The organism is Mesorhizobium zhangyense (assembly GCF_011045115.1).
Classification (GTDB): Bacteria; Pseudomonadota; Alphaproteobacteria; order Rhizobiales; family Rhizobiaceae; genus Mesorhizobium_M; species Mesorhizobium_M zhangyense.
Genome location: NZ_JAAKZG010000009.1, coordinates 54,497 through 169,839, shown reverse-complemented (window position 1 = coordinate 169,839; position 115,343 = coordinate 54,497). Strand labels below are relative to the sequence as shown.

The 115,343-nt window shown below is 62.2% G+C and carries 90 protein-coding genes (1 of these 90 cut by a window edge); 46 read left to right on the top strand and 44 right to left on the bottom strand.

All coding sequences use genetic code 11. The features are described from left to right. The 11 genes in view from tssG to G6N74_RS20410 are tightly spaced (at most 13 nt apart) and all read left to right on the top strand, a layout consistent with a single transcriptional unit that may run on beyond the window. Positions 1-858 carry the 3' portion of a type VI secretion system baseplate subunit TssG gene (tssG, locus tag G6N74_RS20460; RefSeq protein ID WP_165119869.1) on the top strand. 201 nt of this gene lie to the left of the window's left edge, so the window shows 858 of its 1,059 coding nt (coding positions 202-1,059); its start codon lies off the left edge, out of view; its stop codon occupies positions 856-858. Beyond that, a complete protein-coding gene (tagH, locus tag G6N74_RS20455; RefSeq protein WP_165119868.1) occupies positions 855-2,147 on the top strand; it encodes a type VI secretion system-associated FHA domain protein TagH in 1,293 nt (430 codons plus the stop codon). The genes tssG and tagH (G6N74_RS20455) overlap by 4 nt, the downstream gene beginning before the upstream one ends. Positions 2,148-2,150: 3 nt before the next feature. Continuing rightward, positions 2,151-2,600 (top strand): type VI secretion system lipoprotein TssJ, encoded by a 450-nt coding sequence (tssJ, locus tag G6N74_RS20450; protein ID WP_165119867.1) that lies wholly within the window; start codon positions 2,151-2,153, stop codon positions 2,598-2,600. A gap of 13 nt (positions 2,601-2,613) precedes the next feature. Further along, entirely contained in the window at positions 2,614-3,948 is a 1,335-nt protein-coding gene (tssK, locus tag G6N74_RS20445) for a type VI secretion system baseplate subunit TssK (protein ID WP_165119866.1), read from the top strand. A 4-nt stretch (positions 3,949-3,952) separates the two neighbouring features. Next, on the top strand, positions 3,953-5,278 hold the full coding sequence (icmH, locus tag G6N74_RS20440; protein ID WP_165119865.1) for a type IVB secretion system protein IcmH/DotU: 1,326 nt from the start codon (positions 3,953-3,955) through the stop codon (positions 5,276-5,278). A gap of 1 nt (position 5,279) precedes the next feature. After that, positions 5,280-8,810 carry a type VI secretion system membrane subunit TssM gene (gene tssM, locus G6N74_RS20435; protein ID WP_165119864.1) on the top strand — a complete coding sequence of 1,177 codons (3,531 nt, stop codon included), beginning with the start codon at positions 5,280-5,282 and terminating at the stop codon, positions 8,808-8,810. Then, a complete protein-coding gene (gene tagF / locus G6N74_RS20430; RefSeq protein WP_165119863.1) occupies positions 8,792-9,325 on the top strand; it encodes a type VI secretion system-associated protein TagF in 534 nt (177 codons plus the stop codon). The genes tssM (G6N74_RS20435) and tagF overlap by 19 nt, the downstream gene beginning before the upstream one ends. Then, a complete protein-coding gene (locus G6N74_RS20425) occupies positions 9,325-10,428 on the top strand; it encodes a DUF2169 family type VI secretion system accessory protein (protein ID WP_165119862.1) in 1,104 nt (367 codons plus the stop codon). Before tagF ends, G6N74_RS20425 begins: the two co-directional genes overlap by 1 nt. Continuing rightward, positions 10,425-11,447 (top strand): beta-ketoacyl synthase N-terminal-like domain-containing protein, encoded by a 1,023-nt coding sequence (locus G6N74_RS20420; RefSeq protein ID WP_165119861.1) that lies wholly within the window; start codon positions 10,425-10,427, stop codon positions 11,445-11,447. Before G6N74_RS20425 ends, G6N74_RS20420 begins: the two co-directional genes overlap by 4 nt. Further along, entirely contained in the window at positions 11,447-12,469 is a 1,023-nt protein-coding gene (locus tag G6N74_RS20415; protein WP_165119860.1) for a DUF4150 domain-containing protein, read from the top strand. The genes G6N74_RS20420 and G6N74_RS20415 overlap by 1 nt, the downstream gene beginning before the upstream one ends. Positions 12,470-12,478: 9 nt before the next feature. Then, the gene (locus G6N74_RS20410) at positions 12,479-13,348 is read left to right on the top strand and encodes a hypothetical protein (RefSeq protein WP_165119859.1); all 870 of its coding nucleotides are present in this window, start codon (positions 12,479-12,481) and stop codon (positions 13,346-13,348) included. A gap of 17 nt (positions 13,349-13,365) precedes the next feature. Here G6N74_RS20410 and G6N74_RS20405 read toward each other — a convergent pair whose 3' ends face one another. The 4 genes from G6N74_RS20405 to G6N74_RS20390 form a co-directional block, all read right to left on the bottom strand. Continuing rightward, positions 13,366-13,704, bottom strand: a complete 339-nt coding sequence (locus G6N74_RS20405; protein WP_165119915.1) for a hypothetical protein — start codon at positions 13,702-13,704, stop codon at positions 13,366-13,368. Beyond that, positions 13,701-14,126 carry a DUF6484 domain-containing protein gene (locus tag G6N74_RS20400; protein ID WP_165119858.1) on the bottom strand — a complete coding sequence of 142 codons (426 nt, stop codon included), beginning with the start codon at positions 14,124-14,126 and terminating at the stop codon, positions 13,701-13,703. Before G6N74_RS20400 ends, G6N74_RS20405 begins: the two co-directional genes overlap by 4 nt. Positions 14,127-14,136: 10 nt before the next feature. Further along, the gene (locus tag G6N74_RS20395; RefSeq protein ID WP_165119857.1) at positions 14,137-16,461 is read right to left on the bottom strand and encodes a type VI secretion system Vgr family protein; all 2,325 of its coding nucleotides are present in this window, start codon (positions 16,459-16,461) and stop codon (positions 14,137-14,139) included. Positions 16,462-16,647: 186 nt separating this feature from the next. Beyond that, a complete protein-coding gene (locus tag G6N74_RS20390; RefSeq protein WP_246245833.1) occupies positions 16,648-18,105 on the bottom strand; it encodes a caspase family protein in 1,458 nt (485 codons plus the stop codon). A gap of 548 nt (positions 18,106-18,653) precedes the next feature. Between G6N74_RS20390 and G6N74_RS20385 the strand changes: the two genes are divergently transcribed. The 8 genes from G6N74_RS20385 to G6N74_RS20350 all read left to right on the top strand — a co-directional run bounded on the left by G6N74_RS20385 (position 18,654) and on the right by G6N74_RS20350 (position 34,160). Beyond that, a complete protein-coding gene (locus G6N74_RS20385; RefSeq protein ID WP_165119855.1) occupies positions 18,654-22,544 on the top strand; it encodes an autotransporter in 3,891 nt (1,296 codons plus the stop codon). A 37-nt stretch (positions 22,545-22,581) separates the two neighbouring features. Beyond that, a complete protein-coding gene (locus G6N74_RS20380; RefSeq protein ID WP_165119854.1) occupies positions 22,582-23,115 on the top strand; it encodes an invasion associated locus B family protein in 534 nt (177 codons plus the stop codon). 198 nt (positions 23,116-23,313) lie between these two features. Then, complete coding sequence (gene tssL, locus G6N74_RS20375; protein WP_165119853.1) at positions 23,314-24,768, top strand: type VI secretion system protein TssL, long form; 1,455 nt, start codon at positions 23,314-23,316, stop codon at positions 24,766-24,768. A 6-nt stretch (positions 24,769-24,774) separates the two neighbouring features. Continuing rightward, complete coding sequence (gene tssM / locus G6N74_RS20370; protein WP_165119852.1) at positions 24,775-28,320, top strand: type VI secretion system membrane subunit TssM; 3,546 nt, start codon at positions 24,775-24,777, stop codon at positions 28,318-28,320. 12 nt (positions 28,321-28,332) lie between these two features. After that, complete coding sequence (locus G6N74_RS20365; protein WP_165119851.1) at positions 28,333-29,112, top strand: PP2C family protein-serine/threonine phosphatase; 780 nt, start codon at positions 28,333-28,335, stop codon at positions 29,110-29,112. Positions 29,113-29,118: 6 nt separating this feature from the next. Continuing rightward, entirely contained in the window at positions 29,119-31,308 is a 2,190-nt protein-coding gene (locus G6N74_RS20360; protein WP_165119850.1) for a serine/threonine-protein kinase, read from the top strand. A 209-nt stretch (positions 31,309-31,517) separates the two neighbouring features. Further along, complete coding sequence (locus tag G6N74_RS20355) at positions 31,518-31,850, top strand: hypothetical protein (protein WP_165119849.1); 333 nt, start codon at positions 31,518-31,520, stop codon at positions 31,848-31,850. A 45-nt stretch (positions 31,851-31,895) separates the two neighbouring features. After that, positions 31,896-34,160 (top strand): glycosyltransferase, encoded by a 2,265-nt coding sequence (locus G6N74_RS20350; protein WP_165119848.1) that lies wholly within the window; start codon positions 31,896-31,898, stop codon positions 34,158-34,160. On the opposite strand, the gene G6N74_RS20345 is transcribed toward G6N74_RS20350, so the two are convergent. Beyond that, positions 34,093-34,653, bottom strand: coding sequence for a hypothetical protein (locus G6N74_RS20345; RefSeq protein WP_165119847.1), 561 nt, complete (start codon positions 34,651-34,653; stop codon positions 34,093-34,095). The genes G6N74_RS20350 and G6N74_RS20345 overlap by 68 nt on opposite strands. Positions 34,654-34,712: 59 nt before the next feature. Then, positions 34,713-36,857, bottom strand: coding sequence for a caspase family protein (locus G6N74_RS20340; protein ID WP_165119846.1), 2,145 nt, complete (start codon positions 36,855-36,857; stop codon positions 34,713-34,715). 181 nt (positions 36,858-37,038) lie between these two features. Between G6N74_RS20340 and G6N74_RS20335 the strand changes: the two genes are divergently transcribed. Both G6N74_RS20335 and G6N74_RS20330 read left to right on the top strand, forming a co-directional pair. Beyond that, positions 37,039-37,497, top strand: coding sequence for a DUF1036 domain-containing protein (locus tag G6N74_RS20335; protein WP_165119845.1), 459 nt, complete (start codon positions 37,039-37,041; stop codon positions 37,495-37,497). 168 nt (positions 37,498-37,665) lie between these two features. After that, complete coding sequence (locus tag G6N74_RS20330; protein ID WP_165119844.1) at positions 37,666-40,164, top strand: peptidoglycan DD-metalloendopeptidase family protein; 2,499 nt, start codon at positions 37,666-37,668, stop codon at positions 40,162-40,164. Positions 40,165-40,234: 70 nt separating this feature from the next. On the opposite strand, the gene G6N74_RS20325 is transcribed toward G6N74_RS20330, so the two are convergent. Continuing rightward, positions 40,235-40,759 (bottom strand): OmpA family protein, encoded by a 525-nt coding sequence (locus G6N74_RS20325; RefSeq protein ID WP_165119843.1) that lies wholly within the window; start codon positions 40,757-40,759, stop codon positions 40,235-40,237. Between the two features lie 247 nt (positions 40,760-41,006). On the opposite strand from G6N74_RS20325, the gene tagH (G6N74_RS20320) reads away from it, so the two are divergent. Further along, positions 41,007-42,221, top strand: coding sequence for a type VI secretion system-associated FHA domain protein TagH (gene tagH / locus G6N74_RS20320; RefSeq protein ID WP_312857900.1), 1,215 nt, complete (start codon positions 41,007-41,009; stop codon positions 42,219-42,221). A gap of 30 nt (positions 42,222-42,251) precedes the next feature. Here tagH (G6N74_RS20320) and G6N74_RS20315 read toward each other — a convergent pair whose 3' ends face one another. From G6N74_RS20315 to G6N74_RS20250, 14 genes are all read right to left on the bottom strand, one after another. Continuing rightward, positions 42,252-43,520 carry an RNA polymerase sigma factor gene (locus G6N74_RS20315; RefSeq protein WP_165119842.1) on the bottom strand — a complete coding sequence of 423 codons (1,269 nt, stop codon included), beginning with the start codon at positions 43,518-43,520 and terminating at the stop codon, positions 42,252-42,254. Further along, entirely contained in the window at positions 43,517-43,891 is a 375-nt protein-coding gene (locus tag G6N74_RS20310) for a YciI family protein (protein WP_165119841.1), read from the bottom strand. The genes G6N74_RS20315 and G6N74_RS20310 overlap by 4 nt, the downstream gene beginning before the upstream one ends. Positions 43,892-44,046: 155 nt before the next feature. Continuing rightward, entirely contained in the window at positions 44,047-46,011 is a 1,965-nt protein-coding gene (locus tag G6N74_RS31395; protein WP_205826777.1) for an LTA synthase family protein, read from the bottom strand. A 114-nt stretch (positions 46,012-46,125) separates the two neighbouring features. Continuing rightward, a complete protein-coding gene (locus G6N74_RS20300) occupies positions 46,126-47,394 on the bottom strand; it encodes a branched-chain amino acid ABC transporter permease (RefSeq protein WP_165119840.1) in 1,269 nt (422 codons plus the stop codon). After that, positions 47,394-48,416 (bottom strand): branched-chain amino acid ABC transporter permease, encoded by a 1,023-nt coding sequence (locus G6N74_RS20295; RefSeq protein WP_205826776.1) that lies wholly within the window; start codon positions 48,414-48,416, stop codon positions 47,394-47,396. Before G6N74_RS20295 ends, G6N74_RS20300 begins: the two co-directional genes overlap by 1 nt. Next, positions 48,416-49,132: an ABC transporter ATP-binding protein gene (locus G6N74_RS20290; RefSeq protein WP_165119839.1), complete on the bottom strand. Its 717-nt coding sequence runs from the start codon at positions 49,130-49,132 to the stop codon at positions 48,416-48,418. Before G6N74_RS20290 ends, G6N74_RS20295 begins: the two co-directional genes overlap by 1 nt. After that, the gene (locus G6N74_RS20285; RefSeq protein WP_165119838.1) at positions 49,129-49,911 is read right to left on the bottom strand and encodes an ABC transporter ATP-binding protein; all 783 of its coding nucleotides are present in this window, start codon (positions 49,909-49,911) and stop codon (positions 49,129-49,131) included. The genes G6N74_RS20290 and G6N74_RS20285 overlap by 4 nt, the downstream gene beginning before the upstream one ends. A gap of 138 nt (positions 49,912-50,049) precedes the next feature. Then, positions 50,050-51,261, bottom strand: a complete 1,212-nt coding sequence (locus G6N74_RS20280) for an ABC transporter substrate-binding protein (protein ID WP_165119837.1) — start codon at positions 51,259-51,261, stop codon at positions 50,050-50,052. 381 nt (positions 51,262-51,642) lie between these two features. Then, positions 51,643-53,268 (bottom strand): AMP-binding protein, encoded by a 1,626-nt coding sequence (locus G6N74_RS20275; protein WP_165119836.1) that lies wholly within the window; start codon positions 53,266-53,268, stop codon positions 51,643-51,645. Between the two features lie 6 nt (positions 53,269-53,274). Further along, positions 53,275-54,432 (bottom strand): acyl-CoA dehydrogenase family protein, encoded by a 1,158-nt coding sequence (locus G6N74_RS20270; RefSeq protein WP_165119835.1) that lies wholly within the window; start codon positions 54,430-54,432, stop codon positions 53,275-53,277. 1 nt (position 54,433) lies between these two features. Further along, positions 54,434-55,246, bottom strand: a complete 813-nt coding sequence (locus G6N74_RS20265; RefSeq protein WP_165119834.1) for an enoyl-CoA hydratase family protein — start codon at positions 55,244-55,246, stop codon at positions 54,434-54,436. Then, on the bottom strand, positions 55,239-55,727 hold the full coding sequence (locus G6N74_RS20260) for a MarR family winged helix-turn-helix transcriptional regulator (protein ID WP_165119833.1): 489 nt from the start codon (positions 55,725-55,727) through the stop codon (positions 55,239-55,241). The genes G6N74_RS20265 and G6N74_RS20260 overlap by 8 nt, the downstream gene beginning before the upstream one ends. Next, on the bottom strand, positions 55,724-56,485 hold the full coding sequence (locus tag G6N74_RS20255) for an SDR family NAD(P)-dependent oxidoreductase (RefSeq protein ID WP_165119832.1): 762 nt from the start codon (positions 56,483-56,485) through the stop codon (positions 55,724-55,726). The genes G6N74_RS20260 and G6N74_RS20255 overlap by 4 nt, the downstream gene beginning before the upstream one ends. Next, positions 56,482-58,782 carry a bifunctional salicylyl-CoA 5-hydroxylase/oxidoreductase gene (locus G6N74_RS20250; protein WP_165119831.1) on the bottom strand — a complete coding sequence of 767 codons (2,301 nt, stop codon included), beginning with the start codon at positions 58,780-58,782 and terminating at the stop codon, positions 56,482-56,484. Before G6N74_RS20250 ends, G6N74_RS20255 begins: the two co-directional genes overlap by 4 nt. A gap of 213 nt (positions 58,783-58,995) precedes the next feature. Here G6N74_RS20250 and G6N74_RS20245 point away from each other — a divergent pair, with 213 nt between their 5' ends. Continuing rightward, complete coding sequence (locus G6N74_RS20245) at positions 58,996-59,826, top strand: hormone-sensitive lipase (protein ID WP_165119830.1); 831 nt, start codon at positions 58,996-58,998, stop codon at positions 59,824-59,826. A gap of 47 nt (positions 59,827-59,873) precedes the next feature. Further along, complete coding sequence (locus G6N74_RS20240; protein WP_165119829.1) at positions 59,874-60,110, top strand: Lrp/AsnC ligand binding domain-containing protein; 237 nt, start codon at positions 59,874-59,876, stop codon at positions 60,108-60,110. Between the two features lie 45 nt (positions 60,111-60,155). Here G6N74_RS20240 and G6N74_RS20235 read toward each other — a convergent pair whose 3' ends face one another. The 4 genes from G6N74_RS20235 to G6N74_RS20220 form a co-directional block, all read right to left on the bottom strand. After that, complete coding sequence (locus G6N74_RS20235; RefSeq protein WP_165119828.1) at positions 60,156-60,920, bottom strand: heme ABC transporter permease; 765 nt, start codon at positions 60,918-60,920, stop codon at positions 60,156-60,158. Between the two features lie 82 nt (positions 60,921-61,002). Next, positions 61,003-62,778: a glucan ABC transporter ATP-binding protein/ permease gene (locus tag G6N74_RS20230; RefSeq protein ID WP_165119827.1), complete on the bottom strand. Its 1,776-nt coding sequence runs from the start codon at positions 62,776-62,778 to the stop codon at positions 61,003-61,005. A gap of 244 nt (positions 62,779-63,022) precedes the next feature. Beyond that, complete coding sequence (locus G6N74_RS20225) at positions 63,023-71,575, bottom strand: glycoside hydrolase family 94 protein (RefSeq protein ID WP_165119826.1); 8,553 nt, start codon at positions 71,573-71,575, stop codon at positions 63,023-63,025. Positions 71,576-71,898: 323 nt separating this feature from the next. Then, the gene (locus G6N74_RS20220) at positions 71,899-72,243 is read right to left on the bottom strand and encodes a RidA family protein (RefSeq protein WP_091911991.1); all 345 of its coding nucleotides are present in this window, start codon (positions 72,241-72,243) and stop codon (positions 71,899-71,901) included. Between the two features lie 283 nt (positions 72,244-72,526). On the opposite strand from G6N74_RS20220, the gene aztA reads away from it, so the two are divergent. The 8 genes from aztA (at position 72,527) to G6N74_RS20180 (ending at position 81,857) form a co-directional block, all read left to right on the top strand. After that, positions 72,527-73,369 (top strand): zinc ABC transporter ATP-binding protein AztA, encoded by an 843-nt coding sequence (aztA, locus tag G6N74_RS20215; RefSeq protein WP_165119825.1) that lies wholly within the window; start codon positions 72,527-72,529, stop codon positions 73,367-73,369. 8 nt (positions 73,370-73,377) lie between these two features. After that, complete coding sequence (gene aztB, locus G6N74_RS20210; RefSeq protein ID WP_165119824.1) at positions 73,378-74,244, top strand: zinc ABC transporter permease AztB; 867 nt, start codon at positions 73,378-73,380, stop codon at positions 74,242-74,244. Between the two features lie 23 nt (positions 74,245-74,267). Next, complete coding sequence (aztC, locus tag G6N74_RS20205; protein ID WP_165119823.1) at positions 74,268-75,212, top strand: zinc ABC transporter substrate-binding protein AztC; 945 nt, start codon at positions 74,268-74,270, stop codon at positions 75,210-75,212. 174 nt (positions 75,213-75,386) lie between these two features. Next, positions 75,387-76,586, top strand: a complete 1,200-nt coding sequence (gene aztD, locus G6N74_RS20200) for a zinc metallochaperone AztD (RefSeq protein WP_165119822.1) — start codon at positions 75,387-75,389, stop codon at positions 76,584-76,586. 62 nt (positions 76,587-76,648) lie between these two features. Further along, a complete protein-coding gene (zigA, locus tag G6N74_RS20195; RefSeq protein WP_165119911.1) occupies positions 76,649-77,851 on the top strand; it encodes a zinc metallochaperone GTPase ZigA in 1,203 nt (400 codons plus the stop codon). 197 nt (positions 77,852-78,048) lie between these two features. Beyond that, the gene (locus tag G6N74_RS20190) at positions 78,049-80,121 is read left to right on the top strand and encodes a 3-hydroxyacyl-CoA dehydrogenase NAD-binding domain-containing protein (protein ID WP_165119821.1); all 2,073 of its coding nucleotides are present in this window, start codon (positions 78,049-78,051) and stop codon (positions 80,119-80,121) included. Positions 80,122-80,151: 30 nt separating this feature from the next. Then, positions 80,152-81,336, top strand: a complete 1,185-nt coding sequence (locus tag G6N74_RS20185; protein ID WP_165119820.1) for an acetyl-CoA C-acyltransferase — start codon at positions 80,152-80,154, stop codon at positions 81,334-81,336. A gap of 179 nt (positions 81,337-81,515) precedes the next feature. Then, on the top strand, positions 81,516-81,857 hold the full coding sequence (locus G6N74_RS20180; RefSeq protein ID WP_165119819.1) for a protein tyrosine phosphatase family protein: 342 nt from the start codon (positions 81,516-81,518) through the stop codon (positions 81,855-81,857). Between the two features lie 18 nt (positions 81,858-81,875). On the opposite strand, the gene G6N74_RS20175 is transcribed toward G6N74_RS20180, so the two are convergent. Beyond that, positions 81,876-82,343 (bottom strand): Lrp/AsnC family transcriptional regulator, encoded by a 468-nt coding sequence (locus G6N74_RS20175; protein WP_165119818.1) that lies wholly within the window; start codon positions 82,341-82,343, stop codon positions 81,876-81,878. Between the two features lie 136 nt (positions 82,344-82,479). Between G6N74_RS20175 and hppD the strand changes: the two genes are divergently transcribed. Further along, entirely contained in the window at positions 82,480-83,592 is a 1,113-nt protein-coding gene (gene hppD, locus G6N74_RS20170; RefSeq protein WP_165119817.1) for a 4-hydroxyphenylpyruvate dioxygenase, read from the top strand. Here the strand turns inward: hppD and G6N74_RS20165 are convergent, their stop codons facing one another. From G6N74_RS20165 to hmgA, 4 genes are all read right to left on the bottom strand, one after another. Next, entirely contained in the window at positions 83,593-84,147 is a 555-nt protein-coding gene (locus G6N74_RS20165; RefSeq protein WP_165119816.1) for a DinB family protein, read from the bottom strand. A 173-nt stretch (positions 84,148-84,320) separates the two neighbouring features. Further along, positions 84,321-85,334 carry a fumarylacetoacetate hydrolase family protein gene (locus G6N74_RS20160; RefSeq protein WP_165119815.1) on the bottom strand — a complete coding sequence of 338 codons (1,014 nt, stop codon included), beginning with the start codon at positions 85,332-85,334 and terminating at the stop codon, positions 84,321-84,323. Then, positions 85,331-86,227, bottom strand: coding sequence for an MBL fold metallo-hydrolase (locus tag G6N74_RS20155; protein WP_376767731.1), 897 nt, complete (start codon positions 86,225-86,227; stop codon positions 85,331-85,333). The genes G6N74_RS20160 and G6N74_RS20155 overlap by 4 nt, the downstream gene beginning before the upstream one ends. Further along, positions 86,224-87,537, bottom strand: a complete 1,314-nt coding sequence (gene hmgA / locus G6N74_RS20150; protein WP_165119814.1) for a homogentisate 1,2-dioxygenase — start codon at positions 87,535-87,537, stop codon at positions 86,224-86,226. The genes G6N74_RS20155 and hmgA overlap by 4 nt, the downstream gene beginning before the upstream one ends. A gap of 76 nt (positions 87,538-87,613) precedes the next feature. Between hmgA and G6N74_RS20145 the strand changes: the two genes are divergently transcribed. Further along, on the top strand, positions 87,614-88,072 hold the full coding sequence (locus G6N74_RS20145; protein ID WP_165119813.1) for a MarR family winged helix-turn-helix transcriptional regulator: 459 nt from the start codon (positions 87,614-87,616) through the stop codon (positions 88,070-88,072). 9 nt (positions 88,073-88,081) lie between these two features. Here the strand turns inward: G6N74_RS20145 and tdh are convergent, their stop codons facing one another. Then, positions 88,082-89,116, bottom strand: coding sequence for an L-threonine 3-dehydrogenase (gene tdh, locus G6N74_RS20140; RefSeq protein ID WP_165119812.1), 1,035 nt, complete (start codon positions 89,114-89,116; stop codon positions 88,082-88,084). Between the two features lie 53 nt (positions 89,117-89,169). Then, positions 89,170-90,357, bottom strand: coding sequence for a glycine C-acetyltransferase (locus G6N74_RS20135; RefSeq protein WP_165119811.1), 1,188 nt, complete (start codon positions 90,355-90,357; stop codon positions 89,170-89,172). Between the two features lie 167 nt (positions 90,358-90,524). Here G6N74_RS20135 and G6N74_RS20130 point away from each other — a divergent pair, with 167 nt between their 5' ends. Together G6N74_RS20130 and G6N74_RS20125 are read left to right on the top strand one after the other, a co-directional pair. Next, complete coding sequence (locus G6N74_RS20130) at positions 90,525-91,505, top strand: isopenicillin N synthase family dioxygenase (RefSeq protein WP_165119810.1); 981 nt, start codon at positions 90,525-90,527, stop codon at positions 91,503-91,505. Between the two features lie 125 nt (positions 91,506-91,630). Then, complete coding sequence (locus tag G6N74_RS20125; RefSeq protein ID WP_165119809.1) at positions 91,631-92,749, top strand: mandelate racemase/muconate lactonizing enzyme family protein; 1,119 nt, start codon at positions 91,631-91,633, stop codon at positions 92,747-92,749. A 214-nt stretch (positions 92,750-92,963) separates the two neighbouring features. On the opposite strand, the gene G6N74_RS20120 is transcribed toward G6N74_RS20125, so the two are convergent. Continuing rightward, positions 92,964-94,169 carry an acyl-CoA dehydrogenase gene (locus G6N74_RS20120; protein ID WP_165119808.1) on the bottom strand — a complete coding sequence of 402 codons (1,206 nt, stop codon included), beginning with the start codon at positions 94,167-94,169 and terminating at the stop codon, positions 92,964-92,966. 243 nt (positions 94,170-94,412) lie between these two features. Here G6N74_RS20120 and G6N74_RS20115 point away from each other — a divergent pair, with 243 nt between their 5' ends. Next, a complete protein-coding gene (locus G6N74_RS20115) occupies positions 94,413-96,488 on the top strand; it encodes a putative bifunctional diguanylate cyclase/phosphodiesterase (protein ID WP_165119807.1) in 2,076 nt (691 codons plus the stop codon). 16 nt (positions 96,489-96,504) lie between these two features. Here G6N74_RS20115 and G6N74_RS20110 read toward each other — a convergent pair whose 3' ends face one another. Further along, complete coding sequence (locus G6N74_RS20110; protein ID WP_165119806.1) at positions 96,505-97,365, bottom strand: DMT family transporter; 861 nt, start codon at positions 97,363-97,365, stop codon at positions 96,505-96,507. A gap of 104 nt (positions 97,366-97,469) precedes the next feature. Here G6N74_RS20110 and G6N74_RS20105 point away from each other — a divergent pair, with 104 nt between their 5' ends. After that, positions 97,470-98,870 carry an aminotransferase-like domain-containing protein gene (locus G6N74_RS20105; protein ID WP_165119805.1) on the top strand — a complete coding sequence of 467 codons (1,401 nt, stop codon included), beginning with the start codon at positions 97,470-97,472 and terminating at the stop codon, positions 98,868-98,870. A gap of 5 nt (positions 98,871-98,875) precedes the next feature. Here G6N74_RS20105 and G6N74_RS20100 read toward each other — a convergent pair whose 3' ends face one another. Further along, on the bottom strand, positions 98,876-99,310 hold the full coding sequence (locus G6N74_RS20100) for a MarR family winged helix-turn-helix transcriptional regulator (RefSeq protein WP_165119804.1): 435 nt from the start codon (positions 99,308-99,310) through the stop codon (positions 98,876-98,878). A 112-nt stretch (positions 99,311-99,422) separates the two neighbouring features. On the opposite strand from G6N74_RS20100, the gene G6N74_RS30775 reads away from it, so the two are divergent. The 4 genes from G6N74_RS30775 (at position 99,423) to G6N74_RS20085 (ending at position 101,105) form a co-directional block, all read left to right on the top strand. Then, positions 99,423-99,566 (top strand): hypothetical protein, encoded by a 144-nt coding sequence (locus G6N74_RS30775; RefSeq protein ID WP_246245832.1) that lies wholly within the window; start codon positions 99,423-99,425, stop codon positions 99,564-99,566. Further along, the gene (locus G6N74_RS20095; RefSeq protein ID WP_246245831.1) at positions 99,560-99,823 is read left to right on the top strand and encodes a hypothetical protein; all 264 of its coding nucleotides are present in this window, start codon (positions 99,560-99,562) and stop codon (positions 99,821-99,823) included. The genes G6N74_RS30775 and G6N74_RS20095 overlap by 7 nt, the downstream gene beginning before the upstream one ends. A 30-nt stretch (positions 99,824-99,853) precedes the next feature. Further along, entirely contained in the window at positions 99,854-100,198 is a 345-nt protein-coding gene (locus G6N74_RS20090; RefSeq protein ID WP_165119803.1) for an antibiotic biosynthesis monooxygenase family protein, read from the top strand. A 181-nt stretch (positions 100,199-100,379) separates the two neighbouring features. Next, positions 100,380-101,105 (top strand): DUF2270 domain-containing protein, encoded by a 726-nt coding sequence (locus G6N74_RS20085; protein WP_165119802.1) that lies wholly within the window; start codon positions 100,380-100,382, stop codon positions 101,103-101,105. A gap of 6 nt (positions 101,106-101,111) precedes the next feature. Here the strand turns inward: G6N74_RS20085 and G6N74_RS20080 are convergent, their stop codons facing one another. Further along, a complete protein-coding gene (locus G6N74_RS20080; protein WP_165119801.1) occupies positions 101,112-103,157 on the bottom strand; it encodes an NADH:flavin oxidoreductase in 2,046 nt (681 codons plus the stop codon). Positions 103,158-103,214: 57 nt separating this feature from the next. On the opposite strand from G6N74_RS20080, the gene queF reads away from it, so the two are divergent. Further along, the gene (queF, locus tag G6N74_RS20075) at positions 103,215-103,676 is read left to right on the top strand and encodes a preQ(1) synthase (RefSeq protein ID WP_165119800.1); all 462 of its coding nucleotides are present in this window, start codon (positions 103,215-103,217) and stop codon (positions 103,674-103,676) included. Positions 103,677-103,699: 23 nt separating this feature from the next. Here the strand turns inward: queF and G6N74_RS20070 are convergent, their stop codons facing one another. After that, positions 103,700-104,140, bottom strand: coding sequence for a hypothetical protein (locus G6N74_RS20070; RefSeq protein ID WP_165119799.1), 441 nt, complete (start codon positions 104,138-104,140; stop codon positions 103,700-103,702). Between the two features lie 29 nt (positions 104,141-104,169). Then, the gene (locus tag G6N74_RS20065) at positions 104,170-105,729 is read right to left on the bottom strand and encodes a trimethylamine methyltransferase family protein (RefSeq protein WP_165119798.1); all 1,560 of its coding nucleotides are present in this window, start codon (positions 105,727-105,729) and stop codon (positions 104,170-104,172) included. A gap of 135 nt (positions 105,730-105,864) precedes the next feature. Here G6N74_RS20065 and mutL point away from each other — a divergent pair, with 135 nt between their 5' ends. The 3 genes from mutL (at position 105,865) to G6N74_RS20050 (ending at position 109,482) form a co-directional block, all read left to right on the top strand. Continuing rightward, a complete protein-coding gene (gene mutL, locus G6N74_RS20060; protein ID WP_165119909.1) occupies positions 105,865-107,709 on the top strand; it encodes a DNA mismatch repair endonuclease MutL in 1,845 nt (614 codons plus the stop codon). A 448-nt stretch (positions 107,710-108,157) separates the two neighbouring features. Continuing rightward, positions 108,158-109,195 carry a glycosyltransferase family 4 protein gene (locus tag G6N74_RS20055; protein WP_165119796.1) on the top strand — a complete coding sequence of 346 codons (1,038 nt, stop codon included), beginning with the start codon at positions 108,158-108,160 and terminating at the stop codon, positions 109,193-109,195. Between the two features lie 53 nt (positions 109,196-109,248). Further along, a complete protein-coding gene (locus G6N74_RS20050; protein ID WP_091912045.1) occupies positions 109,249-109,482 on the top strand; it encodes a DUF2093 domain-containing protein in 234 nt (77 codons plus the stop codon). Here the strand turns inward: G6N74_RS20050 and lpxK are convergent. The 6 genes from lpxK to G6N74_RS20020 form a co-directional block, all read right to left on the bottom strand. Beyond that, positions 109,479-110,504, bottom strand: coding sequence for a tetraacyldisaccharide 4'-kinase (gene lpxK, locus G6N74_RS20045; RefSeq protein WP_165119794.1), 1,026 nt, complete (start codon positions 110,502-110,504; stop codon positions 109,479-109,481). The genes G6N74_RS20050 and lpxK overlap by 4 nt on opposite strands. A gap of 2 nt (positions 110,505-110,506) precedes the next feature. Next, on the bottom strand, positions 110,507-111,823 hold the full coding sequence (waaA, locus tag G6N74_RS20040) for a lipid IV(A) 3-deoxy-D-manno-octulosonic acid transferase (RefSeq protein ID WP_165119792.1): 1,317 nt from the start codon (positions 111,821-111,823) through the stop codon (positions 110,507-110,509). Next, a complete protein-coding gene (locus G6N74_RS20035) occupies positions 111,820-112,611 on the bottom strand; it encodes a lysophospholipid acyltransferase family protein (protein ID WP_165119790.1) in 792 nt (263 codons plus the stop codon). Before G6N74_RS20035 ends, waaA begins: the two co-directional genes overlap by 4 nt. Next, positions 112,611-112,862: a DUF4170 domain-containing protein gene (locus tag G6N74_RS20030; protein ID WP_165119788.1), complete on the bottom strand. Its 252-nt coding sequence runs from the start codon at positions 112,860-112,862 to the stop codon at positions 112,611-112,613. The genes G6N74_RS20035 and G6N74_RS20030 overlap by 1 nt, the downstream gene beginning before the upstream one ends. Before the next feature lie 80 nt (positions 112,863-112,942). After that, positions 112,943-113,749: a 3'(2'),5'-bisphosphate nucleotidase CysQ gene (locus G6N74_RS20025; protein ID WP_165119786.1), complete on the bottom strand. Its 807-nt coding sequence runs from the start codon at positions 113,747-113,749 to the stop codon at positions 112,943-112,945. Next, a complete protein-coding gene (locus tag G6N74_RS20020; RefSeq protein WP_165119784.1) occupies positions 113,736-115,091 on the bottom strand; it encodes a TldD/PmbA family protein in 1,356 nt (451 codons plus the stop codon). Before G6N74_RS20020 ends, G6N74_RS20025 begins: the two co-directional genes overlap by 14 nt. Positions 115,092-115,343: the final 252 nt, after the last annotated feature.

The window sequence follows — 115,343 nt, the reverse complement described above, 5'->3', positions numbered from 1 at the left end:
CGCCGGTCCGCAGACAATTCGCCTGCCCGCGTCACGGTCGCCAATCTGGGCCTGATGGGACCGGAAGGCCCGCTGCCGATCCACATGACGCGCTGGGTGCTCGACCGGCTGTCGCAGCGCTGGTTCGCGGGTGCTGCGGCGCGCGAGACCAGCGACACGACTTTTGTGGATTTCGCCAACATCCTGCAGCACCGGATGATCGCGCTGTTCTACCGCGCCTGGGCGGACGCGCATCCCGCCGTGCAGGTCGAACGCAAGGTTGGCGGCCGCGTGCGCTCCATGCTGGAGACGCTGTCCGGCATCGGCCTGCCTGGCATGCTCGGACCGAAATCGTCGGAACTCTATGCGGTCAAGCTGCGCCAGGCCCCGGCCCTTGCCCATCAGGTGGAAGGCCCCGAGCGCCTGACCCGGTTTCTGGCCGAGGCGCTGAACGTATCGGTGCAGCTCAAGGAGTTCGTCGGCGTCTGGACTGCCGTTCCCGCCAAGCTGCAGACCCGGCTTGGCAGCGCCTATGCCGCGCTTTGCCGTGGCGCGACGATCGGGCCACGGATATTCCAGCGGCAGAGCCGCATCGAGCTTCGCGTCGGCCCGGTCGGGCTGAACGATTACGTGGCGTTCCTGCCCGGCGGGAAGCGGCTGGAACTTCTGCGGACGGCCGTGCGCGAACTGGTTGGCGACGTGCTCGATGTCGACGTGCGGATCGTTCTCGCCCGCGAAGAAATTCCCGCGGCCAAGCTGGGAACCGCCCGGCTGGCCCACACAACCTGGCTGCCACAAAAGAGCGAGCGCGCGGACGCCGAAGACCTGCTGATGCGGGTCGCGGTCGGCTGGCGGCCGGAAATGGCGGAGGCGGCATGAGCCTCATTCTCACTCTTGAGCAGGGGCCGCGGCCCCAGGCGATGCGCCAGGCCAGCCTGGAAGACGGCGAACTGGTGATCGGCCGCAGCACCGAGGCGGATTGGCGCATCGACGATCCCGACATGTTCGTCTCGCGTGCCCATTGCACGATTGCGAGCGGCCCGGATGGCTACACGATTACGGACACGTCGAGCAGCGGATTGTTCGTAGACGATGCCCACGGCCCGCTGGGTGCCGGCAATTCGGTAGCCTTGCGCCATGGCATGCGGCTGCGGCTGGGTGATTATGTGCTGCGCGTCGACCTTCAGGATGCCGCTACGGCCCAGCCTTCTCCCTTCACTTCGCCGTCCACCGCCTCGCGGGCTCCGGTAGCCATCGACCGCGACGACTTCTTTTCCGCCCGAGTGGAGGAAGAGCCGAAGCGGCAAAGACCGGCCGATCTGCCGAACCCGTTCGAACATCCCGAGCCGGGTGCATATCAAGCGTCGGAACGTTCGGAGGTCAGGCTGCGGTCCTCGCCGGCTTTCGACGACCCGTTCAGCATGGATCCTGTCGCGACGCCGAAACCCGATGCGGAAAAAAGCGACGGTTTTGATGGAAACAGCCCGTTTTTCGGAGGGCCGGTTTCGGGAACGAGGCTTGAGCCGCAGAGCACACCGGCAGAGCGGCAGCCAGCGCCCAGGCCCGCACCATTCCAGAAGCCGGTGGCTGCTCCATCCGACAGCGCGCTTCGCGATGCCTTCCTGCGCGGCATGGGGCTGAACGCTGCCGCGCTGCCGACGAATGACGCCGTTGCCGAGATGGAGGCATTCGGCCGTGAATACAGGCTGATGATGGACGGGTTGATGCAGCTTTTGCGCAAGCGCGCCGAGGAAAAGGGCAATGCCCGCATCGCCCAGACCGTGGTACAGGCGTCCGGCGTCAATCCGCTCAAATTCCTGCCCACCGTGGAGGACGCGCTGGAAACCCTGGTCGCCGAAAGCAGCCCGGGATTTCTCCCCGCCGATGCCGCGATCAAGGATGCCGTGCGCGATCTCGCCCATCACCATGTCAGCGCCTGGCGCGGCATACAGGGCGCGCTGCGGCACATGATCGACCGCTTCGATCCGGCCACCATCGAGGCGGAACTCAAATCACATTCGAAGGCGGATGTGCTTCTGGCCGGCGGCCGCCGCGCCAAGCTCTGGGACCTCTATCTGCAACGCCACCGCGAGATCGCCACGAACGCCGAGACGCGCTTCATGGGCGAGATCGGGGCCGATTTCCGCAACGCTTACGAACAGGAGTAGTGCATGATCCACCGACGCGGTTTTCTCATCGCAATTGGCGCGACTGGCCTTTCAGCCTGCGTCGGCGCACCCAAACCGGCCATGGTCACCGTCGCCCTGAAGGGCGAAGCGGGCATGAACAAGGGGCCTGACGGCACCGATCGCCCGGTCACCGTGCTGATCCTGAGGCTGAAAAGCCTTGGGGCATTCAATACGGCCGACTATTTCGCCCTGCAGGGCGACCCGTCAGCCGCCCTTGGCGCCGATCTCGTTGGGCTCGACCGCATCGCGGTTGCGCCGGGTGCGAGCACGTCCAAGACGATCGGCTTCGAGCCGGAAGCGCCTTACATGGGCGTCGTCGCCCTTGTGCGAGAGCCGGATGGGCGCAACTGGCGCGCCTCGTCGCCGGTCAATCCGAAATCCAAGGTAACCAAGAATGTGACGCTCGGCCCGGGCGGCTTGTCGCTCGGCTGACGGAGAAAAACGCATGAGCGATTCCAACAGGGTGCTTTGGTCCGAGGGTCTGTTTCTTCGGACGCAGCACTTCCAGCAGCAGGACCGCCACACCGAGGACATGCTGCGTGGCGCGTTGCAGGCCGGCCGGTTGCAGACCTATGGCTTCCGGTCGTTGACGCTTGACGAGTCGATGCTGGAGGCCGGGCGCATCGCCGTGCTTTCGGCGCGCGGCATCCTGCCGGACGGCACGCCCTTCGCCATTCCAGAGACGATGGACGCGCCGACGCCGTTGGCGATCACGCCCGAGACCGGCGCCGGCGCCGTTCTGCTTGCCCTGCCGCTGGAACCGCCGGGCGGGGCGAGCTTCGATCCTGCCCATGCAGAGCCGACGGGCGCACGCTATCGCGGCCGCATCGAGTGGGTGCGCGACGCGGTGCATGGCGGCGCGGATGCCGAGGAAGTCGAGATCGCACGGCCGCAATCGCTGCTGCTTGCGCCTACCTCTGCGGTCGGCGGCTACACGGCGATGCCGGTCGCCGACATACTGGGATTGCGGGCCGATGGCGGGATATCGCTGGTCGACAACTTCCTGCCGCCGGCATTGGTGACCGACGCGGTGCCCTGGTATTCGCAGTTGCTTCAGGAAGTCATCACCGGTCTCGACCGCATAGCCGACGCGCATGGCAAGATGGTGCTCGGCGGGCCGGGACGCAGCGTCGAGAACCTGCTGGTGCTCAATCTCGCCAACGAGGCGCGGCCACGGCTGGCGCATATGCTGGCGCAGGAGCTATTTCATCCGGCCGAACTGTTTCTCGAACTCGCAGGCCTGGCCGGCCGCATGGCGACCTATGGTTCGGGTTCGCGGCGGCTGACCGAACTGCCCATCTACGACCATATGGCCCCCGGCCCCGCCTTCTCCGCCCTTGCCGACACGCTGCGCTCGCTGATCCTCAGCCTGCGCTATGTCGAGCCGAAGTCGCGTGCCCTGCCCGTCATGCGGCACGCAACCAATGTCTGGAAGATCCGCATCGACAACCCGAAGGTTCTGACCGCCAGCCGCATCGTGGTGCGGGTGGGGTCGGAACTCTCCGACGAGCAGTTGCGCAAGATTTTCGTCAATCAGGTGACGGTGGGTTCGGCCGACGAATTCGAGGCGCTGTGGAAATCGCGCCTGCCGGGCATTCCGCTCAAACCGCTGCATTCGCAGCCACGCGAGATTCCCTATGACGGCGACCGGCTCTGCCTGGAACTCGACCAGCGCAGCGAACACTGGGCCTCGCTTCTTGATGCGCCGGGCTTCGTCATCGGCGTTTCCGGGGTGCTGCCGAGCGAGCCGCAGGTCGACTGCTATTCGGTAAACAGGTGAGGCGATGAGCAGGGACGATCCATTCGGCCTCTCAGACGATCGCGATCGCACCCGCATCCGCCTTGTCGCAGCACCCCCGCCCGTGCGGCAATACCCGGTTCCGCCGCCCGGCGCACCGCTGAAGCGGACACGGGCGCATCCCAACGCGCTCATCAACGCGTTTGCGCCGTTGCTGGAATTTGCGCCTGAAATGGAAAACGCGTTGCCACCGGAAAATCCGGAGGCGCTGCGCACCCGATTGCTCGAAGAGCTTGTCACCGCGCGCGACGCGGCGATTGCCGGCGGCTCCTCGCTGGCGCGGGCGGATGCCGCGGCATGGTCGGTTGCAGCTCTGCTCGACGATCTTGCACTCAACACGCCCTGGGGCGGCGCCGGCGCCTGGCCGCGCCAGCCGCTCGTCGTCATGCTGCGGGGCGACGTCGATGCCGGCACGCAGTTCTTTGCGCGGCTGGAAGAGCTCGAGCGCCATCCCAACCGCGACCGCGAACTGCTTGAATTGCAATATCAATGTCTGTCGCTCGGCTTTCGCGGCAAGTATCGCGTGCCCGGCCGTGCCGGCGACCGCTCCATCAGCGCCGTGCGCGCTTCCGCAGCGCGCTTCCTGCGCAACGCCGATGCCGAGACCGCACCGCTTTCGCCGCACTGGCGAGGCGTGATCGCTGCAGACGAGCCGTCGCGCTTCATCGTGCCGATCTGGGTGCTTGGAGCAATCGCGGTGGTGCTTGCGACAGCGACGCATATCGGGCTTTCAATGCGACTGAGCGGCGAAGCCGAAAAGCTCACCACGCTGGTCAGTGCATTGCCGCCTTTCGAGCGCGCTGCAATCGTGCGGGCTCAGCGTGAACAACCAGCCCCCGCCGCCGAGCCGGTCGGTGTCGGGCTGCTGCCGGTATTCCAGGCGGCCGCACCCGCCAATCTGGCGCAGGCGCTGAAGGGGCGCGAAAATGTTTCGCTGACCACGCTCATCATCCAGAGCACCAATCCGGAAGTGTTCCAGTCGTCCCGCGCACAGCTCACCGACGGGTTCGAGCCGCTGATCGCCTCGCTCGCTCGCGTGATCCAGGACAATCAGGAACTGGTCGGCGACATCCTCGTCGTCGGCCACACCGATAGCGTGCCGCTCCAGTCGAGCAATCCGCTTTCGACGAACCAGCGCCTGTCGGAAGCGCGCGCCGTGACCATCGCAAACATACTGATCGAAAACGGCGTGCCGCGCGAACGCATCCGCGCCGAGGGCCGCGCGGCGACCAAACCCGTTGCCGACAACAAGACACGCGCCGGTCGCGCGCTGAACCGGCGCGTCGAAGTGCTGATCGAGAAGAGGATGTAGCATGTTCATATTGCGCCTCCTCTGGGCTGTCCTCACCTCGCGCTGGCTCTGGACCCTGATCGGGCTTTCACTGCTGTCGCTGCTGATCTGGGTGTTCGGCCCGATCGTCAGCATCGGCGACAGCGCGCCGTTTGCCTCCGAGACGGTACGGATGGCGATGATCGCGCTGCTTGTGATCCTGTGGCTCGTCTGGCTGATCCTCGCCCAGCGCCGCGCCATCCGCGCCAACCGCCTGTTCGTGGCCGAGATCGCCGCGCCGGTGGAAAAGCCGCTCAGCCCCGGCGACGAAAGCGTTGCGGCAGTCGGCGCGAAGTTCCAGGACATCGTGAACGAGCTGAAGCGGCGCAAGCTCGGCGGGCGAAAATTCCTGCGCGAGATGCCGTGGTACGTCATCATTGGGCCGCCTGCCACCGGCAAGACCACGGCGCTGCGCCAATCCGGGCTCAACTTCCCGATCGACCTGACCGACGATCTGCAAGGCGTGGGCGGCACGCGCAATTGCGACTGGTTCTTTGCCGAGAACTCGGTGCTGATCGACACCGCTGGCCGCTATGTCCAGCAGGAAAGCCAACCGGACGTCGACGCCACCGAATGGCTCGGCTTCCTCGACCTCCTGAAGAAGCATCGCGGGCAGCGCGCGCTGAACGGCGTCATCCTGGCGCTTTCGGTCGATGCGCTCTCCGAGGACGACGCGGCGTTGAAGGCGCATGGACGCAAGCTCCGCAAGCGGCTGATGGAGCTGCAGGAGCGGCTGCAAATCCGCCTGCCGGTCTATCTGATGCTGACCAAGGCAGACCTCATCAAGGGTTTCGAGGCCTTCTTCGGCAGCATGTCGACCGCCGACCGCGAGCAGGTGTGGGGGGCGACCTTCGCGCCCGGCGTGCGCGTCGACGGTGGCGAGGTGGCCAAGGAATTGTCGGCGCTTTCGACCGAACTCGAACGCCGCATGATCCCGCGCATGGAAAGCGAGGAAAGCCTTGCAACACGTGCCGAGATATTCCGCTTTCCGGCACAGGTGGAGAGCCTGTCGGAGCCGATCCGGGTTCTGGTCGAGGCGGTCTTTGGCGAAAGCCGCTACGAGGACAGCGCCTGGCTGCGCGGCATCTACTTTACCTCGGCCACCCAGGAAGGCGCGCCGATCGATCGGCTGACGGCAGCGCTCACCTCCTCGTTCGGCTTGCCGGCGCCGAGAATGGCGCAAGCTCAGCGCATCGACAGGCGCAGCTTCTTCCTGAAAAACCTGCTGACCGAAGTGATCTTCAAGGAAGCCGGGCTCGGTATATTCGATCCAGCGGCCATAAGGCGGCGCGCCTGGATATGGCGTGGAGCAGCTGCTGCTGCCACGGCAGCCGTGTTGATCGCCGGGGCTTTCTCCATCTTCTCCTATCGCAACAACAGCGTAGCGATTGCCGCCCAGGCAAGCCAGCTCGAAGGGCTGCAACCGCTGCTGACCCAGATCGCGACACAGCCTGCACCGGTGGACCGTCTCGACTTGAACGACGCGCTCACGGCGGTGAACCGGGTCGCCGATGCGCGAACCGCAGTGCCCGGCGGCGCGCAGGAACTGATCGGGCCGACGGCAGCGGTCGAACTCAACCGCGCCCAGACAGACGCCTACGATCATACCCTGCAAAATATTCTTGAGCCGCGCATGGTGGCGCTGCTCGAGGCGACGATGTGGCGGCAGATCCGCGATCCGGAATTCCAACTCGGGGCGCTGAAGACCTACCGCATGATGACCGGCCTGGCACAGATGGACACCGACTTCGCGCAGCAATGGTGGGTGGAGCAGCTGCCGAAATTCGCGCCCATACCGCCCTTCCCCAACCAGCCCGCCGCCGACCACCAGATCGCGGCGATCGCCGCCATGGCAACCCAGGACAGCTACATCAAGCCCGACGACGCGCTGGTGGGTGAATCGCTGAAGAGCATCTGCTCGATCTCGCTGCCGCAGCGCGCCTACAATGCGCTGCTGGCCGATCCGGCAGTGACGACGCTGAAGGACTGGATACCAGCCAACTTCGCCGGCCCCAACGGCGCCAAGGTGTTCACCCGCCGCTCGGACAAGACGCTGCGCATCGGCCTTCCCGGTGTCTTCACCTATGCCGGCTTCCACGATGTCGTGCTAGACCGGCTGCAGGATACCGCAGCGCAGGCAGCGCTGGACCGGGCGGTGTTTGCCGGCGGCTGCACCGAAAACTCCGAAACGTCGGTGGCCGCGCTCTCGGAGGATATCCTCAAGCTCTATTATGAGGATTTCATCGCCAAATGGGACGGCCTGCTGCGCGACATCCGGCTTTCGCCGCTGCCCGACCTCCAGACCGCCAACGACAATCTCAAGGATCTTTCCAGCGCCGACTCCGCCCTGCGACGCCTGCTCAATGCGGTCGTGCGCGAGACTGATCTCAACCGACCCGAGGATGACGGCGGCCCGGCTGTCCCGCCCAAGGGTGCCTCGAAAATCCTCTCCAAGCTGGGCAAGATCGGCAAGCTGGCCTCCAGCGGTGCAAAGCTGCTGCCCAGCCTCGGGGCGTCGTCCAAGGTGGACATAACCGGCGGCCCGGTGGCCGAGCATTTCAAGCCGCTGAAGGGCGCGGTCGCCGAAGTCGACGGCAAGCCGCCGGCGCTGGATGCGGCAACCGCGGCGATGACCGCACTTTCTAACGTGCTGCAGACCATCACCGCCAGCCCCAACCCGCAGGATGCCGTCAAGAAGCAAGGTGGGATTGCCGAACTGACCGGGGCGGTGGCCAAGCAGGCTGCAATCCTGCCCCCGCCCGTCGACGAATGGCTGTCCGGCATCGCCAGCGACACCTCCGGCCTGACCGAAAAGGCGGTGACCTCCGAGCTCAACGCCATCTGGCGCGCCGACGTGATGCCCTTCTGCCAGGCAGCGCTCACCAATCGCTACCCGTTCGACCCGGCAAGCACGATCGACGTCAATGTCGCCGACTTCCAGCGCCTGTTCGCCCCTGGCGGGCTGATCGATGCCTTCATCAACACGCATCTCATCAATTATGTCGACACCACCGCCAAGCCGTGGAAATGGCGCGCCGATTTCGGTCTGGATGCTTCCGCCCTCGCTGCTTTCGAGCAGGCGCGGCATATCCGCGACGACCTGTTTCCCGGCGGCACCGGGCCCGTCATGAATTTTACCCTCGAGCCCAAGGATCTGTCGCCGACGGTGATGCGCGTCACGCTCAATGTCGACGGGCAAAGCCTGATCTATTTCAACAACGCCACCCGCCCGCAGCCGATGACATGGCCGGGCAAGGACGGCACCGGCGTCATCACGCTGGCTTTCCAGCCGATGGACGGCTCGCCCGAAATCATGGTGAGCGAAACCGGCGCCTGGGCGTGGCTGAGAATGCTGCGTGGCGGCCAGTTCAGCCCCACCGGTCTGCCTGAAGCCTACAAGCTTCGGCTCACCACCCACGGCTTTTACGCCGACTTCGAGCTCAAGGCGGCCAGCGTCGAGAATCCCTACAATCTGCAGATGTTCGCGAGGTTCACATGCCCGACGAAGATCTGATTCTCCCCGGCTATTTCGGCAAGCTGCCGACTGCGGGAGACTTCGTCACCGCGGGGCTCGCACCCGGTTTTGTCCAGCGCTGGGACCGCTGGGTCGCGCGGCATCTGGCGGCGCATTTCGAGCTATCGCATCCGCCGCTGCGTTTCCTGCTCGGGGCGGAAGCGTTCGGGCCGGCCGCCGGCGTGGTGCTGCCGAGCAACGACCGCATCGGCCGCCGCTTTCCACTCACGCTCGCAGCACCGGTGCCGGAAGCCATCACCGGCATGACGATAGCCGCCGACGACTGGTTCGAAGCGCTGGAAGAAATCGGAGAACTGGCGCGAAGCGGTGAGATCGATGCCAGCGCGCTCGCGGCAAATCTGGCCACCCTGCCCTTTCCACTTTCGGCCACGGAAGGCGAGCCCGTCTGGCGCATGGCTTTCTGGACACGCTCGTCAGACCTCATCGACGTCGACCCGGAAGCCCCTCGTGCGGCACTCGATTATCTGCTGTCCGAATGCCGGGAGGCCGGCTGATGGAGATATGGAATCAGACCGGCTTTCCGCACGAATTCACTATGGGCATGGACAAGGCCGCGCACGAATATGTCGTGGTGGTGGTCAAGGGAACCTTCGACTTTCCCGAAACGCCCGGCGGCCCTGTGCGCAAGTCGGCCGAGCAGGTGCCGCTGGTCATGGCCGATACGCAGACCGGCGAACCCGGTTATTCGGCCACTCTGTGGGAAACCGATTTCGCTTTCCGCAAACCCCGATGCGACGTGATCGCCAACGGCTGTGCCTATGCTCCCGGCGGACGCCCGGCCGAGCGCGTGCCGGTGGGCATCAAGGTCGGGAACTGGTCGAAGCTGTTCGAGGTCATTGGCCACCGCGAATGGCGCGCGATCGGCCCGCTCTTTTCGGCCACGACGCCGATGCCGTTCCTGCGCCAGCCCTTCTCCTACGACACCGCCTGGGGTGGCGTGGACAGGCTCGACCCGGAAGACAAGCTGCCGGGCAGCTACAAGTTCAATCCCGTCGGCACCGGCTGGGCGAGGCCGAAGAACCAGAGGCTGATCCCCGGCCTGGCGCTTCCCAACACGCAAGCGGTCGGCGAGGAAATCGGCTCGCCCTTCGGCGAATACCAGCCGATGAGCTTTGGGCCGATGGGCCGCGGCTGGCCGGGCCGCATCGAATATGGCGGCACCTATGACGACAACTGGGCGAAAAACATCTTCCCCTTCCTGCCGCCGGATTTCGACGAGCGCTATTTCCAGATGGCGCCGGCCGACCAGCAGATCGACCACCCCAAGGGCGGCGAAGAGGTGATGCTGGTGAACTTGACGCCGGCGGGTAGGGAAAGCTTTCGGCTGCCGAAGACGGCGCTGCCAATGACGCTGTTCAAGGCGCGCACGAAGGTCTTTGACGGTGAAGTTCTGCCCGACACGGTGCTGTTCGATCCCGAAAACCGTCGCTTCTCGCTGGTCTGGCGCATGTCGCAGCGCATTCATCGTACCATTCTTGATTTTTCGGAATGCTGGGTAGGTCCGCCGAGCGAGTCGATGTTGCGGGCAAAAGCGACGGGGCGGCGCTACATCCGCTCAGATGGAGTTTCGGAAGACGAGGAGGCTGAGCAGGCATGACGACGTTGCTCGACATCGTTTCTGTCGGAATGGTCACAGCGGTCGGTCTTGACGCACCCTCGGCTTGCGCTGCGATGCGAGCTCGCCTCGATGGATTTCAGGAAACGCGGTTTAATGGCCCTCAGGGAGAATGGGTGGTGGGTGCGCCCGTGCTGCTGCCACGCAACTGGCTGGGCCAGAAACGGTTGGCGCATTTGGCCGCGGGCGCGATCACCGAAGCGTTCCAACATGCGCCAGAAGCGCGTGGGCGGACTGCGCTAATTCTTTGCCTTGGTGAGGAGAACAGACCCGGCCGTCCAATTCGAAATGCAAGTAATCTCCTTCGTGATATCGCTGAGATTGTCGAAGTGGAGCCTCACTCGCGGTCCCGCATCGTGCAGTATGGGAGACCTTCAGGACATGCCGCGCTCGACTATGCGCGACGCATGATTTCTGCAGGCGAGGCATCATATGTGATGGTTGCCGGGGTAGATAGCTATCTGACCACGGAAACCATCTCGTATTATCTCGATCGCAAACGCCTTTTGGGACCGACTAACCCCAACGGCTTTATCCCGGGTGAGGCAGCCGCAGCGGTATTGTGTTCGGCCTCGCGCAAGCCGGACCGTCTCCGACTTTTCGGACTTGGCCTCGCGCGCGAGACAGCATCTATTTACAACAAAGAAGACTTGCCGCTTCGGGGAGACGGCATGACAAGCGCATATCGGTCGGCATTTTCTGAAACCGGTATTGAAATGAACCAGCTCGGCTACCGAATTTCAGACCTGGTGGGCGAACAATATTGGTTCAAGCAAACCACGCTGGCCTCTTTGCGCATCCTGCGCGGTCGTCATGACTTCCAGGATCTATGGTCGCCAGGAGAATCGATTGGCAATGTCGGGGCGGCAGTCGTGCCACTTATGATTGGCATGGCACAGATTGCAGCCATCAAAGGTTACGCGGCAGGCAATCCTGTTCTGATCGAAGCATCGAACAGCGCAGGAGCTTGCGGGGCAGCCGTTCTGGGCGTTGCCGCCTGATGTCAAACGTTTTTGCGAACTCGCTGGAAATTTCCGGAAAGGCGGTCAGCGCAAAAGTCATCGCCGCCTTTCCCGATGTGTGCTTCACGCCACCCGAGAACCCCGCAACACCGCCGGGCGTGCCTGTTCCCTATCCTAGCTTCGGTATGGCTGGAGATACCGAAAAAGGCACTGGGACAGTCAAGATCGGCGGTGAAACAGTCAACATCAAGAATAAGTCTGACTTGTCAAAAACGACCGGCACCGAAGCCGGCGCTGCAGCGAAAAAGGGCATCATAACTTCCAAAAACACCGGCAAGGAATACGACAACTCCTGGTCGAACAACGTCAAATTTGATGGCGAGCCGGTCATACGCTTCACGGACCTCGCGACAAACAATCATTCATCTCCCGCAGCGAACACTCCCCCTTGGCCAATACAATGCAAGGTTCAGCCGGGTTGGAATGCTACTTGTGAAAAAGTTCTGCTGAAGATGACAGTATACGATCCAAACAAGTGCGACACACCAGACTATGAGGCACACCACGTAATCGACAATAGCTCATTCACTCGAGTTGGCGCCAGAAGCGCCACGAAAGAGTCTTTCAAGTCCGCAGCAAACATGGGCGCACGAGCATGGAAGGCGCTCAGGAACCTCTTCCAGAAGCCCAGCGCCCATCCGGGTTCCAACTACCACGAAGGCGACGCACCTGCCATTTGCCTGAAGGACAGTCAAACACAGGGCGAAGAGCATAGAATTGCTCACGACGTAAGCAGAGCTGAAGCAAAAAAAGTCGCTGTCGATGGCAAGTGGACATATAAGCAAGCCAGAGCGGCAGGTGTCGAATCCGTCAAGCAGGCGGCCAAGCTCACCGATGAGGAAGCCGAATGCGTCGGCCTCGTTCTGGATGCCTACTACAAAGACAAGATGGACTGCACCGACAGTACGCAGATGCGTGCGGCCGGCAGGCGACCGCCTGGCGGCTCACAATTTGCAACGGGTTCAGGTTCGTCCGTTCCGAGCAGTCCGTGTCCCCCATAGGAGGTTAAATTGGAGTTCGCAACACCTGACACTCTTTACTCAAAACTCGTGACTATCGTCGACGATGGGACAAGTTTCATTCTATGCCATCCGCGCGACGATACGGGTACAGACCCCGACATTTCGATCCTGTTCAGGGCTCGCTCAGGAACTGCAGAAGTCTTGCGCGTTTTCGATCGCGAGATACCATCCATGACAGCTCTTGCAGACAAAATCGTCCTCGTTGACGATGATTGCGGAGTTTACATTTTTGCCGCCGGTGATTGGTCCGAGTGGACCGACATGGATCCCAAACTGGCAAGAATTTCCAACCTGCGAACGGTCCGGAGTAAGGTCTACGGGCTATGCTATGATGGAATAATTTACCGCTGGGATGAGCCCAACTGGACCCAGGTTACCGATGGAATACCAAAACTCTATCTGCATGATTTGAAAGGAATAGGTCAAAACGGATTGCTTGCCTCCGGCAGCGGCGGTTTTTTGGCGGAAGTTGTCGGAAGGGGCTTCGATCGTTACGACATTCCAACGAATATGAATCTCACCTGCATACTTCCACTTGGCGGAGCGCAGCTCCTTGTCACGGGTTGGGAAGGAACCGCACTTCTGGGTGAAAGGGATGAAATGCAATTTGTTGATCAGGGCGCGCGCGACGACATCACTTTTGCAGAAGCGGTGAGATGGCAGGGCCGCACACTCGTAACGGCCAGGGATGAAATTCTGGAGCTTAAAGACAACACCTTGGTAGTGGCGTGGACCACACGCAATTTAGGGTTAGTCACGTACGAAGAACAACTTTGGAAACATAGCAACGAAGGCGCCGCATACCATTCATCCGGCGAGTGGACAAATGTGCCGCTCTCAGTGGATATGGATCTCTGAGCCAGTTCGTTTAAGGCCTACCGAAGCCCGGCGTCCAGCGACGCCCGCACCTTGTCGATATCGAGGTCCCTGATGCGTATCGCAGTCTTCGATGAAAGCGCCTTGACCACGAACAGTTCGCCAGCCTCCAGATATTCCCTGAACAACTCCTGGGCAATATCCTTGCCGTCCTGCCCGGCGACACGCAGACCATCAAGATGGGCCTCGAGCCGCTCGATGAGTCGTGCAATGCGCACGTCATCCAGTTCAGGATTTTCTTCGGGATGAAGCAGATGGCGGTCATAAACCGCCCAGAGAAATGCCGCCATTTCAGCATGCTGGCGGACGATTTCACGCAAAATAGGAGCGGACATCAGTTTAGATTCACCGAGCCGCCACGAATTCGGTTCGCGGCACTCGCGTGGCTCGTCAGATATGTACCGCGAATTACTATGCGGCCGTCCTTCTCCATCACGATCATGGCTTTACCGCAACGCAATTCAAGTCGGTTTTCAGCGGTGATTTTCACCGTTTCGCCATCGTGGACAACACGCCGCGAAGTGGTTTTCCGTGATGGTTGAATGACGCGTCCAACGATCAAAGGTCGCATCAGATCGCCCTCCTGAAATAAGAGGGCCACTTCCGTTCCCACCATCTCCGATGTCAATTCTGCGAGGCTGCGCGCAGGGACGGCTTTTTCAATTGGATTGCCGGGGAAAACAACAATTGGCACGTTCTGCTCGAAGCCGAGGAAAACACCAATTACCACACCGTCAATTCGTTCCCGAACGTCGCTCATCGTTGGACCCTCAGTTTTGCTTTATTTCTGAACCCTTCATCACGATATCGCTGGACGCCTTCACATTGATCTTTCCCTTGCCGTTCACCGAGATATTCTTACCCTCGATTGAAATCGTGCCGTCCTTCTTCATCGCTATCGAAGCAGAGCCGCATTTGATGACGAGCGCGTCGCCGGCTTGGATAAGCAAGTCTTTGCCGATCTTGAGCAGCCCGTCTTCGGTGATCTCGACGGTACTTCCCTTCTTGACCTTCACGACGCGCGCGCCGGTGATGTCGGTAACGTCGTCGTTCTTGATCTTGGCGTCACGGCCTTTACTGATATCCGTACTGTGCTGGCCGGTGATCTTGAAGGTCTGATTGCCGCCAACATCCACCGATTGGTTGGATTTGACTTTCCAACTATCCGAAGCCCCGATGTCGTGGCTCTGGGTGGCAATCACCGTCACGCTGCGCGTCGCGCCAATCGTATTGGTCTGAGCCAATGCCACGCTGCGCGTCTCGGTCGCCAGGACGGAATCGATGCGCGCTGCCTTGACCGTGACCGTCTGGATAGCGCCGACGGTCTGTGTGTGGTTGGAATCGATGTTCTCGGTCGAATTCGCCTTGACGTGGATCTTCTCGTCGGCGCCCACTGTCAGCGAACGATTGATGCCCACGGATTCAGTGTCGTTGGAGCCGATGTCCACCTTGCGGTCGACGCCAACCTTGGTCGTCTTGTTCTTGCCAACGTCCTCATCGAGATTGACGCCAACGGAGTGCTTGGCGTTGTTGTCGATGCGGTCTGACTGGTCGTGCTGCACCAGCTTGTTGCGGTCGTTCTTGACCAGCAGCTTGTGGTCCTTCTGGGCCTGGAAATTGACCAGTTCGGAGCCGGCCTTGTCCTCGAACATCATCTCGTTGTAACCGCCGCCGCCCGGCGAAGAATTGGTCTTCAAGCCGGATTGCGTCGCATTGCCGGGAAGCCCGTAAGGCGGCATCTCGTTGGCGTTGTAGACCCTGCCGGTAATGACGGGCAGGTCGGGATCGCCTTCGAGGAAATCGACGATCACCTCCTGGCCGATGCGCGGTATCTGGATGAAACCCCAGCCGCCGCCACCCCAGCTTTGCGAAACGCGCACGAAGCAGGAGCTGTTCTGGTCCTTCTTGCCTTCGCGGTCCCAATGGAACTGGACTTTTACGCGCGCATATTTGTCGGTGAAGATTTCCTCGCCTTTCGGCCCAACGACCGTCGCAGTCTGCGGGCCGCGCATGATGGGGCGCGGGGTGATGCGGGGCGGACGATAGGTCACCGCGGTTGGTGCCACCTCCATCACCACCTGGTAGCTCTCGCCCTTGCTGTCGGTGCCGGAATGATAACTCGGATCGTACATGCTGTAGTCGGCGCGCAATACGAAATATTCCTGGTTCTGGTCCTTGCGCGGAAAGCCGTCGAGCTTGAAGGTGGAGCCTGAAAACAGGCCGCGAACCGTGCCGGCTGCGGCAATGCGCTGGTGTGCCGCCTGAAGCTCCTCGCGCCGGATCGCGGCTATCGCGTCGCCGCGGCCCAGCTCCAGATGCGCGCCGGGCTGGCGATAGTGCTCGCCCTTTGCCCTTTCATGGGAAAAGGGCTGAGCCGATTTCGTCTTCAGGTCGGCGGACGGTTTGGTGAAATCGTAGTCGGTATGCGCATAGGTTCCGGGCAGGACCGACCGGCCGGGAATCCACTCGGTTATGTATTCCACGTCGCGCCGCGTCGCCTCGCCCTCGAAGTGATAGGGAACCGTTTCGGCGCCGGGAGCCGGCTTCAGCTTGCTCATCGCGTCGGCCAGGATCAGCGTGTGGTCGCCGTCGGCGTATTCGAAGAAATACATGATGCCTTCGTGCTCGAGCAGGCGCTGCACGAAATCCAGATCGCTTTCATCGTACTGGACGCAGTATTCGCGTGCGGGATAGGAGCCCTGCAGCCGTTTTTCGAATTTTCCCGGCGCATGCTTGGCGAAAATCTTCTCGGCTATCTCGATGACGCTCAAGCCCTGGAAAATGCGGCAGTCGAATGTGTGGCCGAGGAACCAGAGCCAAGGACGCACCGTGGCTTCATAGTGCGCAAGGCGATCCTCGATGCGGGTCAGACGGAATTCCGAGACGATGCCGCTGAACCAGCGTTTCGGACCACCGGATTCGCCCTCCACGGACAAGACGCCACCGAGCATCTTCAGAGGATCGATATCGGGGTCCTTGCTGACGAAACCGACCGTGAAGCCGAAGCAGCGGCTGACCTCGTCGCGCCCGACGAGATGCGTGAAGATCAGCTTGTCTCCGCCGAGCGGTGTTCGGACGACAGTGGCTTCGGGCATTTTCGGGTGCGCCTTTCTAGAGCCTGCCGTGAGCGTCAGCCGCTATCTGCGGCAAAGGCATGGCGGCGAATTCGGCGAACCGCGGCTGACCGCACCATGCCGACGACACGTCTGACATACGAAATCGCACCCGACCTCCGATATGAAGCATGTCACACAGCCCCGCTGCCATTCGAAATCAATTCGTCAAAAAATGCCGCCAATGCCGATGCCCGCGCCGATATCCGGCGGAGGTGCGGCGGGCCTGGCCTTCTGCTGCCGCTGAACCTTCTCGCGCTGGGGCGCACGCCCCGAAGACCGGCTGGCTTTCGTACCGTCGCGAGCGCGATCCATGGTTGCGGTCTTGACTGGCTTTGGCGCCGCGACTGGCTGCCGGCAGACCCGTCCGGAGCGAAGGAACAGATCGCCGAGAAGATCCAGATTGGGTTCGGGCACTGCGTTGGCCTGCTTTGTCTGCCGGTAGTAATCGGAAAGCGCTTTCTGGGAGCCCTGCCCCCAGACGCCATCGATGGGCTTTCTGTAGCAGCCCAGCCTCGACAGTTCGGCCTGCACGCGGCGGCTGACGTCGGAACCGTGCTGGTTTGCAACGTCACTACCGTTCTGGTCGGCGCCCGATACGACCGATCCCAGGGCTGACGCCACGTCCTTCTCCAGATCCGCCGGAGCCAGGCTCGCCATCTGCTGCTGGCCGGCGTCGTTCTGGCTGGCGGGATCGGCCGAGCGGACAATCTCGGGCAATTGCCGACCCAGAAGCAGGACCGTGCTTTGCAGGTCGCTGTCGGCCGATGCCAGCTGGGTCATCAGCTTTGCCTTGGCGCTCGGAATCTGGAGTATCCTGTTGAGGGTCGCGCCGAGCTCCTGTGGGTCGATAACCTGCAATTCGGTGAAGTAGAATTGCTCGCGCAGGTTCGACTGATCCCAAGGCACCTGACTGCCGAGCGTGCTCGCCTCCGTCGCGTTGCGCACCCGGATCATCATGTCGGAGATGCTGAGGCCCGGAAACTCGATGTTCTCCAGCAATGCCTTGGTGAACGGGCTGTTCTGGCCGGCACCGTCGACGGTGACATTGCCCGGCTGGGTGGCAAAGGCGATGAAGGTGTTCTCGCCGACTTCGACCTGCGCAAGACCACGGCCGACGCCAGCCGAGTCCAACCCCAGCGGCGTATTGCGGCAGGCATCGAGGAATATGAAGGTCGGCCGATCGCGACTGGCAAAGCGCGCGATCACATCGTTCAGCTTCACCGCCTTGGCCGTCAGGTTGCCGACGTTGGCCGGGTCAAGCGAGTCCACCGGCAACAGAAAGTTCTGGCCGTCGACCTGCACGCCGTGGCCGGCATAGAAGATCAGGACGGCGGTGTAGCTGTCCAGCTTGCCCTCGAAGCGTTCGAAGATCTTTTCGAATTGATCCGATGTCTCATCGGTTCCGACCACGACTTCAAAATTCAGCCGACGCAGGCTTTCCGAGAGTTTGGTGGCGTCGTTGGCCGCGTTGGGCAGGTCCTCATAGCGATCGCTCTGATAGTTCGAATTACCGATGACGATCGCGAGACGCTTGGGCTGGGCGGGCGTATTATGGTTTTCCGCGGCGGCGAACACCGGAAGCGGAATCACAAGGCAAAGCGCCAGGAAAGACAGCAAGACCAAGAATTTCCCGGAAGGTTTCATATCGATAACCGCTTTGATGTCTCTGCAGTTAATTCCTTCAAAACAGCATAACTTACGCTGCTTGAAGATGATGGCACTAAATCGTTCGATTTTCTACAGAAACAATTTGAATTGACCGGCATCGGCCAGCCGAAAATGCAACGGGCGACCTTTCACCACCTCTACTCGTGGGAAGGTTATCCCCAGCGTCAAAATGCTCAACTCCCGAATTTGGCACTGAAGCGGCGCTCACTATCGGCCAATTGAGGTATCCGCCGGTTAAATACCCGTCAAAGATGATGAGCTATTACTGTAAATCATCAATTTTCAAAGAGAATTTGACGCGAAGCAACCTAGAATTGTTCGTGTCTTTATTGCAACATTAAATCGATTATCTTCTCTACCTGCGGATGAGGTGTTGTAAGCAATGAGATGCTCGCCTAGCATTTCGAGCATAAGCCGAACAAAAAATAGATAAGCCCGGGAGCGTTCAAAGAATCCATTTTCAGTAAGGCCGCTCCGCGTGTCGGGCCGGCCGGGATGGGCCAATGACCAGGGACACAAGAGCCGCTCACCTCGCCGGCGTTTCCATTTTAGCGCTTGCCATAGGCTATACGATCTACCCTTCCAGCGCCCAGGCGTGCGAAGCTACCCGGCAGCCCTCCGAGGGCCCGATCAACTCGATCGCCGTCGTTTGCGACGACGCCGAGACGGAAGTCATCACGACCGATTATCCAACGTTTCTGCTCAGGCAACTGGGCACGGAATATAACGGCGCTGGCAACGACACCTTCACGGTGACGGGCGACGTGGACATCCAGCAGGACGACAACAGCGAAGGCGAGCCGTTTTCGGACTTTTCGATCGACATGGGTGCCGGCACCGACAATTTCAGCATGAAGGGCGGAAGCTTCATCGGGCGGGACACCGAAGCTGGCGACGCCCCGATCATCCAGCTTCTGACCGGTGCGGGCAATGACATCGTCACCATCGGAGCCGGTACGTTCGGCGGCAGCATCTTTGCCGGATCGGGGGACGACCAGATCACCGTCTCAGGCGGTACGGTGGATGGCGACATCTTCGGCAGCGGGGATGACGATACGATAAACGTTACAGGCGGAGCCATTACCGGGTCGGTTTTCGGCGACGACGCGGAATCGATCGGTGACGATACGATCACCATATCCGGCGGCACGATCGGCGGCAGCGTCTTCGGCGGCGACGGCATCGACACCGTTACGATCTCCGGCAACGCTCAAATCGGCGTGGCGGGCGATGGCCCGGATTCCGTGGGCCTAGAGGACGGCAACGATATATTCCGGATGACCGGAGGAACATTGTCCGGGTCCGTCAGCGGAAATGCCGGAAACGATAGCATCACCATATCCGGCGGCAGCGTCGGCACCTTCGTCGCCGGCAATGAAGGCGTCGATACGATCGACATATCGGGCACGGCGATCATCGGCGAGCAGGTGACTGCCGGCGAAGACAACGACATCGTGACCATTCGCGGTGGCACGGTGACCACCTTCGTCGATGGCGGGTCCGGCGACGACGACATTACGGTGAGTGGCGGCGCTATCAACGGCGATGTCTACGGAAATGATGGCGACGACACGATAGAGGTCTCGGGGGGAACGATCGGCGGCACGCTTTTCGGCGACGGTGGTGAAGGCACAGGCAACAATACGATTTCGATCTCGGGCGGCTCGATCGCGGGTGGTGTCGTTGCCGGCAATGGAAACGACGACGTAACCGTCTCAGGCATAGCGCAGATAGAAACCTCCGTCCTGCTTGGCGGCGGCAACGACACGTTCGACATGAGCGGCGGCACGGTGACCACCTTCGTCAACGGCGGGTCCGGCAATGACAACATCGAAGTGAGCGGCGGGACTATCGGCGGCGATGTTCTCGGCGGCAGCGGAAACGACATCTTCAACATTTCCGGCGGGTCGATAACGGGCGCGCTATTTGGCGACGGCGTAGAGGCCACCGGCGACGACACGATCGCGGTTTCGGGCGGTACGATCACCGGCGGTGTCTTTTCAGGCAGCGGCGCCGATGAAGTCACGGTTTCGGGCACAGCGCAAATCGGCGCGCCCGGCGCCACCTCCGTCGATCTCGGCGCCGGTGACGATACATTCGATATGACCAGTGGGACGCTCGCCGGATCGGTCGATGGAAATGCCGGAAACGACACCATGACGTTAAGCGGAGGGACCGTCGGCGGTGACGTTCTCGGCGGCAGCGGGAACGACGACCTCAACATTTCCGGCGGATCCATAGCCGGAGCGCTGTTTGGCGACGGCGTGGAAGCTACCGGCGACGACACGATCGTGGTTTCGGGCGGGACGATTACCGGCGGTGTCTTTTCAGGCAGTGGCGCCGACGAAGTCACGGTCTCGGGCACAGCACAGATCGGCGCCCCCGGCGCCACCTCCGTCGATCTCGGCGCCGGCAACGACACGTTCGACATGACCGGCGGGACGCTCGCCGGCTCGGTCGATGGCAATGCCGGAACCGACACGATGACGTTAAGCGGCGGCACGGTCGGCGGCGATGTTCTCGGCGGCGATGGCGACGATACCGTCGACGTCTCGGGTGGCGTGGTAAATGGATCGGTGATCGGCGGCGCAGGAACCGATGTCGTCACCATCAGCGGCGGAACCATTGCCGGTGACGTTCAGGGCGAAACGGTCAATCTCAATGGCGGAACGATCGGCGGCGACATCACCGGAATTTCCAGCGACACGCTGACGATCAATGCCGGAACGAATCTCAACTTGCGCGATGGCGTGGTGTTCCAGGGCACGAACGCGGTCGGCACGATCACCGACACCGACCTTGCACGCGCAAGCGGCGACACGTTCCGAAGCCAGAATTTCGTTGGATTTTCCAGCCTTACCGTAAGCGGCGGCTCCAGCAGCATCGGCTTCAAGGATGGCACGCAGACAATCGGCAATCTGGCGCTCCTGAACGGTTCGACCCTATACGTTGCGGGCGATGTCAGCCTGCTCGCGCCGGTCGACGGGTCCGCTCTGGCGGCATTGGTGACCGGCACTGGCAATGTCTCGGCGACCAACGCCACCATAACCATGATCAACAACGACCCGACCGACCGCTTCAGCGTCGGCAACCTGACGCTCAATGGTGCGACGCTCGGCATCGACATCAACCAGCAGGCGGGACTGGGCGACCGCTTCATCCCGGCCGGGCAATTCCAGGCGAGCGGAACGAACACGGTTCTCGTCAATCTCCTGGGCACGCCGGTCTTTACCGGTGTCAGCATCATCCCGATTGCGCCGGTGGCCGGTGAAGTCGTGCCCACCACCGGCGCGCCTTCGCCGATCTTTCTGGTTGGGGGAATACCGAACACACCCGGCTCGCTCTTCGCCTATGACGTGATCACCGGCAGCAATGGCGGCATCTATTTGCGCGCCCTGCCCTCGGATCTGGTTTCGCCGCAGGCGACACGCGTGGCGATCGACTCGCAGCCGATCGAAACGGTCACCGCGGCCATCGAACAGATCACCGACGACGCGCTTGCCTTTGCGCTCGATTTCCCGAAAGGCTCCGGCCGTTCGGATGCCGCACCTGGCTTCGGCGTCTATGCGTCCGGGCAATTCGCGGCAGTGAGCCATGACGGCTTCACCGTGTCCGACGGCACCAGCAGCCTTCAGGGACCGCCCTTCACCGCGCACGACTTTTCTCTCGCCGGCAGCGTCGAACTGGACGTCGCGAAATATTACGGCTTCGACCAGACCTACGGGCTGAATGTCGGCCTCTTCGGCGGCTACGCCTCTTCCGACGTGACGATGGATTCCATCCAAGGGTTGGGGAGCGTCGGCAACGCCGACAACAAGAGCGGAATGATCGGCACCTATGGCCTGTTCCGCACCGGCATGACCTACGGGCTGGTTTCGGCCACCACCTTCATCGGCCAGACCGATATCAACAACGACATCCTCGCCTCGACGGGCAATTATGACACGGTCGGCTATGCCCTCACCGGCTCGGTCGGGCATATCTTCCCGCTGGGCGACAAGTGGAAGTTCGATCTTCGCGGCGGCGCGCTCTGGGCAACGTTCGAAGGCGACGCCTTCACCGACAGCCAGGGCAACGAGTTCGGCAAGTCGAAAGTGTCCTTCGGCGCGCTCAAATTCGAGCCCGGCTTCTATGGCGACTTCGCCCTCGACAACGGTATGGCGATCAGCCCCTATGCCCGCCTGGAGCTGCAACAACGCATCGGCTACCGCAACACCGGAAGCATTGCCGGGCTGGACTTCGAGTTCGACGACGCCGATTTTTCTGTAGCCCTGTCGAGTGGCCTCAACCTCCAGCTCTCCAAGACGACGACGCTCAGCGGCGAGCTGAAGACCAAGTTCTCATCCGACAGCCAGTCGCTGGCCGGCAAGATCGGCATCAAGGCGAAGTTCTAAGCCATTGCGGCGGCGTTCAATTACGAGGGGAAACGATTTGGCGCGAATCCGGGCAAGCAGGTTTGCGGCAATCGGCATCGCTGCCGTCCTTTGCATTTGCGCAGGCCTGTCTTTCGCGACGGCGCAGACGAAGACGCAAGCCAAACCGACCACCGATGAAAAGCCGCAGCCAGGCTGGCGGATAAGCTGCCAGGGCGACGCGGCGTCGAAGAACCTTTCATGCACGCTCGGGCAACTATTGAGAGAGAAGCAGACCGGCAAGCGCCTGCTTGCCGTTTCGATTTTCAGGAAAGACAAAAGCGCGCCCTACACGATGCGACTGAACCTGCCGCATGGCTTGCTGCTGACCAATGGCGTCAAAGTCTGGATCGACGAGAAGACACAGAAAACCTATCCGATCGTTACCGCCGACCAGCGTGGCAGCTACGCGGTTATCCCGCTCGACGCCGGCATGATCGACGGATTGAAGCAGGGAACCCTGCTGAATGTCGGCGTCAGTTCCTACACGGGCGGAGACATCATCTTCCAGTTGTCGCTGGCCGGAATTACCACCGGTCTCGCGAAAATCTGATGCAAGCCCTTGGATCATCAATAGATGATCCAGCCTGTTACCGAGCAACCCGGCAAAGATAAGAATGGGTTCAGCCTACGCCTATTTTCACCTCGACAAGTATTGTTGCTTGTGACCAGAATTTGTTTGTGCCGTTGGCGATGACCCAATATTTACGGAGGATCATCCAGATCTTAAGGCCATCATGGAAAGCCGAAGATGAGCGGAAAGAATGATCCGTTCGGAAGAGAAGGAAAAACCGTCATCGCCCCCTCCCCGGGCGCAGCGTCAAGGCGTGATTTTCGCGAGAGCGTGCCGCCAGCGCCGGGTTTACAAGCTTCGGCGCGGCCGCCGGTCACCGGCACGATACTCAGTCCCGCATTTCCCGTTGCCAACCCCGAAACGGGAGCGCGACAGCCGGAACAGCCGTCGCCGCGTTTTGCTCTCGATACCGCGCTGAATGCAGCGAACGGTGTAAAGTTTCCATCGTCCAATCCGCTGATTTCAGCGGCGGCGCCCTTGCTGATCCTGCTCGGCAGACTGCGCCTTCACAGCACGGAAATTCAGGTCGCACCGCTGACGAACCAGCTTTCGCGGCTGGTGACCGAGTTCGAGCACAAGGCCACCGATGCGGGCGTTGCGCAGGACGAAGCATCGGTCGCCAAATATGTGCTGTGCGGCACTGCCGACGAAATCGTGCAGAACCTGCCAGGCGTCGATCGCGATGCCTGGACGCTGCACAGCCTGCTGGTGAAATTCTTCCAGGTCCGCTCCGCCAGCGTCGGGTTCTTCGAGGAACTGGACAAGGCGCTCGCGGCGCCAGAGCAGCGCTACGATTTGCTTGAACTGATGCACGCCTGCCTGCTGCTCGGCTTTCAGGGGCAGTATCGCGGCACACCGGGCGGAAATGCTCTGTTGCAGCGCGTGACAGGCAACCTTCATCAAAGGATGCGACAGATCAAGCCACTGCCCGACGATGAGATTTCGCCGCGCTGGCGCGGCATGGCGTTGCGCCGGGCGGGCGTTGGTCTGCGCGTGCCGCTGTGGGCTATTGCGAGCTTTGCCGGCGCCATACTTGTCGGCGCGTTTTTTCTCCTGCGCTTCCTGATCGGCAACGAGGCCAACGCGCTGGAGACGCGGCTTGCGGGCCTGAGCCCAACGGCGGCGATCAAGATCGATCGCGTGGAGCCCGTCGCGTATACACCGCCGCCGCCTCAGGAAAGCACCCAGTTGCAGCGTGTTCGCACAGCACTGGCCGATGAGATCGCCGCCGGGACGATGACGGTCGAGCCATCAGGCGACCAGATCGTCGTGAGCGTCAGCAACGCGGTGCTGTTTGCTTCCGGCAAAGTCGACGCCCGGAAGGAATTCGAGCCTGTCGGCAAGAAGATCGCCGAGGCGCTGGACAAGGAGCCCGGCCCGATCAGCGTGATCGGCCATACAGACAATGTGAAACCCAAGGTTTCGAGCCGGTACAAGTCGAACCACGACCTGTCTCTGGCGCGTGCTGCATCCGTGCAGGCCGTGCTGGCAAAGTCGCTGTCCGACGCGGCGCGGCTCAAGGTCGACGGCAAGGGCGATCTCGAGCCGATCGCAGACAACGGCACACAGGAAGGCCGCGCGACGAACCGGCGCGTGGAAATCATGATCCCGAAGGAAGAAACGCTGCAATAGGACCGCATGGACCGCAAGCAACCGATATTCACCTGGCTCGGGGCACTTCTCGCCCTGCTGGGCCTCGTTTGCTTCGGATTGGCCGTCTGGTTCGCCGGCCCTCTGATGGCGTTCAACGGCTCGCAACCGCTCGATTCGGACTGGGTTCGGGCGGGTGTGATAGCGGCCGCAGCCATTCTGGTCGCCGGCGCTTACGCCGCTCGCGCATTGAGGGCCCGCGGCGCACAAAAGGCCATCGAGACAGCGCTCCTTTTGAATGACGATCAAGGCAGCGACGGCCCGCTGCTCGCCAAGCGGATGGCCGACGCCATAGCGGTGCTCAAGCGCGCGAGCGGCAAAAGCTCGTTCCTCTATGAAATGCCTTGGTATGTCGTCATCGGGCCGCCTGGCGCCGGCAAGACCACTGCTCTGGTCAATTCAGGACTGAAATTTCCGCTCGCCGAAAAAGAGGGTGCAGCACCCATCGAGGGCGTCGGCGGCACCCGCAATTGCGACTTCTGGTTCACCGACGACGCCGTGCTGATCGATACGGCGGGACGCTATACGACCCATGAATCCGACGCCGAGGCGGACAAGAAAAGCTGGCTGTCGTTCCTTTCGCTGCTCAAGCAAAACCGGACAAGACAGCCGATCAACGGCGTTATCCTGGCCATCAGCGTCGAAGACTTGCTGACCTTGCCCGAATGGGAGCTGGCATCTCATGCCAACGCCATCCGCAAGCGCCTGTTCGAACTTCTTCAGGAGCTGAAGGTCGATTTTCCGGTCTACGCTCTCTTCACCAAGGCCGATCTGATCGAAGGTTTTCGCGAGTATTTTGGCGGTTTCACCGAAGCTCGCCGCCGCAAGGTGTGGGGCGCGACATTCCAGACCGAGAAGCGGAAGCAGAATCTCGTTTCGCAAGTTCCGGCCGAGTTCGATGCGCTGGTCAGCCGTCTGACAGAGGAGCTTCCCGATCGCCTGCAGGAGGAGCCGGACGCAACCGCGCGCATCGCCATCTTCGGCTTTCCGGCGCAGGTCGGCGCGTTGCAGGATCGCGTCGCCGACTTCCTCAACCAGATATTCGACCCGGCGCGGCCTGAAAGCAGCGCCAGCCTGCGCGGCTTCTATTTCTCCTCGGGCACGCAGGAAGGCACGCCGATCGACCAGCTTATCGGCGCGATGGGCAGGAACCTTGCGGTCAGGCAGGCCAGCGAAAATCTCTCCGGGCGCGGCAAGAGTTTTTTCATTCACGACCTGCTTCAGGATCTGATTTTCGCCGAGGCGGGATGGGGCTCGCTCGACAAGGGCATCGCCCGGCGCACCGCCTTGCTTCGCTATGGCGGCATGGCGGCAATCGCAGGCGTTTCAGCGCTGGTGCTCGGCACGCTTGGCTGGAGCTTTGCCGCCAACAAATCGCTGATCGCGGCTGCCGGAAACTCCATCGATGCATATCGCGCGGATGTCGGCCAGGAACTGACAAGGCAGGACATGCCCGCGTCCGAACCGGTCACCGGAGCGGGCCTCTCCGCAATTGCCGCCCTGCTCAACCAGTTGCGCGAGATGCCGGCGGGGTATGCGCATCGCAACGAACCGACGCCGGTAAGCGAGACATTCGGCCTGACGCAGCGCGAGACCTTGTCGTCGGCAACGGAAGAAACCTACCGCAATGCGCTGGAAAGAATGCTGCGCCCGCGACTGATCCTGCGGGCGGAACAGCAGCTCGCTGCAAGCGTCAACCAACCGGCAATCGCCTATCCGGCGCTGAAGACCTATCTGATGCTGGGCGGCAAAGCGCCCGGCGTCGAAGAAGACTTTATCACTGGCTGGATGGAGCGGGACTGGGAAGCCAACCTCCTGCCCGGTGCCGGCAACGAAGCCGCCCGACAGGAGCTTGCGACCGACCTGCGCGACATGATGGAACTCGGGCGGCCGCATGTGCCGGCAATCGAACTCGACGGCAAGCTTATCGCGCAGGCACAGCAATCGCTCGCCGGCATGAAGCTGGCGGACCGCGCCGCACTCGTCATGAGCTCCTCGGCCTATGCCAAAGGCATGCGCGACCTGCCGATCCTGAGCGGCGACGATGCCGCCAAGGTTTTTGAAACGCGCGACGGCACCCGGCTCGACCAGTTGAATATCCCCGGCCTCTACACCAATGCCGGCTTCCACAAATTCTTCCTCATGCAGCTCGCAGGCGTGGCCGACCGGCTTGCCGCCGAGCAATGGGTCATGGGCGATGCCGGGCAGAATGCCGAGCAGGTCAGCGGGCTTGAAGCGCTCGGCCCCGAACTCGTCGACCGCTACAGCAAGGACTTCATCGAGGCGTGGGAAAAGGTGCTGTCCAATCTCAAGCTGAAATCCATCAAACAGGATCAGCCCGATTACGGCGTTCTGGCAGCGGCAGCGTCCGATGAGACATCGCCGCTACTCAAACTGCTCGAAACCGTCGGCAACGAGACGGCGCTGAGCCGTGGCGACGGCAGCCCCGACATGGACAGCGCCCAGATCGACGGTCTTGCCCGCATCGGGCTGGTTCATCGGAAATCACAGCTCAGGGCCGGCGAAGCCGCAGGCAGTGCTGCGGGCGCGGCCAATCCCGGCGCCAACATCGAGGCCTATTTCAGGCTTTACCAGAGCTGGATCGAGGGAACCCCCGGCAATCGCCCGGTCGATATCCTTCTGAAAAACCTCGGCGAGGTCAGGGAGAGCCTGAAGGTCATAACCGATTACCCCTCGCAATCGGGACCGGCCAATGAGAAGCTGCGGTTGCAGGTCGTCAATCTGCGCGGAACCATGTCGCGCCTTCCCAAACCTTTCGCCACGATGATCTCGGAAGTCGTCGAGGAGTTCGAGGGCGCGGAGGCCAGCAGTTCGAAATCCCAGCTCAACCAGGCGCTTGCGGCAAATATCACCAAGCCGTGCCAGCGCATCGTCTCCGGCAAATATCCCTTCGCACGCGACGCCGATGGCGACGTCCAGATTGGTGAATTCACCCAGCTGTTCGGCCCCAACGGCCTGATGGACAAGTTCTTCGACGAGCATCTGGCGCCGCTGGCAAACATCACCGGCGATGCGTGGGACTGGCAGAAGGATACGCGGCTGGGTCGCGAACTTTCCAGCGATACGCTTCGCCAGTTCCAGCGCGCCGCCGAAATCCGCAATGCCTTCTTTGCCGATGGCAACCCTACCCCCGCCGTCAAGGTGACGATCGCCCCGAACACCATCTCCAAGGACGCCGAAGCGCTGCTGGTGGTCAACCAGACCGTCATCCAGACCTCGATGGCCGGCAATACGCCGCAGACGATTGCATGGCCGGGTGACAGCACATCGAGCAGCGCCAAGCTCAGCATCTTCCCCGAAATACCAGGACGGGATTCGAGCATCGACAAGAACGGCCCCTGGGCGCTGATGCGCCTGATCGACACGGGCTCCGCCGCACAGGAAGGCGACGACCTGGTGGTGCGCTTCGTCGTCGGCGGCCGCGAAGTCTCCTACAGCATACGAACCGGATCTTCCTACAACCCGTTGTTTTTGCCGGCGCTTCGAGACTTCAACTGCCCTGCCGGCTTTTAGGAACGCAAAGTCATGAGCAAGCATGTCTTTGAAATCGATAGCGACGGCGCCACCCACACCGGCTGCATTCGCGAGCTCAACGAGGACCGTTTTCTGGTCCAGTCCGACAGCGGCCTGTTTGCCGTCGCCGACGGCATGGGCGGGCATGACGGCGGTGAGCTTGCCAGCAACAGCATCGTCGAGAACCTGAAATCGATCGGCGTTCCAAGCTCAGCGCGGGATCTGCGCGCGCGCTTCGAAGATCGGGTGACGACGGCAAATCGAGAAATCCGGGAGATCGCCTTGAGGCGCAATGCCGGCATGATCGGCTCGACGCTGGCGGCCTTGCTGACCTTCGAGCATCAATATGCCTGCCTGTGGGCCGGCGACAGCCGCATCTACATGCTGCGTGACGGAAACCTGTCGCAGCTGTCGCGCGATCATACCGAAGTGCAGGATCTTCTCGATCGCGGCCTGCTGACGCCCGAGGAGGCGGCGATTTCGCCACGGCGCAATGTGATTACCCGCGCCATCGGCACGTTCGACAACCCGACGCTCGATTTCACTTATGGGCGGATTCGCGCGCAAGACATGTTCCTGATCTGCAGCGACGGTCTTACAGCCCATGTCTCCGACGACGAGATGCGGCGCGTGCTCAGCCGTCATACCGCGCGCGAAGCCTGCGCCATCCTTCTCCGGTTGACGCTCGACCGTGGCGCCGTCGACAATGTCACCGTCGTCGTCGTCCAGTTCCGCAATTCTCCGGCCAATGTCACGCGCGGGCGACCGGGCGAATGGCCGGGCAAGATGTGAGTTGCCATGACTTCGGATGGAAAAACACGCATCGCCGTCAACAGAACGACCCTTGAGCCGGGCACGCAGCTGAACGACACCTATGAGATCGACTCCCGCATCGCATCGGGCGGAATGGGCGAGGTCTATCGCGGGCATAACATCCAGACGGGCGAGCCGGTCGCCATCAAGACCATCTTGCCCGAACTTGCCGATGACGAAGCGATATTCGCGCTGTTCAAGAAGGAGGCGACCATTCTCGGCCGCCTGCATCACGAAACCATCGTGCGCTATTATTCCTTCTCCCGCGACCCTCGTCTTGGACGGCCCTATCTGGCGATGGAATTCGTCGACGGGCAATCACTGGCCGATCGCATCGCCATCAGCCCGCTGGATGCGAATGAAGCCCGGCTTCTGTTCATCCGGGTGGCCGACGGGCTGGCGCTGGCGCACAGAGCAGGCGTGATCCATCGCGATCTTTCGCCAGACAACATCATCCTGCAGCATGGCGACGTCAGCCAGCCCAAGATCATCGACTTCGGCATAGCCCGCTCGGCAAATGTCGGTGGCGGAACCCTGATCGGCGGCAATTTCGCCGGCAAATACAATTTCGTTTCGCCGGAGCAACTGGGCATCAAGAACCTGGAGGTGACTGCCCGGTCGGACCTCTACAGCCTCGGCCTCGTCATTGCCGCAGCCCTTCGCGGTGCCCCGCTCGACATGGGCGGGTCGCATGTCGAAGTCATAGACAAGCGCCGCGCGGTTCCTGACCTGACGGATCTCGATTCCGGCTTGCGGCCACTGGTGCAAGCGATGCTGCAGCCCGAGGAGGATGACCGGCCCGACAGCGCCGAGCAGGTGGCGGCGTGGCTTCGCTCGGCCAAGATCGGAGCGGCCAGGCCAACGCCGACCGGCGGCGGATCGGCAGAAGCCGCCACGCAGCCGCCCGATACGCTGGGCTCGCATTCGCCTTTTGGGAATTCTGCGCCCTCCTCCGGTTCGCTTGGGCGGCACGCATCTGCTTTGGAGGGGCCAACCTCAGGCGCATCGCCCGGCATGGCCCCGCCACCGTCATCCGCACAGGCACGTGTCGCCGGCCGACTGGCCGGGAGCAGCGCCACGCCGAGACCGTCCAAAACTGCCCTGATGGGTGGCTTGCTGGTGCTGCTTCTGGCAGGCGGTGCGGGAGGCGCCTATTTTCTCGGGCTGTTCGGGCAGCCCACGACAAGCGAAACCGCGAGCCAGCCCTCTGTGCCGCAGGTTGTCGTGAAACAGGAACCGCAAAAGAATCCGGCGCAGCCAAGCGGGCCCAGCCTCGACGACATATTGAAGGAGGCGGAGTCGAAAACGCCGCCGCAGAACGCCGAGCCGAAGCCGCAAGAGGAGGCAAAGACCACGCCCGAGGCAAAGCCGGGCGAGTCTGCTCCCGCCTCGCCTCCGGTTGTCGTTACGCCGCCAGCAACTGAAAGCGAGACTACCCCCAAGCCCGGCGATGCGCCGCCGGCCGAAACCGACCCCAAGCAGGCCGAACCGTCATTGCCCCAGCGCACGCCTACCGAAACGAAGGAAGCAGCACTCGACATGGTGGAAACCGCCGAGCAGAGCGTCTCATGGCTGCGAAACTACGATGGCGGCCGCTGCTTCTTCGCAGCCGTTACCACGGTCTCGGACCGATCGATCGACATCAAGGGCTTCGGCTTGACGAAAGAGCCATTCGAGAGGCTCTACAACACGCTGAAGCAGAAAAGCACCAAGGAGCCAGAGGTCAACGGGCAGTTGATAACGGACGCCCAGTGCGCCGTGACCGAATTTCTGAATGCCGTCCAGCCAACGGCAAAGGACAGCCCTTCCCTGACCTTGCTTGCCGACAGGCTGAAGCCCGGCGAAAATCTTGTCGCCACCGTGGGCAAGAAGGGGCCGAGAAATCTCGACCTTCTGTTGGTCGATAGCGACGGCTTCGTCTACAATATGGGCAGCTTCGCCACCAAGGTCACCGACGGCGACAAGGAGACCTTCGAGCTGAAATTCCAGAGCGCGCGACTGCGGGATGTGTCTCCTGAAATGGTCATCGCACTTGCCAGCGATCAGGATCTCGGTTTGCCGGCGGGAAGGACGGTCTCACGAGCAGCCGACCTGTTTCCCAAACTCGCGCGAAAGATCGACAGCATGAACGGAAGCTTCGGCGTCGACTTCGGCTATTTTCTCGTGACCGAATAAGCGCTCCCGGTTTGTCCCACGCCTACGTGGCATCCACCTTTATTCGGCAACCAAGCGTTTATATTACCTCGATTTTCATCAGCCCTCTATTCGAAATGGGTATATCCGTTTTCTTCTGAAACTTTACAATCGACCGAGGATCAATTGATTTGACGCACCAGAGTTGCGGAGTTCTACTTGTCTTTTAATTGAAGAGGGGGCGTAGGCACATGCTCAAGCGCTTTTCTGTTCTTGGATCGGTGTTGCTTGCGGCGTGCGTGCCGTTTCAGCGCATGGCGGCACCCCCTCCGGTTTCCAGGGTCGACACCTGCCATCCGGTGCCCGCCAACCTTTTGGAAAAACTCGCCTGGCATGCGGCCCTGAAACAGAACACGTCCGCATCCTATCGCAGCTTCATCAAGAACCATCCGCGCAGTTGCTACGTGCCCATGGCGAAAGCCAAGATGAGCAGAGCGGTCGTGCAAAAACCAACGACAATGCGGAACATACCCAAGGCGCCGCGCCCGAAATCCCCGGCGCCCCGCAGAGCGGCATACCCTTGAGCGGCCCGCTCAAGGCACCGACAACAATGCTGGCAAGTCCGGTTCATGCATTTTGATATCGTACATGCCGCCGACCCCAGGTTCCCCGGTGGAACCTCCTCCGCCTTGCGCGCGGAACTGAAAGCCGCGGATCGGTTCGGGCTGGGTTGCGCCTTCATCCCGTTTGTCGGCAGGCGCGGCCCGCTCATCGGCGGCTTCGAAAGGCGCACGGCAAAGCTGATCGACGACCTGGGCGTGCCCTGGCTGACGGGCGAGGAAATCGTCACCTGCGACGTTCTGTTTGCCCATCACCCGCAGGTCTTCGAACACATGCCTGCAATCTCGGTGAACATTCGCCCGCGCCATGTCGTCTGTGTCGCCCATCACCCGCCCTTCGACGGCGCATGGACGCCGCAGTATGAAACCGCAATCGTGCAGCGCAATCTCGAGCGGCTGTTCGGCGCTCTGGTGTCGTTCGCGCCGGTTGGGCCCAAGATTCGCCGCCAGTTCGAGAAACTGGTCGGAGAAAAACCCCGGCTGCTGCGTCACGACCTGTGGAACATGATCGACATGGCGGACTGGCAGGATCGCCGAAGACCGCCGCCCGAACGCAGCGCAACCCTCGGCCGTCATTCTCGTGCCGATCCGCTCAAATGGCCGGACACGCAGGACGATCTTCTGGCTGCCTATCCTGATGCGAAGCATCTGTCGGTCGAAGTGCTGGGCGGTATTCCCGAAGTGATCAAGCCCTGGATCGGAGCCAACTGGAACATCCTTCCCTATGCGGATGACGGCGTTGGCGAATTCCTTAGCCGGCTTGATTTCTATGTTTATTTTCACAGCCGCCGCTGGATCGAGGCATTCGGGCTCGGCATCGCCGAAGCCATGGCAAGCGGACTGGTCGCGATTATCGACCCCTGCCATGAGGATCTGTTCGGAGAAGGCGCTGTATATGCCGACGTCAGGGATGTCGGCACGGAAATAGACCGGCTGATGTCATCGCCGGCATCCTACGCAGAACAATCGGCACTGGCTCGAAAACTGGCCACCGAGAGATTTTCGATAGAGACTTATCCGGCGCGCATGGCCGAACTCTATGACGATCTCGAACTGCCAAGCTTGCCTGCGCTGAACGCCGCCCGGATAGCCAAGCTCAGGCGCCAGACGACCGCAAGTGCCTCTGTGACCGAGCAGCCGGCGGGAGCCCTGCGCCAAGCATCGAAAAAACGTGTCCTGTTCGTCGCGACGAACGGCATCGGCCTTGGGCACATCACCCGGCTGATGGCGATCGCCGAACGCATGTCGCCGGACATTGAGCCCATCTTCTTCACCAGGTCAGCCGGATCAGCCCTGATCGCCATGCGCGGCCACGCCGTGGACTACATACCCTGGGCGGTGAAAGTGGGCGTCACGGACGCAAGCTGGAACATTGCCTATGCGCAGGAACTGCTGGCCGCGATAGAAAGCATGGACATTGCGGCGGTCGTCTTCGATGGCACCTATCCCTTTCCCGGTCTCGTCAACGTCGCGTCGGCGCGGCCCGACCTTTCCTGGGTATGGGTGCGGCGCGCCTTGTGGGTTCGCGGCCAGGCGCTGTCGGATGAACTTCAATCCTGCTTCGACATGATCATCGAGCCCGGCGAATATGCGCATGACGAAGACCGGGGGCCGACAACGGACATGCCCGGTCAGGTCGCGGCTGTGGCGCCGATCCTTCTCAACGATCCCGGCTCCGGCCTTTGCCGCACTGACGCAGCCGCACGGCTTGGCGTCGACCCCAAGCGCTTCACCGTCGCCATTCAGCTTGGTTCGCAGAGCAATTTCGATTTCGAGGATTTGCCGGACCTGATCATCAAGGACCTGATCCGCCGGGACATTCAGGTCGTGCGGATCAACCATCCCCTCGCCCCTCCCTCCGGTGAGGAAACGCCGGGCGTCGTGCGCCGCAGCCTCTATCCGCTCTCGGATTGCCTGAGCGCCGTCGATCTGATGATCACCAATGCGAGCTACAACAGCTTTCACGAATGCGTCTTCGGCGGCATCCCGGCAATCTTCGTTCCGAACGAAGCGCCGGAAATGGACGACCAGCATCTGCGCGCGACCTATGCCCACTCCACCCATGTCGGGCTGCGCCTGCGGGCGTCCGAACTCGGCCGCGTGTCACAGACGATCGATATCGCGCTGTCGGAGGATTTTCGTGAAGAATTGCGCCGCCGCTCTGCCCGCCTCGACTTCGTCAACGGCGCCCACGAGGCGGCCCGTCTTATCGAGCAGCTTGTGTTTTCGGTTCGAGCCGATGCGCCGCTTCATGCAGCACTTGCTCGGGTCTAGATGAAGCATTCGTCTCGGCGATGTCTTGCGCCGGTGCGGCCATCTGCGTTGCCAGAAATTCGTCGAAGGTCAGGGAGAGCTCGATCTCGCTGGCAAAATTCCACTTGGCCATGATGAGCGCCCAACGCCGCCGCACATAGCGCTGATACTCGTCATCCCGCAGCAGCCGAAGGTGCCGGCGCGAAGGCATGAATTCGATCGGGGCAGCCGTGACGGCTATGAGGTCCGGACGCAGCTCCGACATCACGATCACCGGAAATTCCTGCGCCTCGCGACAGGCGGCCGCGACGGCGTCGAGGATTTCCGCAATGTTGGGCGGCGTATCTCCAAGCAGCGTTATCAGGATGCGAGGCCTGGCCTCCTTCTCACCATCGACCAGCACATAGCGAATTCCTTCCTGCCCGTCAGCCGCAGGCAGATCCGCCGGCGAAGCGGCATTGCCATGACTCAGCCAGGGGATGGTCGTGCGGATATGATCGAACCAACGGCGCAAGGAAAAGACCCTAACCAACTGCCATGACAACGAAACTTTCATTCCGGCGAAGCTCGCCACTACTTTCCGTTCTGCTGGATGAACAGCTCGACATCCGCATCGATCTTCTTGCGTGCGTCCGCCTTCAGGCGATCGCCTATCGCGTTTTTTATCTCGTCGGCATTGTCGGCCTTGAAGCGCACCGCCAGCGCTGCGTTGAAATAGGCGAGGCGCAGGTCGGGTTTTCCGCCGGAGAGGCTGCCATCCCGGTAGCCTTTGGCGAGGTCGAGATAGGCATCCTCGAAGCCGCGGCGGGCCGAGAGTTCCAGCAGGCTCAGCGCGCGAATGGAATCGGCCGGCACGCCGTCGTCGCCCTTGAGGAAGACACGCGCTGCGAAATATGGCGCATACTGATTGCCCATGTCGGTCGCGCGCAGCATGAGATCGAGGCCGCGCCGCACATCCTTGTCAATGCCCGAGCCACCGACATAGGCGCGGCCGAGATTGGCCATGGCATCGATCTGTCCGGCGTCGGATGCCGCGGCATAGAGCTTTGCCGCCTCGATCGGGTCTTTGCCGACGCCAACACCCCGGTTGTAGGAATCCCCCAACGCGGTGATGGCGTTCGTCCAGCCGCTCGACGCGGCAAGCCTGTACCACAGGATACCTTCCTCTGGGTTTTTCGGCACGCCCTGCCCCTTGATATAGGCCGAGCCGACATTGGTACGGGCCCGCAGGTTTCCGAGTGCCGACGCCTGCATATAAAAATCGAGCGCGCGATCGTAATCGACGTCACGGCCCAGCCCGACACGGGCCATATAGCCGAGGTTGACGAGTGCCGCGCTGTATTGCTGGCGGCCCGCTAATGCATAGAAATGCTCGGCCCAATCGTAGCGGCCCGCGATCTCGAGCACGCGGCCGAGCTGGAATTGCAGGCGCGGATTGACCAGGTCGGCGGCGAGCGCGAAGGCGCAGGCCCTCAGGCCATCGCGGACATTGACCATCCCGTTGGTCACGCCGGGAACCGCGCGCTGCGGGTCGTTGGGATCGGCGGCGTAGAGATCGCAGTCCGACACCATCGCCTTCATGCCGTGCGCGGTGTCGGGCAGCTTGCGCGGCCACACACGGAACGTTTCGCTTACCGCGCGCTCGCCGGCCTGCTGAAAGACGAATTCCTCGCCGGCTGCCTCGGTACTCACATCCGACGGCGGCGGGGCGGAAATCGCCGTGGAAGCCAGAGCGCCGTTTATGTAGAGGCCGCGCTGGTTGAGTTCCGCAACCTTGACGCTGCTGCGGCTTTTGGCTTCCGCCGCATATTTGCTGTTTGGAAACACGCTGGCGAAGCGGGCGAAATCTTCCGGGTCCGGGCTTTCGCGAATGAAGGCCCAAAGCACCTCGTCGACGGTCAGTTCGCTGCCCGCTTGCGGTGCCTCCGGTTCCTTGGACGCAATCGCATCGCCCGTCCTGAAAATGAATTTCGTTTCGATGGAGCCGGTGATCCAGGGGATCTGCGATCCTCCGGTGGCCATGCGCACGTCGCCGCGCACGGTACGGAAGGTGTCGTAGATATCGAGGTTGGGCTGCTGGAACGCATTGGCCAGTGCGGAGGAATACGGGCTGTTGACGCCGGTGCCGTCATAGGCGACCTCGCCGGCGCTGGTGGCAAAGGCGATGAGCACCTGCCCTGTGCCGGATTCCGTGTTCGCCAGGCCCTGCTGCAACCCCTCCTCGGTCGCAACCGGGTTGGTGCGGCAGGCATCCAGGATAATGAGCTTTATGCCGACCGGATCGTTCTTGACGATGTCGACGAGCGTATTGAGAGCGATCGCGTCGTCAACGATTTGCTTGACCGAGCCAGTGCGTATGTCGACCGGCAGAAGCAGGTTCTGGCCCTTGTACTGCACGGCGTGGCCCGCATAATACAGCACCGCCATGTCGGCTCCGACGAGGTGCTTGCGTATCGCGTCCTGCAGATCCTTCCCCGCCGCCTTGTTCACGTCGTAGAAAAGCAGGACGTCGAAACCGAGCTCGGTCAGCGTGGACGCAATGAGCTTGGCGTCATTCTTCGGATTGGTCAGGGGCGCGAATTTGTACTCGCCGTTGCCAACCACGATGGCCGCGCGGCGCTCAGCCTGAGCCGTGCTCGCAAAAATCTGCACGAGAAATATGACAAGTATGGCGAAGCAAATTTTCGCCCGTCGAAACAAGGAACCTTCCCGTGTCATGTTTCCAGGAGTCCAATTGTTCGCGGATTCAATCCAGTTCTTTTGGATAGCGCAAAAGCGCGTGGGATTCTATTGTAAAAGCGGGTTTCGAACGTCCTCGCCAGTACCCAATCCGTAGTAATCGACGGCTAGCAAAATAGTCTGTATCAACTGCACTTCGAAGGTTGGCGATGTCGAACCCATGAGGAACTCCGCTTCCGCCCTGTTGGCCAATGCGTTTTGGACATGTGGCGTCCTACCGGCTTTCCTCGTCTGCTTCGGATTTACCGGCGTCGCCCATGCTCAGTTCGCCGTCTGCAACCAGACGATCGACGCGATCAATGTTTCGGTGGCCAAGGAAACCGGCGGCACCTTCGGCACCGAAGGATGGTGGACCATCGGCGCCAATCGCTGCGTCGACGTCATCAAGGAGGAGCTGACCGGCCGCTATGTCTATGTCTATGCCACCGACGTCTTTGGCCAGCCGATCCTGACTGGCGACTACGAAGGCCACGACATGTGCATCGGCACCAGGCGCTTTTCCATTCAGGGCACCGACTCCTGCTGGCAGCGCGGCTACCAGTCCGTCCGCTTCAGGCTGGTCGACACCAAGGAAATGTCGCGCTGGACTTTTTTCCTGAAAGATCCCGACGCGAACTGAGTCCAAGTGCAAATAACGCACGATATAAATTCGGCGTCTGTGATGTTTATCTCATCACGACACCTCCATTCATCGTAATCTAGCAAGGTCACTAAGCTTTTCTGGCGACTGTTTTGTCGTCACCACTTGTGGCGTATTCTTCGTCAGCGGTATCCAGGCCCATTTCCGATGCACCAGTTGGACGACAGCTTCCGCAAGAAGCGGAAGCAGCAGGAAGAGGAACGGAAGCGCGCGTTGCGCCGCAGGTTTTCGTTCGTCGCGGCCGGCTGCGTCGTCCTGGCCGCGGGCACCTATTTCCTTTCCGGCTACTGGCCGCCGCAGGCACCTGAAACAGTGGCGGCCAAGCCGCAGGCGGCGGCTCCTGAGAAACCGAGCCGGCCCGTTTTCGTCAATGCGATCGTCGATCTGGCCGGCGACCCGCTGATAATCCGGCTTGGCTCGACGGGCGGCGGTGCGTCTCAGAAATTGCACGAACTTCCCGTACCACCGGACCTCAACCAGCCTCAAATCCCCGAGACGGTGCAGGTTCTGTCGGACACTATGCTCTCCTCCAGCCAGCGCATCATGGCGCTGCCGTCCAGTCCCGAGGATTTTGCCTTCTTCCAATCGCAGAGCGGACGTAACCTGCCGCCGACCGATCTTTCGGCACTGCCGGACCAGACAAACACTGCCCCCGCGGACGAAACCATGAACGACGATGCCGGAACAACACCGGACGCCGCCAGCGGCGATGAAGCATCCGACGAGGTGCTGGTGCCTGTCGCAGGTCAGGATGACCTCGAAGAAGACGGCTCGATAGCCACGGACGAAGAAGTTCCTGCTGAAGATATGCAGGCCGCCCCCGCGCCGGAGCCGGGCGGCATGATCGGCGAAGACGGGGCCGATGCCGATGCCGGCTGGAGCGAGACGGCGGGGCAGCCGAAGGAAGCGCTTCCGGCCATCGAGCCGACAGCGATCGAGGACACCACGACCGTTGGCCTCGTCAATCGCGAGGCCGACCGTTTCCGCACGACGGAAGACTTTACCGTGTCGATCAAGGGCGAGCGCTCGCTGGAAAGCATCATCGCCGAATATGGCTTCAGCGCCGACGACGCCAAAAAGGCAGCCGAGGCGGCCAAGACGATCATAGGCGTGAATATGCTTGGCGATCGCTACATCGTCGGCCTGCGCGGCTTTCGGCCCGACGCGCGTCAAAGCAGATACAGCCTCGCCCAGCTCTCGGTGAATGCCCCGGAAAAATACATTGGAACCATCGCGCTGGGCGATGATGGCCAGTTCGTCGCCGGAGCCGACCCCTGGATAGACGAGGATCTGTCCAGCTATTCGCAGACCGTCACGCCGGAAGCCCAGAACCTCAGCTACCGCCTGCTCGACGCGGTCTACAGCACGGCGACGCGCAACCAGGTGCCGAGCGGCGTGACCGGCGAAGCGATCATGCTGATGTCGCGCTCCTTCGACCTGCAGGCGATGACGACGAAGGACGACCGACTGGTCATCATTTTCGCGAAATCCGGCCGCGATACGGGCCGCAATACCGGCCGCGTGCTCTACGCCGCCATTCGCGGACCGGACCGGAACCTCGAATGCTTCGTCTACCAGCCGGCTCCGGGTGCGGATTTTTCCTGCATGACCGAAAAGGACGCCACCCACAGCGTCACCACCACCAATGGCATGGTCAACCCGGTCAACGGCGTCCTGACCTCGACCTTCGGGCCGCGCCGGCATCCTATCCTTGGCCGCGTCCTGTTGCACAAGGGCGTCGACTGGAAAGCGCCGATCGGGACGCCGGTGATGGCAGCGTTCGACGGCACGATCGAGTATGCGGGCGACGGCAAGGGCTATGGCAATGTCATCCGCATCGCGCATGGCAACGGGAAGACGACTGCCTATGCTCATCTGAGCCGGTTTGAGAATGGGGTGCAGCCGGGGCTGGCGGTCAAGGCCGGCGACACCATCGGCTTTGTCGGCACGACCGGCCTTTCCACTGGCCCTCACCTGCACTTCGAGCTCTACATGAACGGCGTTCCGATAAACCCGCTTGAGACAGCGGTCGCGCAAGCTACGCCTTCCACCGATCCCGATGGTGCTGCGGTCGAGATCCTGGTGAACCGCATCATCCATGTCGAAAGTGCCGGCAATGCGCGGGCGAAGAATTCGCGATCCTCGGCGACCGGGCTCGGCCAGTTCATCAACTCGACATGGATCCGCATGATGCGGACCTATCGCCCCGACCTCTTCCAGTCGATGTCCAGCTCGGCCCTGCTCGCACTGCGCTTCGACCCGACCATTTCGCGCGAAATGGTCGAGCATCTGGCGCGGGAAAACGAGGCGCGGTTGCGCTCGCATGGCCATGGCATCACCGCAGGTCGGCTCTATCTGGCCCATTTCCTCGGACCGGAAGGTGCCCACATCGTGCTGGCCGCGTCGGGCGACGCCTCGCTTGCCGCCATCCTCGGCAGCCAGGTCATCAGCGCGAACCCGTTCCTGACCGGCAAGAACGCGGCTTACGTCGTTGCATGGGCCGAAAAGAAGATGACCGGAAAGGCCACCCGCGCGACGACAGACGGCCCGAGCGTGGCGCAAACCGTGGTAAGGACGTCGCCGGAATTCGTGCGCTATCGCGAGGCGATGCAGAAAGTGGTGGAGACGATCGAAACGACCCTGTGAGCGGTCAGCCGATCGAAAACGGGACAGGGGATGCGTTTGCGGCATCCCCTGTCTCAACGTTAATCGAGCGCTACTGAACCTGCAGCCTCAGTTCCACGCGCCGGTTGATCGCATCCATCGGATCGGCGGTGCGCGGCTTGGTCTTGCCCATGCCGACGGCGGTTACCCGGTCTCCGGCAATTCCATTCTGTAGGAGAAAGGCCGTCACTGCCTGGGCGCGTCGCTCCGACAGGCCGAAATTATACTCGTCGGTTCCGCGCGCATCCGTATGACCCTCGACGACGAAGTGCGCAGTGGACAAGCGACTGTCGGAAAGCGCCTTGGCGAATTCCTTCAGGTTTTGCTGGGCCTGGGTGGTGAACTGCGTCGAGTTTAGCTCGAAATTGATGAGCATGTCGAAGCCGGCAGGCTTGGGCTTGCTCTGCTCGCATTCGGCGGTCGTGCCGATGCAGATGCCTCGCGTTGCGCCCTGATTGGCGGATTTCGCGAAGAAATCAATGATCTCGTTGGCCTTCACCTGCGAGTCCGCGAAAGCTGGAGGAGCAGCAAGCGATACCGCGCCGAATAAGACGGCGGCTAAATACTTTCCATTCATCGGAATTCTCCTTCCTGGAAGGAAATCTTCGCAAGAATAAAATTGCGCAATATGACTGTCAACTTTGCATAGAGCATTTGTTATATAAATATAGCCTGATTATATTCCACCATAAGATGTATAAAACGAGTTTGCCTCCCCCCTTTGTCGCCCAAAAATCCGTGACGCCTTCCCCCGTATGGGACCCACCAGGGCGATAGACACCGGGCCGCCGCGATTGCCATCCATCTGTCGCGGCGGTTAGACTGTGACGTTAGCTATCGGGATCGCGCGCCCCAAGCCGCTGGCCACTCGCGACGGACTTTTCCTGATGACGATCAACCTGACGATCGAGAACCTGACCGAACTGCCGACCGGCGGACCCACCCGATTCCGGTCGCAGGATCGCAGCTTCGAGATCGGGCGGGAAAATTGCGACTGGGTGCTGCCCGATCCGAACATGTTCATTTCCGGCCGGCACTGCGAGGTCCGGCATGAGAGTGGCAGCTATTGGCTGCATGATCTCTCGCGCAACGGAACCTTCGTCAACGGGGCGAGCCAGCGCGTCAAAAGCCCTTACCTGCTGAACAATGGCGACCGGCTTCAGATCGGCCATTATCTCGTTTCCGTGGCAATATCCGCTGACGCCGGCGTTCAACAGTCGCAAGCGCCGTGGGGACCGGAGAATGTCTGGGGAACCGACGCTCCGCTGAGCCCACGGCCTGTCCAGCCCGCATCGTTCGATCCCCTTGGTGCCGTGCCGGTGCGTCCGCTGGATGACTTTTCGTTTCCGTTTGAAAACGCGCCTGCTGCGGCTCCAGCGCAACCGGTAGCGCTGCCGTTTCAGCCGCAGGCTACGCCAACGCCCCTGCCCTCACCGGCCGCCGCTTCTATGGGTGCGGCCCAGTCCGGGAACGCGGAAGCGCTGTTGCGGGCGATAGCGGTCGGGGCCGGCGTCTCGCCGGACATTTTCATGCAGCGCGACCCGTCGGATGTCGCGGCCGAAATCGGGCTGGTGCTGCGCACGGCGGTGGAGGAACTCGCCTTGCTGTTGAAGGCACGCGCATCCGCCAAGGTGCTCGCCCGCAGCAACAGCCGCACGATGATCGGCGCAGTCGACAACAACCCGCTGAAATTCGTGCCGCGCCCCGAGGAAGTGCTGGAAATCATGTTCACCCGGCGCAGGGCCGGCTATCTCGACGCCAAGCACAGCATCGACGAGGCGTTTCGCGACCTCAAGACCCACGAATTCGCAACCTTTGCCGCGATGCAGACGGCGCTGTCGCGGCTGCTCGAGGATTTGTCGCCCGAGGCTATCGAGAAAAAGGTGCCGACGTCCGCCTTCGCCTCCAGGAAGAGCCGCGCCTGGGACACATTCGTTGCGACCTGGGAAGCCAAGGAAAAGCCGCATGAAAACGGCATGCTGGATGTGTTCCTGACCTATTTCGCCGACGCCTATGCGAAGGCGTCAAAGCCGAAATAGCGCATCAGCGTTCTTGCGATTTGATGAGGCTCAGGCCCGCTTGCCGGAGCGCGGGGTGGCGTCCTTCATCAGGCGATCGATATGCATCCTGATATGGGCCGCTTCAGCAGCGGTGTTTGCCCGCGCGATCGCGCAGTCGAAGGCGACGCGGGCCTCTTCGTCGCGGCCAAGCTGCATCAGCAGCCCGCCTTTCAGGCCGTGAAAATGGAAATAACCGGACAGGCGTTCTTCCAGCGGCTCGATCATTTCCAGTGCGGCGGCAGGACCCTTTACTTTCGAAACGGCAACCGCGCGGTTGAGCGTGACGACGGGCGATGGCTGCAAGCGCTCCAGGGTGGCATAGAGCAGGTCGATTTCCGCCCAGTCGGTATCCTCGGGCTTCGCGGCGCGGGCATGCAGGGCGGCGATGGCTGCCTGCACCAGATAGGGCCCGACGCGACGGTGCCGCATCGCCTTGTCTATCAGGGCCAGCCCCTCGTCGATCATCTTGCGATTCCAGAGGCTTCGGTCCTGATCCTCCAGCAGCACGATTTGACCGTTCTCATCGAAACGGGCGGCGGTGCGTGCATGCTGCAAAAGGAGAAGCGCCGTCAGCCCCATGATCTCGGGTTCGGTCTGGAAAAGGCGCAGCAGCAAACGCGCCAGCCGGATTGCCTCGTCGCAAAGCGGTGCGCGTGCATGGGCCTCACTCGGACCGGCGGAATAGCCTTCGTTGAAGATCAGGTAGACCATCGCGGCGACGGCTGCGAGCCGCTCGGAGCGCTCTATGGCGCCGGGCGTCTCGAACGGCACATCGGCGCCCTGAATGCGGCCCTTGGCACGAGTGATGCGCTGTTCCATCGCACTTTCGCCGACCAGAAAGGCCTTGGCGATCTGCTTTACCGAGAGACCCGAAACGATGCGCAGCGCCAGCGCAATCTGCTGCGCTGCCGGCAGGTCGGGATGGCAGCAGATGAACAGCAGCCGCAGGATATCGTCGCGGTAATCCGCCCCGTCCAGCCGTTCGGCCATGCTGGTCTCGGCGTCTTCCAGATCCGATACCAGTTCCTCCGGCGGCAGCGGCTGCTGCTTTGCCCTGCGCCGCGCGGCGTCGATGCCGGTGTTGCGCCCGACGAAGATCAGCCAGGCGGCGGGATCGCGCGGCGGGCCGTTCTTCGGCCAGGTCTTCAGGGCGCGCAGGCAGGCTTCCTGAAAAGCCTCTTCGGCGGTATCGAGGTCGCGAAAATAGCGCAGCAATGCACCCACCGCCTGCGGGCGGGCCGCCGTCAATGCCGCTTCTATCCAGTGGGGGTCGGTCATGTGGGTGCCGGTCCGGGCCTGAAAATGGAAATGGGACGAATTTCATAGGAACCCGTGCCGGGATTGGCGACGGCCAGTTCGCGTGCCACCTCGACGGCCTCGTCGAGCGAGGCGCAATCGACGACATAAAAACCGAGGAACTGTTCCTTGGTCTCGGCAAAAGGACCGTCGATGACGAAGGGTTCGTCGCGGGTCTTGCGCAGGGTCGTTGCGGCAGTGGTCGGCATCAGGCGCGCGACCGGGCCGAGCTTGCCGGCTTTGGCGAGCTTTTCCTGCACGACGGCAAGATCGGCCATCACCTTGTCGTCCTCTTCCTTGGTCCAGGAACCGACGACATCTTCGGAATTGTAGCACAGGATGGCATATTGCATTGGGGTCTCCTTCCCTAAAGACGAATGGGCAAACCAATAGCCGACAGCGGGCAATCAATAAATGTCTGCAATTTCCCGAGCTTTGCGCCAGAATGGAAAAAGGCCGGAAGAATGCGTCTTCCGGCCTTCGTTTCATGCGACGATCGAGGCGCGCGTCAGTTGGACTTGGCGTACCACGGCGCCGTCAGCTCGCCCGTCTTGAAGGCGTGCGAAGCCGTTTGATAATAGGCGATGGCTTCCCTTTCCAGCGTCGCGTCGACCGGCCCCGGCGTCGTCTCGAAGGTGATCGGGTCGACCGTAAAGCTCTCGACGACCTTTCCCGGCTTGAGCACCGTCAGCTTGTTGTTCTTGTAGTAGCCCAGAGATTGATAGTTGCTGATGAACACGCCCTGCGGATCGGCTTTCAACTCACGCGCCGAGCGGCCGTAGAAGTAGGATTCGCCCGGCTTGCCGAGCACGTCGAGTAGGGTCGGCGGCACGTCGAGCTGGCTGATATTGTCGGTGAAATGACCGGGCTTCACGATTCCGGGGCCGTAGAAGATCATCGGGATATGATAGCTCTCGACCGGCAGTTCGACCTTGCCGGCCACCGAAGCGCAATGGTCGGCGATGATGACGAACATCGTGTCCTTGAACCACGGCTTTTTCGACGCCTCGTCGATAAAGCGGCCAATGGCGTAGTCGGTATATTTGACGCCGCCTTCATGCCCGCCCGGCGACGGCACGTCGATGCGCCCGTCCGGATAGGTATAGGGCCGATGGTTGGTGGTTGTCATGATCTGCACGAAGAACGGCTTGTCGGCCGCCTCAGGCTTCGACAGCATCGCGTCGACATTGGAGAACAGCGCCTCGTCGGCGACGCCCCAGACATTGGCCGCCGGAATACTCTCGGCCGGAAATTCGGTGCGGTCGAAGACGGCATAGTCATTGCCGGAGTAATAGGCGGCCATGTTGTCGAAATAGCTGTAGCCGCCATAGGCGAAGGTGGAAGCATAGCCGTCATGGGCGAGAATGCCGCCGACCGTCGTCAGATGCGCGTTGTTGGGACGGCGCACGATCGCCTGCCCCGGCACTGGCGGCGTGCCGAGCGTCGTCGCTTCGAGGCCGCGCACGGTGCGCGTGCCGGTGGCGAACATGCGGTCGAAAAGCAGCCCCTGACCGGCAATGCGGTCCAGATTGGGCGTCCAACCGCGCTTGTCGCCAAGCGCGCCGACAAACTCGCCCGAAAGGCTCTCGACGGTGATCATGACGATGTTCTTCGGACGCCGCAGCAGGAAGTCGGGCATGGGTCCCGAGGCATCGTTGGCAACGGCCGCTTCCGACGCCGGGCCTGATTTCTTCACGCCGAGATCCCTGAGGATCGTCTTCGCCTGACCATCCGGGATCGTCGCATAGAAGCGGTCGTAATCGAGCTCATTGCGGCGAAACGCTGCGACCAGGCTGAAAAGCCCGTTGCCGGACAGTTCGTTGGCGTAGTTGTTGGCCGAGACATACATCTGGTCGAGATCGACGAAGGTGTAGGCGGCAAGCGGCCAAAGGACGAGAAGAGCAACGAGGACAATGCGGGTTGTTTTGCTGTAAGTGCTCGCTTCAATCTCTAGAAACCAGCCGCGCATCAGCCAGACAGCGCCGGCGGCAAGCAGGCCGATGGCGGCCACCAAGGTCTTGACCGGATAGGATTGCTGGATGTTTCCGATCACTTCCTGCGTGTAGATCAAATAATCCAGCGCGATGAAGTTGAAGCGATTGGAGAATTCCAGCCAGAAGAAGAACTCACCGATCGCGGTGAACAGAAGCACGGCTATCAGCAACCATGCAACGAAGCGCCCGAGATAGGTGTGAAAGCGGGTATGCCGCCATTTCTCCGGCGTAACGGCTGCGGCAAACAGGAACGGTATGAGGATAAAGCCAAGCGTCGCCAGGTCGAACCACAGGCCGCGCAGGAAGATGTAGGGCCAGGACGACACCGGCACATTGTCAAAGCCGGTGAAGACGGTCAAAGCCAGCCTTGTCGCGAGAAAGATCGCGAAAGCCGAGACGCCATAGAGCATCGGCAGCGTATTCCAGAGATCAGACAGAGTACGATTGTGGTGGGAGGTGGTTACGGAGGTGATGGCCACGGCAGGCACGCCTTTGCGAAACGATCAAATGTCGTCAAACGCCGCGCGCCGCAGCGCCATATGCGGCGCTGCCAATCCGGAAATTCGGTGCGTGCGGGTCCGGCCCGCCAGCACTCACTCGTATTTTGTGACTTTTTCGGGGAGAAGCCCTTTTGGCGCGAAACGCAGCACCAGAATGATCGTCAGTCCGATGACGAAAACCCGCATCTGCAGCGCTCGCGTCGGCAGGTCGGCAGGCGGCGCGATATCGAACAGTTGCTGGATCAGGTTCGCGCCATGCTGGAACAGGAAAAGCGCCGCCGGCTCCGACATAGTCCAAATGATGTAGACCAGAAGTGCGCCGAAGATCGCGCCGAGATTGTTTCCCGACCCGCCGAGCACGACCATGATCAGCACCAGGAAGGTGTGGTTGATGGGCGAGAATCCGCTCGGATCGAAGATGCCGCCGAAGGTGACTAGGGCCGCACCGCCGATGCCGACGATGAAATTACCGAGCACGAACATCTCCAGCCTGCGCCGGTTGACGTCCTTGCCGACTGCCTCGGCAGCGAGTTCGTTGTCGCGGATGGCGCGCATCATGCGGCCCCATGGCGAGGCCCAGCCGCGCTGCAGCAGCACGAAGATGACGACGATCATCGCAGCCGTGACGCAGAGATAGGCCGAACGCGCGGCGATGAAGCCGATCTCGGTTGCGGTCGGCACAGGCGACGGCAGCGGCGAAACAGTGAGCGTGCCACGGGTCAGCCAGTCGGCGTTCTTCAGGAAGGCCCTGACGATCTCGGCGATGCCGAGCGTGGCGATCGCCAGATAGTCGGAACGCAGCCCGAGCGTGATGCGGCCGATGAACCATGCAAGCACGGCGGCGAACAGCCCGCCGACCAGCCATCCCAGCCACACCGGCAGACCAAAGCCGCCGACGAAACCGGAATTCTGCTCGATGATCGCGGCGGCCGGTGCCAGCGCGCTTTCAGCCATCAGATAGGTTGTGGCGGCGGCGATGATCGTCAGCACCGTGCGCAGCTTCTTCGGCACGCCATAGCGGTTCGAGCGGCTGAGCAGGAGGGTGATGGCCCCGCCGATAATGATGATGAGCCCCATGCGCCCGAGAAGGCCCGGCCCTTCCGACTGCCAGAAAACCGGATTGAGCGGATAGGAAATCAGCATCGTGCCGAAAGCAGCGATAGCGATGAAGCCCATGACGCCGGCGTTGAACAGGCCGGCATAGCCCCACTGGATGTTGAGGCCGAGGGCGACGATCGCCAGGCAGCTCGCCTCGACCAGCATGCGCAGGCCATAGGCGTTGCCCTGCCAGATGAAGACGAGCGCGACGATGACGGCAAGGCCGCCCAGCAGGGTGATGGTGCGCAGATCGATCGACTTCATCACAGCACCTTTCCCTTGAAGATGCCGTTCGGCCGCCAGATCAGCACCGCGACGAGTATGACGAAGGGCACGACGATCTTGTACTCGGTCGGCACGAAGGCGATGCTTGCCGGGAGTTCGATCCAGTCCGGCAGATGCGGTTTCAGCGGCCGCAGCAGGATCGACCAGTTGAACACTGCCACCGTCTCGGTGAAGCCGACCAGCAGCCCGCCGCTGATCGCACCGTAAGGCTGGCCGATGCCGCCGACGATCATCGCCGCCACGATCGGGATCAGGATGTTGAAGCTGAGATCAGGCTTCAGGCTGACATCCATGGCCAGAAGCGTGCCGGCAGCAGCGGCAAGGCTTCCGGCGATGATCCAGGTCGTGCGCACGACCTTGTCCGTGCTGATACCGGAAATGCGGGCGAGATCGGCATTGTCGGACATGGCGCGCATGGCCTTGCCGGTGCGCGAGCGCGTCAGGAACAGATGCAAGGCAACGATGGCGACGACCGTGACGACGATCAGCAGAAGCTGCGGCTCGGTGATGATGATGTCCTTGCCGGCAAAGGGAATGCGGTAGATTTCCTTTGGCGTGACATACATGTTGCGCGGCGCGGTGCCCCAGATCAGGCGGATCAGCCCCTGCAGCATCAGCATCACGCCGAAGGAAGCGATGACCAGCGTGATCGGCTTGGGATTGGTCTTGCGTAGCGGCTGATAAAAGGCCTTGTCGAGGCCGATGGTTATCAGCGCGGTGATCGCCATGGCGATCGGCATGACGACGAAGGCCGTCGGCAGGCCAACTGCTGCGCCGAGACCCGGCATCACCATGGTCAGCACGAAGGCGATGAAGGCGCCGAGGGTCATCAGGTCGCCATGGGCGAAGTTGGCGAAGCGCAATATGCCCCAGACCAGCGTCAAGCCTACCGCGCCAAGCGCATAGACCGAGCCGATGATAAGCCCGGCGACGACCACCTTGTTGATGAAGAAGACGATCTCGTTGATCGGCATGGCGGAGAGGAAACCAACCTGTTCCATCAGTGTTTTGCTCCCCCGCCGAGGAAGCTTTCGGCCACTTCCGGATTGTCGAGCAGCGCCTGCCCGGTGTCGGTGAAGGAATTCCTGCCGCCGGCAAGCACAAAGCCCTTATGCGCGATGGCAAGCGCCTGGCGCGCGTTCTGCTCGACCATCAGGATACCGACGCCCGACGCGTTGATGGCGATGACGCGCTCGAATATCTCGCCCATATAGCGCGGCGAAAGGCCTGCGGTCGGCTCGTCGAGAAGGAGCAGCTTGGGCTCCATCATCAGCGCGCGGCCGATCGCCACCATCTGGCGCTGGCCGCCGGAAAGCTCGCCCGCCGGCTGCTTCTGCTTGTCGCGCAATGGCGGGAAATATTCGAACATCTTTTCGATGAGATGGCGGTAATCGTCCTTGCGGACATAAGCGCCCATTTCGAGGTTTTCGCGCACCGTCATTGCCGGAAACACGTTGAATTCCTGTGGCACGAAGGACAGGCCACCGCGCACGAGATTTTCGGGCTTTGCATTGGTCACGTCCTTGCCGTCGAAAACCACGCTGCCTTCCGAGACGGTCAACAGGCCGAACAGCGCTTTCAGCGACGTCGATTTGCCCGCGCCATTGGGGCCGACGATAACGCCGATCTCGTGGGCGCCGATCTCCATATTGACGCCGTTCAGGATATTCGCCCCGCCATAGCCGGCGTGGACATCGGTCATCTTCAGGATGCTCATGCGGCATCCCCCACCGGCGCGCCGCCGAAATAGGCCTCGATGACCTCCGGGTTCTTGCGGATTTCGGCCATCGGCCCCTGCATCATGACGGAACCCGCCGCCATGACGATGACGGGATCGCAAAGCCGCGCGATCAGGTCCATGTCGTGCTCGATGACGAAGAAGGTCAGCCCCTTGTCGCGGTTGAGCGTTTCGACCACGGAGGCGAGATCGTTGAGCAGCGTGCGGTTGACGCCGGCAGCCACCTCATCGAGCAGCACGACCTGCGGGTCGGCCATCATCACGCGGCCGAGTTCCAGAAGCTTCTTCTGGCCGCCGGAGAGATTGCCGGCGCTCTCGTTCTTGACGTGGGTCAACCGCAGGATTTGCAGTATTTCCTCGGCCTTGCGCCGGGTTTCCAGTTCGTCGCGCACGACCTTGCCGCGCCGGAAGCAGGCGTCGAAGAAGGATTCGCCTGATTTGCCGGCGGTCACCACCATCAGGTTTTCCAGCGATGTGAGATGCGAGAATTCCTGTGCGATCTGGAAGGTGCGCGACAGGCCGTGCTCGAACAGTTCGTGCGCCGGCATTCCCGTCACGTCCTTGCCGTCCAGCCAGATCGAGCCGGAGGTCGGCGCAAAGGCGCCTGCGACCATGTTGAACATGGTGGTCTTGCCGGCGCCATTGGGGCCGATCAGCCCCGTGATCGTGCCGCGCTCGACCTTGAGCGAACAATTGTCGACGGCCAGCACACCGCCGAAGCGTTTGCTGACGTTCCTGACTTCGATGAGCGAGCTCACGCCACCCCCACTATTTTCCCGTTTTTCTTTTTTGGACGCTGTCGAGACCATTCCCCCGCTATCCCCATAGCGGGCAGTCTCGCGCATCGATTTTTTAAACGAGGTCCGGGCGAGCCCGGACCTCGCGCCTCGAAAGGCTTACTTGGCAGCGGCTTCCTTGAAGCCCTTGCCGTCAACGACCATCTCGATGACGTTGCCCGGTACGTCGCCGTTCTTGTCGAACTCGTGGCTGCCGGCAGCGCCTTCGTAGTTGATGTCCTTGCCCTCAGCGATCAGCTTCTTGGCCTTCTCCCATTCGCCGGGAAGGATCACCTCACCCGGAGCCGAGGAGACTTCGCGCAGCGCAGCGCTCAGGCCTTCGCGTGAATCCTTGCCGAGCTTCTGGATCGCCAGCGCGATCATGAAGGCAGCGTCATAGGACTGCGCGCCGAAGTTGGCGTTCGGGTCGAGGCCGGCATCCTTGGCGATCTTGGCGTAGACTTCCGTGCCGGGGCTGACCGAATTGCCGATGCGGGTCGCGACCATGCCGTCGACCTTGCCTTCGCCGACATTCTTGACCAGCGCGTCGCTGACCATGCCGTCGCCGCCGGCGAACTTCGAGAAGTCGCCGCCTTCGAGGGCCTGGCGGATGATGGTCGAGCCGGAGCCGTCGACATAGGCGAGCACGACCAGCGTGTCCGCACCAGAAGCCGCCAGCGAGCCAACTTCGGCGCGGTAGTCTGCCTTGCCGTCTTCATGCGCTTCCTTGGCCGAGACGGTGCCGCCGAGCGTCTTGAAGGATGCTTCCAGAGCGTCGGCAAAGCCCTTGCCGTAGTCGTTGTTGACATAGGTGATGGCGATGTTGTCGGTGCCCTTGTCCTTCAGGATCTTGGCCAGCACTTCGCCGCTGTAAGCGTCGGACGAGGTGGTGCGGAACACCAGATCCTTGTCGTCGAGCGTGGTCAGCGCCGGAGACGTGGCGGCCGGCGAAATCAGCAGCACGCCGCCGGGAATGGCGGCATTGTTGGCAGCCGCAATCGTCTCGCCTGAGCAGAGCGGGCCGACGAGAGCCGTCACCTTCTCGGAATTGACCATGCGGTCGGCGGCGTTCGATGCAGCCGTGGCGTCGGCGCAGGTGGAGTCGCCCGAGATGATCTCAAGCTTCTGCCCGTCGAGAATGCCGCCCTGGTCGTTCACATCCTTGACCGCCAGCTTGGCCGCCTCGAAGATCGGCGGCAGCATGCTTTCGATCGGGCCGGTGAAGCCGCCGAGAAAGCCGATCTTCACATCGGCCTGGGCCGACGCTGCGCCCGCCAGAATGGCAGTGCTGACCATGGCAGTTGCCAGAAGCCGTTTGGTGATGCGTTTCATGATAGTTTCCTCCGAATGTTGCGTATGAGACTTGCCCGCCTTGGTGCTTTGCTGCGCCAAACCGGGATTCCGAACCGGCAGGTCAACCCGACGTCACGCCTTTGAAGACGTGCTCGCCGCCCATTTTCCAGCCCTGGTCCGGTCCTACAGAAGAGCGCCAATTCCAACAAGCCTCCCAGCTTGAAACGAACCGCACTCCGTTTTCGGCGATCCTCCTTTGCCGATATTTCGCCGGCGGCGGGTTTAAACCCTTGTTTCCGGCATCTCTAAACAACCAGCCTCAGACAGGCAGAGAAATCAACAGGCTTTTGCGTCATTCGACCAGCGAAAACAGGTGACGAAAGGGAAGCTGATCGATGATGCAGCATGCCCTTGCGCCTCTCAATTGACGGCCCTGCCGCGCAGCGCGAAACGCTGGATCTTGCCCGTTGCTGTCTTGGGAAGAGCGTCGACAAACTTGACCGAGCGCGGATATTTGTAAGGCGCGATCACCTGCTTGACGTGATCCTGCAGCGCCTTGATGGTCGCGGCATCCGCCGGCACATCCGCCACCAGCACGATATGCGCCTGCACGATCTGGCCGCGTTCCAGGTCTTCGGCGCCTACTACAGCGCATTCGGAAACGAAATCATGGCTGAGGAGCGCTGCCTCGACTTCCGGCCCGGCTATGTTGTAGCCGGCGGAAATAATCATGTCGTCGGAGCGGGCGGCGAAATGAAAATAGCCGGCCTCGTCCTGGTAGAAGGAATCGCCGGTCAGGTTCCAGCCGTCGCGGACATATTTCGCCTGCCGCTTGTCGGCGAGATAGCGGCAACCGGTCGGCCCACGCACCGCAAGCCTGCCGATCTCGCCGCGCGGCATCTCGTTCATTTCGTCATCGACGATCTTCGCCTGATAGCCGCCGACCGGCTTGCCGGTGGAACCGGGGGCGGAATCGCCGAGCCGGTTGGAAATGAAGATATGCAGCATCTCGGTCGCGCCGATGCCGTCGAGCATCGGCTTGCCGGTCTTCTTCATCCAGGCATCGTAGATCGGCGCGGGCAGGGTTTCACCCGCCGAAACCGCAATGCGCAGCGAACTCAAATCGGCGCCCTCCTCCATCGCTGCCAGCATGACGCGGTAGGCAGTCGGCGCGGTGAAGCTGATGGTCGCCTTGTAGGTCTCGATGATCTCGATCATCTTCGGCGGCGTCGCCTGTTCGAGCAGGGTTGCGGCGGCCCCGAAGCGCAGCGGGAAGATCGCCAGTCCGCCAAGGCCGAAGGTGAAGGCGAGCGGCGGCGAGCCGACGAAGATATCGTCCGGCGTCACCGCCAGGACTTCCTTGGCGTAGGCGTCGGCGATGATCAGCAGGTCGCGATGGAAATGCATCGTCGCCTTGGGCTCGCCGGTCGTACCGGAGGTGAAGCCGAGCAGCGCGACATCGTCGCGGCCGGTCGGCACGGCTGCAAACTTCACCGGCTTGTCCAGCGCAATGCGGTCGAGTTCGGCGTCATGATTGGCAGTGCCGTCGAAGCCGATGACCTTTTTCAGGAAGCGGCTGTCCTTGGCGCAGGCGACGAGTTCGTCCTTGATGCGCGTGTCGCAGAGCGCAAACTCGACCTCGGCCTTGTCGATGATCTGGCCGAGTTCGCCGGCGCGCAGCATCGGCATGGTGTTGACGACGACGGCACCCGCCTTGGTGGCGGCGAGCCAGCAGGCGACCATGGCAGGATTGTTGGCCGAGCGGATCAGAACGCGATTTCCGGGCTTTACGCCGTAATTCTCGACCAGCGCATGGGCGATGCGGTTCGACCAGTCGGTGAGTTCCTTGTAGGTGCGGCGGCGGCCATTGCCGATCAGCGCGGTATGGTCGCCAAAGCCCTTGGCGACCATCGCGTCGGTGAGTTCGACGCCGGCATTCAGGACTTGCGGGTAGTCGAAGCCGTCGAGCAATAGTTCCGGCCACTCATCCTCCGGCGGCAGGTTGTCACGTGTGAAAGTGTCGGTATGCGCCGATGGTCCCAGCATTTGTTATTATCCCCTCGCCAGTGTTTGCCTGGCTATTATGATTTTCTGCACGTCCGACGCGCCCTCATAGATGCGCAGCGCCCGGATTTCGCGATAAAGGCTCTCGACGACGCTGCCCTTGCGCACGCCGTCGCCGCCATGGATCTGCACCGCCTTGTCGATCACGCTCTGGGCGCGGTCGGTGGCGTAAAGCTTGGCCATCGCCGCCTCGCGGCTGACGCGGGCAGCGCCTGAATCCTTCAGCCATGCGGCGCGGTAGACGAGGAGGGCCGCAGCATCGATATCGAGCGCCATGTCGGCGATGTGGCCCTGCACCATCTGCAGTTCCGACATCGGCGCGCCGAACAATTCGCGCGAGGTCGAACGCGCGATGGATTCATCCAGTGCTCTACGGGCAAAGCCGAGTGCCGCCGCCGCGACCGTCGAGCGGAACACGTCGAGCACCGACATGGCGATGCGGAACCCCTCGCCTGGTCTGCCGAGCATGGCCGACTTCGGCACGCGGCAGTTCTGGAATGCGAGGCGCGCCAGTGGATGCGGCGCGATCACTTCCAGCCGCTCGGCAATCGACAGGCCTGGCGTATCGGCGGGAACGATGAACACCGAAATACCCTTCGCGCCCGACCCTTCGCCGGTGCGGGCGAAGACGGTGTAGACATCGGCGATGCCGCCATTGGAGATCCAGGTTTTTTCACCGTCGAGCACGTAAGAGTCGCCGTCCTCGCGTGCTGCGAGATCGAGATTGGCGACGTCCGAGCCGGATTTCGGCTCGCTCAGCGCAAAGGCCGAAAGCGCCTTGCCGGCGCGGGTTTTGGTCAGCCATTCGCGTTTCTGCTCGGGCGTGCCGAACAGCGAAATCGCGCCGGTTCCGAGCCCCTGCATGGCGAAGGAGAAATCGGCAAGCCCATCATGACGCGCCAATGTTTCGCGGATGATGCAGAGGCTGCGAACGTCGAGCCCGCTTTCGGCATTTTCGGGATCGACGGCCGAATGGGTCAGCCAGCCACCTTCGCCCAGTTTTGCGACCAGTTCGCGGCAGGCCGCATCGACATCGCCGTGGTCGCCATGCCTGATATTGGCCGCGGCCCAGGCTTCCAGCGCATCAGCCAGCGCCCGGTGACGATCTTCAAAAAACGGCCAGTCGAGAAAGCTGCGGTCCGGCATCTCAATCGCCCTGGAAAACGGGTTTCTGGTGCGCGACGAAAGCGTCGTAAGCGCGCTTGAAGTCCAGCGTCTGCATGCAGATCGCCTGCGCCTGCGCTTCGGCCTCGATGGCCTGCTCGATCGACATCGACCATTCCTGATTGAGCATGGTCTTGGTCATCATGTGACCGAAATTCGGGCCGTCGGCGAGGCGTTTCGCCAGCGCCAGTGCCTCGGCGTCGAGCGATGCGGGCTCGACGATGCGATTATAAAAGCCCCAGCGCTCGCCTTCCTCCGCGCTCATGCTGCGGCCGGTGTAGAGCAGCTCGGACGCTCGCCCCTGCCCGATGATGCGCGGCAGGATCGCACAAGCGCCCATGTCGCAGCCGGCGAGGCCGACGCGGGTGAATAGGAACGCGGTCTTTGCCTCAGGCGTGGCAAGGCGAATGTCGGAAGCCATGGCGATGATAGCGCCGGCACCGACGCAGACGCCATCGACAGCGGCGATGATCGGCTTGCCGCAATGCACCATCGCCTTGATGAGATCGCCGGTCATGCGGGTGAAGCGCAGCAGACCCTTCATGTCCATATCGAGCAGCGGGCCGATAATGTCGTGGACATCGCCGCCGGAGCAGAAATTGCCGCCGTTCGAGCCGAACACCACGGCCTTGATGTCGTCGGCATAGGCGAGCGCGCGGAACGCGTCGCGCAGTTCGGCATAGCTGTCGAAGGTCAGCGGGTTCTTGCGCTCCGGCCGGTCGAGCGTGATGACGGCGACGCCGTCTTCGACGCGCCAGCGGAAATGTTTCGCGACGTATCCCGCCATGTCAGTCATCGCCATTCACCTTTGCTGTCAGTTTCGGCGAATTGCCGATTGTATCGAGATGGCCGATCATCTGCTCGCAGGCTTCCGGCGGCAGTTCTTCCAGAATGGCGCTGACCCATGTCGCATGCGCCGCCGCCATTTTGGAAAACTCCTCGTTGCCCTTCTTGGTCAGCCGAACCAGCGTCGCGCGCTTGTCGCCTGCCACCGGCACGCGCAGAACCAGACCGTCGGTCACCAGGCGCTCGATGATGCCGGTGACGTTGCCGTTGGAGACGCGAAGGGCGGCTGAAAGCTCGCTCATCTTCAGCCCGTCCTCGAAACGGTAGAGTGCTGCCAGCACGTCGAAGCGCGGCAAGGTCGTGTCGAACTCGACGCGCAGGTTCTCGCGCACCGTCGCTTCAACCAGCCTCGTCGCCTTGAGCAATCGCAGCCAGACACGCAGGCGCTGCCTGGCCGTGTCGGGAGCTTCGCCCGGTTGCGGCATGCTCATACTTCGCCTCCCGAAATGGACAGGGCCTGCCCGGTGACCGAAGCCGAATGCGGCCCGCAGAGATAGAGCACGCTCTGCGCCACCTCTTCCGGCAACACGAAACGGCGCTGGGGACTGGTCTTCGTCAGCGTGGCAATGGCCTCGTCGCGGCTCTTGCCGGTCTTTTCGACGATCGTCTCGATCGAGCGTTCGAGCATCGGCGTCAGCGTGAAGCCGGGGCAGACGGCGTTGACGGTGATGGCGGTATCGGCGAATTCCAGCGCCAGCGAGCGCGTCAACCCGAGGACGCCGTGCTTGGCGGCACTGTAGGCCGAAACATAGGCATAGCCTTTCAGGCTGGAGGTCGAGGCGATCGCGATCAACCGGCCCTGCTTGCGCTTCATCATGCCGGCAAGTGCTTGCTGGAAGGTCAGGAAAACGCTGGTCAAATTGACATCCAGCATCTGCCGCCACAGATCGAGGCTGGTGCGATGGAAGGGAGCGCTTTCGGCAGCGCCGGCATTGGCGACGACGATGTCCAGCTCGCCGACTTCGCTGGTAATGCGCTTGAACAGCGCCTTCACCGACGCCTCGTCGGTCACATCGGCGGTCATGGCGAGCATACCCGGCGAGGTCGCAGCCAACTCGGCCAGCGGTTCCATGCGGCGTCCGGATATCACGACGGTGGCGCCGGCGTCAGCGAGCGCGCGCGCGATCGCAGCGCCCATTCCCGAGCCGCCGCCCGTCACCAATGCCCGCTTTCCAGAAAGGTCGCTCATACCGCGCGATCCTGTGCCGCCATCTCGGCGGCGCGTTCGGCTAGGCGGCGAATCTGGTCGCCACCGGGCTGATAGGGGGCGGGCCATGCCTCGACCGTGTCGCCAAGAGAGGCCGCCGCGCGCAGTGTCCAATAGGGATCGGTCAGATGCGGACGGGCCAGACAGACGAGATCGGCGCGTCCGGCGAGCAGGATCGAGTTGACGTGGTCGGGCTCGTAGATGTTCCCGACAGCCATGGTCGCCATGCCGGTTTCGTTGCGAATGCGGTCGGAGAACGGCGTCTGGAACATGCGGCCATAGACCGGGCGGGCAAGCTCGGTGGTCTGGCCGGCGGATACGTCGCAAATGTCGACGCCAGCCTGCTGGAACATCTTCGCAATTTCGACCGCTTCCTGCGGCGTCACGCCCTTGTCGCCGACCCAGTCATTGGCCGAGATGCGTACCGAGATAGGCTTTTCGCGCGGCCAGACTTCGCGGACGGCATGGTAGATTTCCAGCGGATAGCGCATGCGGTTTTCCAGCGAGCCGCCATAGTCGTCGGTGCGGTTGTTGGTCACCGGCGTGATGAAGGACGACAGCAGGTAGCCGTGTGCTGCGTGGATTTCGAGCATGTCGAAGCCGCAGCGATCCGCCATTTCGGCAGCCGCCACGAACTGGTCGCGGACAAGATCCATGTCGGCGCGCGTCATCGCCTTTGGCGTCTGGTTTTCAGAAGACCAAGGTTGCTCCGAAACCGACATCAGCGGCCAGTTGCCGTCTTTCAACGGCTTGTCCGTGCCTTCCCAGCCGACGCGGGTGGAACCCTTGCGGCCGGAATGGCCGATCTGGGCGCAGATTTTTGCCACGGTCTCGGTGTGGACGAAATCGACGATGCGCTTCCACGCGACTTCATGTTCCGGCGCATAGAAACCGGGGCAGCCGGGCGTGATGCGGCCTTCGGGGCTGACGCAGGTCATCTCTATATAGAGCAGCCCAGCCCCGCCCTTGGCGCGTTCGCCGTAATGGATCAGATGCCAGTCTGTCGGCGTGCCGTCGACGGCCTTGTACTGCGCCATCGGCGAGACGACGACGCGGTTCTTCAGCTCCATGTCGCGCAGCTTGAACGGTGCGAACATCGGCGCCCGGCGGGTGCCTTGCGGCGCACCGGCCGTTTCCTGGAACCAGCCTTCGGCACTTTCCAGCCAGGCCTTGTCGCGCAGGCGCAGGTTTTCGTGGCTGATGCGCTGCGAGCGGGTCAGCAGCGAATAGTTGAACTGGACCGGGTCGAGATCGAAATAGCGCTCGACCTCTTCGAACCATTCCAGCGAGTTGCGTGCAGCCGATTGCAGGCGCAGCACCTGGATGCGGCGCTCGTCCTCGTAGCGGGCGAAAGCCTGCTCGAGCGTCTTTTCCGTATGCACCAGCTCGGCAAGGGCGGCAGCACTTTCAAGCGCCAACTTGGTTCCCGATCCGATCGAGAAATGCGCGGTCGCCGCCGCATCGCCCAGCAGCGCGATGTTCTTGTAGGACCAGCGCTTGCACAGCACGCGCGGGAAACTCAGCCAGGCCGAACCGCGAATGTGGTTGGCGTTGGTCATCAGCGCGTGACCGTCGAGATGCTTCGCGAAGATGCGCTGGCAAACCTCGATGCTCTCCTGCTGGCTCATCTCGCCGAAGCCGAACTTTTCCCAGGTCTCGGCGCTGCATTCGACGATGAAAGTCGCCGTGTCGTTGTCGAACTGGTAGGCGTGCGCCCAGACCCAGCCGTGCTCGGTCTCCTCGAATATGAAGGTGAAGGCATCGCCGAATTTCTGATGCGTGCCGAGCCAGACGAATTTGCAGGCGCGCACGTCAATGTCGGGCTCGAACTCGGCGGCGAATTCGCTTCGCGCCTTGGAGTTCAAACCATCGGCAGCGACAACGAGATCATATTCCTCGGCATAGGCAGCAACGCTTTCGACATTGGCCTGGAAGCGGAGCTCGATGCTGAGTTCACGCGCCCGCTCCTGAAGCAGCATCAGAAGCTGCTTGCGGCCGATGCCGCAGAAGCCGTGACCGGTGGAGAGCGTCTTGGTGCCCTTGAAGTGAACCGCGATGTCATCCCAGTAAGCGAAGTGCGAGCGGATGGCGGCGGCACTTACGGGATCGTTGGCGGCAAGATTGGTCAAGGTCTCGTCGGAAAGCACCACACCCCAGCCGAAGGTGTCATCCGGCTTGTTGCGTTCGATGACCACGACCTCGGAAGCCGGATCGCGCAGCTTCATGCTGATTGCGAAGTAGAGGCCGGCTGGCCCTCCCCCGAGACAGGCGATCTTCATCAGCACAAACTCCGATTGACGATGAGAGGATGGCACCCTGTCCCGATAATTTCAAGCATGAAATTTCAAGCTTGAAATTAATCGACGGTTCGCAGAAGCTGCTTCTGGCTGGATCAACGGGCCGGCAGGTTTTCCCCATTGCGGGGCTGCCCGGCGTGATGGTCAATGACGGGATGGTGCGCCGCTGAAGGCGCTTGGTTAGCGAGGCTGGGAATGTCGGCAAATTCGATCACGGACTGGAGCGACGCCTATTCCAATGGGGCCTATATCCCCGACGCCAGTGCGTTTCCCGGCAAATGGCAGGTGATGGCGTCGGCATTCCGCGATGATTTGCGCGCGGCAAACCGCCTGCGCGAAGATATTTCCTACGGCCCGCATGTACGTAACCGCTTCGACCTGTTCCTGCCGGAAGGCACGCCCAAGGGGCTCGTCGTGTTCGTCCATGGCGGCTACTGGATGTCGTTCGACAAATCGGCCTGGTCGCACCTCGCCCAAGGGTCGCTTGCCCATGGTTATGCGCTGGCAATGCCGTCCTATGTGCTTTGCCCGGAAGCACGGATATCGGACATCACCAGGCAGGTCGGTGCAGCCATAACCGCGGCGGCAAGCGAAGTCGCAGGCCCGATCCATCTCACAGGCCATTCCGCCGGCGGCCATCTCGTCAGCCGCATGAATACTTCGAGCTCTCCGCTCCGCGCCGACGTGCTCGCACGGCTCAAGAAGACGGTGTCGATCTCGGGCCTGCACGATCTGCGGCCGCTGATGAAAACGAAGATGAACGAGACCCAGCGCCTGGACCTCGCCGAAGCGCGTGCGGAAAGTGCCGCCCTGCTCGAACCGCTCGACGGCATCGATATCACCTGCTGGGTCGGTTCGGCCGAGCGCCCTGAATTCCGGCGGCAGAACGCGCTTCTGGAAAATCTCTGGAGCGGTTTCGATGTCAGCGTGTCGAGCGTGGAAGACCCCGGCACGCATCATTTCGACGTTATCGACGGGCTTGCCGATCCCGACCACAGGCTGGTGCGGACCCTGCTCGGCGTGTAAAGAAGGCTCGCGGGCATCGCCCATCATACGAAGTATCCGGAGGTTCCATGCAAACCGTATTCGTCCAGCTGCAATGCACGCCCGGCCAGACCTATGCCGTGGCCGACCAGCTTTACGAGCGCGAGGTGGCTTCCGAACTGTATTCGACCAGCGGCGACTACGATCTGCTGATGAAGGTCTATATCGAGGACGATGTCGATATCGGCAAATTCATCAACGAGAACGTCGCCAATGTGCCGGGCATCGTACGCTCGCTGACGACGCTGACGTTCAAGGCGTTCTGAAGCTGCTGCGATCTTGATTCAAGGTCGCAATCCAACCCACTGTTTTCAGGCAGGTTTCCGGTCGGCGCGGCGCGCTGCGATATAGCGCATCGCGGTCACGCGGCGGCGCATGATCTCGGTGCGCATCGCCATCAGGTGCAGCGTGAAGAACAGCACGGTGAAGCCAAGCGCCATGATCAGGAGTGGCCAGAGCAGGCTCGGATGGATGGTGGGGCCGCCGAGGCGGAATACCGATGCCGGCTGATGCAGCGTGTTCCACCAGTCGACAGAGAATTTGATGATCGGGATGTTGATGAAGCCGACCAGCGTGATGATGGCGGCAGCGCGCGCCGAGCGTGCGGGATCGTCGAGCGCACGCGTCAACGCGATGATGCCGAGATACATCAGGAACAGGATGAAGACCGAGGTCAGCCGCGCGTCCCACACCCACCAGGTGCCCCACATGGGCTTGCCCCAGATCGAGCCGGTGATCAACGCCAGCGCGGTGAAGGCCGCGCCGATAGGCGCTGCGGCCTTGAGCGAGACATCGGCGAGCGGATGTCGCCAGACCAGAGTCCCAAGTGCAGCCAACGCCATCAGCGAGTAGCACATCATCGCAATCCAGGCGAAAGGCACGTGGATGTACATGATGCGGACGGTGGTGCCCTGCTGGTAATCCTCGGGCGCGGCAAAGCCGAGATAGAGGCCGAAGGCCAGCAGGAGAATCGAAAGACCCGCCAGCCAGGGCACAAGCCGGTCGGCAAGCGCCAGGAAGCGGGTCGGATTGGCAAGATCAATGAAGCGGCCGGGCCGCGCGCTCGTGTCACTCATGGTGTTTAATTAGCCCGGTCCGAGCGTCCGGGCAATGCGGGAGGTCGCCGCAGGACGACCTCCCATAGTTCTATTCGACCAATCAGGCCGCAGCAGCGGACTGCGAGACATGGCTGAGGGCGCGCACGTCCTCGTCGGTCAGCAGGCCGCCGGCGCGAAGCAGGCTGGCGAAGCGGCCATTTGTGGCCGACAGTTCGGCGAAGCCACCCATTTCCACGATCCGGCCCTTGTCCATGAAGAGGACCAGGTCGGCATCACGAACCGTGGTGAGACGGTGCGCAATGATGAAGGTGGTGCGCCCCTGGCGAACACCGTCGATCGCTTCCTTGACCCGCGATTCCGTCTCGACATCGAGCGCGCTGGTCGCCTCGTCGAGCACCAGGATGGGCGCGTTCTTGAGGATGGCGCGGGCAATCGCGATACGCTGGCGTTCACCGCCGGAGAGCTGGCCGCCACGCTCACCAACCTTGGTGTCGTAGCCTTCGCTCTTCGACAGGATGAACTCCTGGGCGGACGCAGCTTCAGCAGCCGCATGAACCTCGGCGTAGGTCGCTTCCTCGCGGCCGATGCGGATATTCTCCTCGATCGACCGGTTGAACAGGCCGGCATCCTGGAACACCGTCGCGATCGACTGACGCAGCGACTTCTTGGTGACGGTCTTGACGTCGATACCGTCGATCAGGATGCGGCCTTCCTGCGGCGTGTGGACACGCTGGAGCATATTGATCAGCGTGGTCTTGCCGGCACCGGTCGGGCCGACGATGGCAACCGTCTGACCAGCCTGGACTTCAAACGAGACGTCCTGCAGCCCCTGCCCCGAATTCGGGAACTCGAAGCTGACATCCTCGAAGCGGATGTGGCCGGTGATGTTGTTCATCTCGCGCAGGCCTTCCGGCTCCTTGCGGTCAGCCACGGAGTCTTCCAGTTCATAGAAGGCTTCCAGCTTGGCGCGGGAGTCGAAGATCTGGTTGGCAAACTGCGAGATCTGGTCAAGACGGCTGATCAGCAGCGTCGCGAAGCCGATGAAGGCAACGATATCGCCGATGCGCAATTCGCCGCGTGAAACCAGCAAGGCACCGATCATCAGCACGACCATCATCGAGATCGTCGAGGCAAGGCGGTTGAGCGCGCTTGCCAGCGCCCACCAGTCGAGCACCGGATACTGTGCCTGGATCAGATCGCCGACATGCTTGCGCAGCCGCTGGGCTTCCTCGCTGAAGCGATTGTAGCTCTGCAGCACGGCAACGTTGTTGACCGAGTCCGTCACATGCGAGAACACCTCGTGATAGTGGCGTTCCACCTTGGCTTGCCCGTCCTTGGTCTTGTGCATGACGACGCGGCCGATGATGAGGTACAGCGTGCCAAGCACCAGCAGCACCAGCGACATGCGCAGGTCGAGCGAGATGGCAGTGGGAATGAGCAGCAGCAGCGCCACGGCGGTGGTCAGGTGCGTGCGCATGAATTCAAGCCAGAGGCTGAACAGCGTTTCTACCGCACGGAGCATCGTGTGCAGGGCGTTGGACGTACCCCGCACCTGATGCCACGACAGCGGCATGGTGATGACGCGCTCAAAAGACTCGCAAAGCACGCCGGCACGGCGGGCATGGGCCAGCCGGTCAGCGCCACGAGCGACGAGCACATAAGCGAGAATGTTGAATGCCCCGAGCCCGGCCCAGAGCATCAGCGTTGAGAAAACCTCGCGCTTGTCGGAAATGGCATCGATGACACGGCCGAACATGATTGGTTCGGCAATGGTTACGATAGCCAGGACGACATTGGCCGCGCAGATGAAAAATACACGCTTTTTTTCGGTAGAAAGATACCGAAGTGCGCGGAAGTAGATTTCAAGCAATGACACGAAACTCACTCCGTGAGAACAAAAACCGTGCAGCGCTCCATTGCTCGTCCCAACATTGTCTGCTGCACCGCAAGACAATGTTCACATACAGCCTCAGTTCCATTTTTTCGAAACAACATCGGGCAACGCCCCGTAATCTGCCGTGATCGCCTAAGGAATTGAGTTTTAATGAAAAATGGCACCGTTACGGCAAAATCATGGCAGATGATTTAACCTTGGTTCCGACCTGGAAATATTCTTTTCTTCAGGACGGAATCCGAACAGTCACCTCATTCTCGCCAGTCGTTCGCAACTCGAACGAGGCACCTTTCGATCGCTTTCCATTGACGTCGACCGTCACCGCTTTCGCGGTTTTGTCGCGCGTCACACGGATGCGGTAAATACAGCCTCCAATATGAACGGTAGCTGAATAACCGTCCCATTCGCTCGGCAAAACAGGATCAATCGTAAGGCGCGAGCCACGTTTGCGGATTCCGAGGATGCTTTCCACCGCTGCACGGTATAGCCAGCCGGCAGAGCCGGTGTACCAGGTCCAGCCGCCACGGCCGCCCTTTTCGCCTTCGGAATAGACATCGGCGGCGACCACATAGGGTTCGACGCGATAGCGTTCGGCACCGTCCTCATCCTGCGCGTGGTTGACCGGATTGAGCATGCTGAAGCAGCGCCAGGCGTCGTCTGCCCGCCTCATTTCGGCCAGCGCGATGACAAACCAAGTCGCGGCATGGGTATATTGGCCGCCATTTTCGCGCACGCCCGGCGGATAACTTTTTATGTAACCGGGATTCTTTTCGGTTTTCGAGAAGGGCGGCGTGAAGAGTTTGACGATCTGGAGGTCGTCATCGACCAATTGCTTGATCGCCGAGTCCATAGCCGTCTTCGACCTTACAGGGTCGCCTTCGCCCGAAAGCACGCTCCAGGACTGGGCGATGGAATCGATCTGGCATTCGTCGGAACTGCGCGAACCGAGCGGGGTGCCGTCGTCAAACGAGCCACGGCGATACCACTCACCATCCCAGCCGGCCGTCTCCAGCGCCTGTTTCAGGCTGCGCGCGTGCTTTTCCCACTTGTTGGCGCGCTTGGTGTCGCCCTGCTCGCGGGCGACCGGCGCGAAGTCGCCGATGGTCTTCAGGAGGAACCAGCCGAGCCAGACGCTCTCGCCCCTGCCCTCCTCGCCGACCCGGTTCATGCCGTCGTTCCAGTCGCCGCCCAGGATCAACGGCAGGCCGTTGGCTCCGGTGCGCTGGATGGCGAGATCGAGCGCGCGGGCGCAATGCTCATAAAGCGTAGCCGATTTCTTCGACTTCTCGGGCGTGAAGAACGCATCGTGTTCGCCGTCGTGCAAGGCCGGCCCTTCGATGAAGGGAATGCTCTCCTTGAGGATGGATGCGTCGCCGGTGACATTGACATAATGCGCCGTCGCATAGCCCAGCCAGACAACATCGTCGGAAATCCGGGTGCGGACGCCCGCATCCGTGCGCGGCAGCCACCAATGCTGGACATCGCCTTCCACGAACTGCCGGCGCGCGGCATTCAGGATCTGGTCATATGCCAGCTGCGGATCATGCATGAGCAGCGCCAGCGTGTCCTGCAGCTGGTCGCGGAAGCCGAAGGCGCCGCTTGCCTGGTAGAATGCGGAGCGTGCGCGAATGCGGCAGGCGACGCTCTGGTAAGGCAGCCAATGGTTGACCATGGCGTTCAGCGCCGCGTCGGGCGTCTCGACCTGGATCGTGTCGAGGAAGCCGCGCCATTCCTTGTCGTTCTCGGCCAACCGTTTGTCGAAATCGCGCTTGCGATGCTTGGCGACGAAGGTGCTGGCCTCTTCCGGCGAACCGGCATCGCCGAGCAGGAAGAGGATCGTGACCTCGCCACCCGCGGGTATTTCGATGTCGCGCGCGATCGCCGCGCACGGGTCGGTGCCAGCCTCGACCTTGCCGGACAGCGCCAGCCCGCCGGTCACGACATGCGGCGCCTCGGCGGTGCCGTTTCTGCCGATGAACTCGCTGCGATCGGTCGTCACCGACTGTGCGTCGCCATCGCTCGCCAGGAAGGCGACACGATCGCCGAAGTCCAGGCTGTAGGCGTTCTTCGCCAGAAGCGCGCCGGTCGCCGCATCCTGCGAGGGTACGATCGTCGGGGCGGATTTCGCGCGATTGGTGCCGAGCACCCATTCGGCATAGGCATAGATGCGCAGCCTGGCCGGCACCGCACCGGAATTGCGGAGACGCAACCGCGAAATCTTCACCGGGTCCGCCGGATCGACGACCTGCGTGACTTCGGCGAAAAGCGAGCCGCGGGTCGCGCTGAAGACTGAGAGGCCCTGCCCGTGGCGGGCCTCGTAGACGATCGACGGATCGCGCAACACGCCGGCGAAAGGCGAGAACGCCTTCCCGCTGGCAAGGTCGTGGATATAGATCGCCTCGCCGGGACGGTTGCTGACCGGGTCGTTGGACCACGGCGTGAGCTGGAAGTCGCGGCTGTTGCGGCTCCAGGTGAAGGATGCGCCTTCGGCTGAGGTGTGGAAGCCGAACGACGCGTTGGAAATGACGTTGATCCACGGCTGCGGTGTCGACTTCTGCCCGCCAAGCCGCACGACATAGTCGCGGCCGTCGCGGTCGAAACCGCCAAAGCCGTTCCACAAAGTGAGGCCCTTGCCGCTGGCGATGACGGGCTTGCGCGAGGGTGCTGTCGGCTGCGCTTCTGCGGAAGCGTCGGTCAGGACCAAGGCTTCGGCTGCCATCAGCGCATCGCGCGCCTGCAGTGCTGCAGCTTCGGCCCGCTCGATCTGGTCGAAGATTGTACCGTTGCGGGTGTGGAGCGCGACGCGCGCCGAAGCCAGCAGCGTCTTGTAGGATGTCTCGTCCATGAGGTCGCGGCGCACCGCGAAGATATGCTGGCGCGGACCCAGTTCCTTGCCGCGCATGCGGCTGTTGTCGCAGAGCCATTCGATGGACTGCTGCAGATCCTGCACGTAGGAAGACCCCTGTTCATTGACGATCACCAGATCGGCAACGAGGCCGCGCGTGCGCATATATTCCTGGAAGCGCAGCGCTTGCGCGACAATCTCCAGATCGGCAACGTCGCCGATCCTGACCGCGAAGATCGGAAAATCCCCCGAAATCGCCATCGGCCACAGTGCCGACTGACGCCCGAGCCCGGTGGCCACGGTTTCGGCCGGCACGCGCAGGAAGGGATCGGGATAGAGCAGATACCGGGCAAGCTTCTGAACATTGGCAGCGTCGGCAAGGCTGAGGCCGAGATGGCGCGTCTGCACCTGCGAGCGCGTCCATGCCAGCATGGCCTGGCGCGAAAAGCTCTCGGCGTGATCGAGCCGGGTCATCATGCCGTCGATCTCTTCGCGATTGGCGCCGACGATGGTCCAGAAGGTGAGCGACACCTTCTTGTTGGCAGGCACCCGCACGCGGCGGCGCAAGGCCATGACAGGATCGAGCACGAAGCCGGAATGCCCGCCAAGCTTTGCGCCGGGATCGAAGGCGGCAGCGTCAGCGATGGTGCGGCCACGGCCGATAAAGGCGCGGCGATCGGTTTCGGCCTCGGTGTCTCGGGTCAGGCCCGAGGCATCGGTGATGAAATGCGCCGCAGCGATATCGGGCTCGTTTGCCTCGCGCTTGCGCCGCGTGGCGTAGATGGCACTGTTGCTGGCCGATATCTCGGTCTCGACGAACATCTTCGAGAATACAGGATGCGCGCTATCGTTGGCTTCGGGCGCCAGCACCCATTCGGCATACGACGTGACCTCGATGTGGCGGTCGACATTGCCGTCATTGGCAATCGTTATGCGCCGGCCATCGCCATTGCCTTCCGAGACGACGATGCACTCGACCTCGGAGCGCAGCGTGCCGACCGATTTTATGAAGGTTGCCTTGTCGTCGCAGAAAAGCGTCTGGGCGTGTTCAGATTCGGCGCGTTTCGGCTCCGCCGTCGCCGACCACCACTCCCCCGTGTCAATGTCGCGAAGGAAGAGATAGCTGCCGAAACGGTCCTCGGTCGGGTCGGCCTGCCATCTGGTGATCGCGAGATCGTTCCAGCGGCTGTAGCCGGAGCCTGTCGCCGTCACCATTACCGAATAGCGGCCGTTGGACATGAGATTGGTGGAACGCAGCGCGCGCGCGGGCTCGATCACCAGACGTGTATCGGCGCTGTGCTCGACCGTCTCGGCCTTGCCGCGCTCGTCGGCCTCGGTGCGCACCGTGGTCACGGGAATGTCGCGCGGGGCCTTTTCCTGAAGCAGGAGTTCGGCGGCCTCGATCACCGGATCGCTGTGGAACCGGTCACGCATGCGGCCTTCGAAAATGGCGTTGGCGACCGATACGATCGACATGCCCTGATGGTGGGCCATGTAGTTGTAGACGACGGCATGGTCGGTGCCTTCCGGCACGCGCTGCGGCGTGAAGTCGACGGCATCATAATAGCCGTAGCGTCCGAGCGCGCCGATCTTGCGCAGGCGCTCGAGGTTCTGCACCGCCTCATGCGGCATGAACTGTGCGGCCAGCACCGTTGCGTAGGGCGCGATCACCGTGTTGTGCGACAGACCACGCTTCAGACCGAGGCCCGGCACGCCGAAATTGGTGTACTGGTAGGTCATCTCGCGGTCGCGGCCGTTATAGGCGGCTTCCGAAATGCCCCACGGAATGTGCTTCGAGCGGCCATATTGCATCTGGCGGCGGATCACCAGCTTGCTGGTCTGGTTGAGAAGGCCGCCCTGCGGCTCCTTCATCACCAGCGGCGGCATCAAATACTCGAACATCGAGCCCGACCAGGAGATCAGGGCACCCTTGAAGCCGATCTCGACCAGCGGCCGGCCAAGCCTGAACCAATGCTCGGTCGGGATGTCGCCCTTGGCGATGGCGAACAGGCTGGTCAGGCGTGCTTCAGACGCAAGAAGATCGTAGCAGCTTTCGTCGAGCTGATGTTCCTCGACCCGGTAGCCGATGGACAGCAGCTTGCGGTCCTTGCGGAGCAGGAACGAAAAATCCATCTCGAAGGCAAAGCGGCGCGCGCGTTCCTGAAGGCTCTTCAGCTTGGTGCGCAGCGCCTCGATCGACTTCTCGTCGCTGTGGGCATCGTGGACATGCGCTTCGCATGCAGCTTCCAGCTTGGCCGCCCATTCGGTCAGAACCTCGCTTTTCGCGGAGCCGACTTCCGTATGGATGGCGCTTGCCAGCTTGCGGAACTCGCCAGACAGCACTGCCAGATTGATGGTGCGGATCGAAGCCATTTCCGGCTGCTGCTTGATCGTTTCCACCGCGCGGCGCATGCCGTCGATGCGGTCGCGCAGCCGCTGGCGCAGCGGCCGGAGCTGGCGGCGATCGTCGGGCAGTTCGTTGAGGCTCTCGTCGAGAACCGCGACCGCGTCGAGCAGGCCGTCGAAATCGCCCTGGAGATGGACGGATGGCGCCTCCGCCCATTCGGCGCAAGCGGCAGCGACCGCGACGAGATGGCCGGCGAGGTTGCCGCTGTCCACGCTCGATACATAGAGCGGATAGAGCGGCCGCAGCGTCGTGGTATCGTACCAGTTGAATAGATGGCCCTGGTAGCGGCCCATGCGCTCGATCGTGTTCATCGTCTGATCGATACGCTCGGCGGCATCGGCAAGGCTGATCCAGCCGAAATCGCGGGCGGACACGACTGACAGGAGATAGACGCCGATATTGGTCGGCGACGTCCGGGTGGCAACGACAGGATGCGGCGTTTCCTGGAAATTGTCCGGCGGCAGCATGTTGTTGTCGGCATTCACAAAGGTCTCGAAATAAGCCCATGTGCGCCGCGCCACGATGCGCAACCGGTCGACATCGTGCCTGGAAATGCGAAGCCTGTCCTCGGTTTCGGCCGAACGGCTGATGAGCCAGGCGAAAGCCGGCGAGCCGGCCCAGAAGATTGCGAAGAAGAAGGCGACGAAGCTGCCGGTCGAATCCGCAGCCACCGGAATGGCCAGGCCGGCAATGGCGATGATTACCGCGCCGCGCATCATCCTGTAATAAGACAGGAGATCGTTGCCCCCGGTCTTGTGCGCCTGCGAGGCCGTGCGCCATTCGAGCAGGTTTTGCCGGCTGACGAACAGCCGATAAAGCGTGCGCACGATCGCATCGCCCATCATCCAGGCGCTGTGGGCCATCAACACCACGCGCAGCGCCACCATGGCGGTGCCGAAGGCGACATCGCGGGCAATCGCGCTGAAATGGCCGCGCGCGGTCGCATCGCGGCTCTTCGGCATCAACGAGTTCACGATGTCGAAGGTCGGCGCCATGAACAGGCTGAGAATGAGCAAGGCCTGCCATTGCGCGGCCTGCGTGAAGGGCAGCAGCGTCCAGCCGCCGATCGAAGACATGACCCAGAAGATCGGCGTCAACGTGCGGCGCAGATTATCCACCATCTTCCAGCGGGAAAGCGCGGGCACACCCGACTTCGGATCGAAGATGAAGCCCAGAAGCTGCCAGTCGCCGCGCGACCAGCGATGCTGGCGCGACGCGTCGACGGAATAACGCGTCGGATAATCCTCGACCACCTCGACGTCGGTGACCAGCGCCGAACGCGTCAACGCGCCTTCGAGCAGATCGTGGCTGAGGATGGAATTTTCCGAGATGCGGCCGTGCAACGCCGCTTCCATCGCGTCGATATGATAGAGGCCCTTACCGGTGAAAGTGCCATCACCGAACACGTCCTGATACAAATCGGACACGGCAAAAACGTAAGGGTCCAGGCCGCGATTGGCCGAAAACACGCGTTGGAAGAACGAAGCTTCGTCGCCGCTGGTCAGTGTCGGCGTCACGCGCGGCTGCAGGATCGCGTAGCCTGCGGTGATGAGGCGATGGTCGGCATCGAATTCCGGCCGGTTCAGCGGGTGGCACAGCTTGCCCACCAGACGCTTCACCGCATCGCGGGTCATCTTGGTGTCGGCATCAAGCGTCATGACATGGACGACGCCTTCCGGGAGCGGGGCATCCGGCGGCAGGAACGTCGTGTCACCATCGCCGCGCAAAAGCAGGTTCAATTCGTGCAGCTTGCCGCGCTTGCGCTCCCAGCCCATCCAGGTCTTTTGGGAAGGGTTGTAGAGCCGGCGCCGGTGCAGGAGATGAAACAGCGGCGCGCCTTCGACGGGATAGCGCTGGTTGATCTTGGTGATCTCGGCGCGGGCATAATTGAGGATTTCAAGATCGCCGGAGGTCTGCTCGCTTTCGCTGTCGGGCCAATCCGACAGAAGCGCGTAATGTATCTCGCCTTCCATGTTGGCCAGATGATGCACTTCGAGCTGCCGGATGTTCTCCTCGACATCGTCGCGCGACCCGATCAGGGATGGCACCACCACCAGCGTGCGCGCCTCGCCCGGCACGCCCTCCTTGAATTCGTAGCCGACCAGCCGCGTCGGCTTCAGGAACAGAAGCACAATGGTGTTGAAGAACGCCATCGCGCCTTCGCTCGCCGGCACGCAGAACAGGACCAGCATCAGGATGATCGCGGGGGTAGAAAGGCCTATTCCGGCCAATGCAAAACCCGACATCGTGAGAAGCAGAACGGTCAGCGCGAAAACCGGCACGACGATGCCGGCCCAGCCGGTGCTCTTGAAAGCGCGCAGAAGCCTGAGGCCAAAATCCGGCCTGAAGCCGATTTCCTTCTCCAGTTCGAGCCGGCGCGGCCCGACGAGGAAAAATCCGACATCGTTGCAGTTGGCAGCCTTGGGGTCGCCTGGCTCGCCGGCCTGCTCGGCCATGTCGATCGCCTTTTCAGCCACGTCGTATTCGCTGCGCTTGGACCGCCGCGCCAGATCCTCGATCGCCTGGCGATACTGGTCGCGCGACTGGAAATCGAGCGCGCCGAAATTGCTGCGCTCGCGCAGCAGGCCATCGACCGGGCTGACCGACTCGAACCATATCGTCCAGTCGACGTCGTTGAGCAGCCGCAGGCCCTTGATGATATTGCCGGTGGTGACGTTGCCGCTCGACAGCGTCTGGTGTTCCTTGATGATGATTTCTTCGGCGTCGGAGCCGGATTTTTCGAGCTGGTCCTCGAGCCAGACAAGCGCCCTGCCCGAATTCTGCGAACCGTCGCGAAGGCGATGGAGGAGCTGCGTGGCAAAGGTCGTGTCGCGGGCATGCTCAGTGTAGCTCGACAGGATCGTCTTGCGATCGTCACCATCGACGAAAGCGAGCACGCGGTCGGCGACGTCGTTGGCGATCTGGCGCATCTCGTGCGCCCTGTTCACGCGCACGGCAAGCCGGCGCAAATTCTCGATCAGCACAAAGCGCAGCAGCGACGGCAGCGCCCACAATTCGCCGATATGCATCGGCTCGACCGACTGATAGCCGTCGACGAGCGCCTTGAACATGTCGGCCAGAACGGTGCTGTCGGAATGCGCGACATAGACCCAGGCAAGAACCAGCGCGCGCGGCACGACCGCACCGTTGGAAAGCGTCATCGTCGGCAGTTCGCGGTAGAAACGGCGCGGAAGGTCGCGCTTGATCTGGAAGATCGTTTCCTCGACCAGATAATTGTTGTCGAGAAGCCATTGGCCGGCCGGCGTTATGGCGTCGCCCTTCGCCTGCGCTGCATTGGTGGCACGATAGACGGCGAGGATCTTTTCCGCGTTCTCGCGGTTGCGGGCCTGGAAGTCGAAAGGCTTGAGACCGTAGAAGTCGGTCACTTCATTTCGGGCGAGGCTTTCGCCCAATGCCCTCAGGCGGTCTTCTGGAAGATAGTTCGAACGTATGGGTTGCTCGGCAACTGCCGGAAAAATTGCAACTGTCTTTTCCTCCAACGCGGCAGGATCAGTCTGAACGTTCATCAATATTAAATCCGCTCAACAAAAAGGGTGCCGCGTCTCGCAACGCAGCCATTATATGGCCAGAACCATTCGGAATACGATTGGTTGCATCACACGTCGGCTAAAATATTATTTTGCCTTGCAATATGGGCCTTCGCGGAAATGTGTCGGACATTTCCCTGTCAAAAAAATGTCAATTGGATCAACCGATAATGACAGGATGCAAATCCCTGTCTTTTTCGCGATTGCCGCCCGGCGGACGCCTGAAATTTGGCAAAAGAAAATCCGTGCATGTCTCGCGCCGCCGGTGGGTGCCGGGGCGCGAGACGTGCCTGTCAGCCTGATCAGGCAGCGGCCGTGATGATGATCTCGACCTTGTATTCCGGCGCCGCCAGCTTGGCCTCGCCGGTAGCGCGGGCGGGCGTGTTGCCCTGCGGCACCCAGCCATCCCACACGGCATTCATTTCGGCGAAGGTGCTCATGTCGGCGAGCCAGATGATCGCCTGAAGGATCTTCGTCTTGTCCGAGCCGGCTTTGGCCAACAGTTCGTCGATCGAGGCCAGGATATCCTTGGTCTGCTCGGTGACGCTGGTGCCCGGCTTGCCGACCTGGCCCGCCAGATAAATCGTGTTGTTGTGGATGACGATATCGCTCATGCGCGGACCGACATCGATGCGGCGGATGGTCATGGATTTCTTCCTTCCTTGGTTCGTTGCCGCGCGCCTCTCCAAAGGCAGCCCGCCAACTTCGTCTTGCCCGTGAAGGGCGAGTTCGAACAGCCTCTTAGATTTCGGCCCGCCGCGCGGCAAGAGCCAGCTACGGCAAATCAGCGAGATATGCCTGTCCATTGTGGACGGCGAACCGGCGCGCCATGAATCCACCGCATTTGCCTAGCCCTATCGTTGACTAATGTAATAACATCACATATCCAAGGCCATCGATCGAAAGATCGCGCTTGTTCCAGATGGTTCCATGACCGACGCATGCCTGACATTCCGCGACCTGACGCTTGGCTATAACAGCCACCCGGCGGTCCACCATCTGAGCGGAGCGGTGAAGACCGGTTCGCTGACCGCCGTCGTCGGCGCCAATGGCTCCGGCAAATCGACGCTGATGAAGGGTATCGTCGGCGTGCTGAAGCCTATGGCCGGAACCTGTCTCAATACCAAGGGCGCGCGCATCGCCTATCTGCCGCAGCAATCGGAACTCGACCGCTCCTTCCCTGCCCGCGTCGTCGATCTCGTTTCCATGGGCCTGTGGCCGCGCCGAGGGCTGCTCGGACGCTTCACCAAGGACGATCGCGACGATGTCGCAAAAGCATTGATGGCGGTTGGGCTCGAAGGTTTCGAAAAGCGGCCGCTCGACACGCTTTCCGGTGGGCAGTTGCAGCGCACGCTGTTTGCCCGCGTGCTGGTGCAGGACGCCGACCTGATCCTTCTCGACGAACCGTTCAACGCGGTGGACGCCAAGACCGTTGGCGACCTGATCCTGCTGATCAAGCGTTGGCATGGCGAAAACCGCACGGTGATGGTCGTCGTTCACGACCTCGAGCTTGTGCGGGAGCATTTTCCTGAAACGCTGCTTCTGGCGCGCCAGCCCGTTGCCTGGGGCGTGACGAAAGAGACCTTGCGCCCGGAAAACCTGCTGCGCGCGCGCCGCTTCGACGAAGCCTGGCACGACAACGCGCCCTGGTGCGAGCCGGACGGCCATGCGCACGATCATGACCACGCGCATTCCCTCGATCACAGCCACCATCATCACGACCATGGCGAGAGCCGCGAACATGACCACGAATCCGGTCCAAGGGCGGCCTGAGCAGCACCATGTATGATTTCCTGATCGCCCCGTTCGTCGAATTCGGTTTCATGCAGCGCGCGCTTGCCGGCTCGCTGATGCTGTCGCTCGGAGCCTGCCCTGTCGGCGTCTTCCTGATGCTGCGGCGCATGAGCCTGACCGGCGACGCCATGGCCCATGCCATTCTGCCGGGTGCGGCGGTCGGTTTCTATATGTTCGGTCTGCAGATCCTGCCGATGACGATTGGCGGACTTATCGCCGGCGTCGTCGTCGCACTGGGTGCAGGCGTTGTTTCGCGCTTCACCATCCAGAAGGAAGACGCCTCGATGGCTGCCTTCTATCTGGTGTCGCTGGCGCTCGGCGTGCTGATGGTTTCGATAAAGGGCTCCAGCGTCGATCTCATGCATGTGCTGTTCGGCACCGTGCTCGCCCTCAACAACGAAGCGCTGACGCTGATCGCCATGATTTGCGGAACCACGCTGCTGACGCTGGCGATCTTCTGGCGCGCCATCATCGCCGAATGTCTCGACCCCCTGTTCCTGCGCTCGGTCAGTCACCTCGGCACGCCGGTGCATTTCATCTTCCTCAGCCTGGTCGTGCTCAATCTGGTCGGCGGGTTCCAGGCGCTCGGCACGCTGCTATCGGTCGGCCTGATGATCCTGCCGGCCGCCGCCGCCCGCTTCTGGACGGCCCGCGTCGAGCGCATGTGCGCGCTGGCGATCCTCATCGGCTTTGCCTCCTGCATCGCCGGCCTGCTGATTTCCTATCACCAGTCCCTGCCCTCCGGCCCGGCCATCATCCTTTCCGCCGGTGCGGTCTATTTCTTCTCGACCATTTTTGGCACGCGCGGCGTCTTCAACACGCGCCTGCGCCAGCATCGCCACAGAACCGCCTGATCAACATCAAGGAGATTTTTCCCATGCTCAAGACAATCCGGCTTGCCGCCCTCATGAGCGTTATAACATTAACCCCTTTCGGCCTGGCTTCCGCCTTCGCCGAACCGCTGAAGGTCGTCGCCAGCTTCTCCGTCATCGAGGATTTTGCGAAAAATGTCGGCGGCGACCGCATCGAGGTAACCACCATCGTAGGTCCCGATGGCGACGCCCACGTCTATGAGCCGAAGCCGGCCGACGCGGTCGCGATGTCCAAGGCAGATGTCGTTCTCGTCAACGGTCTGCATTTCGAGGGCTTTTTGCAGCGCCTTGTCGAGGCCAGCGCCACCAAGGCGACCATCGTCGAACTGACCAAGGGCGTCGAACCGATCAAGATGAAAGAAGAATTCGAGGAAGCGGAGGAAGGCGAAGCCGCCGACGGGCACGCCCACCATCATGGCGATACCGACCCGCATGCCTTCCAGTCGATCGCCAACGCGAAAATCTATGTGAAGAACATCGCCGAAGCCTTCTGCGCCGCCGATGCGGCAGGCTGCGGCGCCTATAAAGCAAACGCCGACGCCTATACGCAGAAGCTGACGGAAACCGAAGGCGAGGTAAAGGCAGCCATCGCCTCGATCCCCGAGAGCAAGCGCACGATCATCACCTCGCACGACGCCTTCGGCTATTTCGAGCACGAATACGGCCTAACCTTCCTGGCGCCCGAAGGCATTTCCACAGAAGCGGAACCTTCGGCTGCCGACGTCGCCGCGCTGATCAGGCAGGTTCGGGAAGACAAGGCTTCGGCGGTGTTCGTGGAAAACATCACCAACACCCGGCTGATCGAGCAGATCGCCTCCGAAACCGGGCTCAAGGTTGGCGGTACTCTGTATTCCGATGCGCTGTCGTTCAAGGGCGGCCCAGCCTCGACCTATATCGACATGATGCGCAACAACATCACCACGATCAAAGGCGCGATCCTCGGGAGCTAAGTGCCGATCCGCATAAACTGAATCAGGTTCGCTCTCCAACCGGCTGATAAGGCGCGATCTTTTCTCTGGTTTCTGTTGGAATAGAGCCCCACGACAACTTCCCTGAAAGGCGGGACGACCTTCCGCCTTTTTTCATCGAACTAAACGTTATGTTATTACATTATGAGGAACACCATGCTTCATCTGCTCAAGACGGTTTCAGTCGCAGCCCTCCTTGCGGGCATCGCCGCCACTGCATCCTTCGCCGAAGAAAACACCGCATGGCGGCTGTTCATCTCCGATCATGGCGAGCCTGTCGTGCGCGCGCTCGATGCCGGAAGCGGCAGGGAACTCGGCAAGTTCGCGACCAAGGTTCCGACCAGCCTCGCCCGTAGCGACAGCGGCAAAACGATCTTTGCCGTGCAGGGCAAGGGCGACATCGTGCAGGCGATCTCCAGCGGCATTTCCATCGGCGATCATGGCGACCACGGCGATCTGAAGATCGAGGACGCGAAACTGCTGGATGTTGAGTTCGCCGGCAAGAAGCCGTCGCATTTCGTCGATCATGGCGGCGATATCGCGCTGTTCTTTGACGGTGAGGGTGTAGCCCGCACGACCAGCGAGACGGACGTCCTCGACGGCAAGGCGGATTTTCGCGAAACGAAAACCGATGCGCCGCATCACGGCCTGGCGGTGGCTTTCGACGGTCATGTTCTGCTGACTGAGCCAAATAAGGAAAAACCGGACGAACTGCCTGTCGGCATCCGAGTTGTCGATGCTTCAGGCGCGCAGGTCGGTGACGTGCATTCCTGCCCCGGCCTGCATGGCGAAGCCGCCTCCGGGAACATCCTCGCAATCGCCTGCGCCAAAGGCCTGCTGATCGTAAAGAGCGGCGACAAGGAGCCGTCCATCGAGTTCCTGCCCTATTCGGAAACGCTGCCCGAAGGGAAAACGACGACGCTGGTCGGTGGCCGGGGTCTGCAATACTTCCTCGGCAATTACGGCCCGAGTGCGGTGGTGCTGATCGACTCGACCAGCAAGGAAGCCTTCCGCCGGATCGAACTGCCGACGCGACGCGTGCATTTCGCCGTCGATCCGGTGCGGCCGAAATTCGCCTATGTCTTCACCGAGGACGGCATGATCCACCAACTCGATGTGGTTTCGGGCGCGATCACCAAGTCCCTGCCCCTCACCGATCCCTACAGCATGGACGGCCATTGGAGCGATCCGCGCCCGCGCATCGCGGTTGCCGATGATGCCATCTACGTCACCGACCCGCTGAAGAGCACGCTCCATGTCATCGATGCCAAGAGCTTCGAGAAAACGAAGGACATTTCGGTCGAAGGTAAGCCCTTCAACATCGTCGCCGTCGGCGGCTCCGGCGAAACGCACTGATCGTCGCCCTGCCCGGCCGGGCACTCTTCCCGCAAGGAGAACCAATCATGCTTGAAAAACCCATGCGAAAACGTCTTCCCGTCACTGTGCTTTCGGGCTTTCTAGGTGCTGGCAAGACCACACTTCTCAATCACGTGCTCAACAATCGCGAAGGCCGCCGCGTGGCGGTCATCGTCAACGACATGAGCGAGGTCAATATCGACGCTGCCATCATCCGCGACGGCGGCGCCAATCTTTCCCGCACCGACGAGCAACTCGTCGAAATGACCAATGGCTGCATCTGCTGCACGCTGCGAGATGACCTGCTGACGGAAGTTCGCCGGCTCAGCGAACAAAATCGCTTCGACTATCTCTTGATCGAATCGACCGGCATCTCCGAGCCGCTGCCTGTTGCCTCGACCTTCGATTTCCGCGATGAGAACGGCGACAGCCTTTCCGATGTCGCCCGCCTCGACACAATGGTCACGGTCGTTGATGCCGCGAACCTGCTGAAAGACTATTCATCCAGCGACTTCCTGCGCGACCGCGGCGAAACGGCAGGCGATGGCGACGAGCGCGCGCTGGTCGACCTCCTCGTCGAGCAGATCGAGTTCGCCGACGTCGTGGTGCTCAACAAGATCGGCGATGCCCGCCCCGGCGAGCGCAACATGGCGCAGCGTATCATCCGCTCGCTCAATCCGGATGCGGAAATCATCGAAACGGATTTCGGCAAAGCGCCGCTCGAAAAAATCCTCGATACCGGGCGTTTCGATTTCGAAAAGGCGCAGGAACATCCGCTCTGGTACAAGGAACTGAACGGTTTTCGCGACCATGTCCCCGAAACCGACGAATACGGCATCACGTCTTTCGTCTATCGCGAGCGCCGGCCCTTCGACCCACTCAAGCTGCAGGCCTTCATCAACCGCTCCTGGCCGGGCGTGGTCCGCGCCAAAGGTTTTTTCTGGCTGGCGACGCGGCCGCACCATGTTGGCGAACTCAGCCAGGCCGGAGCGCTGGTCCGCACCGGCAAGCGCGGCCTGTGGTGGGCGTCGGTTCCGAAAGACCAATGGCCGGACCATCCGGAATGGCACGTCGCCATGAGGCCCTATCTCGACCCAGTCTGGGGCGACCGCCGGCAGGAGATCGTCTTCATCGGCTGCCATCCCATGAATGAGGTGCGCATCCGCGCCGAGCTCGATGCTTGCCTCGTGCCCGAGACTGATTTCGAGCCGCGGCGTTGGCGCGACATGCCCGACCCGTTTCCAAGCTGGGCACGGGCGGCATGAGCGCGCTCTGAAAACTTCCACCGGCTGAATTACGCCTTCGCCCCTCCCAAGGCGATTGACCGGGCCTCCCGTCTTCAACATACTCGGTAGTATGTCGCTGGCGGGAGGTTACGCATCTTGTGCGCTCGCAAAAACTCCCGCAAAACGCGACCGGTTTTAGGATGAGGCGCTTGCTGCGCCACCAGGGAGTTTCTTGCATGACCAATGCCGTGACCATCGCCCACGACGGCGACATCGCCATCGTGACCATCGACAATCCGCCGGTGAATGCGATGAGCTTTCATGTTCGCGAGCCCTTGCTTGCCGCGTTCAATGCATTGCGCGAGGATAGTTCGGTCGCAGCGATCGTTATCACCTGTGCCGGGCGCACCTTCGTTGCCGGTGCCGACATCACCGAATTCGGCAAGCCGATGCAGAAGCCGGAACTGCGCGACCTGATCGCAAACCTTGAAACCATCGACAAGCCGACAGTGGCGGCCATTCATGGCACGGCGCTCGGCGGCGGGCTGGAACTGGCGCTCGGCTGCCATTTCCGCGTTGCCGATGCGGGCGCAAAACTCGGCCTGCCCGAAGTGAAACTCGGCATTATTCCCGGTGGAGGCGGCACAATCCGCCTGCCGCGTCTCGTCGGCGCGTCGAAAGCACTCTCTATGATCGTGTCCGGAACGCCGATCGGCGCGAAGGATGCGCTGGCAAGCGGACTTGTCGATGCGATCATCGAGGGCGATCTGGTCGCCAATGCCGTCGCCTTCGCGCGGCAGAAAGTGGCAGAGGGCGGCTCACTGCTGGCCGTGCGCGACCGCAACGACAAGATCGAGGGCACTGACCTCGCTGCCTTCGATAGCCAGGCGGCCGAACTCGCCAAGAAGGCGCGCGGGCTTGAGGCGCCGATCGCTTGCGCCCAGTCCGTCCGCAACGCCGTCACCCTGCCCTTCGACGAGGCTTATGCCCGAGAGCGGGAGTTCATCACGAAACTCATTGCCAGCGACCAATCGCGCGCCCAGCGGCATCTGTTTTTCGCCGAGCGCGAGGCGGCCAAGGTACCGGGCGTCGGCAAGGACGTGAAGCCGCGCGACGTCAAGCGCGTCGGCGTCATCGGTGCCGGCACGATGGGCGGCGGCATCGCCATGGCGTTCGTCAATGGCGGCATTCCGGTAACATTGCTGGAGATGAGCCAGGAAGCGCTTCAGCGCGGCCTCGGCATGATCGACAAGAATTATTCGATCTCGGTTTCGCGCGGTTCGCTGACGGAAGAAGCCAAGGCCAAGCGCCTTGCCGCCTTCTCCACGACCACGGACTACGCCGACCTTGGCGATTGCGACCTGATCATCGAGGCCGTGTTCGAGGAAATGTCGGTCAAGAAGGAAGTGTTCGGCAAGATCGATGCGGTGGCGAAGCCCGGCGCGATCCTTGCCACCAACACGTCCTATCTCGACGTCAACGAGATCGCGGCCTCCACCAGCCGGCCGCAGGACTTCCTCGGCCTGCATTTCTTCTCGCCGGCCAATGTCATGAAGTTGCTCGAAATCGTGCGCGGCGCGCAAACTGCGCCGGACGTTCTGGCGACCGTGCTGGGCGTCGCCCGCAAGATTGCCAAGGTGCCGGTCGTCGTCGGCGTCTGCCACGGCTTCGTCGGCAACCGCATGCTTGCCGCGCGTGGCCAGGACATGGAAAATCTGCTGCTCGAAGGCGCTTCTCCGGAACAGATCGACAAGGTCTTTGCCGATTTCGGCTGGCCTATGGGGCCGTTCCAGATGTGGGACCTTGCCGGCCTCGACATCGGCTGGCGCAACCGCAAGGCGACCGGCAAAACCGCGATCATCGCAGACGCGCTTTGCGAACAGGGACGCTTCGGCCAGAAAACGGGCAAAGGCGTCTATCTCTACGAAAGCGGCTCGCGCACGCCGACCCCCGACCCGGAAGTCAAGGCGCTCATCGAGAGCAAGGCCAAGGAGCTCGGCATCGAGCGCCGGACGATTTCAGCCGAGGAGATCAACGAGCGCACGCTCTATCCGATGATCAATGAGGGCGCGAAAATCCTCGAGGAAGGCATCGCAGCACGTGCATCCGACATCGATATCGTCTGGGTCAATGGCTACGGCTTCCCGATCGGCAAAGGCGGCCCGATGTTCTGGGCCGGGCTGGAAGGCATCTCGAAAATCGTCGACCGCCTCGAATATTGGTATGCCCGCAATGGCGACGATGCGTTCAAGCCCTCGCCCTTGCTGAAGAGGGCGGCCGAGACCGGCAAGTTTTCCGACGACGCTTGATCGGCGCAACCCAGAGCATAGGAGAAAGAAATGGCAGACGCCGTCATCGTATCAACCGCGCGCACGCCGATCGGCAAGGCCTATCGCGGCGCACTCAACGACACGCCGGGCGCCACGCTGGGCGCCCATGCAATCGCTGCCGCCCTTGCCCGTGCCGGGATCGAAGGTGGCGAGATCGAAGATGTCGTGATGGGCTGCGCCTTGCAGCAGGGCACGACCGGCCTCAACATTGCCCGCCGGGCCCTGGTGACCGCTGGCCTGCCGGTCAGCGTTGCCGGCACCACGATCGATCGCCAATGTGCCTCCGGGCTTCAGGCGATGGCTGTCCTTGCCAATGCTATCCGCAACGATGGCGTCACTGCAGGCATCGCCGGCGGGCTGGAATCGATCAGCCTCGTCCAGAACGAAAAGATGAACAATTTCCGTCTGATCGACGAGAAACTGATGGCGATCAAGCCGGACATCTACATGCAAATGATCGACACGGCCGAGATCGTCGCCAAGCGCTATGGCATTTCGCGCGAGGCGCAGGATGAATATGCGCTGGAAAGCCAGCGCCGCGTTGCCGCCGCCCGCGAAGCCGGGCGTTTCGACAAGGAAATTGCACCGATCAGGACGACGATGGCCGTGGTCGACAAGAAGACCAAGGAAGTCTCCCACCGCGAGGTCGAGCTTGCCCATGATGAAGGCCCACGCGCCGACACGACCGCGGAAGGGTTGGCCGGTCTCAAGCCCGTGCGCGGCGAAGGCCACGTCATCACCGCCGGCAATGCCAGCCAGCTTTCCGACGGCGCTTCAGCCTGCGTGATGATGAGCGGCAAGGAAGCGGAAAGGCGCGGCCTGACGCCGCTCGGCACATTGCGCGGCTTCGTTGCCGCCGGCTGCGAGCCGGACGAAATGGGCATCGGCCCGGTTTTCGCGGTGCCGCGCCTGCTTCAGCGCCACGGCCTGAAAATCGATGACATCGGCCTCTGGGAACTCAACGAGGCGTTTGCGGTGCAGGTCATCTACTGCCGCGACAAGCTCGGCATCGATCCCGAAAAGCTCAATGTCGATGGCGGCGCCATCGCGGTCGGCCACCCATACGGCATGAGCGGTGCGCGGCTTGCCGGCCACGCGCTGATCGAGGGCAAGCGCCGCGGCGTGCGCTATGCCGTCGTCACCATGTGCGTCGGCGGTGGCATGGGGGCGGCCGGGCTGCTTGAGATAAACTAGCTCTCAATCTGAATCCGATTTCAGTGGCAACCTGCTGTCTTCGAAGGATTTTCTCCGGTTGGTCGAATGAATGAAACCGGATGGTGGTTGCAGCCGGAAAAATTGCAATCGCAGGAGTGTCGCGGAACCGCGGCACAGCCTATATGCTAAGTGCAAACCAGCTTCGACGAGGGACAACGATGGAATACCGCCAGATTTCCGACGATTACTCGGTGTCGGGACAGATCAGCGCCGATGAGGTCGCCACGATCAAGGCTGCCGGCTTCAAGAGCGTCATCTGCAACCGCCCTGATGATGAGCAGCCGGGCCAGCCCTCCGCCGCCGAAATCCGCAAGGTGGTCGAGGCCGCCGGCCTGTCGTTCCGCCATATACCGATTATCAGCGGCCAGCCGGTGACGCCGGCGGATGCCGAGGCCATGGCCAAGGCGCTGGATGAGATCGAAGGCCCTGTCTTCGCCTATTGCCGCTCGGGCGCGCGCTCGACCAATCTGTTCATGGCCGCCCAGCCGTTCCGGGGCTGAGGCTCTCGTGTCCTGCCTTCAAAGCGGCAGGGCCGAAGTCTCCTTCAAAGTCTGCAGGACGATAGCCGTTTTCACATGCTGCACGGATTCGTGCGGCAGAAGCACGCCGTTGACGAAATCCGCCAGCGATTTCAGATCCGGCGTCACCACCTTCAGGATGTAATCCATCTCGCCGGTCAGCGCGTGCGCCTCCTGTACCTCGGGAAGCCTTGAAAGCAGATCAGAGAAACGCTGCGCGTTGTCGCGGTTGTGCGTGGCCAGCGTCACCGAGATGACGTTGACCAGCGAAAAGCCGAGCTTGTCGCGGTCCAGAACTGCGCGGTAGCCTTGGATGAAACCGTCATCCTCCAGCCTTTGACGCCGCCTGGAACATTGCGACGGCGACAGGTTCACGCGCTCCGAAAGATCATTGTTGGTGAGCCGGCCATCGGCCTGCAGCAATGCCAGTATCTTGCGGTCAAATTGATCAAGACGCGTATTATCCATAAGTTTTGGCCATTTCTTGCATGATATACGCACATTTTCATCATTTCAGGCGCTCGAATGCAAGCACAATGCACGGCGTCGGGATTATCATGCATCCACACTGAGATTCCGGCTCTTGAGCCGACAGGAGGCAATCATGGGTCCCTTCCCGCACGACGCACCGCCCGCCACGATCAGCGAAGCCAATCCCGCTGGCACCGACGGTTTCGAGTTCGTCGAATTCGCCCATCAGGAACCGGAAAAGCTGTCCGAACTGTTCGAGCGCATGGGCTACAAGCCGGTTGCACGTCACCGGACGAAGAACATCACCATCTGGCGGCAGGGCGACATCAACTACATGCTCAACGCCGAGCCGGGCTCCTACGGCATGAAGTTCGTGGACAAGCACGGTCCCTGCGCGCCTTCCATGGCCTGGCGGGTCGTCAATGCAAAGCATGCCTATGACCACGCGGTCGCCAAGGGCGCGACGCCCTATGATGGCGACGACAAGACGCTGGACGCGCCGGCAATCGTCGGCATCGGCGGCTCGCTGCTCTATTTCATCGAGAAGTACGGTGCAAAAGGCTCGGCCTATGACGCCGAATTCGAATGGCTCGGCGAGCGCGACCCGAAGCCCGAGGGCGTCGGCTTCTATTATCTCGACCACCTCACCCACAACGTCTATCGCGGCCAGATGGACAAATGGTGGGCGTTCTACCGCGAGCTGTTCGGCTTCAAGCAGATTCACTTCTTCGACATTGCCGGCAAGATGACCGGGCTGATCAGCCGCGCCATTACCTCGCCCTGCGGCAAGATCCGCATCCCGCTGAACGAATCCACCGACGACAAGAGCCAGATCGAAGAGTATCTGCGCAAATACAAGGGCGAAGGCATCCAGCACATCGCCGTCGGCACGGACGCGATCTACGAGGCCACCGACAGGCTGGCCGGCAACGGGCTGAAATTCATGCCCGGCCCGCCCGAAACCTATTACGACATGTCATTCGACCGCGTGAACGGCCATGACGAGCCGATCGAGCGCATGAAAACCCACGGCATTCTCATCGACGGCGAAGGCGTGATCGACGGCGGCATGACCAAGATCCTGCTGCAGATCTTTTCCAAGACCGTGATCGGTCCGATCTTCTTCGAATTCATCCAGCGCAAGGGCGACGAAGGGTTCGGCGAAGGCAACTTCCGCGCGCTGTTCGAGTCGATCGAGGAAGACCAGATCCGCCGCGGCGTGATCAAGATGGATGCGGCGGAGTAGCTATTCCAAACGGCTGGGCTGCAATCCCAGCCGTTCCACCTCTTCCTTCCGAAACCGCAGATCGTAATCGAGGAAGAACTCGTCGAGTTGCGGCGGCTTGACAGAGGTGCCCGACAGCATCGCATGCACCTGGCCGCGATGGTGAATCTGGTGCACGAAAAGATGGGAGAGCAGGTCGCCGATGCGCTCGGGGATTTGACCCGCCTCGTCCCGGTCGGTTGTCACCCGCCTCTCAAGATCGCTCCTTGAAAGAGCGTCGCAATAGGCGACGAGCTGGCGATCGAAGTCTGCCTGCGCGGCTGCAAGCTTGCCGGCATCTTCGAAATCCGTGAGACGGCCGAAGATCGCCAACCCCTCGCCCACCTCTTCGAGCATGTCGAAATAGAACAGATCGACCGCGTAGATGTGGTTCAGCGTCTCCTTGATCGAGGGGAAGAAGCTGATGCGCGGCGCTTCGAACTCGCCCGGTTGAAGCGCGACCACCGCCCGATAGAGCCGGTCGTTGGACCAGAGGTTGTTGCGCGCCATCTGGCGGTTATGGCTCAGAAGGTCCATCCTCTCCTCCCTGAACAGGCTTGTGCTCTCAGAGACCGTCTGGAAATTCTACTCTGGCGGCCATCTGATGGCGTTTTCTGCGCTTCCGGTGCTCACGGACCCAATGTCCGCTGCGCTCCGGTTCTCGAAATCACCACCATATGACTCACCGGAGCGAATTTCGAAACGGTCTCTCAGCCCTCGTAACGCTGCACTGTCTGCTCGATCGCGCCGAAGATCGAGCGGCCATCCGAATCCTTCATCTCGATGCGCACCGCATCGCCGAAGCGCATGAAAGGCGTTTTCGGCGCGCCGCCAGCGATCGTCTCGATCATGCGGATTTCAGCAATGCAGGAATAGCCCGCGCCGCCTTCGGAAACCGGCTTGCCGGGGCCGCCATTGAGTTTGTTCGAGACGGTGCCCGAACCGATGACCGAGCCGGCCACCAGCGGCCGGGTCTTCGCCGCATGGGCAACCAGTTGCGGGAAGTCGAACGTCATGTCGACGCCGGCATTGGCGCGGCCGAACGGCTTGCCGTTGAGGTCGACCTGAAGTGGCAAGGTAACCTTGCCGCCGTCCCAGGCCTCGCCCAATTCGTCGGGCGTAACGGCCACCGGCGAGAAGGCAGACGAAGGCTTCGACTGGAAGAAGCCGAACCCCTTGGCGAGTTCGTCCGGTATCAGCCCACGCAGGGAGACGTCGTTGACCAGCATAACGAGGCGGATCGCGTCACGCGCCGTCTCGACGCTCGCACCCGCAGGCACGTCGCCAATGATGACGGCCACTTCGCCTTCCATATCCGCGCCATAGGCCTCGTCGGCAAGCAGGATAGGATCGCGCGGCCCGATAAAGGAATCCGAGCCGCCCTGATACATCAGCGGATCGGTCAGGAAACTTTCCGGCAGCGCGGCACCACGCGCCTTGCGCACCAGTTCGACGTGATTGACATAGGCCGAGCCATCCGCCCACTGGTAGGCGCGCGGCAGCGGCGAATGCGCGTCGTGCTCATGAAAGCGCTGCGAAGGAACCGCGCCCGTTTCAAGCGATTCCGCCAACGCCGCGAGATGCGGGGCGATGCGGTGCCAGTCGTCCAGTGCTGCCTGCAAGGTCGGAACCAGGAAGGACGCGTCGGTGTAGCGTGTCAGGTCGCGCGAAACGACCACGAGTTTTCCGTCCCGCGAACCGTTCTTGAGCGTCGCCAGTTTCATGCAGTCCTCCCTTTATGCGGACGGGTGTCCGCCAATTCCACAACAAGGCCATCGCGCCCGATCGTCAAGCCACCCGTCCATGTTTTCCTGACGGCAGCTATCCAGTCGGCCTCGCCGAACTCCGGATCGTCTGCCGGAATGAGATGATTGAGCACGAGCCGTCCGACCTTTGCGGCCGTGGCGACCCGGCCGGCGTCGGCAGCAAGAGTGTGGCTCGCCATCAGGTGCTCGCGCAGTCTTGCGCCATTGCCGGTGCGCGCCACCAGCCGCTCGACGCCCTCCTCCAGCATCGCCTCGTGGACGAGGATATCGGCACCTTTGGCGAAATCGGCGAGCGGCGGAAAGTAGGCGGTATCGGCTGAGAACACGACGCGTTTGCCGCCATGCTCGAAGCGTAGCGCAAAACACTCCGTCACCGGCGGATGATCAACGCGCAGTGCCGTGACGCTCAGTTCGTCCTCGGACAGCACAGTACCTTCACCGAACTCCACCACGGCCACCAGATCGCGAATGTCGGGCCGGCCTTCGTCAACGATGCGAATGTCGATGTCGAAAGCCACGGATTGCAGGAAGCCGCGCCAGTAAACGGCGGTTCCGGCAGGGCCGAAGACTTTCACCGGCGTCGCCAGTCCGGCCGTCCAGGCCGTGTGGATCAGTGGTCCGAGTTCCAGCACGTGGTCGGAATGCAGGTGCGTGATGAAGATCAGGTCGAGCTGCTTCAGGCTGATGCCGGCGTTGGTCAGGCCTCGCGTCACGCCAAGCGCGCAATCGACGACGATGGTTCGCCCGCCGAGTTCGAGGAGCGACGATGTCGGCCAGGGCCCGCCCGGCCTGATCGCCGGGCCGCCCTTGGTGCCGAGCAGAACCAGGCGATTCGAATTATGCGAACTCAAGACCAGTCGCCCTCCGGCGTGCCGTTGAAGCGCTTCCTAAGATCCTTCCAGCAATCGATATAGTCCTGCTGCAATGTCGGCAGTTCGGCACCGTAGCGCGTCAGCATCTGGGGAAAGCGCGTCTCGAACATGAAGGCCATGGTATCTTCGAGCTTATGCGGCTTCAGTTCCACTTTCGAGGCCTTTTCGAAGCCAGGCGCATCCGGCCCATGGGCCAGCATCATGTTATGCAGGCTGATGCCGCCGGGCACGAAACCTTCCTCCTTGGCATCATACTGGCCGTGGATCAGCCCCATGAACTCGCTCATGATGTTGCGGTGATACCAGGGCGGACGGAACGTATCTTCCGCCACCAGCCAGCGCGGCGGGAAGATGACGAAGTCGACATTGGCCGTGCCCTCCTCGCCCGAGGGCGCAGTCAGCACGGTGAAGATCGACGGATCGGGATGGTCGAACAGGATCGCACCGACCGGCGAAAAGGTAGCCAGATCATATTTGTAGGGCGCGTAGTTGCCATGCCATGCGACGACATCGAGCGGCGAATGGTCGAGTTCAGTGACGTGGAATGACCCGCACCATTTGACGATCAGCCGGCACGGCGTCTCCTTCTCCTCGAACCACGCGCAGGGCGTCTTGAAGTCGCGCGGGTTGGCAAGGCAGTTGGCGCCGATCGGCCCGCGATCGGGCATGGTGAACTTCGCGCCATAGTTCTCGCAGACATAGCCGCGCACTTCCGCATCGACCAGTTCGACCTTGAAGACCAGCCCGCGCGGCAGGACGGCGATCTCGCCCGGTTTCAGCTCGATCACCCCCATTTCGGTGACGAAATTCAGCCGGCCGACCTGCGGCACGATCAGAAGCTCGCCGTCTGCGTTGAAGAAATGATCGTCGACCATCGATCGGTTGGCGACATAGACATGCGCCGCCATGCCGGACTGGCCAAGCGTATCGCCCGCGGTCGTCATGGTGTGCATGCCGGCGATGAAGTCCGTCGGCTCCTTGGGCATCGGCACCGGGTTCCAGCGATACTGACCGAGCGCGAGCTCATGGTCACTGAGATTCGGCGCGCTTTTCCAAAGCGGATAATCGGCCGCCTTGAACCGCCCGGTATGCTTCACGCTCGGCCGGATACGATAGAGCCAGGAGCGCTCATTGGTGCCGCGCGGCGCGGTGAAGGGCGAGCCGGAAAGCTGCTCGGCATAAAGCCCGTAAGCCGGGCGTTGCGGTGAATTGCGGCCCTGCGGCAGCGCGCCGGGCAGGCTTTCGGTCTCAAAATCGTTGCCGAAACCCGGCATGTAGGAAAAGACCACGGCTTCCTCCCATGATTGACCTGAATTGGTTACAGATGTAACCATTGAAAATGTAACTATCAATGGTGATTGGAAGATGCTCGACGACAAGCTGGAACTTGAGAGTTTCCTGCCCTATCGGCTCTATCATATCGCCGATCTGGTCAGCCGCGAATTTGCGAAGATCTACAAGGACAGGCTGGGTCTTACCCGCCCCGAATGGCGCGTTCTCGCCGGCCTCGGCCAGCACGGAGCAATGACGGCAAAGGCGATCGGGGAACAGTCGGCCATGCACAAGACCAAGGTGTCGCGCGCGGTCGCCGAACTTGAACGCCGGCGCTGGCTGACGCGTACCCCGGACGAAACGGACCGCCGCGTCGAGCACCTGACGCTGTCGAAGGCGGGCCAGACCGTCTACGCCGAAATGGTGCCGCTGGCGCGAGCATTCGAGCGCCGGTTGTCCCGGGCCATGGGCGCGGCGCGGTTTGCCGAATTCGAGTATGGGCTCGAACGGTTGGAAACTTTCATGCTCGAAGGCGGTTTGTCGGACGAATAACAGCCGCCCTCACCAGTCCATCACCACCTTGCCGGAATTGCCGCTGCGCATAGCATCGAAACCCTGCTGATAGTCATCGATGCCGATGCGGTGGGTGATGAGCCCGGACACGTCCAGCGGGCCTTGCACCAGCGCGATCATCTTGTACCAGGTTTCGAACATCTCGCGGCCGTAGATGCCCTTCAGGGTCAGCATCTTGAAGATGACCTTGTTCCAGTCGATCTCGAAGCCGGTCGGCGCGATGCCGAGGATGGCGATCTTGCCGCCATTGTTCATCGTGTCGATCATGTCGCGGAAGGCGACCGCCGAGCCCGACATTTCGAGGCCGATGTCAAAACCCTCGGTCATGCCTTCCTCGCGCATGACGTCGCGCAGCTTTTCCTTCGAGGCATCGACCACATGATGCACGCCGAGTTTCCGGGCAAGCTCGAGACGCACCGGGTTGATGTCGGTGATGACGACTTTTCGCGCGCCGACGCATTGCGCCACCAGCGCGCCCATGATGCCGATCGGCCCCGCGCCGGTCACCAACACATCCTCGCCAACCAGATCGAATGACAGTGCGGTATGCACGGCATTGCCGAGCGGATCGAAGATCGCGGCGATTTCGTCCGGAACGTCATCGGGGATCGGCACGACATTGTGCTGCGGGATCGCCAGATATTCGGCAAATGAGCCCGGACGGTTGACACCGACGCCCTGCGTGTTGCGGCACAGATGCCCCCTGCCCGCCCGGCAGTTGCGGCAATGGCCGCAGACAATGTGCCCCTCGCCCGAGACGCGCTGCCCGACCTTGTAATCTTTCACCGCCGCGCCGAAATCGACCACCTCGCCGACAAACTCATGGCCGGTCACCATCGGGACAGGCACCGTCTTCTGCGCCCACTGGTCCCAATTGTAGATGTGGACGTCGGTGCCGCAGATCGCCGACTTGCGGACCTTGATCAGCACATCGTTGGGCCCGATCTCCGGCACCGAAACCTCTTCCATCCAGATACCGGGCTCGGCCTTGGCCTTCACCAGTGCGCGCATCATGTTGGACATGATCTTGTTCCTCGAATCTCTTGATCCAGAATCGTTTTCAGAAAGAGTCTTGCTCAGGAAATAACGCCCAATTCGCGTCCAACCGCGCCAAAAGCCTCAACCGCCCGATCTATATCCTCCAATGAATGCGCCGCTGACATCTGGGTGCGGATGCGCGCCTGGCCCTTCGGTACGACGGGGAAGGAAAAGCCGATGACATAGATGCCATGGTCGAGCAGCCTTTGCGCCATCTCCTGCGCAAGCGTGGCATCGCCCAGCATCACCGGGATGATCGGGTGATCCGCACCCGCGAGCGTGAAGCCGAGCTTCGACATGCCGGCGCGGAAGCGCGCGGCATTGGCATAGAGTTTTTCGCGCAACGCCCCGCCATTCGCGACCAATTCCAGCACCTTGATCGAGCCGCCGGCAATCGAAGGCGCCAGCGTGTTGGAAAACAGATAGGGCCGCGAGCGCTGGCGTAGCCAGTCCACCACCACCGCCTTACCCGAGGTGTAGCCGCCCGAAGCGCCGCCGAGCGCCTTGCCGAGCGTGCCGGTGATGATGTCCACCCTGCCCTCGACGCCGCAATGTTCGGCCGAGCCGCGCCCGTGCTTACCGACGAAGCCGACGGCGTGGCTGTCATCTACCATCACCATCGCACCGTATTTCTCGGCAAGATCGCAGACGCCCTTCAAATTGGCGATGATGCCATCCATCGAAAAGACGCCGTCGGTGGCGATGAGCTTGAAGCGGCTGCCTTCGGCCTTCTTCAGCTCTTCCTCGAGGGCTGCCATATCGTTGTTGGCATAGCGGAAGCGTTTTGCCTTGGAGAGCCGCACGCCATCGATGATCGAGGCATGGTTGAGCGCATCGGAGATAATGGCGTCTTCTTCACCCAGCAGGGTCTCGAACAGCCCGCCATTGGCATCGAAGCAGGAGGAATAGAGGATCGTGTCCTCCATGCCGAGGAAGCCGGAAATCTTCGCCTCAAGCTCCTTATGCTCCTCCTGCGTGCCGCAGATGAAGCGCACCGAGGCCATGCCGTAGCCGTAGCGGTCGAGTGCGGCCTTGGCGGCGTTGCGCAGCTCCGTGCTGTCGGCCAGGCCGAGATAGTTGTTGGCGCAGAAATTCAGCAGCTTCTTGCCGCCGACCGCGATCTCGGCCGATTGCGGCGAAGTGATCACGCGCTCGGATTTGTACAGCCCGGCCGATTTGAGCCCGAAAATCTCGGTTTCGAGGTGGGAAAGGAATGTCTTGCTCATGCCGGGTCGCCTCGTTTCATGAACCGACTCTGCCGTCGGGCGTGTCTCCGTTCTATCGGAAATACGACCGCAGGCAGGCATTCGTCCAATAGAATCCATCAACCTGCTCTGGAAGCCGGTTTGGCGGCTGGCTAGGATCGCGCGTCAGTTCAGATCTGGAGTTCATCATGGCCGCGCAGTTTCCCGTCTTCGATCTCGGTCGTTTCGAAAAAGCGGACGCGGAAGAGCGCCAGCGGTTTGGTGCCGAGGTCGACGCGATCTGCCGCTCGACGGGGTTTCTGGCCATCGCCAACCATGGCGTGCCGCAACAGGTCATCGATGCCGTGTGGGGCAAGGCGCATGATTTCTTCGATCTGTCGCAGGACGAAAAACAGAAAGCGAGAGCGTGCTACAAGGGTTATCCATACGGCTATCTCGGTCCGGAACTGGAGGCGCTGGCAAAATCGCGCGATGTCGACAGCCCGCCCGATCTCAAGGAAAGTTTCAATGGTGGGCCGCTGAGCGTGCCGGCCGGCATGACCGACGAACAGGCGCTCGCCTTCTGCTATGCGCCGACGATCTGGCCCGATACGCCGGACGGCTTCGTGCCGGCATGGAAGGCTTATTACGCCGCGCTTGAAGATCTCGCCGCCCGCATCATGCGGCTGTTCGCAGTCAGCCTCAAACTGCCAGAAGACTATTTCGATGCCTTCATCGATGCCCCGATCAGCGCACTACGCGCGCTGAACTATCCGGAACAGACCGTGCCGCCAAAACCCGGCCAGCTTCGCGCCGGCGCACATACCGACTATGGCAGCCTCACCATCCTGCTGCCGCAGGCAGGGTCCAGGGGCCTCGAACTCATCACGCCCGACGGCAACTGGACGCCCGTGCCGCCGGTGCCGGGCGCCTTCGTCATCAATATCGGCGACCTGATGGCGCTGTGGACGAACGACCGCTGGGTCTCGACCATGCACCGCGTGGTCAACCCCTCACCCGAAGATGGCGGCATGGCGCGACGCCAGTCGCTGGCCTTCTTCCACCAGCCCAACTGGGATGCCGAGATCATCTGCCTGGAACAGTGTCTCGCGCCCGGTGAAGCGCCGAAATACGCGCCGGTGCGTTCCGGGCCGTATCTGATGAGCAAGTTCCAGGCGACGACGAAGTAGCTCGCGTCACGGCGAGAGAGGCCGTTATCACAAAAGCGACTTGGTTATCCGGCGCATCCTTCGCGTCAGGCGGGTGCCGTCGAGGCTACTGTGTGCAAACTCACCTCCAGCACGCAGGGAAACGCATGCCGCCGGCAACAGCCATCTCAAGCATCCGCCTCTACCGTCAATGGCAGCCCTTTCGCGACGGCACCTATCGCTGCTCGGGCGGACGCAGCGCGGAGGGTTTCGATTCGACGATTGTCGAGATCAGTTCGCGCGACGGTTTTGTCGGCTATGGCGAAATGGCGCCGCTCGGCAGTTTTTATGATCCGGCCTTCGCCGAAGGCGCACGCGCGGCGATGCGCGAGCTTGCACCCACTTTGCTCGGCCACGACGCCACAGGCATCGAGGCGCTGAACCGGCGTATGGATTTGCTCCTGAAAGGCCATCCCTACGCGAAGTCGGCGATCGACATGGCGCTGTGGGATCTGGCCGGGCGGCGTAGTGGCCTGTCACTCGCATCAATGACCGGCGGGGCGGAAGGTTCAAGCCTGCCTCTCTATCGCTCGCTGGCGCAGGAAGCGCCGGACGCCATGGCGGCGCGGGCGCGAAAATACATTGCCGAGGGCTATCACCGCCTTCAGGTCAAGGTCGGCCTCGAGGTGGACGAGGATATTGCGCGGCTGGAAGCGGTTCGCGGCGCGGTTCCGGCCGGCACGGTGCTCTTTTGCGATGCCAATGGCAGTTGGGGCACCGCCGAGACCCGCCGCTTCCTCATGGCGACCCGCGACATCGACTACGCGCTGGAGCAGCCCTGCGCGAGCTACGACGAGAACCTCGCCATTCGCCGTGCCTGCGAGCGCCCGTTGGTGCTGGACGAGACGATAGACAGCGCCGATGTGCTGCTGCGGGCAATTGCGGACGGGCTGGTCGACGGCATCACTATAAAACTCGCCCGCGTCGGCGGGCTGACCAAGGCGAAACTGCTGCGCGATATCGCCATCGCGAAAAACCTCAAGATCACGATCGAGGACACCGGCGGCGCGCAGATCGATACGGCCGCCTATTCCGGCCTGCTGCTGTCGACACCGGAGGGGCTCAGGCAGCACACCGTCGATTTTCACAACTGGGTGACGGTTGCCAATGCGCGGGCCGATTTCAGGATCTCGGGTGGCGCGATGACTTTGCCCGATGGTCCGGGGCTTGGGGTCGAAGTCGATGTAGGAGCACTTGGCGAACCGATCTTCGCCTGTATTGCCTGATGATCAAAATTCAGTTGGGCAACTAGATCGTTTCAGGTCTGCTGGAAACAGCCCCTCACCCTTAACCTCTCCCCGTAAGAACGGGGAGAGGGAGCCGTCAACGTCGCAGCCAGCCTCCTTCTCCCCGTTCTTACGAGGAGAAGGTCCCGGCAGGGGATGAGGGGCGGCTCGACCAGAGCCGGAAAGACGCTAGCCCGGCTGTTTTCTCAAACTCTCAGAAGAACGCCTGCAAGCCCGTCTGCGCCCTTCCGAGGATCAGCGCGTGGACGTCGTGCGTGCCTTCATAGGTGTTGACCGTCTCCAGGTTCTGCGCGTGGCGCATGATGTGGTAGCCGATCTGGATGCCGTTGCCGCCATGCATGTCGCGAGCCTGCCGGGCGATATCCAGCGCCTTGCCGCAATTGTTGCGCTTGACGATGGAAATCATCTCCGGTGCAAACTTGTGCTCGTCCATCAGCCGGCCAACGCGGAGCGAAGCCTGAAGGCCGAGCGCGATTTCGGTCTGCATGTCGGCAAGCTTCTTCTGGAACAGCTGCGTCTGCGCCAGCGGCTTGCCGAACTGCTTGCGGTCGAGGCCATATTGCCGCGCGCGGTGCCAGCAATCTTCGGCAGCACCCATCGCACCCCAGGAAATGCCGTAGCGGGCGCGGTTGAGGCAGCCGAACGGACCTTTCAAGCCCGATACATTCGGCAGCAGCGCGTCTTCGCCGACTTCGACGCCTTCCATGACGATTTCGCCGGTGATTGAGGCGCGCAGCGACAGCTTGCCGTCGATCTTCGGCGCCGACAGGCCCTTCATGCCCTTTTCCAGCACAAAGCCGCGGATCTGGTTGTCATGGGCGGCCGACTTCGCCCAGACGACGAACACGTCGGCGATGGGCGCGTTGGAAATCCACATCTTCGAGCCGGAAATCTTATAGCCGTTGGCCGTCTTCTCAGCACGGGTCTTCATGCCGCCCGGATCGGAACCGGCGTCCGGCTCGGTCAGGCCGAAGCAGCCGATCCACTCGCCCGAGGCGAGCTTGGGCAGGTACTTCTTGCGCTGTTCCTCCGAGCCGTAGGCATGGATCGGATACATGACCAGCGACGACTGCACGCTCATCATCGAGCGGTAGCCGCTGTCGACGCGCTCGACCTCGCGCGCAACCAGCCCGTAGGTGACGTAGCCTGCGCCGAGGCCGCCATATTCTTCCGGGATGGTGATGCCGAGCAGGCCCGCATCACCCATTTCGCGGAAAATCGCCGGGTCCGTCTTCTCATTGAGATAGGCGTCTTCGATGCGCGACGCGAGCTTGTCGACGGCAAAGGCTGCTGCCGCGTCGCGGATCATGCGTTCGTCCTCGGTCAGCTGATCCTCCAGAAGGAAAGGATCATTCCAAACGAAGGAGGCCGCGCTCCCCACCTTTTTTTCGACGTTCATGGCGTTTCCCAGATTTATTTGAAGCTTGAAATATTACTCTACCGCAGAACGCTTGCAAGGGCAAAAGCTTTTGATGCCCCATCTACCAAATGCGATCGCCGATCGCAAAAAAATCTCTGCCTTTCGCGGTATTTTGTGTGAATAAATGAAAACTTTCACAACGACTTGTCCAGTCGTTAACTTTTTTGTGCGGATGATCCCACCGCACAACTGACATCGCGGGTTTAAGGGGCTATCCGGGACATGTCGCAGCCGCAGATCAATGCCGGTTCTGACCGGCTTATCCTGCTTATCAAGGGCGCGTACTGGGTCGCGCTGCTCATCATCGCGGCGATGGCGACGGCGTCGTTCATCATGCTGCAGCAGATGATGGCCTCCCAGCAACGCGACCAGAGTTTGCTGATACTCGCAAACACCCAGAAAGCCCTCTCGCAGCGTGTCGTCTTCCTCGCAAGCACGGTCAACAGCGCCGCGCGCGACCAGCAGCCCGCGCTGGTCAAAGCACTGAGGGAGGCAACGACCGAATTCGAGCAGAATTACGATCTCCTTCTTGAGCGGACGGGTGCAAGCGCTACATCCGAAGCACGCCTCGACCCCAACACGATCGAAAGCGTGCTTTTTGCGAAACCTTATCATCTCGACTTCTTTTCGACCGGCCTTGCCGCCAATGGCTGGCGCTTCATCTCGGCCTTTGAGTCCCAGCTCGGCATGGGCGGCGGTGTCGTTCAATACAAGCTGGACACCGGGCGCGCCTCGCTGGACGAGACGGTGGCAAGTGCGACGCTGGCCGGTTACAGTGCGCTTGGCGACCGCATCGAAGCCTTCGCCAACCAGCGCCTCACCAGCCTGCTCGATCTCCATCGCATGCTGTACTACGCCATCATCGGCGTGATCATCATGGTGGCGCTGTTCATCTTCCAGCCGATGTCGAACATGATCCGCCGCAGGACGCTTGAGCTGGTCGACGCGCGCAATTCCATGGCCTTCATCGCCGTGCATGACGGATTGACCGGCCTGCACAATCGCACTTTCCTGACCGATCATTTCGACGCACTGATAAAAGGCGCGCACCGGCGCAGCGAGCGCCTTGCCGTGGTGCAGCTCGATCTCGACCGCTTCAAGCAGATCAACGATACGCTCGGCCATGCCGCGGGCGACTATGTACTGGTGGTCACGGCGCAGCGCATGCGCGATGCCTGCCGCGCTTCCGATCTCTGTGCCCGCCTGGGCGGCGATGAGTTCGTCATGCTGCTGAACGGCGCGGGCACGACCGAAGACATCAACATGGTTGCCCGGCGCATTCTCGATCGCATCAACGATCCGATCGTCTATCAGGGCAAGCTGATCAATCCGGGCGCTAGCGCTGGCATCGCCGTCTACCCGGTCGACGCCGACAACGCCGAAGACCTGATCGTGCACGCCGACCTCGCGCTCTATTCGGCCAAGAAGCTCGGCGGTGGCGGGGTTTCCTTCTTCTCGGAAGAGTTGCGGCGCGAACTGGAGCACCGCCGCGAGCTCGAAAGCGACCTCAAGCAGGCGATTGCCGACGAATCCTTCAACGTGTTCTTCCAGCCGCAAATATCGATGTCGAAGAACAGCATCACCGGCATCGAAGCGCTGGTGCGGTGGAAGCACCCGGAACGCGGCATGGTTTCACCCGGTGAGTTCATTCCGGCGGCGGAAAAATCAGGACTGATGGTGGCCATCGGGCGCATCGTCATCACCAAGGCCATCGGCGCGGCAGCCGAGTGGCATCGCGACGGCATCGATTTCGGCCGCCTCGCCGTCAATGTTTCCGGGGCCGAACTGCGCGAGATCGATTTCGACGCCTTCCTGTTCGAAACCCTGGAGAAAGCCGGCCTTCCGGCAGACAAGCTGTCGCTGGAAATCGTCGAATCCGTCATTCTCGACGACGAACAGACCGGCATAGCCGCCAAGCTGCGTCATATCCGTTCCGCCGGTGTCCACCTCGAGCTGGACGATTTCGGCACCGGCTACGCCTCGCTCAGCCACGTCAATCCGAACGAGATCGACCGGCTGAAGATCGACCGCCGCTTCGTCCAGAACATCGACGCGAATGGTGACAACTCCAAGATCGTGCGCGCCATTACCGAACTCGCCCGCGGCCTCGGTATCTCCATTATTGCAGAGGGCGCGGAGACGGACGAGGAACTGAAGTCGCTCCTGTCCGTCGGCTGCGACCAGGTTCAGGGCTATTCCATCGCCTTCCCGATGCCGGACGAGACAGCGCGCGAATGGATGATCGCGCGCGGCGCCAAAAAGCCGAAATTGACGGTTTTGCAAGGAAACAGGGCGTAGCCTTCCCCAAACTGCATCAGGCGAAGCGTTTCGCTCCCGCCACGCACAGCACGACCGCGCCGGTGACCGCAATCATCGACCAGCCGACCGTCTCATGCAGCAAGGTCGCGGCAAGGACCAGCCCGAAGAACGGCTGAAGCAGCTGCAACTGGCCGACCGCGGCGATGCCGCCCTGCGCCAGACCACGATACCAGAAGATGAAGCCGACCAGCATGCTGAACAGCGACACGTAGCCAAGGCCGAGCCAGGCCTGACCGCCAATACCGTCCCATGACGATGGCAGGGTATAAAGAGCCAGCGGAATCATGACGGGAAGCGACAACACGAGCGCCCAGGAAATCACCTGCCAGCCGCCGAGCCTGCGCGACAGCTTTGCGCCCTCGGCGTAGCCCAGGCCACAGGCAATGATTGCGCCGAGCATCAGGCTGTCGCCGACTGGCGATGCTTCAACGCCCTGCATCAGCGCAAAGCCCGCAACCAGCGCGCTGCCGATGCAGGAAAACAGCCAGAACGCCGGCTTCGGCCTTTCACCCCCGCGCAGAACGCCGAAAATGGCCGTGGCAAGTGGCAGCAGGCCAACGAAGACGATGGAATGCGCGGCAGCGACGTATTGGAGCGCAAGCGCCGTCAGCAGCGGGAAGCCGACGACCACGCCGAGCGCCACAACGACCAACGAAACGAGGTCGGCGCGCGCGGGCCGCTTTTCGCGGAAGATGACGAGAAAGGCGAGCGCAAGGACAGCCGCGATCGTCGCCCGCGCAACGGTCAGGAATACCGGATCGAAATCCGCCACCGCTGCACGCGTGGCCGGCAGCGATCCGCTGAAGATCAGCACGCCGACAAACCCGTTGATCCAGCCGCTCGTGACCTTTTCCATTTCATCTGTTCCGTTTTCAGGCGGTATCGTTTGTGGCGGCTGGTATTTCCAGAGACAGGGCGGTACAATTCGTACGAACTGTACTGATGACGGAGCCAGCACAGATGACTGTCCATAACCTTCTCGTTGAAGACGGCAGCACGCTGGTCGAGCGCGTCATGCAGGCAATCCGCAAGCGGATTGCGGGCCGCTCGCTCGCTCCCGGGGCGAAACTGCCCTCCATCCGCAGCTTCGCCGAGACCATGCAGGTTTCCAAATCGACGGTGGTCGAAGCCTATGACCGGCTCAGCGCCGAAGGCATTATCCAGTCGCGGCGCGGCGCGGGTTTCTATGTGGCGGGCCACCCGATACCGCTGTCACTTGCCGAAATCGGTCCAAGGCTCGACCGTGCCGTCGACCCGCTCTGGGTGTCGCGCCAGTCGCTGGAGGCCGGCGACCATGTTCTCAAGCCGGGTTGCGGCTGGCTCCCCGCCTCATGGATGCCCGATGCCGGTATCCGCCGCGCGCTTCGCACGCTCGCCCGCGCGGATCAGGCAATGCTCACCGACTACGGAACGCCGCTCGGCCTGCCGCCGTTGCGCCAGCTTCTGTCTCGACGACTGGCCGCGCACGGCATCGAAGCGCCGGCCGGCCAGATCATGCTGACGGAATCGGGAACCCAGGCGATCGATCTCATTTGCCGTTTCCTGCTCGAGCCCGGCGACACGGTGCTGGTCGACGATCCCTGCTATTTCAATTTCCACGCCATGCTGCGCGCGCATCGCGCGAAGGTGGTGGGCGTGCCCTATACGCCGAACGGTCCGGACATCGACCTGTTTGCCCAAGCGCTGACCGAGCATCGCCCGCGGCTCTACATAACCAACTCCGCGATCCACAACCCGACAGGTGCAACGCTGTCACCGGTCACGGCCCACCGCCTGCTCAAGCTCGCCGACCTTCATGACCTTACCATCATCGAGGACGACATCTTTGCCGACTTCGAGCGGGAACCCGCGCCCCGGCTTGCTGCATTCGATGGGCTCCAGCGCGTCATCCATATCGGCAGCTTCTCCAAGACCTTATCGGCCTCGGTGCGCTGCGGCTTTGTCGCGGCACGCGGCGACTGGATCGACGGGCTGGCGGACCTGAAAATCGCAACCACCTTCGGCGGAGCGCCCTTCTCGGCTGAGCTTGTTCTCGGCATGCTCAGGGACGGAAGCTACAGGAAGCATCTCGACGGGCTGCGCGAGCGCCTTGCCCGGGCCATGGGCGAAACCACCTTGCGCCTGAAAGCGCTCGGCCTGACGCCATGGATCGAGCCCCGTGCCGGCATGATGTTATGGTGCAGCCTGCCCGAGGGCCTCGATGCCGCCGAAATTGCGAAGCGCGCACTAGCCGACAATGTTGTGCTCGCACCGGGCAACGCTTTCAGCCTGTCGCAATCGGCCAAAGGCTTCCTGCGCTTCAACGTTTCGCAGTGCCAGGATGCTCGCGTCTTTTCGGTGCTGGCGAAGGCTATGGGCTGACAGAATCAAGCCCGCTCTCCGACATTGGCGCCCAGCTTTGCCAGCGCCTGTTCCAAGGCAGCGATCTCGTCATCCGAGAAACCGGCGCGCAATTTCTTGTCGAAGGCCACCGCCGCCTCGCGCAGGCGCAGGAATGCGGCCTCACCCGCAGCCGTCAGTTCAACCAGATGAACCCGCCGGTTGCCGGGATCGCGGCGGCGCGTGAGCAGCCCGTCCGTTTCCATCCCGTTCAGATGATGCGTCAGCGTCGCGCCCTGAATGCCGATCGCCGCGGCAAGTTCGCGCTGGTTAGCGCTCTTGTGCGTCTTCATGGTCAGCAAGGTCAGCCAGACCGGCAGGCTGCCCCCAACCTCCCCCAGCGCTTCGTCAAAAGCCCGGCTTGCCTGGCGCGATGTCCGATGGAGCGTGAGACCGATGGGAGGGCGAAAGGATGGAGGCATGAGCCGACGATAGCATGAATTTTCCTGATGCATAATGATTGACTTCTAATCATTCGATATCTATCAATTTTCGAATCTGATGGTGCGCGGGGAACGAAACGAGGAGTTCGTCATGCAATATGTCTACATCGTCACTCTCGGCCTGCATGTCATGGCCGGCGTCTTCTGGGCCGGCACGACTTACACGCTCGCGCGCGATCCCGAGATCAGGGTGGAAAGATTCTTCGGCCCGCAAATGGGAGCGTCGCCATGCTGACCGGCGCCTTGCTCTGGTACTTCTTCCACGGCGCTTATTTCGGCTCGATGGAGCAGGTTCTGGCGCTCGGCATCGTCGCAGCGCTCGCCGCCGCAGGGGTACTCGGCGCCATGGTCGACCCTGCCCGCCGCAAGCTCGCGGGCGCCAATGGCGAAGATGAAGCGGTGCTTCGTGTCCGAATGGCCAAGGGCGAGCGCATCGCGGCGCGGCTTCTCGTGCTGACCGTCATCTGCATGGCGATCGCCCGGCTGTTTTGAATTCCCCAGAAATTTAGAAAGGAAAATCAAATGGTTGAAGACAGAAATTTCCTTGAGAGCAGACCGTTCTACCGCGTCGACAAGTTTGCGGTTCCGCAGGCAGGCCGCGACGAGTTCCTCGCCAGGGTAGCGGCAACGCACGCTTTGCTGCGAAAGCAGGATGGTTTCGTAAACGACATCATCCTGGAACAGCAGTCCGGTCCGGGAGAATTCAACTTCGTGACGATGGTTGAATGGGAGACACCCGACGTCGTCGAGCGCGTGACCGCTGCCGTGACCAGGCTCCATGCCGAGACCGGCTTCGACCGCCACGAAATGATGTCCCGGCTCGGAATCCGCGCTGACATCGCCAATTACAAGCGCTTGGAAATTTAGAGCATGATCCCGAAAAGTTGCAGACTTTTCGGACAAGATCATGCCTCAAAATAATATCCTGGAGTGAGATGACGCTTCGAGGAAACATCATCTCACTCTAGGCTTTTCGCCGTTTCTCCCGGACGCAACGAACGGACTGGCGTATACTTCCACGGCGCGGCTTTGCCTGTGGGAGGAGACCATGGAAAGCGTCAAGCAACAGCAACTGAGCGAGGAATTCATCAGCGGGTTTGCCGTTCCGCCAATGCCGGCGACCTCGACCGAATTCATCACCGTTCTGGCTCATTACCATCGCGCCGAAATCGCCCGCATGGCCGGCTGGCGCGACCGCATAGACCGCACCAGCAACTGGGCCATCACCGCCGCCGCAGCGATGCTTTCACTGTCGCTATCAACCTCGGCCTCGCACCATGGCGTGCTGCTTTTCGCCATGCTGCTCATGCTTCTGCTGCTCGTGATCGAGGCGCGGCGCTATCGCTTCTTCGATGTGTACCGAAACCGCGTGCGCCTGATCGAACGCAACTATTTCGCGCCGCTGTTTAGCGGCTCGGGCTCGATCGACAATGATTGGGCAAAGATACTGGGCAGCGACCTGCGCGAGCCTAAATTCATGCTGAGCCTCAACGCAGCCGTGTCGCGACGGCTGCAGCGAAACTATTCGTGGATGTTCCTGCTCCTGCTGCTGGCGTGGATCCTAAAGATTTCCTCGCCGAAACTGCAGGATTTTGGCATCAGCCACGATACGGCGACCTCGCTGGGAGAAATCGTGCGCAATGCCGCTTTGGGACCTGTCCCCGGCTGGATCATCATTGCGCTCGTCGCGGCATTTTATGCCTGGATCGCCTATGCCAGCCTGCGCCCAACCGTTCGCCCCGGCGAACTGTCACACGGCAGCGTGCATGTCTGACGATACTCAAATCCGCATGGCAAAGCGGATGCCGTCATAGATCGCAGCGTGGATGTTTCTGGCGGCAACCGCATCGCCGATCCGGAACAGCATAAAACCCCTCTCCGGGTGGGTATCCGGAAAGATATCGCCGCCGCTGACCAGGCGCTCGTAGTCGACAGCGCCGCCATTCTTCGACAGCGGCTTCAGCGCCAGATAGAGATCGTCGAGGGGCAGCGTGCCGTGCTCGACAACGATCTGATCGACCCGCCGCTCCTCGCGCCAGCCTTCGGCAAAGTCGGAGCCAAGGGTGGCAACCAGTTGATTTCCCTCGCGCCTTACCGCCACCAGCCGGGTGTTGATGGTGATCCGCACACCCTTTTGCTGAAAGGCGCGCATATAGGGCACATGATTCATGCCGCCCATTTCCGGCGCGAAGAAGCGCTCGGGCGAGACGAACTCCAGCCTCGCACCGGCATTGGCGATCAGTTCGGCCGCTGTCATGCCCTGATGGCCGCCATTGTCATCATAGACGAGCACGTTTTCAGCTGGCTTGACCGCGCCAGCGATGATGTCCCAGCTCGACGTTACAAGTCCGTCGCCCGCCTCCAGCGGAGGGTTCTGCGGCAGGCCGCCGGTGGCGATCACCACCGCGTCCGGCTTCAGCGCCAGCACGTCGTCGGCTTCCGCCCAGGTGTCGTAGCGGATTTCGACGCCCAGCCGCTCCAGTTCCGCAAGCCGCCAGTCGACGATGCCGATCAACTCCTTGCGGCGCGGGTTTTGTGCCGCCAGCCGCACCTGCCCGCCGGCCTGTCCGGAAGCCTCCAGCACCGTGACCTCATGGCCGCGCTCGGCGGCAACGCGCGCGGCCTCCAGACCGGCGGCACCGGCGCCGACGACAACGATGGTCTTGCGCGGGTCATCAACCCTGCGGATGACGTGCGGAATCGTCGCCTCGCGCCCGGTCGCCGCATTGTGAATGCACAGCGCCTCGCCACCTTCATAGATGCGGTCGAGGCAGTAGGTGGCGCCAACGCAGGGGCGGATTTCGTGCTCGCGGCCTTCCATCACCTTCCTGATGATATGCGGGTCGGCAATGTGTGCGCGGGTCATGCCGACCATGTCGAGCTTGCCCTCGGCAATCGCGTGGCGGGCGGTCGCGACATCGGAAATTCGCGCGGCATGGAATACTGGAAACTTCGTCGCCGCCCTCACCTCGCCGGCAAAATCCAGATGCGGCGAGGCGCGCATGCCCTGGATCGGGATAACGCCGGTGAGTGCTGCATCCGTCTCGATATGGCCGCGTATGATATTCAGGAAGTCGAATTTACCCGACGCCGCCAGCCGGCGCGCGATCTCGACGCCTTCGTCCTTCGATAGACCCTTCTCAAAGTCCTCGTCGGCCACCATGCGGATGCCGACGATGAATTTTTCGCCGACGGCTGCCCTCACTGCGTCGATGACCCGCCAGGTGAAGCGCAGCCGGTTGTCGAGCGAGCCGCCGTAGTCGTCGTCGCGATGGTTGGTCGCCGGAGACCAGAAGCCGTCCATGAGATGGCCGTAGGCTTCGAATTCGATGCCGTCGAGCCCGGCCGCCTGCATGCGCTGCGCAGCAGAGGCATAATCGGCGACGATGCGGTCCATATCCCAGTCTTCGGCGATCTTCGGAAACGAGCGGTGCGCCGGCTCCCGCACGGGCGAAGCCGAAAGCACGGGCAGCCAGTCGGCCTTGTTCCAGCCGGTGCGACGGCCGAGATGGGTGATCTGGATCATCACCTTGCAGTCGTGTTCGTGACAGGAATCGACCAGCTCTCGCATCCACGGCACGATCTCGTCACGATATGCCTGGAGATTGCCGAAGGCGGCCGGGCTGTCGCGCGACACGATCGCCGAGCCCGCCGTCATCGTCAGCGCCATGCCACCCTTGGCCTTTTCGGCGTGGTAAAGCCGGTAACGCTCCTTGGGCAGGCCATCGTCCGAATAGGCCGGCTCATGGCTGGTCGACATGACGCGGTTCTTCAGCGTCAGATGCTTGAGCTGGTAGGGCTGAAGAAGCGGGTCGTTGCTCGTCATGGCCTTTTTTGTTCCCCAATATTCTGTCTATAAGCGCCGGCCAAAAAGGATCGCACAATGACCATCACCGACAACCTCACCCAGCTCGGCACCAAGGCCGAAACGCCTGCCTCGCCGGAAGCCGCCGTTCTGGAAACGGTGCCTTTCACGCGCGGCGACGGCGCGCCGGCGATCGTGCGCTTCACCTGCCCGGAATTCACCTCGCTGTGCCCGGTCACCGGCCAGCCCGATTTCGCCCATATCGTCATCGACTATGCCCCGGACGCAGCACTGGTCGAATCGAAATCGCTGAAGCTTTTCCTGACATCCTTCCGCAATCACGGCGCTTTCCACGAAGACTGCACCGTCATGATCGGCCGGCGCGTGGTGGAAGCGACGAAGCCGCTGTGGCTGCGCATCGCCGGCTACTGGTATCCGCGCGGCGGCATCCCCATCGACGTCTTCTGGCAAACCGGCACCCCGCCCGAAGGCGCATGGCTGCCCGAAACCGGCGTCGCACCCTACCGCGGCAGGGGCTGAGCGGCGAAGAGCTGTCTGCGCGCTCATTCGCATTGGTACTGACTGAGCGCCCATTCGTTCGTGACCGACAACAGGTCGGCGATCTTCCATTGGCCGTCGACCTTTTTCAGTTTCCATTGCATGCGATGCGGCTCGTTTGACGCCATGAAGGCAGCGACCACTACCGCAGTCTCACCATTCTCGGATTCTGCCAGCTTGAGGCTCTTGTCGAACTCGGCCTTGTCGTAGGCAGCGTTGTCGAGCGCCATGTTGTCGTCCAGGCAGTCGCCCTGCCCCGATTTCACCAACCGGTCGCGGGCATCGAGAACAGATTTTGCCGGATCGACGAAGCGGCCGCGCTCGGTGGGGTCGAGCTCTGTCCCGATGTGATCGTAGAACGGTTTCACGGCATCCAGTGCTTCACCGGCGAAAGCGGCTGTCGGCGCGAGCATGGCAAAGGCGGCAATCAAGACCTCGTATTTCATGACGACCTCGGAAGCGGGCATATCGATGGTCAATACCACGCGTCGGCCATCGCGGCTTTTTTCCGGTCCATGAAATCGCGCAACGCTTCGTCTGTCCCAGCGTCCAGCGGCGGCGGCTGATATTCGGCCAGCATCTTCTTCCAGCGTTTGTTGGCGCGGATGGCTGCATCCTCCGATCCGGCTGCCTCCCACTTCTCGAAAGGCTCGTTGTCGGCGACCTCCGTGTCCCAGAATGCCGTCTCGTAGTTCGCCATCGTATGGCCGCAGCCGAAGAAGTGGCTGCCCGGCCCGACCTCCTGAAAGGCCTCCAGCGCTAGCTGGTTGTCATCCACCTTCACGCCGTCGAGATAGGTGTGCAGCGCGCCGCAGAAATCCATGTCCATGACGAATTTCTCGTAGGACATAGACAGCAGCCCATCGAGGAAGCCCGCCGAATGCAGGATGAAGTTGGCGCCGCAGTGGACAGCCGCCAGCATCGACATGGTGCCTTCGTTCATCGCCTGGGCGTCCGGCAGTTTCGAGGTGGTGAAATTGCCGGAGCATCTGAGCGGCAGGTTCAGCCGCCGCGCCAGCTGGCCGATCACCATCGAGCCGATGGCAGGTTCCGGCGTGCCGAAGGTGGGCGAACCGGAGCGCAGCGACATAGACGACAGGAAATTGCCGAAGATCACCGGCGCGCCGGGCCGCTCGAGCTGCGTCAGTGCGCAACCAGCCATGGTTTCGGCCAGCGATTGTGCGATCGCGCCGGCATTCGTCACCGGGCCCATGGCACCACCGAGGATGAAAGGCACCACCACCGCTGCCTGGTTGGCGCGGGCATAGGCGCGCAGCGCCGTCGTCATGGTCGCGTCCCAGACCAGCGGCGAGTTGACGTTGACATTGCCGAGGATGACGCAGTTCTCGTCGACGAATTTTTCGCCGAAGACGATGCGCGTCATGTCGATCGAGTCTTCGGCGCGGCTTTCCGCCGTTACCGAACCCATGAAGCCGCGGTCGGAATATTTGATATGGCTGTAGACCATGTCGAGATGGCGCTTGTTGACCGGCACATCGACCGGCTCGCAGATCGTGCCGCCGGAGTGGTGCAGCCAGGGCGAGGACTGCGCCAGCTTCACGAAGTTCTGGAAATCCTCGATCGTGCCGTAGCGGCGGCCCTTGTCGATATCCATCACGAAGGGCGAGCCGTAAGCAGGTGAAAACACCACGCTTTTGCCGCCGATCAACACGGAATTGTTCGGGTTGCGCGCGTGCTGGGTGAATTGGGCAGGCGCGGTCTTCAGTATTTCGCGCAGCATGCCCGGCTCGAATTTCACCAGGTCGCCTTCGATCTTCGCGCCCGCCCGCTTCCAGTGATCGAGTGCCACTGGATCGTCGCGGAACTCGATGCCGATCTCGGCCAGGATGCGATCGGCCGTCGCCTCGATGCGCAGGAGGTTTTCTTCCGACATGATGTCGTAAGTCGGAATGCCGCGCAGGATATAGGGCCTGCCATGCCCCTGCTGGCCATGCGAGCGCAGTTCGCGCCGGGCGACGCGTCCGCCACGTTTGCGCGCGGCGTCGGGCGCTTGCTCGATAACGGTGGGTTCCATGCGCGGGCCTCCCGATTACGTTACGAGACTATCCCCGGAACAACACCAAAGAAAAGCCAACCTTGCGCCTTTGCGTGACGCAAACTGACGGCTTGCCGCTATCGCTGCCACCTTCGAATCCGCTATATGGATGCCATGCCCATTCGCCAGCTTTCAGAAACGATGATCAACCAGATCGCAGCCGGCGAGGTCATCGAGCGACCGGCCAGCGTGGTCAAGGAACTGGTCGAGAACGCCCTCGACGCCGGCGCCTCGCGCGTGGAAGTCGTGACCGCAGGTGGCGGACTGAACCTGATCCGCGTGGGCGATGACGGCTCGGGCATATCCGAGAGCGAGCTCGAGCTTGCCGTTTCGCGGCACTGCACCTCCAAGCTGTCGACCGACATCCATGACATCCGCTCGCTCGGCTTTCGCGGCGAAGCCCTGCCGTCGATCGGCTCGGTGTCGCGGCTGACGATCCGCTCGCGCACGGCTGCCTCCGACGCTGCCGCCGAGATCGGCATCGAGGGCGGCGACGTTTCCACTGTCCGCCCTGCCGCCGCCAACAAGGGCACATCCGTCGAGGTGCGCGACCTGTTCTTCGCCACCCCTGCCCGGCTGAAATTCATGAAGGGCGAGCGCGCCGAGACGACCGCGATCAGCGATATCGTCAAGCGTATAGCCATCGCCTTTCCGGCGGTGCGCTTCACGGTTTCCGGGCCCGACCGCACGACGCTGGAGCTGCCCGCCGGCGATGACAGCCCGGACGGGCAACTCACCCGCATCGCGCAGGTGATGGGTGGCGAATTTCCCGAGAATTCGATCGCCATCGATGCCATTCGCGAGGGCGTGCGGCTTTCCGGCCATGTCTCCATCCCGTCTTATTCGCGCGCCAACGCGCTGCAGCAATATGCCTATGTCAACGGCCGCCCGGTGCGCGACAAGCTGATCGCCTCGGCCATTCGCGGCGCCTATGCCGATGTCCTGCCACGCGACCGCAACGCGGTGACGGTGCTGTTCCTGACGCTCGACCCGGCCACCGTCGACGTCAATGTCCATCCCGCCAAGGCCGATGTGCGCTTCCGCGACCCCGGGCTGGTGCGCGGGTTGATCGTCGGATCAATCCGCCAGGCGCTTGCCGATGCCGGCGTCCGGTCCGCCACGTCCGGTGCTGCGGCAATGATGGGAGCCTTCCGGCCGGGTGCGTCCGCCTATGCCCATCCCGGCCCAGCAAACGGCCACCGCAGTTTCAATCCGGGCTTCCGCGCTTCGGCCACGGCCGGATTCGACGCGGCGCGTTCGCCCTATCGTCCGCTCGACGGTGGTTTCGCCGAAAGCCAGCAGGCCGCCTTCGACACCGGCCCGATCGCCAGCGCCGATGCGCGCGCGGGACAGTCCGAGCTGCCGGAAGAACTGCTTCAGGCGCAGCTCGGTGCGGCGCGCGCACAGGTACATGAAAACTACATCGTCGCGCAGACGCAGGATTCGCTGATCATTGTCGACCAGCATGCTGCCCATGAGCGGCTGGTTTATGAGGCGCTGAAGAACGCGCTCCATGCGCGCCCGGTGCCGGCGCAGATGCTGCTTCTGCCCGAGATCGTCGACCTGCCGGAAGACGATGTCTCCCGCCTTGCAGCGCATTCCGACATGCTGCGCCGCTTCGGCCTCGGCGTCGAGCGCTTCGGCCCCGGCGCTATTGCTGTACGCGAGACGCCGTCCATGCTCGGTGAAACGAATGTCGCCCAGTTGGTGCGTGACCTTGCCGACGAGATCGCCGACAACGACACGACCGAAACCCTGAAAGAGCGTCTCGACAAGATCGCAGCGACCATGGCCTGCCACGGCTCGGTTCGTTCCGGCCGGCGCCTGCGGCCCGAGGAAATGAACGCGCTGCTGCGCCAGATGGAAGCGACGCCGGGCTCCGGCACCTGCAACCATGGCCGCCCGACCTATATCGAGCTGAAGCTTGCCGATATCGAGCGGCTGTTCGGCCGGAAGTAACGCGTCACGCACCTGTCATCGAAACATGATGAAAACCCGCCATGCAAAGCGGCGGCGTCTGTGATTCGATCAATCTGTTTTCCGACGGGATTTCGGCGTCCTTTGCGCCGAAAGTGGGCTTGTTTGTTCATCGGAGCAGCCCTTCATCCACCTGCCGAGGTTTTCTGCCCGTAAACGGCAGGGCAATCGCGTATGAAGGACCCCCACCCCTAACCCCTCCCCACAAGGGGGAGGGGGATCCCTATGGCATTCACACAGGGTGCCAATCATTGACGGTTTCAAGTGGCGTGGCAGCAGCAAAGTTCCCCTCCCCCTTGTGGGGAGGGGTTAGGGGTGGGGGTTATCATAGAGCGCCATTCACCGCGATTGCCCTGCGCGATAGCCCTGCCTCATGCGGCGAAAAGGCGGCAGCTCCAGCGCCGACGCTCCCCTCTCCCGGACTCCGCCCATGCGTATCCTGATCGTCACCGACGCCTGGCATCCGCAGATCAACGGCGTCGTGCGCACGCTGGAGCGGGTTTGCGAAGGGCTGCGCGCGCGCGGCTGCACGGTGGAGATGCTGACGCCGCAGGGTTTTTCAACCATTCCCCTGCCCTCCTACGCTGACATACGATTGGCACTTGCCACGCCGGGCCAGATCGCCCGGCGCATCGAGCAGGCGAGGCCCGATCATATCCATATCGCCACCGAAGGCCCGCTGGGCATTCTCGCCCGCCGATACTGCGTGAAGCGCGACCTGTCCTTCACCACCAGCTATCACACGCGCTTTCCCGAATATCTCAGCGCCCGCGCGCCGATCCCGGAAAGCTGGAGCTATGCCTGGCTGCGCCGCTTCCACAATGCCGGCTCCGGCACGCTGGTCGCCACGCCGTCGCTTGCCGGCGAGCTGGCCGGGCGCGGCTTCACCAATGTGCGGCCATGGACGCGCGGCGTCGACACGACCATGTTCCGCCCCGATCGCCGGCGCAAGACTGCGCGCCCCGGTCCGGTTTTCCTGTCGGTCGGGCGCGTGGCGGTCGAAAAGAACCTGCCGGCCTTCCTCGATCTCGACCTGCCCGGCAGCAAGGTCGTCGTCGGCGATGGCCCAGCGCTGGAGCGGTTCCGCGAGGTCTATCCCGATGTCACCTTCCTCGGCGTGAAAACCGGCGATGAACTCGCCGATATCTACGCCAGCGCTGATGTCTTCGTTTTCCCGAGCCGCACCGACACATTCGGCATCGTGCTTCTGGAAGCGCTGGCCAGCGGCGTGCCGGTCGCGGCCTTTCCGGTCACCGGTCCACGTGATGTGCTGGCCGACGGCGTCGGCGGTGTGCTTTCGGAAGATCTGCGCCAGGCCTCGCTTGCAGCGCTCGACGTCAGCCGCACCGATGCGCGCGCCAAGGCGATGCAATATAGCTGGTCGGCCTGCGCCGATCTGTTCCTCCAGTATGCGCGCGCGGCCCATCGCGAAGAGCCTCGCCTCGCCCTGCCGCAGCCTGCCGCTTGACCTCGCCCGCGTTTTGTGGCGGAACAATCGCAAACAAGCTTTGAGCACGCACTATGATGAACCGTTTCGAAGGCCCCGGCGCAAGGGAAGCCCGCATCCGTTATCTCGATGGCGATTTCCAGGTCACCAGCCCCGGCGCATTCGTGCGCTGCGCGGTCACCAGTGAATCGATCCCGCTGGACGAACTGAAATACTGGAGCGTCGCGCGCCAGGAGCCCTATGTGAACGCGTCGGTATCGCTCGCTCGCGAGATCGAGTCCAATCCGGAATTGCGCGTGCGGCGCTAATTGCCCGATCGCCGCCGGCGCCAGGCTTCCAGCGTTTGCTCGATGATCCGCGCCGGAACCTGCTCCAGTTCGAACATTGCGTCTATTTCCAGCACGTTGAGCTGATCGACAAAATCCTGGGGTGCAGCACCATGGCGCAGCCTTGCGGCGTCCTTGGCTGTCGTCATCATCTCCAGCTGCCCGGCCCGTGCCGTGGCGTGCAGCTCGGCCAGTTCGTCGTCGGCAAAGACGTGATGATCCGGGAAGGAACGCGACAGCGCCACGGTGCCGCCGGCTTTCACGATCGTGTCGAAGAACTTGTCGGGATGACCAATGCCGGCAAATGCGAGAAACCGACGGCCAGCCAGTGCCTCGGCATTGCGTGGGCGCACGGTCGCCTCGAACACCGGCTTGCCGGCGCGTGAGGCCTTGCGCACGATTTCGTCGCCGGCACTGCCTTCGCCCATCTTCAGCACCGCATCGGCAAAGCGAAGCTGCTCGAGCAACGGCGCGCGCAGCGGACCGCCGGGAATGACATGGCCGTTGCCGATGCCATAGCGCGCATCGACCACCACCAGCGCATAGTCGATATGGATGCGCGCGCTCTGGAAGCCGTCATCCATGATCAGGAAATCGCAGCCCTGTTCCAGCAGCAGCTTGGCGCCGGCAGGCCGGTTGGGCGTTACGGCCACGGAAGCATGCTCGGCCAGAAGTAGCGGCTCGTCGCCGACATGCTTGGCGCTATCGTGATGCACATCCACGATATGCGGCTGCGAAAACCCGCCGCCATGCCCACGCGACAGGATGCCGGGCGTGAGGTTCATCGCTCGCGCCTGCCGGGCCAGCGCAATTGCCACCGGCGTCTTGCCGGTTCCGCCGACGGTGAAGTTACCGATGCAAAGCACGGGCAGGTCGACAGTCTCGCGCTTCGCGCTCGCCATGCGGCGCGCGGCCACCATTCCGTAGAGCGTGGAAAGCGGCGACAGCGCATAAGCCCGCCAGTCGGGCCGCTCCCACCAGAAAGGAGGCGCCTCGCTCGCCACCGCTACCGTCCGCCCGGTCCCTTGAGCCGCGATTTGACGACAAGCGGCTGGATGTACGGCTCTAGCGCCCTCAGGGTCTTGGCCAATGCGCCGCGCATCTCGTCCACAGTCACCACGCCCGCCGCCATCATGTCGTGGCGCGCGACCTCGTTCACCAGCAGGAAGTTGACGGCGCCGGCAAGCATGTCGCGGTCGCGCACCAGCTTGGCTCCGCCGCGATCGATCAGGCGCTGATAGGTTTCGCGGAAATTCTGGACGTTGCGGCCGGCAAGCACTGCCGTTTCCAGCATCGCCGGCTCCAGCGGGTTCTGCCCTCCCTCGGAGGTCAGGGAGCGGCCGACGAATGCAATCTCCGTCAGGCGCAGGTAAAGCCCCATTTCGCCGATGGTGTCGCCGAGCAGGATGTCAGTCTCGGCGGTAACCTTGTCGCCGGCGCTGCGCCGCGCGACCGAAAGCCCGAGTGCTGTAAACTCCTCGGCAAGTGCGGCCGCCCGGTCGGGGTGGCGCGGCACGATAATGGTGAGCAGCCCAGGGTGGCGCTTGTGCAGCATGGTGTGGACTTCGGCTGCGACCGCCTCTTCGCCGTCATGCGTGGAAATCGCCGCCCATGTCTTGCGCTTGCCGATCTGGCGTTGAAGCGCGTTCAGCACCTTTTCGTCGACCGGTGGCGGGGCGGTGTCGACCTTCAGATTGCCGGAAACGCTGACCGGGCGCGCGCCGAGCGCCACAAAGCGCTGGCCGTCGACATCGGATTGGGCAACCACATGGGCGAGGTTCTCGAACAGCGCTTCGGCGATGAAGGGCCGTTTCTTCCAGTTCTTGAAGGAGCGATCGGACAGGCGGCCGTTGACCAGGACCTGCGGCACGCGCCTCCGCCCGAGCTCCAGGATCGTCATCGGCCATATCTCCGATTCGGCGATGATGGCGAGGTCAGGTTGCCAGTGATCGAGAAAACGGCTTACCGCCGGCTTCATATCGAGCGGCACATATTGGTGAATGATACGCGCGCCGAGCCGCTCGTCGGCGACCTGTGCGGAAGTCACGGTGCCCGTCGTCAGCACGATGTTGATGCCGTAGCCCAGTATACTCTCCACCAGCGGCACGACCGCGATCGTCTCGCCCACGCTCGCGGCATGAACCCAGATCAGCGGGCCATCCGGCCGCGGCTGGCTTGCCCGGCCGTAGCGCTCGCGCCGCCTTGCGTGATCTTCCTTGCCGCGGCTCGAACGCCAGGCGACATAGGCGCCCATGACCGGAAACGCGACCGAGCCGGCAAGGCGGTACCCCGAAAGCAGCCTGCGCGCCCAGCGTTCGCTCATAAGCGGCCACCGTCGGCGATAAGATAGGCTTGCGCCGTCGCGCGGTTTAGCGACGCGGTCAGTTCCTGGCGCTTGAATTCCATCATCGCCTCGCTGGCGCCTGCCGGTACGCTGATCGGCTCACCGACGATGACCCCGCAGCGGCCGAAAGGCAGGTTGATCGTGGTCTTGTCCCAGCTTCGTTCCAGCACCTTGCGGCGGCTGGTGGCGACGGCCAACGGAATCACCGGCTTGCCCGAAAGGCGTGCCAGCGTGATGATGCCGAGACCGGCTTCACGCGGCGTTCCGTGAGGAATGTCTGCAATCATGGCGACGTTCTTGCCGGCATCGAGCGCCTTTTTCAGGACGATCAACGCGCGCGCGCCGCCCTTTTCCGCGTGACGCTTGTCTTCACGACCGCCCGACCCGCGCACGGCTTCGAAGCCGAATTTTTCCAGCACCAGCGCATTGAGCTCGGCATCGGCGCTGCGCGAGACCATGGCGAGCATCTTCTGCCGCCTCGGCAGCATGACCGGCGCAAGAAGATGCTGACCGTGCCAAAGCGCGATGATGGCCGGGGTCAGTTCGGCCTGGGCCTGCTTGACGTCGGTCGATCCCTTGGCGAGCGGATTGGTAAGGCGCACGAAACGCAGGCCGTAGGCAAGAAGGCTCGCAATCAGGCCCTTGGCGAAATTCGACTGCGCCAGCGGCTTGCGGATCTTGCGCCAGAAACCCTTCGCGCCGCCCGGTTTGCGTTTCTTCGGGGCCGCGGCCTGAAGGACCGGCGGCGCCACTCGTCTTTCGTCCATCAGCTCTGACCGGTCGCCTTGGCTTCCGGATCAAGCAGCCGGTGCAGGTGAACCACGAAATAGCGCATATGCGCGTTGTCGACGCTCGCCTGAGCTTTCGCTTTCCAGGCCGTATGCGCGGACTGGTAGTCGGGGAACACGCCAACAATGTCGAGCGCGTCCAGGTCGCGGAATTCGGTGGAGCCGAGCTTCGTCAGCTCGCCGCCGAAAACCAGATGCAAAAGCTGCTTTTTTCCGTCTTCCTCGGACATGGGAATTCCTGAATCGTGATTGGCGAAGCTGCCATTGTCTAGATGAAAACGGATTGTTTTGAAACCGCCTCAACGCGCTTTCAGCGCCCGGCGCCCGCTATTACCCCGGCAATGGCGGCGAGAAGATGGCCACTGCCGGCAACCAGCGCGCCATGAGCGGTGACCGCACCGGCATAAGAAGGCAGGTTGCCGGCAGCATCCACAAGCTTTCCGCCCGCCTCGCGCAGGATCAGGTCGGCAGCGGCGATGTCCCAGTCATGCGAGTTGGGCTTGACGAATGTTGCGTCGAGCGAGCCTTCCGCAATCAGCGCCAGGCGATAGGCAAGCGAGGGAACATGCGCGACGCGATGCGCCCGCTGCAGCCATTCCTCAGGCATGAGATCGAAAAACGGCTTCGGCCCGCCGATCTCGATTTCCTCTCCAACTGGGCGAACGCGGATCGGCGCACCGTTCTTGCGCGCGCCCTCTCCGGGGATCGCGGAAAAGATTTCGTGCCGCGCCGGGCAATCGAGAACGCCGGCTATCGGCTGCCCCGCTTCGACCACCGCGACGCTGACGCACCATGCGTCCAGCCCGTCGATGAAGCCGCGCGTGCCGTCTATGGGATCGACGACGAAGGTGCGCAGCGCAGTCAGGCGCGCATCGGTGTCGGCGGTTTCTTCCGACAGCCAGCCATAATCGGGCCGCGCCGCAGTCAGCGTCTCACGCAGGAATTTATCGACGGCGTAGTCTGCCTCGCTGACCGGCGATTGCCCGGTCTTCATCCAGACTTCCGGGCTTTTCCGGAAGTAGCGCATCGCGATTTCGCCGGCCTCGCGCGCAGCGCCCAGCAGCAGCGACAGATCTTCGGCGGCGGTCGATACGCTGGCTGTCTCAGCTTCCGGCAAGCGTCATTCCTTCGATGAGTAGCGTTGGCGCGGCAGTGCCGAAACTGCGGTCGACATCACTCGCCGGGACCATGTTGAGGAACATGTCCTTGAGATTCGACGCGATGGTGACTTCCGATACGGGATAGGCGAGTTCGCCATTCTCGATCCAGAAGCCGGAGGCTCCACGGCTGTATTCGCCGGTGATCATGTTGACGCCCTGGCCGAACACTTCTGTGACATAGAAGCCGCTCTTCAGCGACTTGATGAGGTCTTCAGGCGAGCGGTCGCCCGGCTCGATGGACAGGTTGGTCGAGGTCGGCGAGACGGAGGAGCCGCTGCGCGCGCCGCGTCCATTGGTCTGGAGCCCGAGTTCCTTGGCAGCCGAGGTCGAGAGGAACCAGTGGTTCAGGATGCCATTCTCGACCATCACCAGCTTCTCGCCTTCGATGCCTTCACCGTCGAAGGGCCGCGAGGCCGGGCCGCGCCGGCGCAGCGGTTCGTCGATGACGGTGATGATGCCGTTGGCGACCTGCTTGCCCATCATGTCGCGCAGGAAGCTCGTCTTGCGCGCCACCGAAGCGCCGTTGATGGCGCCGGCAAGATGGCTGGCAATGCCACGCGACACGCGCGGATCGAACACGACATCGACCGGACCGGTCTTGGCCTTGCGGGCATTGAGCCGTCGCACCGCCCGCTCGCCGGCTGAGCGTCCGATCGCATCGGGCGCATCCAGATCGGCGAAATGCTGGCGCGAGGAGAAATCATAGTCGCGCTCCATGCCGGTGCCCTCACCCGCAATCACGCTGGCCGAGCGCGAAAAGCGCGTGCCGACATAGTGGCCGAGAAAGCCGTGCGAGGTGGCAAGCACCATGCCGCCGAGACCGGCACTTGCGCCGCTGCCGCCGGAATTGGTGACGCCGGGAACCGCAAGAGCCGCCTCTTCCGCCGCAAGCGCATCAGCCTTTAGCCGCTCGGCGGAAACGACCGTGCTATCATAGAGGTCGAGGTCGCGAACGGTTTTGGCCAGCAGCGCCGGATCGGCCAGACCCTGATACGGGTCTTCCGGCGAAACCTTCGCCATGGCGACGGCGCGCTCGGCCAGTTGATTCGGATCGGAAGCCGCGGTCGCCGAAACGCTGGCGACGCGCTGGCCGACGAAGACGCGCAGCGACACATCCTCGCTCTCCGACGCCTCGGTGGCTTCGACCTTGCCGAGCCGCACCGAAACGCCCGCCGAGCGGCCACGCACAGCGACGGCATCGGCTGCATCTGCGCCGGCTCGCTTTGCCGCTTCGACGAGAGCCGCGACGCGATCGGTCAGCTTTCCGGCGTCCTTGACGGCATCGAGGGTGTCATTCATGCGGATTTTCCCAAATCAGTTGGCTCGCAGGCTTGCTGCACCATCTATTGTTCCCATCCCGCTTGTGCAATGGGCGTGGTCCAGCAGAAAGACCGGGGCCGAACCAATTCCTTTGGAAACGATCCGACTCTAGTCTAGGACTCGACCACCATAGCGCCAATAGCAACCGGGCATATCGCCTCACGCAGAATAACCGGACCCCGAACATGACCCCTTTTCATCTCGCATTCCCCGTCCGCAACCTCGAGGAAA

What these genes read in the sequence shown, in the direction of transcription:
- tssJ (WP_165119867.1), top strand. Translation starts at nt 2,151, where the DNA reads ATGATCCACCGACGCGGTTTTCTCATCGCAATTGGCGCGACTGGCCTT.
- G6N74_RS20295 (WP_205826776.1), bottom strand. Translation starts at nt 48,416, where the DNA reads ATGGAACAGGTTGGTTTCCTCTCCGCCATGCCGATCAACGAGATCGTC.
- G6N74_RS20190 (WP_165119821.1), top strand. Translation starts at nt 78,049, where the DNA reads ATGACCAATGCCGTGACCATCGCCCACGACGGCGACATCGCCATCGTG.
- G6N74_RS20250 (WP_165119831.1), bottom strand. Translation starts at nt 58,782, where the DNA reads ATGAAGATCGCCTGTCTCGGGGGAGGGCCAGCCGGCCTCTACTTCGCA.
- G6N74_RS20130 (WP_165119810.1), top strand. Translation starts at nt 90,525, where the DNA reads ATGGCCGCGCAGTTTCCCGTCTTCGATCTCGGTCGTTTCGAAAAAGCG.
- G6N74_RS20220 (WP_091911991.1), bottom strand. Translation starts at nt 72,243, where the DNA reads ATGACCATCCGCCGCATCGATGTCGGTCCGCGCATGAGCGATATCGTC.
- G6N74_RS20135 (WP_165119811.1), bottom strand. Translation starts at nt 90,357, where the DNA reads ATGAGCAAGACATTCCTTTCCCACCTCGAAACCGAGATTTTCGGGCTC.
- G6N74_RS20080 (WP_165119801.1), bottom strand. Translation starts at nt 103,157, where the DNA reads ATGACGAGCAACGACCCGCTTCTTCAGCCCTACCAGCTCAAGCATCTG.
- G6N74_RS20225 (WP_165119826.1), bottom strand. Translation starts at nt 71,575, where the DNA reads ATGAACGTTCAGACTGATCCTGCCGCGTTGGAGGAAAAGACAGTTGCA.
- G6N74_RS20070 (WP_165119799.1), bottom strand. Translation starts at nt 104,140, where the DNA reads ATGAAATACGAGGTCTTGATTGCCGCCTTTGCCATGCTCGCGCCGACA.
- G6N74_RS20090 (WP_165119803.1), top strand. Translation starts at nt 99,854, where the DNA reads ATGGTTGAAGACAGAAATTTCCTTGAGAGCAGACCGTTCTACCGCGTC.
- G6N74_RS20065 (WP_165119798.1), bottom strand. Translation starts at nt 105,729, where the DNA reads ATGGAACCCACCGTTATCGAGCAAGCGCCCGACGCCGCGCGCAAACGT.
- G6N74_RS20385 (WP_165119855.1), top strand. Translation starts at nt 18,654, where the DNA reads ATGACCAGGGACACAAGAGCCGCTCACCTCGCCGGCGTTTCCATTTTA.
- G6N74_RS20330 (WP_165119844.1), top strand. Translation starts at nt 37,666, where the DNA reads ATGCACCAGTTGGACGACAGCTTCCGCAAGAAGCGGAAGCAGCAGGAA.
- G6N74_RS20415 (WP_165119860.1), top strand. Translation starts at nt 11,447, where the DNA reads ATGTCAAACGTTTTTGCGAACTCGCTGGAAATTTCCGGAAAGGCGGTC.
- G6N74_RS20120 (WP_165119808.1), bottom strand. Translation starts at nt 94,169, where the DNA reads ATGAACGTCGAAAAAAAGGTGGGGAGCGCGGCCTCCTTCGTTTGGAAT.
- tdh (WP_165119812.1), bottom strand. Translation starts at nt 89,116, where the DNA reads ATGTCCAACATGATGCGCGCACTGGTGAAGGCCAAGGCCGAGCCCGGT.
- zigA (WP_165119911.1), top strand. Translation starts at nt 76,649, where the DNA reads ATGCGAAAACGTCTTCCCGTCACTGTGCTTTCGGGCTTTCTAGGTGCT.
- G6N74_RS20165 (WP_165119816.1), bottom strand. Translation starts at nt 84,147, where the DNA reads ATGGACCTTCTGAGCCATAACCGCCAGATGGCGCGCAACAACCTCTGG.
- G6N74_RS20400 (WP_165119858.1), bottom strand. Translation starts at nt 14,126, where the DNA reads ATGAGCGACGTTCGGGAACGAATTGACGGTGTGGTAATTGGTGTTTTC.
- G6N74_RS20425 (WP_165119862.1), top strand. Translation starts at nt 9,325, where the DNA reads ATGGAGATATGGAATCAGACCGGCTTTCCGCACGAATTCACTATGGGC.
- tssK (WP_165119866.1), top strand. Translation starts at nt 2,614, where the DNA reads ATGAGCGATTCCAACAGGGTGCTTTGGTCCGAGGGTCTGTTTCTTCGG.
- tssM (WP_165119852.1), top strand. Translation starts at nt 24,775, where the DNA reads ATGGACCGCAAGCAACCGATATTCACCTGGCTCGGGGCACTTCTCGCC.
- G6N74_RS20325 (WP_165119843.1), bottom strand. Translation starts at nt 40,759, where the DNA reads ATGAATGGAAAGTATTTAGCCGCCGTCTTATTCGGCGCGGTATCGCTT.
- G6N74_RS20115 (WP_165119807.1), top strand. Translation starts at nt 94,413, where the DNA reads ATGTCGCAGCCGCAGATCAATGCCGGTTCTGACCGGCTTATCCTGCTT.
- tssL (WP_165119853.1), top strand. Translation starts at nt 23,314, where the DNA reads ATGAGCGGAAAGAATGATCCGTTCGGAAGAGAAGGAAAAACCGTCATC.
- G6N74_RS20035 (WP_165119790.1), bottom strand. Translation starts at nt 112,611, where the DNA reads ATGGACGAAAGACGAGTGGCGCCGCCGGTCCTTCAGGCCGCGGCCCCG.
- G6N74_RS20125 (WP_165119809.1), top strand. Translation starts at nt 91,631, where the DNA reads ATGCCGCCGGCAACAGCCATCTCAAGCATCCGCCTCTACCGTCAATGG.
- G6N74_RS20315 (WP_165119842.1), bottom strand. Translation starts at nt 43,520, where the DNA reads ATGACCGACCCCCACTGGATAGAAGCGGCATTGACGGCGGCCCGCCCG.
- aztC (WP_165119823.1), top strand. Translation starts at nt 74,268, where the DNA reads ATGCTCAAGACAATCCGGCTTGCCGCCCTCATGAGCGTTATAACATTA.
- G6N74_RS20095 (WP_246245831.1), top strand. Translation starts at nt 99,560, where the DNA reads ATGCTGACCGGCGCCTTGCTCTGGTACTTCTTCCACGGCGCTTATTTC.
- aztB (WP_165119824.1), top strand. Translation starts at nt 73,378, where the DNA reads ATGTATGATTTCCTGATCGCCCCGTTCGTCGAATTCGGTTTCATGCAG.
- G6N74_RS20110 (WP_165119806.1), bottom strand. Translation starts at nt 97,365, where the DNA reads ATGGAAAAGGTCACGAGCGGCTGGATCAACGGGTTTGTCGGCGTGCTG.
- waaA (WP_165119792.1), bottom strand. Translation starts at nt 111,823, where the DNA reads ATGAGCGAACGCTGGGCGCGCAGGCTGCTTTCGGGGTACCGCCTTGCC.
- aztD (WP_165119822.1), top strand. Translation starts at nt 75,387, where the DNA reads ATGCTTCATCTGCTCAAGACGGTTTCAGTCGCAGCCCTCCTTGCGGGC.
- mutL (WP_165119909.1), top strand. Translation starts at nt 105,865, where the DNA reads ATGCCCATTCGCCAGCTTTCAGAAACGATGATCAACCAGATCGCAGCC.
- tssM (WP_165119864.1), top strand. Translation starts at nt 5,280, where the DNA reads ATGTTCATATTGCGCCTCCTCTGGGCTGTCCTCACCTCGCGCTGGCTC.
- G6N74_RS20395 (WP_165119857.1), bottom strand. Translation starts at nt 16,461, where the DNA reads ATGCCCGAAGCCACTGTCGTCCGAACACCGCTCGGCGGAGACAAGCTG.
- G6N74_RS20145 (WP_165119813.1), top strand. Translation starts at nt 87,614, where the DNA reads ATGCTCGACGACAAGCTGGAACTTGAGAGTTTCCTGCCCTATCGGCTC.
- tagH (WP_165119868.1), top strand. Translation starts at nt 855, where the DNA reads ATGAGCCTCATTCTCACTCTTGAGCAGGGGCCGCGGCCCCAGGCGATG.
- G6N74_RS20275 (WP_165119836.1), bottom strand. Translation starts at nt 53,268, where the DNA reads ATGCTGGGACCATCGGCGCATACCGACACTTTCACACGTGACAACCTG.
- G6N74_RS20340 (WP_165119846.1), bottom strand. Translation starts at nt 36,857, where the DNA reads ATGACACGGGAAGGTTCCTTGTTTCGACGGGCGAAAATTTGCTTCGCC.
- G6N74_RS20055 (WP_165119796.1), top strand. Translation starts at nt 108,158, where the DNA reads ATGCGTATCCTGATCGTCACCGACGCCTGGCATCCGCAGATCAACGGC.
- G6N74_RS20290 (WP_165119839.1), bottom strand. Translation starts at nt 49,132, where the DNA reads ATGAGCATCCTGAAGATGACCGATGTCCACGCCGGCTATGGCGGGGCG.
- G6N74_RS20350 (WP_165119848.1), top strand. Translation starts at nt 31,896, where the DNA reads ATGCATTTTGATATCGTACATGCCGCCGACCCCAGGTTCCCCGGTGGA.
- G6N74_RS20310 (WP_165119841.1), bottom strand. Translation starts at nt 43,891, where the DNA reads ATGCAATATGCCATCCTGTGCTACAATTCCGAAGATGTCGTCGGTTCC.
- G6N74_RS20280 (WP_165119837.1), bottom strand. Translation starts at nt 51,261, where the DNA reads ATGAAACGCATCACCAAACGGCTTCTGGCAACTGCCATGGTCAGCACT.
- G6N74_RS20255 (WP_165119832.1), bottom strand. Translation starts at nt 56,485, where the DNA reads ATGAGCGACCTTTCTGGAAAGCGGGCATTGGTGACGGGCGGCGGCTCG.
- G6N74_RS20085 (WP_165119802.1), top strand. Translation starts at nt 100,380, where the DNA reads ATGGAAAGCGTCAAGCAACAGCAACTGAGCGAGGAATTCATCAGCGGG.
- G6N74_RS20265 (WP_165119834.1), bottom strand. Translation starts at nt 55,246, where the DNA reads ATGACTGACATGGCGGGATACGTCGCGAAACATTTCCGCTGGCGCGTC.
- queF (WP_165119800.1), top strand. Translation starts at nt 103,215, where the DNA reads ATGACCATCACCGACAACCTCACCCAGCTCGGCACCAAGGCCGAAACG.
- G6N74_RS20245 (WP_165119830.1), top strand. Translation starts at nt 58,996, where the DNA reads ATGTCGGCAAATTCGATCACGGACTGGAGCGACGCCTATTCCAATGGG.
- G6N74_RS20160 (WP_165119815.1), bottom strand. Translation starts at nt 85,334, where the DNA reads ATGAAACTGGCGACGCTCAAGAACGGTTCGCGGGACGGAAAACTCGTG.
- G6N74_RS20105 (WP_165119805.1), top strand. Translation starts at nt 97,470, where the DNA reads ATGACTGTCCATAACCTTCTCGTTGAAGACGGCAGCACGCTGGTCGAG.
- G6N74_RS20235 (WP_165119828.1), bottom strand. Translation starts at nt 60,920, where the DNA reads ATGAGTGACACGAGCGCGCGGCCCGGCCGCTTCATTGATCTTGCCAAT.
- G6N74_RS20365 (WP_165119851.1), top strand. Translation starts at nt 28,333, where the DNA reads ATGAGCAAGCATGTCTTTGAAATCGATAGCGACGGCGCCACCCACACC.
- hppD (WP_165119817.1), top strand. Translation starts at nt 82,480, where the DNA reads ATGGGTCCCTTCCCGCACGACGCACCGCCCGCCACGATCAGCGAAGCC.
- G6N74_RS20020 (WP_165119784.1), bottom strand. Translation starts at nt 115,091, where the DNA reads ATGAATGACACCCTCGATGCCGTCAAGGACGCCGGAAAGCTGACCGAT.
- G6N74_RS20270 (WP_165119835.1), bottom strand. Translation starts at nt 54,432, where the DNA reads ATGCCGGACCGCAGCTTTCTCGACTGGCCGTTTTTTGAAGATCGTCAC.
- G6N74_RS20185 (WP_165119820.1), top strand. Translation starts at nt 80,152, where the DNA reads ATGGCAGACGCCGTCATCGTATCAACCGCGCGCACGCCGATCGGCAAG.
- G6N74_RS20050 (WP_091912045.1), top strand. Translation starts at nt 109,249, where the DNA reads ATGATGAACCGTTTCGAAGGCCCCGGCGCAAGGGAAGCCCGCATCCGT.
- G6N74_RS20355 (WP_165119849.1), top strand. Translation starts at nt 31,518, where the DNA reads ATGCTCAAGCGCTTTTCTGTTCTTGGATCGGTGTTGCTTGCGGCGTGC.
- G6N74_RS20420 (WP_165119861.1), top strand. Translation starts at nt 10,425, where the DNA reads ATGACGACGTTGCTCGACATCGTTTCTGTCGGAATGGTCACAGCGGTC.
- G6N74_RS20180 (WP_165119819.1), top strand. Translation starts at nt 81,516, where the DNA reads ATGGAATACCGCCAGATTTCCGACGATTACTCGGTGTCGGGACAGATC.
- tagF (WP_165119863.1), top strand. Translation starts at nt 8,792, where the DNA reads ATGCCCGACGAAGATCTGATTCTCCCCGGCTATTTCGGCAAGCTGCCG.
- G6N74_RS20360 (WP_165119850.1), top strand. Translation starts at nt 29,119, where the DNA reads ATGACTTCGGATGGAAAAACACGCATCGCCGTCAACAGAACGACCCTT.
- G6N74_RS20335 (WP_165119845.1), top strand. Translation starts at nt 37,039, where the DNA reads ATGAGGAACTCCGCTTCCGCCCTGTTGGCCAATGCGTTTTGGACATGT.
- G6N74_RS20260 (WP_165119833.1), bottom strand. Translation starts at nt 55,727, where the DNA reads ATGAGCATGCCGCAACCGGGCGAAGCTCCCGACACGGCCAGGCAGCGC.
- G6N74_RS20100 (WP_165119804.1), bottom strand. Translation starts at nt 99,310, where the DNA reads ATGCCTCCATCCTTTCGCCCTCCCATCGGTCTCACGCTCCATCGGACA.
- G6N74_RS20030 (WP_165119788.1), bottom strand. Translation starts at nt 112,862, where the DNA reads ATGTCCGAGGAAGACGGAAAAAAGCAGCTTTTGCATCTGGTTTTCGGC.
- G6N74_RS30775 (WP_246245832.1), top strand. Translation starts at nt 99,423, where the DNA reads ATGCAATATGTCTACATCGTCACTCTCGGCCTGCATGTCATGGCCGGC.
- G6N74_RS20240 (WP_165119829.1), top strand. Translation starts at nt 59,874, where the DNA reads ATGCAAACCGTATTCGTCCAGCTGCAATGCACGCCCGGCCAGACCTAT.
- icmH (WP_165119865.1), top strand. Translation starts at nt 3,953, where the DNA reads ATGAGCAGGGACGATCCATTCGGCCTCTCAGACGATCGCGATCGCACC.
- G6N74_RS20175 (WP_165119818.1), bottom strand. Translation starts at nt 82,343, where the DNA reads ATGGATAATACGCGTCTTGATCAATTTGACCGCAAGATACTGGCATTG.
- aztA (WP_165119825.1), top strand. Translation starts at nt 72,527, where the DNA reads ATGACCGACGCATGCCTGACATTCCGCGACCTGACGCTTGGCTATAAC.
- G6N74_RS20300 (WP_165119840.1), bottom strand. Translation starts at nt 47,394, where the DNA reads ATGAAGTCGATCGATCTGCGCACCATCACCCTGCTGGGCGGCCTTGCC.